Raw genomic sequence first — 115343 nt, 5'->3', positions numbered from 1 at the left:
CAATTACCAGAAAAACGTTTGTTAAGTAAATCTTTTAAAGGAGATTTATATCATTGGATTGATCAATCTACTCATGAGCTCGTGGAAGAAATGGGAGAACCAACCCGTAAAGACATAAGTCCATATGGATATACTTGGTGGGTATATACTGATCAGAAAGAAGAATATATACAGTTTGGAATTGAAGATAAAAAGGTGAAGACGATTTTTGCTGCGGGAGAAAATATTTCTACAGAACCAATGAAAATTGGAATGACGTACGAAGAGTTAAAAAAGACGATAGACGTTAAAAGTAAGGTGACATATAAAGATGGGGTAAATTCATATCAATTTCATTTACATGATGAAGATTTACTAGCGCATCCACTCACTCAAATAACGGAGAATGTTTTTGTGGAAAACTATTTCGATACATTTTCGGACAAACTTATTGCAGTTCGGATCCTAACGGGCGATGTCCTACTAAAACATCGTGCTTATGAAATACAATATCGGGGTCCATTACCAAAGGAGCCAAAACTAAATAAAAAAACATGGAAACAAGTAGAAACTGGAATGGAAAGGCAAATATTCGATTTATCAAATGTCTTTCGTCATTATTTTGGTAAACCTGCTTTGCGTTGGGATGATACTGTGCGTGAAGTTGCTTATTTGCATAGTAAGGATATGGCGGTACATGATTATTTTTCGCATTATCGTTTAGATGGACAAGGGTTAAAGGAAAGATTAGCAGAAAAGGATGTATTTTATTTAACTGCGGGTGAAAATATCGCGGCACAATATCCAGATGCTCCAGCTGCTGTCTTAGGTTGGCTAAATAGTGTTGGTCATCGTGAAGCATTACTGGAAAAGAATTATACTCATTTGGGAGTCGGAGTCTATCAGTTTCATTACACGCAAAACTTTTTAAATAAACCTTAAAAAAATCTTGATACGCACAAGACATAGGCGAGTTGCATAAACTATAAGAAATCTTCGGAACAAATAGAGGTGATGAGACATGAGTAAATCGTTACATCCTAGTGTCGTAGCGTTTAAAGATTTCTTAAATAGGCATCCTGGTCTACGTGCGGAAATTAGAAAAAGTGGTCATTCTTGGCAGGAATATTATGAGAAATGGAACTTACTTGGCGAGGATGATCCGTTCTGGGAAAAGTATAAGGAAACGAAAAACTCCGCAGATAAAGAGGATAAGGTAGATAAAAAATCAGAGCTATTCTCTCAATTAATCAATTTTACAAATAAGATCGATATTGAAAAGGTGCAAAATCAAGTAAAACAATTAAATGGTACGATGTCTACATTGCAGGAATTGTTAGCACAGTTTCAAACTGAAAAAAAACCGAATGAACCTCATCAAAATCAACCTTTTAATTGGTTTAAGGACTGATAGGGATGGATAAAAATGTGATCATCTATTTAAAAAGTAGACCAGATTTATTGCAATTTGTGCGAAAGAATCCAATGTGGTATCGATATCTATCTAGAAATCCTGAAAATATTTATAAGATGGAAAGAGAAGCTAAAGTATTTTATGGAAAGACTTTTTCACAGCGATTAGACACTTTACAAGACCAAATTCAATTAACATCGATGTTAATGCAGTTAGCTGAGGCAATGAAAGATTGATTGTTAACGCTTAATCATGATAAAATGTAAATAATAGATTGGAGGTGAATGCACGTATGATTGCAACCCTTGAATTTGCAGACGTATTAGATAGGTCTGAAATATTAGGGAATATAATTCGTAACTCTGAAGTAATGCATGATTATCATCAAGCTAAAGAAGAGTTACAACTTGATAAGGAAGCACAAGAGCTTATTCAAGCTTTTAATTATATAAAGGAAGATTATGAGGATATTCAACGCTTTGGACGCTACCATCCGGACTACAACCAAATCATGAAAAAAATTCGTGCAACAAAACGAGAAATGGATATGCATCCTACTGTTGCAGCTTTCAAAGTAGCTGAAAGAAGTTTGCAACAGTTTTTAGATGAAATTAGCGAGATTATTGCATGTAGTGTAAGCGAGGAAATTAAGGTACCTAAAGATGGAGCTGCTTTATCTGATGGTGGTTGTGGTTCTGGCGGTAGCTGTGGTTGTAAGGTTTCCTAAATAGTTGAGAAAAAGCGAGGTTAAAAATGAGAACTGAAAGGCAAGGATTAATCGTTTGGTTCCAGCATATGAAAAACTTAAAGCAGTTGAAGCGGCATGGACATTTAATTTATTCCTCGAAAAAACTTAAATATGCCGTTATATATGTGAATCAATCAGATATAGATGATATTTTCAACCGCTTGCTGAAGTATTCTTTTGTATCAAGAGTGGAGTTATCTTATAAACCATTTGTAAACACAACATATGAAAATGCAAAACCAGATAAGGCGAAACAATACGATTATAAACTTGGTATATAGTTTACATAAAAAAAAACCTGCAGACACCATTCTGCAGGTCTCTTTGTTTTCATATAGAAAACAAAGAGGCAAAGGGAGAGGAGAAACCGGAGAGTACTTATGGGGAAGTGTAAGTCTTCTCCGTGTTCTGAAACAGCAGTCAATTAGCTGCCTCACTTGTATTATGGACAGAAGAATAAATTATATACGGTTAAATTATATTTTTATTGAAAAAAGGTATTGTTTTTTAATTTATATGGGATGAAGGAAGAAAAAATGTAAAAAAATAAAAAATGTGTTAGGATTATTGTCGAAACATAGAGTGAAGGAGGATGCTATGCGAGTTATTGCTGGTAACTTTAAAGGTAGACAATTAAAAGCAGTTTCAGGAAATGCCACAAGACCGACCACAGATAAAGTAAAAGAGTCTATATTTCAAATGCTAGGCCCATTTTTTGACGGAGGCTATTGCCTCGATTTATTTGCAGGTAGTGGTGGGCTTGGAATCGAAGCATTGAGTAGGGGCATGGAACGTACTATATTTATTGATAAACAACTAAAAGCGATTCAAACAATTAAAGAGAATTTACATACACTCTCTATTCAAAATCAAGCAGAAGTTTATCGAAACGATGCTTACCGTGCCATTAATGTTCTGAGTAAAAGGAATATATGTTTTCAATTAATATTGCTAGATCCTCCATACGGAAAATTAGATTATGAAAAGATGATTCATCATATTTTAAACAAAAATCTTTTGGCACCAGATGGCCTTCTATATTGTGAACACGATATACACGAACAGTTACCTGAATTAGAACCAAAATTAGTAAAAATAAAGCAAGACCATTATGGTGGTACTATTGGTATTACAATCTATAAAAAAGGGGTATTAATAAATGAGTAAATTAGCAATTTGTCCAGGTAGCTTTGATCCCATTACATATGGCCACCTTGACATTATTCAACGGGGTGCACGAATATTTGATGAACTAATTGTCGTTGTGTTTAATAACCAAGCTAAAAATCCGCTGTTCTCAGCTGAAGAACGTACAGCATTAATTAAGGAATGCACCAAACATATTCCGAATGTATCAGTTGATTCTAGTGCGGATTTATTAATTAATTATGCACAACAAAAAGAGGCCCAAGTTGTTTTAAGAGGCTTGCGTGCAGTTAGTGATTTTGAATATGAGATGCAGATTACATCTATGAATAGAAAATTAGACGATGAGGTAGAAACGTTGTTTATGATGACAAATAATCAATATTCCTTTCTTAGTTCTAGTATTGTAAAGGAAGTTGCCAAGTATGGTGCTTGTGTTTCTGATCTCGTACCAAAACCTGTCGAAAAAGCACTAATAGCAAAGTTTTCTAAATAGAGTTTCGTATTAATATAGAAACAAGCCCATCTTATGAGAAGTGCTTGTTTCTTTTTTTGTTTATGCTTATAGAGGTCAATAAAAAGTCGGGCTTTGTGCCCAACGTCGGCATACCCCGGTGTCGGGGCAAGGCCGTGCCCGCGGAAAGCGAAGTGTTCTGCCGAAGCGGGGGAATCAGCACTATCTTCAGTAAATATGAGTACATTAACAAGCACGTTACGAGACAGTTTGGTTTTATTGTGTATCGATAGTAGTCTATAAGAAAATAGCGTTTTTAGAAAAGAATGGTTTAACTTAAAAAAAGTAGGAGGTTGCTTACCATTAGGCTCTTCTCATTCGCTTCATAAGGATAAAAATTGCTAGACCTAAGAATACAAACGAAATAGCTGGACCAATATGTTGCAGATTACTCATAATAATTCCCCAGTTTTGTTCTGCAACCGGAGTTGTTACAGGCACATCCCCTATATTTATAACTTGTCTATTCAAATAAAGAGGTCGGTACAAAAGAATGGTTAAAAAACTGGCGATAAAGCCATGTAGAATACGAGCAAAGAAATAAGGTGCAAAGCGAATATCAGTTTTTGATAAAATACTGGCGACTTGTGCTTGAATAGAAAACCCATGAAAGCCTAGAATAAAGCTAACTAAAACGATGCTTGACAGAAAATAATCATTTGTTAATTTAGAAATAAGGTTTGCACCAACTGTTATTTCAAATAGCCCTGAAATAAATGGTAATGCCAGGTTTACCGGAAATTGAATATAAATAAATACTTGTTCTATGATGAGGGAAATACTAGATGTAATATTGACGAGATATAGTAATGTCGTTAGTACTGAAAATAATATGATAAAGCCACCAACCATCACTAATGTTTGAATGGATTGAATGACGGCATCGCCTAATATTTCTCCAAGTGGACGCTTGTCCTCCATACGAGTGGCATGCATTTCATGAAGCGCTCTTTTAAGTGTGACTTTTTCCTTTTTATGAGGCATTATTTGTTGGCCTCTTTTTTCGGCTTTTCGACCATAAAATCGCATACATAAGCCGACTAAAAAGTTACTACAATAATGTGCTACAGCAATTAAAATGCCTAACTTCGCATCATAAAAGAAACCGACTGAAATTGCTCCAAATATAAAGAGTGGACTCGATGCATTGCTAAACGACACTAACCTTTCTGCTTCAATCTGTGTCAGTTGCTTGCTTTCTCGGAGGCGTACGGAAATTTTTGCTCCAGTCGGGTAACCACTAGCCATTCCCATAATCCAGGCAAAGCTTCCGGTTCCAGGTACTTTGAACAGCGGTCGCATAATTGGTTCAAATAAAACTCCGATAAATCGTACGACTCCAAAGCTTAATAACAATTCGGCTGTGATGAAAAAAGGAAGCAAAGACGGAAAGACAATTTCCCACCACATGTTTAATCCACGGATACTGGCTTCATATGCATCCTGAGGAAAAGAAATAAGAATGATTGCTATAAATATAGCTGAACCTGCTAAAAGGAATGTTTTCATTATAGACTTCAAGCTTTTTTCCTCCTAATCTGAATGTATAGCTCTGTACTTCTATTTTTTATAATAGTAAAATAGTGCTAACATCTCGTAATGACGGACAACCTACAAGTTTAAGTCTATATCAATATACGCACATACATGAGCATAATATGCCATACACTTTTTAAAACAGACGTAATACGGTATATATCACATGTATATATATGATTATTTGGAAGGGGTAAAAGGATGAGATTTACAAAAAGACAACTAGGTGGTACGATTGCAACTGTTTTGTTGGCTGCTTTTTTATTATTTTATAAGCTACCTTATTACGTATATAAGCCGGGAAGCGCAGATGCACTGGATCCAATTGTACAAGTAGAAGGTGGCTATGAAAGTGCGGGAGATATGCATCTGGTAACAGTACGTGGTGGACAAGCAAATCCTATTCAATACATATTGGCAAAAGTTTTGCCACATCAAGAAATTATGCCACTAGAAAACGTAAGACCGAAAGGAGTTTCGGAGGAAGAATACTTTCATGCACAATTACAAATGATGGAGAGTTCTCAAGAAGCGTCCATTGTAGTTGCATATCAGGCAGCTGATAAGAAGATTGAGATAGATTATCAAGGTGTCTATGTTGTATCTGTTGTTGATAACATGCCTGCGGAAGGAAAGCTTCAATCTGGTGATCGGATTGTTGGAGCTGATGGACATAAAGTAAAAGAGTCTGGAGATCTTATTGATTATGTGGAAACAAAAAAGGCAGGCGAAACTATTTCGCTTGATGTAATTCGAGATGATAAGAGAATAACAGAAAAGGTCAAGTTAGATACGTTTTCAGATAATGACAAAAAAGTCGGTATGGGTATTCAGCTTGTAACGGACCGGAATATATCGGTTGAACCAGAAGTTAATTTTAGTAGTGGTAATATTGGCGGGCCAAGTGCTGGTCTTATGTTTGCATTAGAAATTTACGACCAGCTAACTGAAGTAGATTTGACGAATGGATTGCAAATCGCAGGCACTGGAGAAGTAGACTATGATGGAAACGTCCATCGAATTGGTGGAATAGATAAAAAGGTCATTGCCGCAGATAAAGAAGGATGCGCAATTTTCTTTGCACCAAATGAAGGTGGGAGAAAGGACTCTAATTATGAGGTTGCCAGAAAAACAGCAGAGGAAATCGGCACCAAAATGAAAGTAGTTCCTGTCGATACATTCTATGATGCATTACACTATTTAGAAAAATTGGCAAATGAAAAATAAGGGAAGGAGCTGGGACAATAGGGTCAGACCCTTATGTCCCAGCTCCTTTTTTGTTGAATCGAAGCCCTTGTATATAAAAAAAGATTCTCTTTATCGTATAATGGGTTTTTCTAGTTCTTGATGAAGGAATTGCTGACGCATAGTTGGTGATAATATACTATAGTAGGCTGCTGACGCTCGTTCTTCAACTTTTAGGAGAGCATGTACTTGTCCACCTATTCCAGTTATGAGAGGAACTTGCAATTTCTTTTTGCGGCTACGTATATATTGCTGTCCCGCTTTTGTCATACCTAAAAGTCGTATATATGGGACGTGATCACGAATTAATTCTAATTCCCTTTTCTTTGTATTCGTTAAAATATGCACAAACATTCTCTGTAATCTTGTCCAAGTATACCGTTTTGTCTTCATGGCTTGCATCCAATCTTTAAAATTAGTGACATGAGGTGCGGTTCTTTTTAAGCGATATTCCAATCCCTCATCGACACCTAAAATAGACTCCAACTCCTCCGGGCTCATTGTCATCACGCGGTAATGAATGAGAGGAAAGTAATTTTCCCAATCATGGAAAATATCTGTCTCACTTTTATATTGCTCCATTTGGTCGAGGGTTGCGCTTGGAATCGTTCGTTCAACTTCCCGTACGCTACGCCTTTTTGTTATAATAGCTTCACGGATACTTGTTGCACTAGCAATCGAACTATGGATATGGGTATCATGGTAGTCGCTTTTGATTCTTTTAATTGTTAAAGGGCGAATAGGTAGTTGCTTATCCAAAATTTCACGTACATAACTAAAACCTAAAATGTTATTTGGCTTTGTTAAATCAATGGAGGTTGCACCATCTAATCCAACTTTTTTATAAGCTTCCCTACTAGCTATTGGAAAAGACTCACCTTGTTTCAATAAGTTTTTCAATGTATGGTTATACGTGTCTTGCTGCTGAAGAAGCAGTTCATAACTCGATATAAAGTCTTGTATATTACCGGATTCACTACCAAAACATAAGTCGGTTATACCAAGGTGGAATAAAGTATTTACTGCCCCTTGTGCAAATAAACGACTACTCTGTACGGCGTATAAGTATGGCAATTCAATTATGATATCAACACCAGATTGTAATGCGGCCTTTGCTCGATGAAATTTATCAATAATAGCCGGTTCGCCGCGTTGTAGGAATGAACCGCTCATGATAGCGACAATGACTTGAGCTTGTGAAACCCTTCTTGCTTCTTGGATATGATATGCATGGCCATTATGGAATGGATTATATTCAACAATTAAACCACAAACATTCATTTTTTTCGCTCCGTTCATATAAAATACAATTATTTATAGTTTACCAAATATCATGCTTGGTTGCAGTAACAAAGCAAATTGATGTATTCTAAATAGACAATATGGTACAGTTTATCAAAAACAACGAGTGTAAAGAAAAAATATTGACAAATGATGATTTTACCTATAAAATAACTCTTGTTGCCTTGAGGTGAAAACAATGAAATTTACGTTGGGACAAATTAAGAAAAGTGCACACTCTAAACCGTTTGAGTTTGCTGGAGACGTTGATGTTTCTGAATTGGAAAAAATGAATAATGATATTCGAAAAATTGGCTTTGTTCATGTGAAAGGTTCATGTATTCTAAATGGTGAACAAATTACCATGGATTTTGCTATCGCTGGTACAATGATTTTACCTTGTGCACGAACATTAGTTGATGTCGAGTATCCGTTTACCATACAAGCAAAAGAATATTTTACAACGTCACCTTATTATGGTGAGGATGAAGAAGAACAAGAAATTCATCCTGTTCATGGAGAAGTACTTGACTTAACTCCCTATATTAAGGAAAATATTTTATTGGAAGTTCCTTTTCGTGTATTCTCGGAAAATACCGATGCGAGCGAAGTGCCACATAGTGGACAAGGGTGGAGAGTCGGCCCGAAAGAAGAGAAGGAAAAACCAATTGATCCCCGTTTAAAAAAACTGGAATCGTTATTAAAACATCATAAGAAAGAGAAATAAGAATTACTTATTCCTTTCATTTGAAGGAGGTGTAAGGCATGGCAGTACCTAAAAGAAGAACTTCTAAAAAAGTGAAAAACCAACGACGTACTCATAAAAAATTACATTTACCAGGTTTAAACGAGTGTGCAAACTGTGGGGAAATGGTAAAACCGCACCACGTATGTAAAGCATGCGGACATTATGATGGTAGAGAAGTAATCGCAAAATAATAAAACCACGTTAAACAGATCCCTCTAGTATACGAGTGATCTGTTTTTGTATACATAAAAATAGGATAGTGAGGGAAAGAGAATGGATCATTTCATAACGTATGAGCATAAGCAAGACTACGGGATAATACGACTAAATCGACCGGAAAAGCGTAATGCGATTTCAACAGAAATGATGCAACTATTAAAAAAATATTTATTGAAGGCAAGAGAAGAAAAGTATAAATTTATCGTGATCACGGGAAATGGTGATAAAGTTTTTTGTGCAGGTGGTGACTTAACCGAATTGCATGGAGATTTAACTCCTGATGATGCTTTCGCCAAGCTATATCCTATGAAAGAAGTTTTATATGAGATAGTGTCCTTCCCGGTACCTGTCATATGTTTTATGAATGGAGATGCAATGGGGGGAGGCTGCGAATTAGCTACTGCATGTGATATACGTATTACGAAGCCTGGGACGAGGTTCGGTTTTATTCAATCAAACCTAGGAATTGTTCCTGGTTGGGGCGGTGGTGTGTTATTGTATGAAAAGGTACATCCAGCTTTTGCTTTTCAATGGATGATGGAAGGTACAATATATGGTGCCACTTACTTACTAGAAAAGGGCTGGATTCATGAAGTTATATCAGAAGAATCCACATTTGAAAGAATTCTAGCTACATATTCCAGTCGATCTTTACAACAAATGAAAATATTAAAAAGTCAATACAAAAGAAAACTCTCCAATCTATCTTTATCTGCAGATATGAATGAGGAAATGAAAAATGCTGCGATATTATGGGATACGCATGAACATAAACAAGCTGTAAACCGTTTTTTATCTCGTAAAAGATAAAATGCTATGATATTTTAAGTGAAATATGAAAAGAGTTATTCTATCACTACTAGTTATTGCATACATTGTTACCAAAGAAGGTAAGGAGTGATGTTATGCATGTAACACGTCAGGATGCCTGGACGGAAGATGAGGATATCATTTTAGCAGAGACTGTATTGCGTTATATTAGGCAAGGGAAGACGCAATTAGAGGCGTTCAAGCACGTTGCTCGTCAGTTGTCTCGGACCTCTGCGGCTTGTGGATTTCGCTGGAATGCAACACTAAGGAAAAAATATCAAGATGCAATCCAACTTGCAAAAGAGGATAGAAAGCAACGTGGCCAATTTCACTGGGAAGTTAGCGATACGCAACATGAAGAGGAAAATCCAATAGAGGCAGCTATATCGTTACTGGAGAAGATGAAGGGGAATTTTGCTGAACAAGCGACAGCGGTAGATGAAAATAAAGATAAACTACTGCAACATTTAAAAAGCGAAAATAATCAATTGAAAATGCGTGTTGCTCGTTATGAAAGTGCTTGGAAAGAAATGCATAAATTATGGAGCTGGGTAGAAGAAAAAAATATTACGCAGAATAAATAGGAATTATTCATCATTTAAGTTAGAACAGAAAACGCTGATGCAAGTGGAAATCGTAAATATATGATTCCGTATCACGCAGCAGCGTTTTTATAGTTTAAACAATTCATTATTTAGTTTCGTGTTCTTTTACACCTTCTGGTAGCCAAATTAGTGGATTTTCACCAAGATCTCTTTCCATTTCATAATTCGCCCTTTGAAACCCCATCTTCTCCCAAAAATCATGTGAGTTTATACGTGGATTTGTTTTGATTGGTAAGTTGAATCCCTTTGCAAAGTCAACAAGTGTCTTGCCATATCCTCTCCCGCGGTATGATGGCAAAACCTCCAGCTTCCATAGTTCAAGATAGTCTTGCGGAGGTTCAAAATAAGCATCGTATTTCTTATTGACTTTATACAAACTCATGCGGGCAACTAAAGATTCTCCGTAATAAATCCCATAAAATGGAGATTCGCTATCGTTTTCCACAATGTTATGCTCTAAATCTTCTAACATGGAAAGTTCTTGATGCCCATACTCTTTAAAATGCTTAAATTCCTCTAAAGTTTTATAATTAATTAAAAGTCTTGCAACCTTCATTTCAATCATGAAATTCCCCCCTCGTTGCCAGAATAATTTTATTATAATATATTTTATTATAATATAAATAGATAGATATGGAAACAAGAGTGATGGAGAAAAGGGGAAAAGTTAAATGAAAATAGGAGTTATCGGTGGGGGAGCAATTGGATTTTTAACGGCAAGCAAATTAAATAGTGTGCATGACATTACATTGTATGTTAGAAGAGAAGAGCAAAAAAGTTTATTAGTGCAAGAAGGACTGCACGAAAAAAATGTATGTGAACATCACGTACAAGTAAAACTTATTAGAGAGATAGGGGAAGAAGACTGCTATATCATTTGTGTAAAACAGTTTCATTTAACATCACTGTTGACTGTTTTTAAGAAAATAGATGCGTCTGTGCCGATTATTTTTTTGCAAAATGGAATGGGGCATATTCCATTTATTCAAGCGTTAAAGCAGCCTGTTTATATAGGGGTTGTTGAACATGGTGTGTTAAAAGTTAATGATAATACATTTATACAAACTGGAAAAGGGAAAGTTGAAATAGCTCTTTATAATGGTGAACAAAATAAGTATCAGACCATAACTGAACAATTAAATCAACGAGACTTTCCTGTTGTAAATTGTGATGATTGGGAATCGATGCTAGCAAAGAAGTTAGTGGTCAATGCGGTCATTAATCCATTGACGGCTATATTTAACGTGCAAAATGGCAAAATCTTATCCAACCCATTCATACAACAATTAGCGTTCGAATTATGTTCAGAAACTGCTGAAGTGCTAGGGATAGATAAAAAGAAAAGTTGGGACCATGTGCAAAGTATTGCCGAAAGTACAAGTTATAATCAATCTTCCATGGTAAAGGATTTGTTTCATCATAGACAAACTGAAATAGAGGCTATAACTGGTTATATTTTAAATAAAAGCAGTAAAAAGCTACCTTATTCCTTGTTTGTTTATCAAAGTGTGAAAGCTTTAGAATATGAAGAGGGAATACAATGAATGGAAAACATAGGATGACATAAATCTTTTATAAAACAGATTCCATGAAATTTCAAAAGGGATTATGTAAAATATATAGTGACTATATAAAATACATGTTTCGAATAGAAATGAAAAAGGAGCAGTAAATGATGCAGCTTGACCCTATAAAAATTAAATCAAAACAAAATTTAATAGAAGATTATAAAAGCAATAATGCATTTATAATGAATTATTTTGACTATCCATTAGCAAATGAAAGTTATTCTAATAGGGTCGATGATTTAAATAGCCGGAGTTTTAAACGAGAGCAATTATCAGAAGTTTTGTATCAAATAAATAAAGATTGGGATGCTCCCCATGCGACACTGGAAAACATTAATAGATTACGTGAACCAAACAGTGTAGTTGTCATTGGTGGGCAACAGGCTGGCCTATTAACCGGACCGATGTATACGGTACATAAAATAATTTCGATTCTTCAATTAGCAAAAGAGCAAGAAGAACAGCTGAATATTCCGGTTGTTCCAGTCTTTTGGATAGCAGGAGAAGATCATGATTTTGAAGAAATCAACCATGTCTATATGATGGCGGATTCAGAAATGAAGAAAGTAAAATTTCCGCAGCACGTTGTGACAAAACAACCTGTATCTGATATTCAAATTGATAAAGTGAAAGCAGAGCAGTGGTTAGGGCAAATTTTTGTACAAATGAATGAAACAACATATACAAAGCAATTGTACAAGGAAGTATCAGAATGTCTAGCTCAATCGAATACTTTTGTAGACTTTTTTGCACGCTTCATTTTTCAGTTATTTCATAAAGAAGGATTAGTCTTAGTTGATTCAAATCATCGTTTGTTACGACAATTGGAATCTGAGTTTTTTGTGGAAATGATTATGAAGCAACCTGAAATTAGTGCAGGAGTCTACGCTTCATTTAAAGAGCTTGCATTGCACCATTATCCAGTTGATTTACAAGTAGATAAACAGGATGGCAATCTATTTTATCATTTGCATCAAGAAAGAATTTTACTAATGAGAGATGATGAGGGAAACTGGGTCGGAAAACAAAATGAAGTAAAGTTATCAACAGAGGAATTAATAAATATCGCGAAAGAAAAACCTTATTTACTAAGTAATAATGTTATGACAAGGCCGCTTATGCAAGAATTAGTTTTTCCGTCTCTTGCCTTTGTCGGCGGGCTAGGGGAAATTAGTTATTGGTCTGTTTTAAAACGTGCATTTCACGCATTAAATATGAAGATGCCTGTAGTTGTTCCGCGACTTTCTTTTACGTATGTCAATCATAAAATCGATCAACTGATGGAAAAATATACTATTTCTATGCGAGAAGCACTTACTGGAAGAATAGAAGTAAGTAAAATGGAGTGGTTAAAAGTTCAATCAACACCGCCGATTGCCTTGCTTTTTGAAAATGTGAAACAGGCAATAACAAATGCGCATCATCCATTACGAGCTGTTGCACGTGATTTACGCGGTGATTTAGAAGAAATAGCAACTACAAACTTGCAAAGAATTCACCGTGAAATTGACTTTTTAGAGAAAAAGATGAATCATGCAATTATGGATAAACATGCGCATGGAATACGAGAGTTTACTTTTATAAACAGCGCACTTTATCCGTATGGAGGATACCAAGAGCGTATTTGGAATCCATTACCATTGTTAAACGAGTATGGAAAGGCTATTATTCAAGAACTGGTAGATGCGAATTGTTCCTTATATGACGAGCATTATATCGTTCGTTTGTAATCAACGTACCACTTCCCACCACTTTATTTAAAACGAGAGCAATTTATTGTGTGCAATCAAAGGAAAGTGTGTTACATCAATTGTTGTAGGTAAATAATAAGCTGAGAGAAAACTGCCATAATGGCAGTTTTTTTGTTGAGAAAATGTCGAATTTATAATCTGTGTTGCTTTTTTAGAAAAAGTGTGGTGAAAAGTGGGGGGATGTGGTAATATAGTAACATGATAGTGGGGTGAATAGTATGTTCATGGGTGAATTCCAACATAACTTTGATACAAAAGGGCGTATTATTGTTCCTTCGAAGTTTCGTGAGGACTTAGGTGCCAGTTTTGTAGTGACCCGTGGACTTGATAAATGCTTATTTGCATACCCTATGGAAGAATGGAAAATACTTGAGGAAAAATTAAAACAACTACCACTCACTAAAAAGGATGCCCGTGCATTTACGCGATTTTTCTTTTCAGGTGCGATTGAATGTGAAATTGATAAACAGGGAAGAATAAACGTTCCGCAGCCATTGCGGAAATACGCATCATTAGATCGCGAATGTGTTGTCATTGGCGTATCGAATCGAATTGAATTTTGGGCAAAAGAAGTTTGGGAAGAATACTTTGTTGAGTCTGAGGAGTCTTTTGCTGAGATAGCGGAAAATTTAATGGACTTTGATATTTGATAGAGCGTGTAAAAAGGCTCCAATTCCGGGGCATTTATCCTCCTTCGTGAACGAAGCAAAAAGAATAACGTAAAATAATAAAGTGGGTGTTACGATTGTTTGAACATTATACAGTTTTAAAAAATGAAGCCGTTAAGGGTTTAGCGATTAAACCGAATGGAGTTTATATCGATTGCACAGTTGGTGGCGGTGGACACTCCGAAAATATTGTTTCAAAACTTCATGATGATGGTTTACTTATAGCGTTTGATCAAGATGAACAAGCATTGCAGGCAGCTAGAAAAAGACTACATAACTATTTACAACGAACTTTATTCATTCATAGCAATTTTCAACATCTAGAGGAAAGCTTACAGGAACATAAAGTGGAACTAGTTGATGGCATATTATTTGATCTTGGGGTTTCTTCACCACAATTAGATATCGGAGAGCGCGGTTTTAGTTATCAACATGATGCAAAATTGGATATGCGAATGGATCAAAGCGCAAGTTTAACTGCTTATGACATTGTAAATAATTGGTCATATCAAGAATTAGTGAAAATATTTTTCTCCTATGGTGAAGAAAAGTTTTCAAAACAAATCGCTAGAAAAATAGAACAGAGTAGGCAAGTAAAGGAAATTACAACAACAGCTGAGTTAGTTGAAATTATTAAAGATGCTATTCCAGCACCAGCACGAAGAAAAGGTGGTCATCCAGCAAAACGTATTTTTCAAGCATTACGGATTGCTGTTAATGACGAATTACGTGTCTTTAATGACGCATTACATCAAGCAGCTAAATCTGTAAAAATAGGTGGAAGAATTGCGGTGATAACATTCCATTCTTTAGAAGACCGAATATGTAAACAAGCTTTTAAAACATGGAGTACACCAAAACCGACACCGAGAAATTTACCATTTCTTCCTGAAGGACATGAGGCACCATTTAAAATGATAACACGTAAGCCGATTGTACCTACGGAGGAAGAAATTAATGAAAATCGACGTTCGCGTTCAGCAAAATTAAGAATTGTTGAAAAGGTACGTACATGGAACAATGACTTTATCTATGAAGAAGGGTGGAAAAAATAATGGCTGCTCCGCATGTAAGAAGTTGGGAACAAAACTATACAACAAAAGTACCAAAAGTAGAAACAAAAAAAGTTGTCGTTCGTAAAACGGGATGGATTACACTTGGAGAGAAAGTCCTATATGCGGTTGTTGGTGTAAGTTTAATTATTGCGGCAGTATGTATTGTCCTTTATTCTTCAACAACGGATAGTTTGAATAGGAAACTACAAACACTTGAACATCAAGTTCAACAACAAGAAGTAAAAAACGCTGGACTTCAATTTGAAATAAAGGAATTAAGTCGACCGGAAAGAATTATTAAAAAAGCAAAAGAGAGTGGCTTAACAATTCAAAATGCGGAAATAAAAAAGGCAACATCATCAAAAAGCAACGAGTAATCAGGTGACAAGTAATGAAAAAAAATAAAACGACAAATATAGTTGCGGGAGTTTTAATGTTAGGCTTTATTTGTTTATTTTTAATTTTAACTGGTAGATTTTTGTACATCCAAACAACAGGCGAGATTGATCATGTATCTTTAAAAGAATGGGCGAAGGATAAACGAACAACTTCATACACTATTAGTGCGGAAAGAGGTAAAATTTTTGATAAAAACGGTGTAGCCTTAGCCTACGATCGCCCTACATTCCGCATATATGCAACAGTCGATCAGGATATCTCCAAAAACTCAAAAACACCTAAACATATAGTAGATCCGGAAGAAACTGCGGAATTACTAGCTCCTTTGCTAAAAATAAAAAAACAAGACTTATACGATCGACTAAAAAAAGGTCTTGATAATCCAAAAACAAAACAAATTGAATTTGGTTCCAAAGGAAAAGGCTTGGCGATGAAAACGAAGGAAGCAATTGAACAATTGAACTTGCCGGGACTTCACTTCATTGAAGAACCGATTCGTTATTATCCGAATGGTATTTTTGCCTCACATATTATTGGTTTTGCACAAGAAACTGAAAAAGAGGTAGAGGGAAAAACATTAAGAGAAATTGAAGGTATTGCTGGAATTGAAAACGCATCTGATAAATTATTAAAAGGAAAGGATGGGCGTATTTCTTATGAACGAGATATTTATGGTAAGAAATTACTCGATCCGAAGGAACGCGTTCAACTTCCGAAAGATGGGGACGATATTTATTTAACAATTGATCAAAAAATCCAAACGTTGTTAGAGGATGTCATGTCAGAGGCAGAGAAAAATTATACTCCTAATCGGTTAATCGCAATTGTAATGAATCCTAAAACGGGAGAAATTCTAGCGATGAGTAACAGGCCAAGTTATAACCCAAATAATCCAACTGACGTGAAAAACTGGTACAATGATGCCGTATCGATTCCTTTTGAACCAGGATCGACGATGAAAATATTTACTTGGGCCTCAGCCATCGAAGAAGGGGTTTATAATGGTTCAGAGGCGTATCAATCTGGAACATATCAAATTAATGAAAGAATTCGTAAGGTGAGAGACCACAATGGCGGAAGTGGATGGGGGAAAATTTCATTTGATGAAGGATTTCAACGTTCTTCAAATGTAGCTGCCTCGAAATTAGTTTGGGAAAAGATGGGCCCTGATACGTTCTTGGAATACTTGAAAGCTTTTCAATTTGATCAAAAGACAGGTATCGATTTACCAGGAGAGCAAGTCGGTAAAATCTTGTACAATTATCCAGATGAAAAATTAACAACTTCTTTTGGTCAAGGGAGTACTTTTACACCAATTCAACAAATGAAAGCCGCAACTGCCATTGCTAATAATGGCAAAATGATGCAGCCGTTCGTTGTAAAGAAAATAGTAGACCCTAATACAGGAGAAGTTATTAAAGAGCATACACCAAAAGTCGCAGGTGAACCTATTTCTAAGGAAACAGCTACACAGGTTTTGAAGTTGCTTGAATCAGTTGTAAGTGGAGAGCATGGAACAGGTGCGAGTTATGGTTTAGCAGATTACTCAGTCGGTGGAAAAACAGGTACTGCACAAATTCCTAATCCTAAAGGTAAAGGTTATTTAACCGGTTATGGAAATAACGTATTCTCATTTTTAGGCATGGCCCCTGCTGATGATCCAAAGTTAATGATGTATGTAGCGGTAAAACAACCAAATCTTTTAACTGAAGATGGATATGAGTCTGGTCAAGCACCAATTTCATTTATTTTCAAAAATGTAATGGAAAATGCACTACGTTACTTAGATATCGAGCCTGATAAAGAGCAAAGTAAGCAAGTTGAAACAGTTAAAACTCCAAATCTAGTAGGAAAAACAACTGTAGAGGCGAAGAAGATATTAAAGGATATAGGCATAACTCCTGTAATTATCGGGAATGGAAAAACAATCAATCAACAAAATATTTTGTCTGATACAGAGATATTACAAGGTGAACGAATGATAATTGTTTCCGATAAACCAAAAATGCCCGATATAACGGGATGGTCCTTGCGGGATGTATTACAACTAGCTAATCTTTTAAACTTGAAGGTAGATACAGCTGGAAATGGCTTTGTCGTTAAACAGAGTATTCAAGCAGGTAAGGAACTTAAAAAAGGTATGCCACTTCAAGTTAAATTTGAAAAGCCAAAAATAGATAAGAAAAAAAGTATAAACGAAGAAGATTCATAATTAAAATAGCAAAACATTCCCATGAAACAGTGTTCTAATCATTTTTTTACATTCATATAGTTGATACAAGCCTACCTATGAAAAGGGGATTGAAAATGAAACGTGTATCAACTGTGACGGTGAAAAGAAGATTAGTTACTGTTTTTCTTTTTGGATTACTTATCTTCGCGATTATCGATTTAAGACTAGGTTATGTACAATTTGTAATAGGTGATGAACTGATGGATTTAGCAGATGAATCTTGGAGTAGGGATATTACGTTTAAACCTGAGAGAGGTCTGATTTTGGACAGGGATGGAGATATTCTTGCTGAAAATGTTACTGCGCCATCGATTGTCGTAGTCCCAAGGCAAGTAAAAGATCCTGAAAATACTGCTAATCAATTAGCGGATATATTAAATATAGACGAGCAAAAAGTATTAGAGCAGATTACAAGACCGTCTATGTCAGTTGAATTAAGACCAGAGGGAATTAAAATTGATGAAGAACAAGAAATAGCCATTCGAACTTTGAATTTAGATGGAATATATTTAGCAAAGGATTCGAAACGACACTATCCATATGGAAATGATTTAGCACATGTACTTGGTTTTACAGGAATCGATAATCAAGGTTTAATGGGGTTAGAATTGTATCACGATGAATTATTAAAAGGAAAAAACGGTAGACTCTCTTTCTATTCCGATGCGAAAGGTGGAAAGTTAAAATTAGCAGATGTCTATACCGCTCCTCAAGATGGGTTAGATCTCAAAACGACGATTGATTCTCGAATTCAAACCATTATGGAAAGAGAAATGGATCTGGCAGTGGCAAAATATAATCCAGATGGAGCAATCGCAATTGCAGTTAACCCAAAAACTGGTGAAGTATTAGGAATGACAACAAGACCGACATTTAGCCCTGAAGATTATCAGCAAGCAGATCCTGAAGTTTATAGCCGAAATTTACCAATCTGGAGTACATTTGAGCCTGGTTCTACATTTAAAATCATTACACTAGCAGCAGCTTTAGAAGAAGGGCTAGTCGATCTAGAAGAAGACCATTTCACAGATAAAGGTTCGGTTAAAGTCGGTGGAGCAAATTTACGTTGCTGGAAGAGTGGTGGACATGGACATCAATCTTATTTAGAAGTTGTCCAGAATTCATGTAACCCTGGATTTGTTAATCTTGGTCAAAAATTAGGTGCTGAAAAGTTGTTTACGTACATTCGGAATTTTGGCTTTGGTACAAAAACGGGTATCGATTTAATGGGTGAGGGAAATGGAATTTTGTTTAAGCCGGAACAAGTTGGCCCTGTTGAATTAGGGACGACATCATTTGGCCAAGGTGTTTCTGTCACCCCGATTCAACAAGTGATGGCTGTCTCAGCTGTTGTAAATGGTGGCTATTTATATGAACCTTTTATAGCAAAAGAATGGGTCGATCCTGTAACAAAGGAGACTGTCAAACAACAGGAGCCAAAAGTTCAAGAGCGTGTTATATCAAAATCAACCTCTGAAGAAGTGACGAAAGCGTTGGAAAGTGTGGTTGCTTACGGGACTGGGCGTCCTGCATATGTTGATGGTTATCGTGTTGGGGGAAAGACTGGTACTGCTCAAAAGGTCGGAAAAGATGGTCGCTATATGGCAAATAATCATATTGTTTCTTTCATCGGTTTTGCTCCTGCAGATGATCCGGAAATTGTTGTATATGTTGCAGTTGATAATCCGAAAGGAACAGTTCAATTTGGTGGGGTAGTAGCTGCCCCTATTGTTGGGAAAATAATTGGCGATAGTTTACATGCGATTGGTGTAGAACCAAGAAAAGATGGACTAGAAAAGGAATATCAATGGCCGGATGAACCAAAAGTGGAAGTGCCTGATTTAGTTGGAACGAATAAAAATAAATTAGTAGAGTATATGACAAATTTACATCTTGAGTTAGAGGGTGAGGGTGAATATATCATAGATCAAGCTCCTTTACCTGGTTCGAAAGTTGAATCTGGCTCAACTGTACGAGTGTATCTATCTGATTCTAAAAATACAAAAAAAGATTAGCGTAAATCTATCGAGTTATCGCCTTGTTTTTGATATAATGAGTTAGGTGAAAAAGAGTTTCAAAAAAAGACTTGAAAGGCTGAGTCGGCTAGAGTTAGAACGACTAACCCTTTTGAATATCTTCTTAAAATGAAAATAATGGACGGAGTTTTAATATGATGAAGTTAATTGATCTTTTATCAGTATTACCGTTTTATCAATCAGTTCCAAATAATTTGGAGCAAACGGAAGTAACGGGAATTGAAATGGATTCCAGAAAGGTAATACCTGGTTCTGTATTTGTTTGTATAAAAGGTTTTACAGTTGATGGGCATGATTTCGTTAAACAAGCAATTGAAAAAGGTGCCGTTGCAATTATTGCCCAAAGACCTGTAGTTGGAGAAATACCGGTTATCACTGTTAGAAATACACAAAGGGCGTTGGCAATGCTTGCCGCTAAGTTTTATCATCATCCGACAAATAAGTTACCATTAATTGGTGTGACAGGTACAAATGGTAAAACAACGGTGACATATTTATTGGAGAAGATTTTTCAAGAACATAACAAGAAAACTGGGATTATTGGTACCATTCAATTAAAAATTGGGGATGAAGTGTTCGATATTCAAAATACAACCCCTGATGCGCTAACTTTACAAAAGGTTTTTAGCGAAATGGTAGAAAAAGATGTAGAACAGGTAATTATGGAAGTTTCTTCACATGCACTAGACCAAGGTCGTGTATATGGCTGTGATTACGATATTGCTGTATTTACAAATCTATCGCAAGACCATCTTGATTATCACAAGGATATGGCAGATTATTTGCGGGCTAAATCGCTATTGTTTGCTCAACTTGGAAACACTTATGGCGAGCATGAAAAATTTGCAGTAATCAATGCCGATGATACGTCTGCATCTCTTTTAGAAAAAAGTACAGCTCAACAAATATTGACATATGCATGTGAAGAAGATGCTGATATTAAAGCCGAGAATATCCGCCTGCATTTAACAGGTACCACTTTCGATTTGAAGACGCCAGTTGGAACAATTGAAATTAACAGTTCATTAATTGGCTTATTTAACGTATACAATATGCTTGCAGCAAGTGGTGCAGCAATTGCAGCTCACGTACCACTTTCCACGATTAAATTAGCTTTGGAACATCTAACTGGTGTGAATGGTCGTTTTGAATCCGTTGTTTGTGATGATATAGATCAACCATATGGTGTTATCGTAGATTTTGCCCATACGCCAGATTCATTAGAAAATGTTTTAAAAACAATTTCGGAATTTAAAAAAGGAAAAGTTTATGTTGTGGTAGGCTGTGGGGGAGATAGGGATAAAACAAAGAGACCACTTATGGCCCAAATTGCTTGTGAATACGGTGATTATGCAATTTTAACGTCCGATAATCCGCGTACAGAAAAACCAGAAGCAATTATCCAAGATATGGTTGATGGATTAACTGGCGAACAATATAATTACAAAGTAATTGTTAATCGGAAACAGGCTATTTACGAAGCGGTAAATCTCGCACAAGCGAACGATATCGTATTGATTGCTGGAAAGGGTCATGAAACATATCAAATTATTGGCCGTGAGAAAACGCATTTTGATGATCGAGAAATAGCACGTGAAGCAATCAAACGTAAGGGGAGTTAAGTATGTTATTTTCTGTAAATTGGCTAGCCTCCATACACCCTCATTATCGAGGGATAAGGGAAGGAAATATCGCCATTGATTGCGTAACAACAGATAGTCGCGAACAAAAAGACAACGCCCTTTTCATCCCAATTGAGGGTGATAAATTTGATGGGCATGATTATATAGAGCAAGCAATGGAAAATGGGGCTGTTGCTACACTTTGGCAAAAAGACAAGGTGATACCAGATAATTTACCTGAAACATTTCTAGTCTTTCTAGTAGATGATACGATTCACGCATTACAAACATTAGCCAAAGCATATCGTTTTGAAATCAATCCAACTGTTATCGCAGTAACGGGTTCAAATGGCAAAACAACTACAAAAGATATGATTGGACACATACTTTTATCACAATTTCGTACACATATGACAAGTGGTAATTTAAATAACCATATTGGATTGCCTTTAACTATTTTATCAATGCCTAGAGATACTGAAATGCTTGTACTTGAAATGGGTATGAATCATTTTGGTGAAATTGCACTGCTTTCTAAAATTGCAAATCCTGATTATGCCATCATTACAAATATAGGGGAATCTCATATTGAATTCTTAGGTTCCCGAGAAGGCATAGCAAAAGCAAAACTGGAAATTGTAGAAGGTTTGAAACAAGATGGTGTATTAATTATTGATGGTGATGAAACACTACTGGAACAATTCTCATTAAACAATAATATAATTAGATGTGGTTTTCAATTAAATCTCGATCTTGTTATCAACCAAGTAGAAATCACGCAACGGGGGACGGTATTTAGTTTATCGACTGGAAAGACTTATGAAATTCCGTTATTAGGAAAACATCATGCTAAAAATGCAACATATGCCGTAGCTGTTGCAACCAAACTAGGTATGGATCCAGAGCTTGTGCATCAATCTTTGCAAACTTTATCTATTACTGGCATGAGGTTTGAATTGTTAGAAGGAATAAATGGTGTGGCAATTATAAATGACGCATATAATGCATCACCAACCTCCATGATTGCTGCGATTGAAGTGGTGAAGAAACTTGAGCAGTATAAAGAAAAAGTATTGGTTTTAGGTGATATGTTTGAACTAGGTAGTCAATCTAAGTACATGCATGAATCTGTAGTGGATTATATTGAAGCTCCAATTACGACAGTATATACAATTGGAGCGTACGCTAAGAACATAACTTCAAAGCTTATGAATGAAAAACCAGATATAAATACGAAACATTTTGCTGATCGGACGAAATTAACAGATGATTTAAAACAACTTGCAAATCGAGAAACAGTTATTTTATTTAAAGCTTCACGTGGTATGCAATTAGAAACAATAATTAATACAATACGTGAACTACAATAGATATTTCTGAAATAAGAGCATACAACTGTAATTTTAACAGAAAATAAATAGAGATAATGGACGGTCATAATTTGAGGAGGATACGTAGTGAATATTTCAATCTTAATAATAACAATTGCAATTGCATTTCTATTTACCGTCCTGTTTTCCCCGATCTTCATTCCATTTTTGCGACGATTAAAGTTTGGACAAAGCATTAGAGAAGAAGGACCAAAGTCTCACATGAAAAAATCCGGAACCCCTACAATGGGGGGGATTATGATTATATTTAGTGTTGTAGTTACTTCACTTATCATGGCAATGAAGTTAACAGATACGATAAGTTATGAACTTTGGTTATTATTGTTTGTCTTATTAGGATACGGTTTATTGGGTTTTTTAGATGACTTTATCAAAGTCGCGATGAAACGAAACTTAGGACTAACATCAAAACAAAAAATGATTGGGCAAGTTATAATTGCGCTTATCTTTTTCTATATTATCCAAATTCATGATTTTTCAACGGCCATTCAAATTCCAGGGACCTCAATACAATGGGATATTGGTTGGGGTTACGCATTACTTATTATTTTCATGCTTGTAGGATCATCTAATGCCGTAAACCTTACTGATGGATTAGACGGTTTATTAGCAGGAACAGCAGCAATAGCTTTTGGTGCGTTTGGTATTTTAGCTTGGTTTAGTTCACAGCAAATAGAAATTACCATTTTTTCGTTAACGGTAGTTGGTGCATTGCTTGGATTTCTTGTATTTAATGCACATCCTGCAAAAGTGTTTATGGGTGATACGGGTTCATTAGCTTTAGGTGGCGCAATTGCAGCCATTGCTATTTTAACAAAGTTAGAAATATTACTCGTCATTATTGGTGGAGTCTTCGTAATTGAAACTCTTTCTGTCATTATTCAAGTGATTTCTTTTAAAACGACAGGTAAACGTGTATTTAGAATGAGTCCATTGCATCACCACTATGAACTACTAGGTTGGTCGGAATGGCGTGTTGTAACGACTTTTTGGCTTGTTGGTCTATTATTTGCCGCTTTAGGTATTTATATTGAGGTGTGGTTAGGATGAATGAATTAAATCAATTTCCTTATTCAAATATTTTAGTTTTAGGATTAGCCAAAAGTGGTTCTGCGACTGCTAAACTACTATGCAGAAACGGGAAGCGTGTTAGGGTAAACGACTTAAAAACTAATACTGACGATCCAATTGTACAAGAGTTACGCAAGATGGGGGCTGAAGTAATATTAGGCTCCCATCCTCTTTCTGTTTTGGATGGGGTGGAAGTAATTGTTAAGAATCCAGGTATATCATATGAAAATCCGGTTTTAATGCAAGCACAACAACAAAACATCCCTATCATAACGGAAGTAGAGTTAACAAGCTATATGACAGATCGTATCATTGGAATTACAGGTTCGAATGGGAAGACGACAACGACAATGCTGATTCACGAGATGCTAGAAAATAGCAATTGTCAAACTAAACTTGCGGGAAATATTGGAACAGCAGTAGCCTCAGAAGTTGCAGAAATGCTGCTGCCGGAAGAAACGCTTGTTTTAGAATTATCTTCTTTTCAACTAATGGGTACAGAAAAATTCAAACCACATATTTCAGTGCTGTTAAATATTTTTGAAGCACATTTAGATTTTCATCATACATTAGCTAATTACGTTGCTGCGAAACGTAACATTATTCGAAATCAGACGATAGATGATGTAGTTGTTTACAACCTAGACGATCAAACGGTTTCGGAGATGATTAAACATACTGCCGCTAAAAAAGTCCCATTCTCTTTAACAAAGAGATTACCTGAGGGTGCTTGGTTAGATAAAGAGTATATATATTTTCGTGAAGAAAAAGTAATTTCTAGGAAAGATATTGTACTCGTTGGTTCTCATAATTTACAAAACATTTTAGCTGCAATATGTACAAGTAAATTAGCAGGTGCAAATAATGAAGGTATCCGTCACGTATTAACGACGTTTACTGGCGTAAAACATCGCTTGCAATTTGTAGGAAAGATTCATGAACGTTTGTTTTATAATGATTCAAAAGCAACGAATATGTTGGCAACGGAAAAAGCATTGGCCTCCTTTACGCAACCTACGATTCTTTTGGCAGGTGGTTTAGATCGAGGCAATGAATTCGATTCCTTAATACCACACCTTCAATATGTTAAAGCGATTGTAGTATTCGGTCAAACAGGAGAAAAGTTGAAAAGAGTTGCTGAAGAGGCAGATATTCCGATTGTAATAGATGCAGAAAACGTCACAGATGCAGTTGGGAAAAGTTTTGATATATCAAAACCCGGAGATGTCATCTTGTTGTCCCCAGCATGTGCAAGTTGGGATCAATACAAAACATTTGAACAAAGAGGTGACATGTTTATACAAGCCGTGCATACATTAAAATAGGGGCTTGTTCAATCAAAAGCGAAACTCCTTTTATGCGACGTATAGACTGTGCCTTGTTACGCAGGGTGGATAGGAGGTTCCACGCAAAGTGGCTTCTTAGCTAATCAATCTTCCAAATTCGTACGGGTTAGAGGAAATACTGTGAGTATAAACGAGCAGATATTGACTTATTGTAGGAAGAGGAATGATATATACTGGTCGCTAGGAGTAGTATTGTTTTATCTATACATTTACATCATCATATGAACAACGCCCCGATTCTGATGTCTGAGAAGGGGTGTTTTCTTTTGCAAGAAAAGAAACTTATAAAAGATAAACCTGATTATGTATTAATGTATGCGATTTTATTTTTATTAGCCATTGGGATTATCATGGTATTTAGTTCCTCATACGTGTGGGCAGAGTATAAATATGGGGATATGTTCTTTTTTCTTAAAAGACAGCTATTATTTGCAGGTATTGGCATTATTGCAATGTTTTTTATGATGTCTATACCATATGGGACATGGAGGAAATATGCTAAAGTCATTTTGTTGATATGTTTTTTTCTATTAATTATTGTGCTTATTCCCGGTATTGGAATGCGTCGGGGTGGGGCTCAAAGTTGGATTGGGGTTGGCGCATTTAGTATTCAGCCATCAGAGTTTATGAAGCTTGGCCTTATCATTTTTATTTCCTCTATGTTGGCAGTAAAACAAAAATATATTACGTCATTTAAAAAAGGCTTTCTTCCTCTATTATCTCTTGTGTTTGTAGCATTCGGTTTTATTATGTTACAACCTGACTTAGGGACGGGCGTAGTTCTAGTATTAACGTGTATGGTAATGATGTTTGCTGCAGGGGCTCGCTTGTTACATTTCTTTGGACTAGCAGCAATAGGTGTAATCGGTTTTGTTTTTTTAATTATGTCTGCTCCGTATCGAATAAGTCGTATTACTGCATTTTTAAACCCTTGGGAAGACCCACTAGGCGATGGTTTCCAAATTATACAAAGCTTATATGCGATTGGTCCAGGTGGTCTAATGGGAACAGGTCTAGGAGCTAGTTTACAAAAGTATTTTTATTTACCAGAGCCACAAACTGATTTTATCTTCGCAATACTAGGTGAAGAATTAGGATTTATTGGAGGAACGTTTCTTTTATTTGTTTTTGTTTTATTATTTTGGCGTGGTATAAAAATTTCCCTTGAGGCACCAGATGAGTTCAGTCGCTACCTTGCATTAGGTATCGTTTCGATGCTTACTATTCAAGCGATGATTAATATTAGTGTTGTGATCGGTCTAATTCCAGTAACAGGAATCACATTACCATTCTTAAGCTATGGGGGTTCTTCCTTAACCTTAACGTTATGTTCGGCAGGAATTTTACTAAATATTAGTAAGGCGACCAAGATTTAGCGTGCAAATCTCTTAGTTTAATAAAATTTCTATAAAAATATCGATTAAGAGTAGGACAGCTATATTTTTGGGTTAAGATTATGTTATAATTCAAGTAATGAAAAAAGCAGCACATTTCATGCTGCTTCTCTTTATTAAATCTATTATTTAATTTTAAAGGAAGAAGCATAGATGGAGAAAAAGAATGTCGTTTCAATTGAAGATCGTATTCCGAAATTGAAACAAGCACGTAAAAAAAAGGCGAATAGGCGGCTTATTTTGTACCTTTCTATATTTTTCTTCTTAATTACAATAATTGTCTATCTCCAGTCCCCGCTAAGTCATGTAAAAACAATTGTAATAAATGGTAACATCATTCTGGATGATGCTGAGATAATGAATGAAAGTGGATTGATAAAGAATACGAGTATTTGGACAATAAATAAAGAGAAAATGAAAACGGTACTTGAGAAAGATCCGATTATACAATCAGCAAATGTCAAACGGAAATTACCGTGGACGGTTGAAATAACAGTCAAAGAGCAACGTTTAATCGGATTTATTAAACAGAAGAATGATTATTATCCATTATTAGCAAATGGGAGTGTATTAAAAGATCGCAACCAGTCAATTCCAAAAGGTGAAGCGCCAATTTTATTTTCATTTACGGAGCAAGAGCAAATACAAAAAATATCGGATGAATTACATAAGTTACCACATGATATCATAAATTTAATTTCTGAAATTCATTGGGAACCAACAAAAACGAATAAAAATAAAATAATCCTTTACATGAATGATGGGTACACCGTTTCGGGGACAATGCGGGACTTCGCGGATAAGATGCAGCTGTATCCGTCAATCGTTAGTCAATTAGATCCGAAAAAAACTGGTATTATTCATATCGGTGTGGGTACATATTTTGAAGAATATGCCGATAAAGAAAAAGAAGATAAGAAAAATGAATAAAAATAGAGGATTATTCAGGTTTTTATGGAAATATATATTATAAGTTTCTTTTTTTCATTAACTCCGATAAAATGATAGATTATAATAGTAGTGAAAGTTTCATAAAAGCAACGAAGATTCGACGAAAGTTATTGATTAGGAGGTGCCTTTCTTTGCAAAATAGTGAAATTTTAGTAAGCCTTGATATAGGTACGTCAAAAGTAAAAGTAATCATTGGTGAGATAACGAATGATTCATTAAATATTATCGGTGTTGGTAGTGCGGAGAGCAAAGGAATGAGAAAAGGTGCAATTGTTGACATCGATCAAACTGTTCACTCGATAAAAAATGCAGTTGAACAAGCTGAACGTATGGTTGGTATGCAAATTGAACGCGTTGTCGTTGGGATAAGTGGTAACCATATTCAACTTCAACCATGTCATGGTGTTGTTGCTGTTCAAAATGAGAATAGAGAAATCGATGATGTAGATGTTGCTAGAGTAATAGAGGGAGCACAAGTTATTTCAATTCCTCCTGAGCGTGAAATTATTGATGTCATTCCAAAGCAATTTATAGTAGATGGCTTAGACGAGATTACAGATCCGCGTGGAATGATTGGTGTACGCTTGGAAATGGAAGGTACAATTATTACGTGCTCAAAAACAGTTTTACATAACATTTTAAAATGTGTAGAATTGGCTAACTTACAAATTGCCGATATTTGTTTACAACCACTTGCAGCCGGAGAAGTTGCGCTATCTAAAGATGAACAAAATCTTGGTGTAGCAATGATAGATATCGGTGGTGGATGTACGACTGTATCTATTTTTGAAAACGAACATATCGTATCCACAAGTGTAGTGCCTTTAGGTGGTGACAATATTACGAAAGATATCTCGATTGGTTTAAGAACAACCACTGAAGAAGCAGAAAATATTAAACGAAATTTTGGACATGCATATTATAATGATGCACAAGAAGAGGAAGTATTTCAAGTTTCAATGATAGGAAGTAATAAGACTGCAACATACACACAGTTGCATATTGCTGATATTATAGAAGCAAGATTAGAAGAAATTTATGCTTACGTGGTAAGAGAATTACGTAAAATGGGATATCATGAACTTCCTGGAGGTTATGTTTTAACAGGAGGAACAATGAAAATGCCAGGTGTTTTAGATTTGGCACAAGATATCTTTCAACAAAATGTAAGAGTTGCGATACCAGATTATATTGGTGTTCGTGAACCACAATTTACAGCAGGTGTAGGAATCTTGCAATTTTCATATCGAAATGCGAAAATACAAGGAAAAGATTTATTTCCATCTGTTTCAATGCAAATGCAAGAAACGAATATGAAACGTGTAAAAAGTCAACCCCAAAAACAAGGGGAACCGAAGACGAAGAAGAAAAAGGATTCTAGTTTTGCGAATATATTTAAATACTTCTTCGATTAATGAACAAAGACATACAAATAGGAGACGAGCATCTGTTGCCTAACTGTATAATCAAATGTAACGTAAAGATAAAATAAAGTCGTGTAATTTATGCATATTAGGAGGAACGAATATATGTTGGACTTTGACATGGAAATGGATCAATTGGCAACAATTAAAGTCATCGGGGTAGGTGGCGGAGGAAATAACGCAGTGAATCGTATGATTGAACATGGTGTTGAAGGTGTAGAATTTATTGCGGTTAATACAGACGCGCAAGCCCTAAATCTATCAAAAGCTGAAGTGAAATTACAAATTGGTACAAAACTAACACGCGGTCTTGGTGCAGGTGCAAACCCCGAGGTCGGAAAAAAAGCAGCCGAAGAAAGTAGAGAACAAATTGAAGAAGCACTACAGGGTGCCGATATGATTTTTGTTACTGCTGGAATGGGCGGTGGTACTGGAACTGGTGCTGCGCCAATCATTGCCCAAATTTCGAAAGAATTAGGTGCACTTACTGTAGGAGTTGTGACAAGACCTTTTTCATTTGAAGGAAGAAGAAGATCGACACAAGCAATTTCCGGTATTGATTCCCTAAAAGAGGCGGTAGACACATTAATTGTCATTCCAAATGACCGATTACTAGAAATTGTAGATAAAAACACGCCGATGCTAGAAGCATTTCGTGAGGCTGATAACGTCTTACGCCAAGGTGTTCAAGGTATCTCAGATTTGATTGCTAAACCAGGTTTAATTAACGTTGACTTTGCGGACGTTAAAACAATTATGTATGATAAAGGTTCTGCTTTAATGGGAATTGGTGTTGCGACCGGTGAGAATCGGGCAACAGAGGCAGCGAAAAAAGCAATTTCTTCCCCTCTACTTGAAACTTCAATTGATGGTGCACATGGTATTTTAATGAATATTACTGGTGGAACAAACTTAAGTTTATATGAAGTTCAAGAAGCAGCTGATTTAGTGACAACAGCAGCAGATGAAGAGGTAAACGTTATATTTGGATCGGTCATTAATGATAATTTGAAGGACGAGATTATTGTAACGGTTATTGCAACAGGATTTGACGAGGCGAAACAAGCTCAACAACCTCCACGTCAACGCCCGGTTATGAATCACCAGCAAGTTGCGGCTACAAGGGCTAATGAAGAGCCTGTAAAAGAGCAGCCACAAAATGATTACAATAAACAACCAGAAGAAGATATATTGGATATACCGACATTTTTAAGAAATCGTAATCGCAACCGAAACCACTAATTAAATAGTACAATAGATTAAAAGAGGAACTGAATTTCAACATTTACATGAAATACGATGTAAGTGGGAGAATCAGTTTCTTTTTTATTGCTATTTAACTGGGCTCTACGTCAAATGACGTTGGTATTGAATTTTAGTCAATTCAAAAATGTATTTGGTTATCACACGCTAGGGAAGTGGTGCTGCCCTAGCGTGTGATTTTATAAATCATTTTCATAAACATCATCCCACAATACTAGTTGTCCGTAATGAAAATGACCGACTCCTGTCGGAAAGCACGTGTCTGAAGACCCCACAGGAAGCGGGTTTTGCTTCCGAGGAGGCTGAAGCCGTGCCCACGGAAAGCGTGTCAATTTTCATGTAGAACAACGGTATGTACGCACCATTTAATATTCTTCCTCCAACAACTACTTTTGGCCTATGAAATTAATTCGTGTAAACAAGAAAACGACGCTGCCGAGATTTGACCACCGACGTCATTTATTGTACAACCTTTAACTGACGATAAGACCCCTTCTTTAAGAATTCGAGGGAACATCAAACGACTGGTTAATGAGAAAACGTTCTCTCTTTCTGCCCTATTTCATACAATTCATATACTCCGACAAACTATCCAATAACTAGCTAAAATTAGTGCTTCATATGATACAAGATGTGACAGACTTTGCAAATAGAATAGGATATACTCATAATTAGTTTCCATGATTTTCTTAAATTGCAATTTTCAATCCTTCTATTATGAACGGAGGGAGGTTGATATGACCCTTTATTTAGATGCAGTTTGGCTGCTGAACTTTCTTTTAGACGGGATGCTTTTGCTCATAACTCAAGCTATCTTAAAAGAACAATCATCAAGATATAGGGTGTTATTTGGTGCTACGATTGCCTCTTTATTAGTACCAATCACGCTCTTTTTCCCAAACACATTTCTTACAAGTTTTATAGGGAAATGTATATACTCTATCCTTATCATACGTTCTACATTTCGTTTTTATACGATAACTAGATTTATGAAACAATTGATGACATTTTATTTTGTATCTTTTGCAGTAGGAGGTGGTTTACTAGCCTTCCATTTTTTATTACAAAATAACTTTGTTTTGTCAGAGTCTGGTTTTCTAACTTTTCATAGTGGTTTAGGTGATCCGGTTAGTTGGTCTTTTGTGGTGATAGGATTTCCGATTGTATTATATTTTACAAAAAGACATATGGACAAGCATACATTTGATAAGATTCGCTATGATCAAATGTATCCAGTTACCATTACGATTAAAGAGCAAACTTTTCATACAATAGGGTATATTGATAGTGGTAATCAACTAATAGATCCTATTTCAAAAAAACACGTCGTGATTTGCGATGAAATATTTTTGCAGCAATGGTTTACAAAAGAAGAGTGGGAAAAACTACGGCAAGCATATGAAAGCATGCAATTTGATGAATTACCTCTTCAATGGCAATCATTTGTCCAAGTTATTCCATTTCACGGTGTAGATGGAAAAAGTAATTATCTGCTCGGTATTCGACCTAGTCAAGTAGTGGTGTTTTATGATGAAAAGGAAATTGTTACAAATCAAGTGATCATTGGTGTGCAGTTTAATCGGTTAACAAGTGACCATCGTTATCATTGCTTACTCCATCCACACATAGTGACGTTGCACGGTGAATATTCGGCTTAGAGGAAAATCCATGCATGAGAACATTACGATACAGGGAGAGAGAATAATTGAAGCTCTTGAAGTTGAAAATACGGTTATTATGGCTAAAAATTCGTATGAAATTAGGTTTTAAACCAGATGAAATATATTATATTGGTGGTAGTGAAGCACTACCACCGCCATTATCAAAAGATGAAGAACGAGAATTATTAATTCGTTTACCTAAGGGAGATCAATCAGCTAGAGCAATGTTGATAGAGCGAAACTTGCGGCTTGTTGTATATATTGCAAGGAAATTTGAAAACACAGGAATAAACATTGAGGACTTGATTAGTATTGGTACAATTGGGCTGATAAAAGCGGTTAATACGTTTAATCCTGAAAGAAAAATCAAGTTAGCTACATATGCTTCTCGATGTATAGAAAATGAAATATTAATGTTTTTACGTAGAAATAATAAAATTAGGTCCGAAATTTCCTTTGACGAACCATTAAATATTGATTGGGATGGTAATGAATTATTATTGTCAGATGTTTTAGGAACAGATGAAGATATTATTACGAGAGATTTGGAGGCAAAAGTTGATAAAAACTTATTGAAGAGTGCGCTAAGTCAACTGAACCAGCGTGAAAAGCAAATTATGGAACTTCGTTTTGGATTAATAGGGGAGGAAGCGAAAACACAAAAGGATGTTGCAGATATGTTAGGTATTTCACAATCATATATTTCACGTTTAGAAAAGAAAATTATTAAGCGACTAAAAAAAGAATTTAATAAAATGGTTTAAACGTTTATTTGTACAAGTATAGACGACGTTTGCCAATTTTTATATAGGTAATTTTATAATACCCCGTGCATAAAAACCTCTGCAGCGGAGATACTGACCTTGAACAGCATCTCCAAGCAGGAGGGTAAAGAATGACTAGACATAAAGTAGTAATATGCGGAGTTGACACATCAAAATTACCTGTCTTAAAGAATGAAGAAATGAAGGTTCTTTTCAAGGAAATGCAGTCCGGGGATATATCTGCAAGAGAAAAACTAGTGAATGGTAATTTACGATTAGTTTTAAGTGTAATTCAACGTTTCAACAATCGCGGAGAATATGTAGATGATTTATTCCAAGTAGGTTGTATTGGTCTAATGAAGTCCATTGATAACTTTGATTTAAGCCACAATGTGAGATTTTCTACATATGCAGTTCCAATGATTATTGGTGAGATTCGCCGATACTTACGTGATAACAATCCAATTCGAGTTTCAAGATCATTACGTGATACGGCGTACAAGGCGTTACAAGTGCGGGAAAAGCTAATTAATAAAACATCAAAAGAACCAACACCAATGGAGATTGCAGAGGAAATGGGGATTCCCCATTCAGACATTGTCTTTGCTATGGATGCCATTCAAGATCCTGTGTCATTATTTGAACCAATTTACAATGATGGTGGAGATCCAATTTATGTGTTAGATCAAATTAGTGATGACAAAGAAAAGGATGACTCATGGGCGGACAAGCTATCTCTAAAAGAGGGGATGCACCGTTTAAACGAAAGGGAAAAGTTAATATTGAACAAACGATTTTTCCAAGGAAAAACACAAATGGAAGTAGCAGATGAAATTGGCATATCCCAAGCACAAGTTTCTCGATTGGAAAAGGCAGCAATTCAACAAATGAATAAGGAAATGTTTAAATAAAATATGAAAATGGAAAAAAGGAATGGGTCGAATAAAATGTACCTGTTCCTTTTTTCTGTCTATAAACACTATATTAAAATCTAGGAATGATGCATATAAATGTAAGTAAAGGGGTGATTTTTACATGGTATTACTATCTGAGTTACAATTAAAAGAAGTAGTTGAAATAAAAAATGGAAAAAGGCTCGGTCATATTGCCGATTTGGAAATTGATCCCGATTTAGGTAGAATTATAGCGATTATAATTTATATACGTGATAAAGGAAGCTTTTTTGGAAAAGCAGAAGAAATATTTATATACTGGAATCAAATTGTTACAATTGGTACAGATGTTATTTTAGTAAAAGATGTGTCAGAAACGCAATATTATGATCAAATAAATACGAACTATGATTCGATATAGTTAAAACAAAGGTCTCAATAGCAGAAATATGGTAAAATAAACGTGGTAAGGGAGGATGTAAATTTGAAACTTGAGCCATTTCATCATTCTCATGAAATGTATTTAAATATAGAAAAATGGGAACAATTGGATACAAATTTAAAAGTAGGCTTTACAACTAGAAACGGTGGTGTTAGTGCCGCGCCATTCCATGCGCTTAATATGGGGTTGCATGTAAAAGATAATCCAGAACATGTACGGTTAAATCGGGAATATTTGGCCACATCATTAAAATTACCACTTGAAAATTGGGTTTGTGGAGAACAAATTCATCAGACAACTGTTCATGTTGTGAAAAAGGAAGATAGCGGGAAAGGTGCTACAGATATTTCCACTACGATACGAAACGTCGATGGATTTATTACAAAAGAAACAGGCATCCTATGCACCGCTTTTTTTGCGGATTGTGTACCACTTTATTTTTTTGATCCTACGACTTCATATATTGGCATTGCACACGCGGGTTGGAAAGGTAGTGTTTCACGTATGGCGGAGGCAATGGTTAATAGCTTCATAAGTCACGGTGTACAAGTTGAAAACTTGCAGGTCGTCATAGGACCATGTATTTCAAAAGATTATTATGAAGTAGATCATCGTGTCGTTGACAATATACCGATACAGTTTAGAGAAAAGACGGTTACACCGCTTCGAGATAAACACTATTTATTAGACTTAAAACAGTTAAATGTAGAAATTCTTTTACAATGTGGTGTGCTTCGTAATAACATAGATATAACGGATTTATGTACATTTCGTAATGAAGATTTATTTTACTCACATCGACGAGATGGCGGAAAGACTGGACGTATGTTAGCCTATATTGGATATATTTCTTGAATTGGCTTTAAGAATGGGGAGGAGTAATAGAAAGTGTGTGTGAAGGAAAATGTAGAGAAAATCAATGCTAATATTGTACAAGCATGTAAAAGAAGTAATCGTAATCCGGAAGAAATTACGATTATTGGTGTTACAAAATATGTTACAATAGAACGAACAAAAGAAACACTTGCTGCAGGAGTAACGAATATTGGTGAAAATAGAACAGAAGGATTTTTGGAAAAGTACCGTCACATTGAAAAACAAGCAAATTGGCATTTTATTGGAACATTACAATCAAGAAAAACACGAGATGTTGTGAATAAAGTGACTGCAATTCATTCACTTGATCGGCTCTCTCTGGCAAAGGAGATTCAAAAACGTGCTGAAAAAACAGTGGATTGTTTTATTCAAGTGAATATAAGTGGAGAGACATCTAAACACGGTATTCAACCAGACCAGGTTCATTCTTTTTTACATAAATTAGAAACCTTTAATAAAATACGCGTCATTGGTTTGATGACGATGGCTCCTTATACAAACGATGAACAGGAAATAAGAGGGGTCTTTAGCGACTTGCGTATGTTACGTGATGAAATAATTGCAGAAAATTTATCATATGCTCCTTGTAAATATTTATCCATGGGTATGAGCAATGATTATGAAATAGCAATTGAAGAAGGAGCAACACATATTCGATTAGGATCGAAACTAGTCGGACCATAAGGGGTGACGTGATGAGCATAAAAGATAAGTTTAAAAACTTTTTCTCGGTGGAAGATGAATATGAATATATCGAAGAACAAGTTCCCGTGCCTGCATCTATCGACAATCGTCATGAACCAAAAGTAGTGAATTTAACGGCAGTACAGCAAGCAAATGCAAAGATGGTTCTCTATGAGCCAAAATCTTATGCAGAGGTACAAGAAATAGCCGATCACATTGTTAATCGAAAATCGGTTGTCGTAAATTTACAACGTGTTGAACATGCAGAGGCAAAGCGGATGATTGATTTTCTTAGTGGAACAATCTATGCATTGAATGGAAATATGCAAAAGCTAGGGACACAAACATTTTTATGCGCACCCGATAATGTAGATATTTCTGGTGTAATATCAGATTCAGATACACCTGTTAGAGAAAAGGATTATAAAAAAAGGTGGCAAGATAGATGGTAGCTTACGAAATATTTAAAGTAATAAATACTTTAATATCTATATATTCTTTTGGTATTATTATTTATATTTTTATGTCTTGGTTTCCAGGTGCACGTGAAAGCACTTTTGGTGAATTTTTAGGACGTATTTGTGAACCTTATTTGGAACAATTTCGTCGGTTTATTCCTCCATTAGGTATGATAGACTTTTCACCAATTATCGCGATTATTTGTTTGCGCTTGGCGAGTACAGGTTTATGGTCAATTTTCCAGTTCTTTTTTATGTGAGAGGTAAATAGATGAGTATATACCAACACTTTCGTAAAGAAGAGCATGCTTTTATTGATCAAGTCCTTTCTTGGATGGAAATGGTGGAAAACTCTTATATTCCAAGACTATCTGATTTCTTGGACCCGCGGCAACAACAAATTGTATCTATGCTTATTGGTACAAAACAAGCAGATTTACAAGCTGAGTTATATGGTGGAGGAACGTATACCGAGAGAAAAAGAGTATGGATTGCCCCTTTTTATGATGAAATTAACGAGGATTTGTTTCAATTAACGTTACTGCAAGCTAAGTATACTGAAAAGTTTGTAACGCTTACACATCGGGATGTTTTGGGTGCTTTTTTATCGTTAGGTCTAGCGCGTGAGAAATTAGGAGATATTTTAGTTGGTGACGGATTGATTCAGCTCATTGTCGCATCCGAAATCGCTCCTTTTATTGAAATGAATTTGACAGAGATAAAAAATGCAAAAATAACTATCCAACATAAACCGTTGGAAGATTTACTAGAGAAAAAGCTAAACTGGATAGAATCCAATCAAACGGTTGCTTCCTTGCGACTTGATAATGTATTGAAGGAAATATATCGTATTTCGAGGAAAGATGCAGTAGATTTTATTCAAAAGCAATATGTGAAAGTAAACTTCAAGCTGGTCACTGATCCGAAGTTTATAATTGAGGCAGGGGATATGATTTCGTTAAGAAGAAAAGGGAGAAGTAAGCTTGTTCAAATTAACGATAAGACGAGAAAAGGAAACATTCATATTACAACTGCTCGGTTAGAATAATTTATTTTCTTATTTAGTAAAGTTTTCTACAAAAATTGCAGGATTTTTGTTACTTTTGTCGTATAATAGGAATAATGCTATTAATCGTAGTAGCTATTTTTAGAGAATGATGAATGGAGGTGGCAATGTGCCATTAACACCGTTAGATATTCACAATAAAGTATTTTCAAAGAAAATTAGAGGATATGACGATGATGAGGTTAATGAATTTCTCGATCAAGTAATTAAAGATTACGAGACTGTCATTAGAGAGAAGAAAGATCTTGAAGAACAAGTCACACAGTTAGATGAAAGGCTTCGTCACTTTACGAATATTGAGGAAACATTAAATAAATCTATATTGGTTGCCCAAGAAACTGCTGAGGAAGTAAAAGGGAATGCAACGAAAGAGGCAAAATTAATTATTAAAGAAGCAGAAAAGAATGCTGATCGAATCATTAATGAATCATTAAGCAAGGCTAGAAAAGTAGCGATTGAAGTGGAAGAATTAAAAAAACAAGCGAAGGTTTTCCGTACTCGATTAAAAATGCTTGTTGAAGCACAGTTAGAAATGGTTCGTTCTGGTGATTGGGAAGATTTGCTTGAAACAGAATTTGAGCCAGAAGAAGATTTAGTAAAAACAAGTCTGAAATCTTGACAAATAGTAGATCGTTACATATAATGCATAAACGTATAGACTATTTTAAAAGGACATAAAACATTTATGATGATGGGGACAGTATAAAAGTAGAGAAACTGTAAAGCGAATCAGGGAATGGTGAAAGCCTGATCAGGGTAACTTTTAGAAAATCACCCCGGAGTACCCGTTCGAATATAGCATATAGTAGGCACGGGCGACTGATTCTCGTTACGAATTTTGAAGTGAATTTAAATTGTTTATCACAATTTTAAATTTATGAGGGTGGTACCGCGAGTCTTCTCGTCCCTTTTGGGATGAAGAAGATTTTTTTTTATTTCTAAATTTTTATTATAAAGGAGGAAAAAGGCATGGAATATAAAGATACTTTATTAATGCCAAAAACAGCCTTTCCTATGCGTGGTAATTTACCGAATCGCGAGCCAGAAAGGCAAAAGAAATGGGAAGAGGCAAATATTTATGAAAAGGGATTGAAAAGAACGGAAGGTAGACCATCTTTTATTTTACATGATGGACCTCCATATGCAAATGGAGACTTGCATATCGGGCATGCATTGAACAAGATTTTAAAAGACTTTATTACACGCTATAAATCCATGACGGGATATCATGCACCTTACGTTCCTGGCTGGGATACGCATGGATTACCAATCGAAACTGCATTAACTAAAAACAAAAAAGTAAATCGAAAAAAAATGAGTGTTGCAGAATTTAGAGAAAAATGTGCGGAATATGCGTTGAAACAGATTGATAATCAGCGAAATCAGTTTAAACAACTAGGTGTTCGTGGGGATTGGGATAATCCTTATATTACATTGAAAAATGATTACGAGGCAGCTCAAATAAAAGTCTTTGGGGATATGGCAAAAAAAGGTTATATTTATAAAGGCTTACGTCCAGTATATTGGTCACCATCATCTGAATCAGCATTAGCAGAAGCCGAGATTGAGTATCATGATAAACGTTCACCATCTATTTATGTTGCGTTTGAAGTAAAAGATGGGAAAGGTGTCTTAGATGCAGGTGATAAAATTGTCATCTGGACAACAACACCTTGGACAATGCCAGCAAACCTAGGTATTTCCTTACATCCCGAATTGTCTTATGTTGTTGTAAAGGTTAATGGAGAACGTTATGTTGTTGCAGAAGGATTACTTGAAGCTGTGACGGAAGAACTAGAATGGGAAAATCCGCAAGTAGTGAAAACGTTTATTGGTAAAGAGGCAGATAGAATCGTAGCAAAACATCCGTTTTATGATCGCGATTCACTTGTTATGCTAGGTGAACATGTAACAACAGAGTCAGGAACAGGTTGTGTGCATACAGCACCAGGGCACGGTGAAGACGATTTTTATGTAGCAAAACAATATGGAATTGATCCGCTAAGTCCAGTAGATGATAAAGGTGTATTTACAGAGGAAGCACCTGGGTTTACGGGCATGTTTTATGATGATGCAAATAAAGCAATAACGGAAAAATTATCTGAAGTTGGGGCATTGTTAAAACTAACATTTATTACGCACTCGTATCCACATGATTGGAGAACGAAAAAGCCAACTATTTTCCGCGCTACTGCACAATGGTTTGCTTCAATTAAAGATTTTCGAGATACGATTTTAGATGAAATTAAAAAAGTTAATTGGTATCCAGGTTGGGGTGAAACACGATTATACAATATGGTGCGTGACCGTGAAGATTGGTGTATTTCACGTCAACGAACTTGGGGTGTTCCAATTCCAGTGTTTTATGGGGAAGATGGCACGCCGATTATTACGGATGAAACAATTAATCATGTTTCAAACTTATTTGCTAAACATGGTTCTAATATTTGGTTTGAAAAAGAAGCAAAAGATTTATTACCTGAAGGCTTTACTTCTGAGCATAGTCCTAATGGTCAATTTACAAAAGAAACAGATATTATGGACGTATGGTTTGATTCTGGTTCTTCACACGAAGCGGTATTAATGGAAAGAGAGGATCATCATCGTCCGGCTGATGTTTATTTAGAAGGTAGTGACCAATATCGTGGATGGTTTAACTCTTCTTTATCAACAGCAGTAGCAGTGACAGGAAAAGCGCCATACAAAAATGTAGTCAGTCATGGTTTTGTGATGGATGGTAATGGTAAAAAAATGAGTAAATCTTTAGGAAATGTTATTTTACCATCAAAAGTAGTGAAACAATTAGGTGCGGATATTTTACGTTTATGGGTTTCATCTGTAGACTATCAGGCAGATGTTAGAATTTCAGATGACATTTTAAAACAAACATCTGAAGCATATCGAAAAGTACGTAATACGTTCCGCTTCATGCTTGGAATTTTAGCTGATTTCGATCCTGCTGTAAATCATGTCGAAGATAGCCAGTTACATGATGTAGATAAATATATGCTTTTCCGCTTACAAGAATTAATTAAAGATGTTCGTGAAAACTATGAGAAATTTGAATTTGCTCCTATTTTCCATCGGATTCACAACTTCTGTGCGGATGATTTAAGTTCATTCTATCTAGATTTTGCTAAAGATGTTTTATATATTGAGGCAGCAGATCATGAACGCCGCAGAAGTATTCAATCTGCTAGTTATGAAATGTTACTTGCCCTTGTCAAATTATTAACACCGATTATTCCACATACGATGGATGAGGTTTGGGAATATATTCCTGGTGTTGAAGAAGAGAGTGTTCAGTTAACAGACATTCCAGAGCCAAGAACAATTGCCACGTTTACGAAAGAGGACGAGAGAAAATGGAATCATTTTATGCTTGTTCGGGATGATGTACTAAAGGCATTAGAAGAAGCAAGAAATGAAAAAGTAATTGGTAAATCACTTGAGGCTAAAATCGAAATTTATCCAACAACCGAAGAAACGAGAGAAGTGTTGCAATCTATTACACACATGCATCAATTATTTATCGTTTCAAAGGCAGTAATTACTGATAAACCGGTTGGAAAAGAATATCGTTTTGCACATATTGCCGTTGAAAAAAATACAGGTGAAAAATGTGAACGCTGCTGGATCATCGCGGATACTGTAGGAGAAGATGCTGATCATCCAACATTATGTAGCCGCTGTGCACACGTAGTAAAAGAACATTACACGAAGTAACCTTTTCTAAAAGGGCCAGCATTTTACTGATCCTTTAGAACACTTATAACTATCTTTCTCAAGGGGGAGATAGTTATATTTTTATGAAATCCTTTTCTATGATAAAATGTATGAAGTTAATCAGTTAAAATCGGAGGATTATGTATGTATTATTATTATGTGCTTGCAGCTTTTATTATTGCACTCGATCAATTCACAAAATGGCTCGTTGTTCAAAATATGGATTTATACGAACAGATCCCCATTATCGATAATTTTTTCTCTATCACCTCTCACCGAAATAGTGGTGCAGCGTGGGGGATACTACAAAATCAAATGGTATTCTTCTATATCATTACCGTAATTGTAATTGTTGGTGTGCTATATTTTATGCATAAGTTTGCAAAGCAATCTAAACTGTTAACGATTGGTTTAAGTTTAGTTCTTGGTGGAGCAATCGGGAATTTTATAGATCGGCTCTTACATCAAGAGGTTGTTGACTTTTTAGATTTTAAGATTATTAACTATAACTTTCCAATTTTTAATGTTGCTGATTCTTCTTTAGTCATCGGAGTTGGATTACTTATTGTGATGACATTTATAGAAGATCGAAAAGAAAGGAAAACAATGAATGAATAAACATGTCGTGATAGAATCTGAAGTAAATACTCGGCTTGATAAACTTTTAGTTCAAGTTATACAGGAGCAATCTAGAGCACAAATTCAGTCTTGGATTGAAAAGGATCATGTAAAAGTAAATGGACAAACTGTTAAAACGAATTATAAATGTAAGCTTGGCGACAGCATTGAATGGACGATACCTGAAGTAGAATCTTTGCATATTGAAGCTGAGAATATTCCGTTATCAATTGTCTATGAAGACCAGGATGTAATTGTAGTGAATAAACCAAGAGGAATGGTCGTTCATCCTTCAGCTGGTCACCAACATGGAACGCTTGTACATGCGTTGCTTTACCATTGTGGTGACCTATCGGGAATCAACGGGGTTGAACGCCCGGGTATTGTGCATAGAATTGACAAGGATACGAGTGGGCTTTTAGTAGTAGCGAAGAATGATCAAGCACATACCTCTTTGGTAAATCAATTAGTGCATAAGACAGTTGCTAGAAAGTATGAAGCAGTCGTTCATGGAGAGATTGCACATGAAAAAGGAACGATTGATGCTCCAATTGCCCGTGATCCAAAAGACCGTCAGAAGATGGGAGTTGTAGCTGGCGGAAAAACAGCAATTACCCATTTTCAAGTCCTAGAAAGATTTCATGACTATACACATGTTGAATGTAGACTTGAAACAGGGAGAACACACCAAATCCGTGTTCATATGAAATATATTGGAAATCCGTTAGTTGGTGATCCAAAATATGGACCACGTAAAACGATGAATATAGGTGGCCAAGCTTTGCATGCTAAATTACTGGGGTTTACACATCCAAGAACAAAAGAATGGCTACAGTTTGAAGTAGAAGCGCCAACGTATTTCCATGATTTATTAAATAATTTACGAAATAACTATTGACAGTCATTAGAAACTTTGAAATAATAGCGTAAGTTTAAAGTCTTTTAAAGTAGTCCAGAGAGGCTATTAAAGTAAACGGAGTATACTTACATTCGCATTCCTTTACTTTGTTAAAGGAATTTTTTATGCAAAAATGGGGTGAGTAAGATGAAACAAAAGACACAGTTGCTTGATGAAACCGCAATTAATCGTGCGTTAACTCGAATTGCACACGAAATTTTAGAAAAGAACAAGGGTAGTGAAAACATTTTGCTTGTCGGAATAAAAACACGTGGCGTTCCACTGGCAAAACGTCTCCAAGAAAAAATAAATCAAATCGAACAAACAACAGTGCCAATTGGGGAACTAGACATTACGTTATACCGTGATGATTTAGAAAAAGCAGTTACTTCAGATGAACCTGAATTAAAAGAAACGAACATCCCAGTTGATGTTACAGGAAAAAAGGTGGTACTCGTTGACGATGTTCTCTATACTGGGAGAACAGTACGCTCAGCGATGGATGCTGTCATGGATATCGGTCGTCCGGACTTTATCCAATTAGCAATACTTATTGACCGTGGTCATCGTGAATTGCCAATTCGAGCTGACTATGTTGGGAAAAATATACCAACGTCAGACAAAGAAATTGTAGCGGTACAGTTAAAAGAAATTGATGGAGAAGATCAAGTAGCTTTATATGAAAAAATGATATAAATAAGGACCTTTAAATAAATCCAGAGAGATTTATAAGGTCGCTAATCTTTGTTGTATACGAATTTAGTTTACGTATGCCTCTTTGCGACCTTTTTGCAGAGAGGCATTTTTATATGGAAAAAGAAAGGAAGAGAATGATGCGACATTTATTATCTGTGCAAGACGTATCAGAGAATGACATTTTTGCTTTACTTCAGTTAGCAACTGAGTTTCAAAAGAATAAGATAAACTCGGTTAATCAAAAGATTGCAGTTAATTTATTTTTTGAACCTAGCACTAGAACTAAATTGAGCTTTATGGTCGCACAAAAGAAACTAGGATTTGAATCTTTAGATTTCCATCAGGAAACCTCGAGTGTACAAAAAGGCGAAAGTTTCTATGATACTGTAAAAACGATGGAGGCCATTGGTGCTGATTTGCTCGTTATCCGTCACGAAGATGATCATTGGCCAGATCGCGTAAAAGACCATGTTTCCATTCCAATTATTAATGCTGGTGCTGGGAAAATAGAGCATCCTACACAATGTTTACTAGATTTACTAACGATTTATCAGGAGTTCGGCACTTTTCAAAATGTTCGTGTTGCAATAGTAGGGGATATTATACATAGTCGGGTCGCACATTCAAATGCAGATGCGCTACATCGTTTGGGAGCAGATGTTTATTTAAGTGCAGCACCTTATTTTCAAGATAACACCTTTTCTTATCCATATATCACAATAGATGAAGCAGTAAGAACATGTGATGTCATCATGTTACTTCGTATTCAACATGAACGACACGACTGTTTTACTGGTGGAATTGAGAATTATTTAGAACAATACGGTTTATCAGAAGAACGTGGGAAAGAGATGAAAAAAAGTGCCATCATATTACATCCTGCTCCTGTAAACCGGGATGTTGAAATTGCATCTAATTTAGTAGAAAGTCGCCAGTCGAGAATCTTTAAGCAAATGTCAAATGGCGTATATATGAGAATGGCCATTATGACGTTGTTATTACAAGAATGGGGGATTAAACATGAAAATATTATTGAAAAACGCCAACAGTTTCGGACAAACAAGCAAACTGGAACGATGTGACATTCTGATTGAAGGAAATAAAGTTAAAACCATAAAGCCTTATATTTCCTGTGAAGTTGACCGAGTAATCGATTGTGAAGAACAGTTACTATTACCTGGGTTTATTGACATTCATGTTCACCTACGTGAACCAGGTGGGGAAGAAAAGGAAACAATAAAAACTGGTACAATGGCTGCTGCCCGAGGTGGCTTCACGACGGTATGTGCTATGCCTAATACGAATCCTGTACCTGATAGTATTGAGAAACTACAACATCTCCAAGAAATGTTGAAAAATGAAGCCATTGTTCGGGTTTTGCCATATGCGGCTATTTCAAAAGAATTGGCTGGAGAACAATTAACAAAGATCCCAGCATTGGCAAAAGAGGGAGCATTTGCTTTCACAGATGATGGAGTAGGCATCCAAACTGCGGGAATGATGTATGAGGCGATGAAACAGGCGGCACAAGTAAAAATGCCAATAGTAGCACATTGTGAAGATAATAGCTTATTGTACGGAGGGGTAATACATGATGGAGAGGTTAATCGACGTTTAAAACTACCAGGAATACGTGCAATAAGTGAATCGGTTCAGATAGCTAGAGATGTTCTTTTAGCAGAGGCTACAGGTTGTCATTATCATGTTTGTCATGTAAGTACAAAGGAATCTGTTCGCATCATTCGAGATGCAAAACGTGCTGGAATCCATGTTACAGCAGAAGTTACCCCACATCATTTACTTTTAAATGAAAATGACATAATGGGTGATAACGCAAATTATAAAATGAATCCTCCACTGAGAAGCGAAGCAGATCAACAAGCTTTATTAGATGGTTTACTAGATGGAACAATTGATTTTATTGCAACAGATCATGCACCACATACTGAAAGAGAAAAAGCAGAGGGTTTTTATGATGCACCTTTTGGTATTGTCGGTTTGGAAACTGCGTTTTCTTTACTATATACATATCTCGTAAAAACTGAACTTGTTACATTACATCAGTTAGTAGATTGGCTTACAAAAAAACCAGCAGAAGTCTTTCGTTTACCATATGGAAAATTAGAAGAAAATGGTGTCGCAGATTTAACTTTAATTAATTTAGCAAATGCGAGCAAAATTGATAAATATACATTCCTATCAAAAGGAAGAAATACACCTTTCCATCAATATGAAGTATTTGGTGAAGTTGAGTGGACGATGGTAGATGGCAAGATTGTTTACAAGAAGGATTGTTACACTAAAAAGTAAGCATATGGGCATCTCAACATTCTGAGGAGGAGATTGTAAATGTGTAAAAAAATACTAGTCATAGGTTCAGGACCCATTGTCATTGGGCAGGCAGCAGAGTTTGACTATGCTGGAACCCAGGCATGTCAAGCGCTAAAAGAGGAAGGATATTCCGTTGTATTAGTTAACTCGAATCCAGCTACAATTATGACTGATTCAACCATTGCAGATCAAATATATATGGAACCGTTAACCTCTGAGTTTTTGAAAAAGGTGATTCAAAAAGAAAAGCCTGATGCTTTATTACCAACACTTGGAGGTCAAACAGCATTAAATTTAGCAGTTGAATTGGCAAATAGTGGTGTTTTAGATAAGTTTCAAACGAAAATAATAGGTACTTCACTCGAAACAATCGAAAAATGTGAGAATCGAGAACAATTTCGCACGTTGATGCAACAATTGCAAATTCCTGTCCCAGAAAGTGAGATTGTCTATTCTGTTGAGCAAGGCATACAATTTGCCAATCAAGTAGGATACCCAATTATTGTAAGACCTGCTTACACTTTAGGTGGTACAGGTGGTGGAATTTGTCAAAATGAGGAAGAACTAAAATCAATTGTACGAAACGGATTAAATCAGTCCCCGGTTCAGCAATGTTTACTAGAAGAAAGTATTGCAGGATTTAAAGAAATAGAGTTTGAAGTTGTCCGAGATAAAGAGAATCAGATTGTCGTAGTCTGTACGCTTGAGAACATTGATCCGGTCGGTGTTCATACAGGTGATTCAATCGTCGTGAGTCCCCCACAAACATTACAACAAGAAGAATGTAAGATGCTTCGTCATGTTGCTATAAAAGTAGTGCAGGCCTTGGACATTGAAGGAGCTTGTAACGTGCAATTAGCACTTCACCCTAATGGGAAAGATTATTACATGATTGAGGTAAACCCACGTGTTAGTCGATCATCAGCGCTTGCATCAAAAGCAACTCATTATCCGATTGCAAAAGTTGCTGGGAAAATTGCAGTTGGTAAAAAGCTACATCAAATTTCCAATCCGATTTTAAAGGGAGGAACGATGTTGGAAGAGCCGATACTTGATTACGTTGTTACAAAATTTCCATGCTTTCCTTTTGACAAATTTCCAACTGGAAATCGGACTTTAGGCACGCAAATGAAAGCCACAGGGGAAATTCTTGCAATTGGATCAAATTTCAAAGAAGCTTTTCTAAAAGGTGTGCGCTCTTGGACTTATACCGAAGAACTTTGGCTCAAATCGTTATCCGAACATACAACAGAACAATTAATGAATCGTCTTGATTCTATTGATGACGAAAGAATGTTTGTTATTGCTGAATTGCTTAGAAGACATGTACTTGTAGATGAAATCTATGAACATACAAAAATTGAGCGTTATTTTTTACGGCAAATACGAGCATTGATTAAGACGGAAATAGCTTTACAAAAACATCCATTTTCTATGAGTACGTTAATGGAAGCTAAAGTAAGTGGATTTTCTGATCGTAGTATTGCTCGAATTTGGAAAACAACGGAAGAAGAAGTTTTTAATTTGCGGTTAACAAATAATTTGATACCTCATTACAAAGAAATGGCTGTTACTGCTACGAATCGTAATTATTTTAGTACTTATGAGAAGGTAAAGGATAAAAAGCCAAATTGTCGTAAAAAGGTAATTGTACTTGGTTCAGGTCCTATCCAAATAGGGCAAGGAATTGAATTCGATTATGCAACTGTTCATTCTGTTATTGCGTTGCAGGAGTTAGGATATGAAGCAATTATTATGAACCATAATCCAGAGACTGTATCTACTGATTACACCATATCGGATAAATTATATGTTGAACCACTTACAATAGAAAATGTCATGCACGTTGTAACACATGAAAAACCAATTGGTGTAATTGTTGCATTTGGCGGTCAAACATCACTTAATTTAGCAAAAGGACTAAAAGAACGTGGTGTAAATTTAATTGGTACAGATTTAGATGCGATTGATCAAGTGGAGGACCGTGAAAAATTTGATTGTCTACTTGAACAATTGAAACTAAACCGTCCTAGAGGAAAAACAGTAAATAAACTAACACAAGCAAAGGACATTGCTAATGAACTTGGTTATCCAGTAGTAGTACGACCATCGTATGTGATTGGCGGTAGTATGATGGAAATTATTTATGATGAGCCCCAGTTAGAAAGGTATTTAACCAAAACGAAGGGGATTCAGCATGATTCTCCAATCTTAATTGACAAGTATATGATAGGGATTGAATTAGAAGTAGATGCTATTTGCGATGGTGAGGCAACATTAATTCCAGGATTTATTGAACATATTGAAAGAACTGGTGTTCATTCGGGAGATTCAATTGCTGTTTATCCACCGCAAATAATATCCAAGCAGGTTAAAGAGACATGTCGAATAGTAACAGAAAAGATTGCCCAAGCACTCCAACTAAAGGGATTATTAAATATTCAATTCATCATTCAAGGAGAAGAAGTTTTCATTCTAGAGGTGAATCCTCGTTCAAGTAGAACGGTTCCATTTATGAGTAAAGTTACCGGAGTAAATATGGCGAACATAGCGACAAAATGTATGTTGGGAATGACTTTAGCTGAATTAGGTTATGAAGCTGGTGTTTTACATGAAAGATCGGAAGTTGCCATTAAAATGCCTGTTTTCTCTTTTGAAAAGTTACAAGAAGTGGATATTGTCTTAGGGCCTGAAATGAAATCAACTGGTGAAGTAATTGGCTTCGATAAAACGTTTGAAAAAGCTTTATATAAAGGATTTTTAGCTTCTGGTTTAGCTATTCAACAAGAAGGAGGAATTCTCCTTACCGTTGCAAATCGAGATAAACAGCATGTCATCCAAATTGCAAAACGATTTTATAATCTTGGCTTTACATTGTATGCAACTGCAGGTACGGCGGCTACGATTAGGAAAGCTCTTATCCCCGTTAATCAAGTTGAAAAAGTTGGATCAAATGACCAAAATGTATTATCCATTATAGAAACAGGTGAAATACAGATTGTCTTAAACACGATGACAGCCCAGAAACAACAGCAAACAGATGGCTACTTCATTCGCCGCAAAACGATTGAACATCAGTTACCTTGTTTTACAAGTATGGCAACAATTGAAGCATTTTTACGAGTGATAGAATCGATGCATGTAAATGTAAATCCGATGTTTAAAAAAGAGGTGGTGCAATCGTGACGGACATTTTTGATATGATTGTGAAGCGAAAAAAGCGTATTGCTTTACATACGACTGAACTAACGTTAGAAAATGCTAAAGTTGCAAATGGAGCGCAACCCGGTCAGTTTTTACACATATCCATTCCTTATCAAACGTTAAGAAGGCCTATTTCAATCGCAAATGTTGAAAAGAAAAAAGGTCTTGTAACAATTATTTTAAAAGAGGTTGGTGTAGGAACAGAATGGCTAGCTTCGGTTCAAACGGGTACTTTATTAAACGTTATCGGCCCTTGCGGAACTGGATTTTCAATTCCAGATGATTGCCAACAAGCTTTATTAATAGGTGGCGGTGTTGGAATTCCACCACTATATTTTATAGGTAAACAATTGTTAAAAAGAGGTGTGCATATTACGTCATTATTAGGATTTCAAACGAGACAACATATGTTTTATGAAAAACACTTTCAAACATTAGGTAAGACTTTTATTGTAACGGACGACGGATCATATGGTTATAAAGGATTTACAACGGATTGGTTTTCATTAGTAGGTGATTATGACTGTTATTATGCTTGTGGACCGTTACCGATGCTTCATAAAATAAAAAATATATCGCCCGTTAAACGTGGATACATTTCTTTAGAAGAACGTATGAGTTGTGGTATAGGCGCATGCTATGCATGTGCTGTTAAAACAACAGGTGGGGAAGGGGCATATAAAAGGATTTGTCAGGACGGCCCTGTATTTACAGCGGAGGAGATTATATCATGACAGAATTGACAACATCTCTAGCAGGTATTTCGTTTAAAAATCCTATTTTACCAGCATCTGGGTGTTTTGGTTTTGGATATGAGTATAGCCGTTTTTATAATTTGCAAAAGCTAGGCGGTATCGTGATGAAATCAGTTACAAAAGAAAGGAGATTTGGAAATCCAACACCTAGAGTAGCAGAAACATCCTCTGGTATGCTGAATGCGATTGGTTTACAAAATCCAGGTATCCACGCCATCATGAAGGAAGAGATACCATTTCTTGCTAGCTATAACACGAATTTAATAGCGAATATTGCAGGTAGTACAATTGAAGAATATGAATATGTGGCAGCTCAATTAAATGAAGTCAAAGAAGTATGTGCAATCGAAGTAAATATTTCTTGTCCAAATGTAAAACAGGGTGGCATACAGTTTGGTACAGATCCGGAAATGGCAGGACTTGTAACAAGAAGAATTAAGAATGTAAGTAATAAACCTGTTTTTATGAAACTCTCTCCAAATGTAAGTGATATTGTCACTATTGCTAAAGCGGTTGAGCAAGCGGGCGCCGATGGACTATCTATGATCAACACACTTACCGGGATGCGCTTAGATATAAATAACCGCAGTCCGGTGTTAGCCAATGAAGTAGGAGGATTAAGTGGCCCAGCTATAAAACCAATTGCAATTCGTATGATCTATGAAGTGTTTCAACATGTATCCATTCCAATTATTGGCATGGGAGGAATTACAAATGCCCATGATGTTCTTGAGTTTTTATTAGCTGGTGCAAGTGCTGTAGCGGTTGGAACGGCAAATTTTCAAAATCCACGTATCTGTGCTGATATCATAGATGAATTACCAGCTGTATTACAGACATATGGTTTTTCTTCCATTCAAGATACGATTGGGAAAGGAAGTGTACGTGATGAAATCAGTTTATCTCGCACTTGATTTTCCAGATTGGGAAAGTTCAAATGCATTTTTAAAGGAACATGCCTTCTCAAATATACCGGTAAAAGTCGGGATGGAACTATTCTATCGGGAAGGACCTGCTATTATTGAAAGGCTGAAGGCGAAAGGACACCCTGTTTTTCTAGATTTAAAACTGCATGATATACCACGTACAGTTGGCCGCGCTATGAAAAATATAGCTAGTCTTGATGTAGACATTGTAACAGTTCATGCGCAAGGAGGAAGTGAAATGATTGCGGAAGCGAAAGAAGCGCTATTAGCTGGACAAGGAAGTGAAACAAAACTAATTGCGATTACAATTTTAACTTCTTTTTCAGAAGCAACTTTTCATGATCAATTACGATATCAAACGAGTATAAAAGACATGTCAAGTCAACTAGCACATGTAGCCCATCAAGGTGGTGCAGATGGAATTGTTTGCGCAGTTCATGAAGTTAGCGAAATAAAGAAAAATCGTGGACAACATTTTTTAGCGGTTACCCCCGGTATTCGTATACAACCATTGCAAATTGACGATCAAAAAAGAATTGCAACCCCATCGTATGCAAAAGAAGCTGGTGCGGACATTTTAGTTGTTGGTAGAGCGGTAACAAAAGCTGCCGAACCATATAAGGCATACGAACAAATATGGAAGGAGTGGGATGAATGCAACATCATCTAGTGGAACAATTACAGAAAATAGGAGCAGTACAGTTCCAAAAAGATCAACCTTTTATTTGGACCTCTGGTATTAAGTCTCCAATATATTGTGATTTACGATTAACGATTTCATACCCAGAGATTAGAAAGCAAATAACGGATGCTTTTGTGTCATATATAACACAGATGGATGTAAAGCCCGATGTAATCGTGGGCTGTGCGACTGCTGGTATACCGCATGCTGCTTTGCTAGCAGAGAGATTACAATTACCTTTGGTGTATGTTCGTTCCTCTCCAAAAAAACATGGAACAGGAAAGCAAATTGAGGGAGTTTTAAAAAAGGGTCAAAAAGCGATAGTTGTAGAAGATTTAATTTCAACAGGTAAATCTTCTTTACAAGCCGCAAAACTGATTCAAGAAGTGGAAGTTGAGGTACTTTGTGTATGTGCAATATTCACTTATGGATTACAAAGAACATATGCAACGTTTGAAGAGGAATATATGCCATTACATAGTTTAATAAATTTAGATGAAATGTTAGATTTTCTACAATGTAATAATAAGATGGATAGTGATAAAATAACGAAAATAATAAATTGGCGAAATCAGTTTGACTGACAAAATAAAGACGTAATTTCCTAATAAAGGGGGAAATTGCGTCGTTGTTTTCGTCCGCATTGTGTCTAATTTTTGATTGTGATAAGCTGAATTTAACGAGATATCATTATTTTACTTTTAAATTTGCTATTAAATATTTTAATAGTTTATTTATTAAAATGAATGAGTGGTGAAAATGATGAAATTAGATGACTATGAATTATTATTAAAGCTACAAGAGGTAGGTACAATTAGAGGAACTGCCAAGACAATTCTTATTTCACAACCGGCTGTCACACAACGACTGAGGTATATAGAAGACTATTTTCAAACCACAATTTTTATTCGTACACCGAAAAAGCTTTTACTTACTCCGAGTGGTGAAATTATTTTGCAACATGCAAAGAAAGTAATCGAGGGAGAGAAACAGATAAAAAATAAATTAGCTGCATCAAGTGAAACAGTCCAAGGGACATTATCCATCGCCTGTTCATCGTTGATTAGTCAACGGTTTCTACCTAAAATATTAGGGGAGTATACGGCAAGATTTCCACACGTTACAATTGATTTAGTAACGGGAATAAGCGAAGATATTAAACAAGCTCACAAAGATTATCATGTATGTATTATTCGAGGAGAAAAACTAAAAGATAGCGAATGTGTGCGGTTATTTGATGACCCATTATATATATTTGATAGCGAGCCTTTCCCGACATCTCAAGTAAAGGAAAGACCCCTGATTTCTTTTAAAAGTGATGACAGTATGCATGAACTAGTAGAACATTGGTTATATCATCATAGTGATACAATAAAACCTTTAAAAACAATTACAGTTGATCAAATCGAGACATGTAAACAGTTTATGAAGCAAGGTATTGGGATGGCTGTTTTGCCAGAAAGTGTATCTGATTCTATGAAAAGTGAATACGCAAATTTACCACTTATGATTGGTGACAAGCCAGTTACTAGACCAACTTGGGTTTGTTATCAAAAAGGGGTGCTAGATTTACCACAGGCAAATGAATTTATTAAACTTTTAACTAGTGAAACTTTTTAGAACCTTATGAGTGGCGCAGCTTAAAATCATGATGGATATAAAAATCGTTGAAATTGGTAACCTCTTGTAGAAGAGGAGTCAATTTCAACGATTTTTTATTTCTTTAATTTTTGTACAATCGATTGCTCAGGGGTGACAAATACTGTTTTTTGGTTTGTATAAATGACAAAGCCAGGTTTGGCTCCTTTCGGCTTTTGCACATGACGTACTTTTGTGTAATCAACAGGGACAGATGAAGATTCTCTTGATTTACTAAAGTATGCTGCGATATGCGCTGCTTCTAATATTACTTCTTCGCTAGGATTATCGTGGCGTATCACAACGTGTGAGCCAGGAATGTCTTTTGTATGTAACCAGATGTCATTTCTACGCGCAAATTTTGTCGTTAAGTATTCATTTTGTTTATTATTTTTACCAACATAAATAACTGTACCATCCGTTGCAACATACGATTCTATCTTTGGCTTTGCATTCGTTTTTCTTCTCTTTGCATATTGCTTCTTCAAATAACCTTGTTCGCGTAGTTCTTCTCTAATTTCTTCTAAATCTTCTTCTTTTGCAACATCAATTTGTTGTAGTAGTTGATCGAGATAAGAAATCTCAATATTTGTTTTGGCTATTTCCTGTTCCATCATATGCCTAGAGTTCTTGAGCTTTTGATATGTTCTAAAAAGGTCTTGTGCATTTTCACTCGGCATTTTATTTGGATTTAAAGATATTGTTAATTGCCGTTGCTCGGGATCATAGTAGTCCGTTACGGTTACTTCATGATCACCTTTTTTCACAAGGTGCATATGGGCGGTTAGTAATTCCCCAAGTTTTTGATAATGATTGGCATTCTCTGATTTTTTTATTGTTCGTTCATGCTTTTTTAATTTACGTACATTTTTGTCGAGTTCATTTTTAATAAATCGATATAAATCTTTTGCTCGTTGCTGAACACGATCACGTTCCGCTTTACCAGTATAAAAATGTTCTAGCATTACATTTGTTGATGAAAAAGAAAATGAGCTATGTTCATCCGTTAAAGGAATAACGTGAAAATCTTCCCGCCCATTTATTTTATAAATAGCAGGTTCATATTTTTTATCCTTCAAATCTTGTTGAAAGGATTGAAATGCGTCTTGATATGCTTGTACCGAACCTAACTGAGCACGATGTACGATTTCTTTGGCGATAAAAGGTGAAACGCCAGCAAGTGCTTGCACAATTTGTACTGATAATTTACCAGCATTAAAATCTAATTTTTTTACAAACTGTTCACTATCCGCCTGTAAAGGATCTAATTTATTTTGTTTAGGTGGAGTGATATATGTTGCACCGGGCAAAATTGTACGATATCTATTCTTTGCTGCTGAAATACGTTTCATACTATCGATAATCACATTTTTACTAACGTCGATTAATATAATATTACTATGCTTGCCCATAAGTTCTATGGTGAGCTGCAAAATAGTTGTGTCCCCAAGTTCATTTCTAGCTCTTAGTCCGATTGTTACGACCCGTTCAAATCCATCTTGTTCTATAAATTCGATGAAGGCACCTAATAAATATTTGCGTAATACCATACAAAACATTGGTGGTTCTTGTGGATTTATATATTTTTCATTCGTGATGTGCATCCTTGTGTATACAGGGTGGATTGATAATAGCAAATCTGTGTTTTTCCCTTTGTTACGAATGGTAAGTATCAGCTCTGTCTGTGTAGGCTGATAAATTTTTGTGATTCTACCTTGCAGAAGTTGTTCATTTAATTCTTCTGTAACTGCTTTTGTTACGACTCCATCAAATGGCATATGCTTCACCTCTTTGTTAATTATAGCATTTTATTGGACAAGTCTGCATACATATCAATAAGCATGTACAAATGGTCATAGCAAAAGCTTATATGATGGTGGAGGAATGCGATGTGACAAAATGGTATCAGCTTGACATTGATCATGTTGAGCAAAGGTTTGATGTTACAATTCAAAAAGGATTGAAGGAAAAACAAGTAAAAGAGCGGCAAAAAAAGTTCGGTTATAACGTAATGGAAGCTGAAAAAAAAGTATCAAAATGGTTGCTGTTTTTAAAACAGTTTCAGGATTTTATGGTTATCGTTCTATTGGCTGCAACATTAATTGCTGGATTACTTGGTGAATATATCGATGCAATTGCAATTATGGTAATCGTACTTATTAACGGCTTTATTGGATTTTTCCAAGAACAAAAAGCCGAACAATCTTTAGAAAAATTGAAAGAGTTAGCGGCGCCGATTGCAAAAGTTCTTCGTAATGGAGAATGGGAAAGCATTCCATCTCAAGAATTAGTTGTCGGGGACGTTGTAAAAATAATGAGTGGGGATCGTATTCCGGCTGATATACGAATAGCAAAATCAAATAGTTTAGAAACGGAAGAGTCGACCTTAACAGGGGAATCATTACCTGTAGCAAAACATGCATCAGCAATTTCACGGAATGATATCGATGTGCAAGACCAATCAAATATGTGCTTTAAAGGTACATTAGCAACGAGAGGATCTGCTATTGGTATTGTTGTTGGTAGTGGTATGAATACGGTCATGGGTCAGATCGCCTCTTTGATGTCAACTACCAAAAAGGTGATTACACCACTTGAACGTAAATTAGCTGAGCTTGGAAAAATTCTAATTTTCGTAGCATTATTTCTAACGTTGCTTGTTGTTGTAGTTGGAATTTACCAAGGACATCCAATGTATAACATGTTTTTAGCAGGTGTTTCTTTAGCGGTTGCAGCGATACCAGAAGGATTACCGGCTATTGTGACAGTCGCGCTGTCATTAGGTGTACAAAGGATGATTCGTAAAAAGGCAATTGTTCGTAAGCTATCATCGGTAGAGACATTAGGGACAGCCTCTGTTATTTGTTCTGACAAAACTGGAACGATGACAGAAAATCAAATGACTGTCAAGGAGTTATTTGTAAATGATAATCTACTTACCGTTTCTGGTGATGGATATGATGTTGTAGGTGACTTTTATGATAATAGTAAAAAGATTGATGAACGCTATCCTCATTTATCAGAGATGCTCTTATACGGTATGCTATGTAATAATGCGAGTTTACGTGTAAAAAAAGGAAGTTACTATATTGAAGGTGATCCAACAGATGGAGCCCTCATTGTAGCAGCAAGAAAAAGAGGTCTAGAACAGAAATTACATGAGGATTTTGTGATTTTAAAAGAAATTCCTTTTGATTCTGACAGGAAGCGAATGACAGTTATTGTTGAAAATAAAGAAGGTGAACGCTTTTTGATAACAAAAGGTGCACCAGATGTGTTATTACCAAGATTCTCTCATATGTTGGTAAATAACAATAAAACATTAATGAAAGAACGTGATTTTCAAAGAGTCGAACAGGCAATCGATAACATGGCTGAAAAGGCGCTTCGTACGATTGCTATCGGAATAAAGCCAATCTCAAAAAACATAGATATAGATACAGGAATATTAGAAAAAGAATTAACATTTTTGGGGATATATGGCATGATTGACCCGCCAAGAAAAGAAGTGAAAACTGCGATTGCTGAATGTAGACAAGCAGGTATTAAAACGGTCATGATTACAGGTGACCATGTGAAAACTGCAAGAGCGATTGCTAACAATTTGAATATGCTACCTGAAGATGGGCTAGTATTGGAGGGGCATCAATTAAACAGGATGTCTGATCATGAATTACGAGATGTAATTGAAAATGTGTATGTATTTGCTAGGGTTACACCAAAGCATAAATTAAAAATTGTAGAAGCCTTTCAAGAACGTGGCCATGTTGTGGCGATGACCGGAGATGGTGTAAATGACGCACCGGCTATTAAAGCGAGTGATATTGGGATTAGTATGGGCATTTCAGGTACTGATGTTACAAAGGAAGCATCATCACTTGTGTTAATGGATGATAATTTTGCCACCATTAGATCCGCAATCCAAGAAGGAAGAAATATTTATGAAAACATTCGTAAATTTATTAGATATTTATTATCTTCAAATGTTGGAGAAATTTTAGTTATGTTGTTTGCGATGTTATTAGGAATGCCGTTACCATTGGTTCCTGTACAAATTCTATGGGTAAACCTTGTAACAGATGGCTTGCCTGCAATGGCTTTAGGCCTGGATCAACCTGAAGAAGATGTGATGAAGCGTGGACCGAGAAACCCGCGAGAAGGCGTATTTTCAAGGGGATTAGGGTATAAAATCATTAGTAGAGGAATTTTAATAGGGCTTGTGACCCTCATTGCTTTTCTTGTGACTTATCAAAATAATCCAGATAACTTAACAATAAGTAGAACAGTAGCTTTTACAACACTTGTCATGGCACAATTAATTCATGTATTTGATTGTCGAAGTGATCATTCAGTCTTTCACCGAAATCCATTTGAAAATAAATGGCTTGTTTTGGCAGTGATCTCCTCCGTTCTATTATTATTAGTTGTGATTTATTGGGTGCCATTACAGCCAATATTCCACACAACATTTTTGGGGATTCGTGAATGGTTACTCATTATCGGTCTAAGTGCGATTCCAACTGTTTTGTTTGGCTTTACGAAAAAATGAGCGATAAAAGATTGTTCAAATTTGAACAGGCCTATCATAAGAAAACTATTCTTAAGAAGAATAGTTTTCTTTTGTGCTATATCTTCATATTGATGGCGGTATCGTACATAAAAAAACTTCTTTTGGCAAAATAGATATTAACGTTACTTCACGTAATGAAAAATATGATAAACTAGAAAAGATAACGTGAGGTTATACATATACAAATGCATTTGAATTATTTTATTTGAACTTGAACTAATAGTTGTTTTTTCTTGATGATATCTCCTATAATGGACATATTCATATCTTTTAGGTGTTTTGTTCTATTCGTTTTGCGATTCATACAAGCCACAAAACAACGTTTTACTTTTAGACATAAAAAAGGGGGAAGTACCTTGGGCTTACAATTAATAAATATTGGTTTTGGAAATGTAGTTTCTGCTAATCGGATTATTTCTATCGTTTCACCAGAATCTGCGCCAATAAAACGGATTATAACCGTTGCAAGAAAAAATAATAAATTAATAGATGCTACATATGGAAGAAGAACGCGAGCAGTTATTATAACAGATAGTGATCATGTCGTTTTATCAGCTGTGCAACCTGAAACGGTAGGTCAAAGACTTATGAGCCATGATGAATTATCGGATGATAACTAATAAGAGAAGCAATCTAAAATAATTTAAATAGCCTATATTCAAATCGAATCAAGTTATCGTTCTTTCAGAAATTTATGTTTGTGTGATAAGAATTGTTGTAATTGGTAGTAAAATAATGTTTTTATCGGAGGTGGAAATGTGATAAAAGAAAAAGGAATACTTTTTGTTCTGTCTGGTCCCTCAGGTGTAGGGAAGGGAACAGTTCGTAAAGAATTATTTGAACGAAAAAATGAACTGAAATACTCTATTTCAATGACTACAAGAGATAAACGTCCGGGAGAACAAGAAGGAGTCGATTATTTTTATAGAACAAGAGATGAGTTTGAACATCTCATTAAGCAAAATAAGTTACTAGAATATGCGAAATATGTTAATAATTATTATGGGACACCAAAAGAGTATGTAGAGAAGATGATTGAAGCAGGTCACGATGTGTTTTTAGAAATTGAAGTTCAAGGCGCATTACAAGTAAAAGAAAACTTCCCTGGAGGAGTATTTATATTTTTACTTCCGCCAAGTTTGGATGAATTAAGAAGCCGCATCGTAAATCGGGGTACTGAGTCAGAAAAAGTGGTATTAAATCGTTTAAATGCAGCGCGAGAAGAAATTGAATTAATGGATGCGTATGATTATGTCGTTGTAAACGATGATATTGATCGTGCGGTAACGAAGGTCCAATCTATTATTCAAAGTGAACATTTAAAACGAGAGCGTGTCGCAAAACAATATAAAAAATTATTGGAGGTTGCAGAGAGATAATGTTAGATCCATCTATTGATAATTTATTAGGAAAAATTAGATCGAAATATATGCTCGTCACCTTATCAGCTAAGAGAGCAAGACAATTAAAAGATTTAAATAATGTGCAAATTGAACATCCAAAGTCACATAAAAATGTAGGCAAAGCGTTAGAAGAAATTGCTGCTGAGAAACTTACATTAAATGAGTGAAATTTGTAAAATCTAAACAAATATAACCTTCGCAGAGTATACTGTGAAGGTTTTTTTGAAGAAAAGGATTGCTTGTTATAAGTGTTGTAAAAAGGTTTTGTAAACTAACTTCATACAGTTTTAAAAAGAAAAACACCATCATTCGATTATATGATCTGTTATGGTATAAATAGAATAGTACTTATTAAGCGGTTAAAAAGGCGGGAAGAATCATGTTACAAGATAAAAAAATTATATTAGGAGTCAGTGGGGGGATTGCGGCTTATAAAGCTTGTGCGCTAGCAAGTAAATTAACACAAGAGGGTGCAAGTGTAAAAGTTATGATGACGAAAGAAGCTACACATTTCGTTACTCCACTGACTTTTCAAGCCTTAACACGCCAACCAGTCTATACAGATGTGTTTGATGAAAAAGATCCAGTTAAAATTGCACATATTGATGTGGCTGATTGGGCTGATATGATTATTATTGCGCCAGCAACGGCAAATATAATTGCTAAACTTGCGTCCGGTATTGCTGATGATATGCTTACAACAACGCTATTAGCTACAAAGGCTCCAATCTATATTGCACCTGCAATGAACGTAAATATGTATGATCATCCGGCGATCAAAAAGCAAATGTGTCAACTAGAGAAATGGGGATATCATTTTATCGAGCCGGGTGCAGGTTATTTAGCATGCGGATGGATTGGAAAAGGGCGACTAGAAGAACCAGAAACAATTGTTAATATTTTAAAAGCCCAGCAGGAAAAAGAAAAAAGTTTGGCAGGAAAAAAGGTATTAATCTCAGCTGGCCCAACACGTGAAATATTAGACCCTGTCCGTTTCTTTTCTAATCGTTCAACAGGTAAAATGGGTTATGCTTTGGCAGAAGCTGCAAATCAATTGGGAGCCGAGGTAACGTTAGTCTCTGGTCCAGTGAACCTGCAATTAAATAGTGATAAGATTAACCGTATTGATGTTGTATCTGCGGAGGAAATGTATCAAGTCATGCAAGAAAATTTTGCAACACAGGATATCGTAATAAGTGCTGCAGCAGTAGCGGATTACCGTCCTATGGTGACATATAAAGAAAAGATGAAAAAAGGCACTGGGAATTTGCAAATAGAAATGGAACGCACAAAAGATATCATACTCTCGTTAGGACAAAAGAAAACAACACAGTTTTTAGTCGGGTTTGCGGCGGAAACTTCTGAACCGATGAAACACGGTCTCGAAAAGTTAGAAAGAAAAAATTTAGATGCTATTGTTATTAATAATGTAGCTGAAGTAGGAGCCGGCTTTGAAGCAGATACGAATATCGTAACGTATGTCAATAAAGCACAGACGTCAGTAGAAATACCACTTGCAATGAAAAGAGAAGTTGCTTATAAAATTTTACAATTGATTATAAAAGATATAAGGGATGAAGCGCAGTGAACATTGCAAAAGTAATCGTCGATGTACCTGCAAAACAAGTAAATCAAACATATGATTATTTAATACCAGAACGATTTTCAGATATATTACAGGCAGGTATGCGTGTAATTGTGCCATTTGGCCCACGGAAAGTCATGGGATTTGTAGTCGGAAAATCTAGTGAATCAGATTTTGATAGGTTAAGAAATATAGAGGAAATTTTAGATTTTACCCCTGTTTTAACAACTGAACTACTACATTTAGGTAAGTGGCTTGCAGAAGAAACTGTCAGTTATTATGTAACGGCATATCAAGCAATGCTTCCCCAAGTGTTAAAAGCAACGTATAAGAAGGAATTGGAGCGATTGACATCTGAAAGAATGGATGAACAATTGGAGATGTTATTTGACGGAAGAGATTTTATATCTTATGAAGAAGTAGTCCAATCTACTATTTCCCTACACACGTTACAAAAAGCAATCCAAGCCGGAGAAATTGTTGTCCATTACTTAGTAGAATCTCGCGTGACAAAAAAATATGTTACAAAAGTAAAACCAGCAAAAGATATTTATTTATTGGAAGAAGCTTATTTAAATATGTCACCACGGGCAACGAAACAACGAGCTGTTATCAAACATTTTATTGAAAAACCAGCTCCGATTGAGCAGGCTACATTACTTCGATTGCAGCATACAACTTCAGCTACAATTCGGAGTTTAGTTGAGAAATCATTAATAGAAACATATCGTGAAGAAATATACCGAAATCCATATGATGATCATGCAATAGTGAGAACAAAACCACTTACTTTAACTGAACAACAACAGGCTGCGATAATGCCAATAAAAGGACGTATTAAAGCAAAACAACATGAGGTATTTTTATTGCATGGTATTACAGGCAGCGGTAAGACAGAAATTTATTTACAAGCAATTGAAGATGTTCTTCATAACGGGCAAGAGGCTATTGTCTTAGTACCAGAGATAGCGTTAACTCCACAAATGGTAAAACGTTTTAAAGGTAGATTCGGATCTAAAGTTGCCGTTTTTCATAGTGCGTTATCTAACGGTGAGAAATACGATGAATGGAGAAAAATTTATCGTAAAGAAGTACAAGTAGTCGTGGGTGCTAGATCTGCTATTTTTGCACCATTTGAAAATCTCGGTATTATTATTATTGATGAAGAACATGAAACTACTTATAAACAAGAAGATCAGCCACGTTATCATGCACGTGACGTTGCGATTAAGAGAGGACAATACCACAGTTGTCCAGTTATTTTAGGTAGTGCAACACCGACTCTAGAATCATATGCCAGAGCGGCAAAGCAAGTGTATGAACTCAGTACTTTAGATAAACGTACAAATAACAAGGCAATGCCGCAGGTAGAAATCGTAGATATGCGTGCTGAATTACATGAAGGTAATCGGACGATGTTTTCTCGGGTTTTAAAAGAAAAAATGGAGGAAACAATAAAAAAAGGTGAACAAATTGTACTCCTATTAAATCGTAGAGGATATTCTACTTTTGTCATGTGTCGTGATTGTGGCTTCGTGAAAGAATGTCCACACTGCGATATTGCATTAACTTACCATAAAAACACAAATCATTTAAAATGTCATTATTGCGCGTATGAAGAACGAATGCCGACAAACTGCCCGGAGTGTAATAGTGATTCGATTCGTTATTTCGGAACGGGGACGCAACGAGTGGAGGAGGCATTAACACAATTATTACCGGAAGCGAAAGTTATCCGTATGGATGTCGATACGACCCGTAGAAAAGGAGCACATGAAAGACTATTATCTAAATTTGCGAATAAAGAAGCAAATATTCTTTTAGGGACACAAATGATTGCGAAAGGATTGGACTTTGCAAACGTAACATTAGTAGGTGTGCTAGCTGCTGACTCCATGCTTCATTTACCAGATTTTCGATCTTCAGAAAAGACATTCCAATTATTAACACAAGTAAGCGGTAGGGCAGGTCGCCATGACTTGCCAGGCCAAGTGATTATTCAAACGTACACACCGGAGCATTATAGCATTCAGCTTGCAAGCCAGTATGACTATGTCCGTTTTTTTAATTATGAAATGAGACTTAGAAAGTCATTTCAATATCCGCCGTATGTGTTTTTAGCCTTAATCACTGTAACGCATATAAATCATGTTAAGGTTGTGCAAATTACACAACAAATTGTGAAACGTCTTAATGAATTTTGTGATGATGAAACGATCATCTTAGGTCCTACACCATCCCCTATTCTACGAGTCAAGGATAAGTATCGATATCAGTGTATGATTAAATACAAACATGCACGTAATATTAGAGTCCATATTAAAAGAGCAATTCAACCATTTATGAATCAACAGCAACACGACTTACAAATTTCAGTTGATATGCAACCATATCAACTCATGTAAGAGAAAGGTGATAAGTATGAAACGAATAGTATTTATGGGGACACCAGATTTTTCTGTACCAATCCTATCAGCATTAGTAAATGCAGAATATGAGGTCGTACTGACTGTTACACAACCAGATCGTCCTGTGGGGAGAAAGAGAATTTTAACTCCTCCACCGGTAAAGGTAGAGGCTGAAAAATATGGTATTCCTGTTTTTCAACCGGAAAAGCTAGTAAATGAGTATGAGAAAATTCTTGCATATAATCCAGACCTCATTATAACTGCGGCATATGGACAACTTTTACCTAAGGGATTATTAGAGGGACCTCAATATGGATGTATTAATGTCCATGCTTCTTTATTACCAGAGTTACGTGGAGGAGCACCGATTCACTATGCAATCATGCAAGGGAGGACAGAAACTGGTGTAACGATTATGTATATGGTAGAAAAATTAGATGCTGGGGATATGTTAGCACAACGAAAAGTACCAATTACAAACGACGATCATACCGGTAGTTTACATGATAAATTAAGTGAAGTAGGGAAACAATTATTACTTGAAACAGTACCAAGATTATTTAAAAATGAGATTACACCGATTCCGCAAAATGAGAAAGATGCAACATACGCATATAATATTGCGCGTGAAGATGAAAAAATCGACTGGAATTTGTCTAATCTAGAAATATATAATCATATACGTGGTTTACATCCTTGGCCTGTTGCTTTTACAACGTATCAACAAAAGACAATGAAAATTTGGTGGGCTGAACTAGATGATACGGAATATGATGGTGAACCAGGAGAAATTGTGAACATTGAAAATGAAGCTTCCTTTACAGTAGTTTGCGGCAATAAACGAGCACTTAGAATTATCGATATTCAACCGGCCGGTAGTAAACGGATGCTTGTGAAAGATTACTTACTAGGTTCACGAGACCGAATTACAATTGGAACGAAATTAGGTGAATAAATTGCAAAAGTATCAACTTCGAACTGCGATGTTAGAGCTGTTAATGCGAATTGAAAAAGACCAAGGGTATAGTCATTTGTTGATAGATAAGGAAATACAAAAGAACCGATTTGTCCAACAGGATGCTGCATTACTGACGGAAGTAGTCTATGGGACATTGCAGCGTAAGTTGACCCTAGAATATATTTTGAAGCAACATGTAGATAAGAATAAAAAAGTTGAGATGTGGGTTGAATTATTGTTATATATGTCTATCTATCAAATGTTTTATCTTGATAAAGTGCCAGACCATGCGATTATCCATGAAGCAGTAGAAATTGCAAAAAAACGTGGCCATCAAGGAATAGCATCATTTGTAAATGGAGTATTACGAAACATACAGCGATCAGGAATGACTGATTTTACTAATATAAATGATCCCGTGAAAAAAATAGCTATTCAAACAAGTCATCCTATTTGGCTAGTAAAGAGATGGGAAAAACAATTTGGTCTCGAAACAACACAAAAAATGTGTGAAGCTAACTTACGGAATCGGGACAGTTCCATTCGTATTCAACCTTTAAAAATATCTCGTGATGAAGCGATGAAGAAATTGCAAGCCGAGGGGTTTGAAGTAGAAAAATCTATTGTTTCTAACCAAGGGATTGTAATTAAAAAAGGTAATATTTTAAAATCTGCCTTATTCAAGGATGGTTATGTCACGATTCAAGATCAAAGTTCTATGTTAGTTGGTGAAGCAGTAGACACTAAGCCAAATATGGTTGTGCTTGATACTTGTAGTGCACCAGGTGGGAAGGTTACGCATTTAGCTGAAAAGATGAGGAACGAAGGAATAGTGAAAGCACATGATTTACATAAAAAGAAAATTCGTTTGGTTGAAAATAAAGCCAAGGAACTATCATTATCAATCATTGATGCTAGTGCTGCGGATGCGAGAACTTTAGGTGAGATATATCCACAACAGCATTTTGATCGTATACTTGTAGATGCTCCGTGTTCGGGCCTTGGAGTGATACGAAGTAAACCAGATATTAAATATCGAAAGAAAGAAGAAGATATCGAATCACTCGCAAAGATTCAGTATGATATTTTACATCGTGTATCATCGTTATTAAAAATTGGCGGATATTTAGTCTATAGTACTTGTACGGTAGACCAAAGTGAAAATGAAATGGTCATAAAGAAGTTCTTGGAACAACATTCCAATTATTCAGGAGATCAAATGTTTGTGGACAGCTTACCTGAACAAGTTATTCAACATGCAAGCAGCGGGAATTATTGGATACAATTATTTCCTCATTCTATTGAATCGGATGGTTTTTTTATCGCGCGGCTGACAAGGACGAAATAATGGATATATGATGGGATTACATTTCTTTCTAGACGTTTTTATGTCATACTAAGAATAAATATTAGCCCGTTATAAAGAGGTGAATAGGATGAGAGGGAAATTTTTAACAGATTGTGGCAGGGTCAGACCCCATAATGAAGATTCTGGTGGTGTTTATCGAAATAAGAGTGGACAGCTTCTTGCGATTATTGCAGATGGAATGGGTGGCCATTTAGCTGGTGATGTTGCTAGTCAGATGGCTACCTCCATGCTGGAAAAGGAATGGAAACAGCTCGAAGAAGTGCATACACCTGAACAAGTTGAAACATGGTTAGCGGAAAACATTGCAAATATTAATAAGAAAATATACGACTTATCCTTAGAAAAGGATGAATGTAAAGGGATGGGAACGACGATAGTTATCGTTGTTTGTTTACAGGACTTTCTAACAATCGCACATATTGGTGATAGTCGCTGTTATTTATACGATAAGCATGGATTAAAACAAGTTACAGAGGATCATTCCTTAGTGAACGAACTCGTTCGATCTGGTGAACTGACAAAGGAAGATGCCATGTATCACCCGAGAAAAAATGTAGTATTAAGGGCATTAGGTACACAAGAACGGGTAAAACCGGATATCAAAACATTAACTTGGGAAGAAAATGATCGTCTTCTATTATGTTCCGATGGATTAACAGATAAAGTAAGAGACGAAGAATTAGTACCAATCATCCAACAAACCGAGTCCATGGAGACGATTGGAAATGAACTCATTCGATTGGCAAATGAACGTGGTGGAGAAGATAACGTATCTTTAGTTATCGTAGATTACACATCGGATAAGGGAGAAGGTGACATCTCATGTTAGATGGACGTGTGCTTAGTGATCGCTATCAAGTGCGGGAGATGATTGGTGGCGGTGGTATGGCAAATGTTTATTTGGCAAGAGACCTTATATTAGATCGAGATGTTGCTTTAAAGGTACTTCGACCAGAATATGTACATGATCAAGAGTTTATTGCACGCTTTGATCGTGAAGCCCAAGCTGCTACAAGTTTGTCCCACCCAAACATTGTAAGCATTTATGATGTCGGGGAAGAAGATAATATTCTTTATATTGTCATGGAATACGTAAAAGGAATGACATTAAAAGAATACATAAAAGAAAATGGTCCTATTGAAGTGTCGAAGTCCATTCATATTATGCAGCAATTAACATCAGCTATTGGTCATGCCCATGAAAATGGCATTGTTCATCGTGATATTAAACCACAAAACATATTAATGGATCCAAATGGTCAAGTAAAGGTCACTGATTTTGGGATTGCAATGGCTTTAAGTGCGACAGCATTAACACAAACAAATTCTGTGTTAGGGTCTGTACATTACCTGTCACCGGAACAAGCCAGAGGCGGAAATGCGACAAAGAAATCTGATATTTATTCGTTAGGTATTGTCTTTTTTGAACTTCTTACTGGGAGACTTCCTTTTTCAGGTCAATCACCAGTCTCCATCGCTTTAAAACATTTACAAGATGAAACACCATCTGTTCGGAGTTCTAATCAGTCGATTCCACAAAGTGTCGAAAATATCGTTTTAAAAGCAACTGATAAAGACCCTTTTAATCGATTCGCAAGCGCCTATGAGATGGAAACAAGTTTAGATAACGCATTAGATCCAAAACGAATGCATGAACCGAAATATGTATCTCCAACTAATGAAGAAGAAAAAACAAAAGCCATTCCGATTATAAGTGATCGTATCGGAGAATTAGAACAACAGGATGAAGACGAACATACGATGATTCATCATGCAAATGAAATACAAGAAAAAGTAGTGTCAGGCAAAAAAGGTAAAAAAAATAAAGTGAAGAAGAAAACAAAAACAAAAAAGGTGAAATCAAAAAAGAAAAAATGGTTGTTTCTTCTAATTGGAGGCTTTGTTATCATGGTCTCTGTTATCCTGGCATTATTTCTTATTCCACATTTACTAAAACCGAAAGATGTGGATGTTCCTGATGTAATCGGAGAAAAATATGAAGATGCGGTCGAGGAATTAGAAAATCTGCATTTACAAGTAAAAATGGAAAGTGTTTTTTCTGATGAAATAGCGGAAGGTTTTGTCGTAAAAACGGATCCAAAACCGGGTAAAACTGTTAAAGAACAATATGTTGTGACATTGTTTGTCAGTCAAGGTAAAGAAAAGGAAGTTTTTGAAGACTTTGTTGGAAAAGATTTTGAACAAGTTCGCAGGCTTCTGGAGGAACGTGGCTATGAAGTCATTGCTTATGACAAGCATTCAGAACGTCCCAAAGGAGAGATTTTAAACCAAATACAACCAAATCCTGACCAAGAGGTTGTACCAGTAGAAACAAAGGTTATCTTTGAAGTCAGCATTGGCCCAGAGTTGATTAACTTAAACAATTTAAAAGGGATGACAGAAGATGAAGCTGCTTCATATTTAAAAGATAAAGGATTAAAAATGAAGAAAATTGAGGAAAACTCAGATGTTGTACCAAAAGGTCAAGTCATAAAACAAAGTCCGGAATCCAATACTTCTTTAGAAAAGGGAGCGACGGTAGACGTTTATATATCAACTGGTCCAACAGAAAAGCCCCCAGCTTCCCACACGATAACATTTACAGTGCCATATGATTTGGATGAAAATGAAGATGATGAGGAAAAAGTTGCACAAGAAGTAAAAATCTATATTTCTGATATAGACCATGATATTACGGATGTTTTTCAAGAGGATGAAATAACAGAGGATAAAGAGTATACGATAACGTTAACAATTGCACCAAATGATTATGGTGAATATAAAGTTGTGCGTGATGGTAAGCTCTTTATTGAAAAGACTGTACCATATAAAGAGGGTGAGTAAATGGCAGAAGGCAGGATCATAAAAGCTTTAAGTGGTTTCTATTATGTAAAAACAGACGAAGGAATTTATGCTTGCAAAGGAAGGGGGGTTTTTCGTAAGCGAAAAATCACCCCGCTTGTAGGTGATTTTGTGTCGTTTGATATAAACAACGAGGTTGAAGGCTATATTACAGAAGTAAAACAAAGGAAAAATGAATTAATCCGTCCACCTATTGCGAATATTGATCAGGCTGTCATTGTAAATGCTGCCACTATGCCGTCTTTTAGTAGTTTATTACTAGATCGATTTTTGATTTTAATTGAGGCTAAACATATTAAACCAATTATTTTTATTAATAAAATGGATAAAGCAACAAAAGAAGAAATGAATATGATGCAACGCTATAAAGAAGATTACGAACAAATTGGATACCATGTAGAACTATTATCAGCAAAAGATACGATTGATTATGATGATATTAAGCAATATTTACCAAATAAAGTTACTGTATTTGCTGGACAATCAGGTGTAGGCAAATCTTCGATACTAAATGCGTTACAACCCTCTCTCATTTTAAAGACAGCTAGTATTTCAAAAAGTCTTGGTAGAGGGAAGCATACAACACGGCATGTTGAACTTGTTGAAGTGAATAGTGGTTTAGTTGCAGATACACCGGGATTTAGTAACTTAGACTTAACTGAAATCAAGTTAGAACAATTAGGGGCTTGTTTCCCGGAAATAAGAGAAATACAACACCACTGCAAGTTTCGTGGATGTTTACATAGTAAAGAGCCACATTGTGCTGTAAAAGAAGCGGTGGAAGATGGAAGAATCCGTTCTTACCGTTATGAACATTATGTTAGTTTTTTAGAAGAAATACAAACAAGAAAGCCGAGGTATTAAATAATGATTAAAATAGCTCCCTCCATTTTATCAGCAGACTTTGCGGAACTGGGAAAAGAAATAAAAGATGTTGAAGCAGGTGGTGCAGATTACATTCATGTCGATGTCATGGACGGTCATTTTGTGCCAAATATTACGATAGGCCCATTAATCGTTGAGGCAATCAAGCCGATTACAAATTTACCTTTAGATGTACATCTTATGATAGAAAATCCAGACCGTTATATTGAGATGTTTGCCAATGCAGGTGCAGACATTATTACGGTTCATCAAGAAGCATGTACACATTTACACCGAACGATTCAACTTATTAAATCCAGTGGTGTAAAAGCTGGCGTAACAATTAATCCAGCCACACCTGTTGATATGATACGGGAGATAATTCATGAAGTTGACCTTGTATTAATTATGACTGTCAACCCAGGATTTGGTGGGCAATCATTTATAAAAGAAATGCTATCCAAAATCAAACAAGTTGCTACATGGCGTAAAGAAAGAGGGCTCGCTTTTGAAATTGAAGTTGATGGAGGGGTCAATCAAGAGACCGCTACATTATGTGTCGAAGCTGGAGCTGATGTGTTAGTTGCTGGAAGTGCGATTTATAACAAGACGAATCGTAAGGAAGCAATTCAAACAATTCGTCAAGCAGCGAATGTGGTTCATAAATAGACATGAATATCGGGATTATAGCAAATGGACCACGTGATGCAATTCCATCATTGTCCCGATTTGGCTTTATAGATGTTTGGATTGGTGTCGATCGTGGTACCTTAATACTGCTTGAAAATAAGATTAAGGTTGATATTGCGATTGGTGACTTTGATTCAGTCGCAAAAAAAGAGATGGACTTTATTAAGGATAACACGAATCAATTCGAGTTATTTCCTGTTGAAAAAGATGAAACAGATTTGGAATTAGCAGTTGCGAAAGCAATGACATTTCGTCCGAACGCGTTATATATCTTCGGTGCAACTGGTGGAAGATTTGATCATACACTTGTAAATATGCAACTACTTTTACCTATAGCAAAAGAGCACATAAAAGCGGTTATCGTGGATACACACAATTATATTGAAATGACCTTACCGGGTACATACACTATAGAAGAAGATATGAATTATGAAAACATATCTTTTATTCCGATTTCTAAACATGTGCTGGGGCTAACATTGACAGGCTTTTACTATCCACTTATAGACAAAAAAATTGAGATGGGGACGACACTTACGATTTCAAATAAGCTTATTAGAAAATATGGTACTTTTTCATATACAGAAGGCATACTATTACTAGTAAAGAGTTGTGATTAATCATGCTATGTAAGCTTGTTTCAAATAGAGGAGGTCGGAATCATGAAATTTTATACTATTAAACTTCCAAGATTCATAGGTGGCTTTGTAAGGGTTGTTATTGGTATGTTCAAAAAGGAAAAGTAGGAAATATTGCTTTTGTCAAGGTATATTGACAAAAGCCTTTTTTTTTAGAAAATCTGGCTATTTACTGTTTTGATATTTAAAAAAGAAGCACTTGGTTAAAGTGCTTCTTTTTTAAACATAAAATGTATGTCAGCTGAAAAGCATGTATACTTACACGCGTTCAACTTTACCTGATTTAAGGGCGCGAGCTGAAACATAAACACGTTTTGGTTTACCGTCAACCATAATTCTTACTTTTTGAACGTTAGATTTCCAATTACGTTTATTAGCATTCATCGCGTGTGAACGGTTGTTTCCTGTTCTCGTTTGGCGTCCTGTTATAACACATTTTCTAGCCATCTATAATCCCTCCTAGTTTACCTAATGTCACAGTGAATACTTATACAATTTACCACAAGAATAAAAAGAATGCAATCATCATTAAAGGAGAAATTCTTGACAGAATAAGAAGAATCATTCATTGTAATAAGGGGCAAAATAAAAATGGAGTAATCTTTATTCTTTTTTTATTTAAAAGAAACCATTTGTTCACTTTTATAAAGTGTAGTAAAATATGCATAAGTTTAGTATTGAAGGAGGATTCGTATGTCCATAGAACTTAATACAAACGATGGTCATATAACAATTACGGATGATGTCATCGCAACAATTGCAGGTGGAGCTGCTGTAGAATGTTATGGGATTGTCGGAATGGCGTCAAAAAGTCAAATTAAAGATGGGATTGCCGAAATTCTAAAAAAAGAAAACTACTCTCGTGGTATTGTAGTAAGACAAGATAATAACCACCTACACATTGATCTGTATATTATCGTTAGTTATGGTACGAAAATCTCAGAAGTAGCGCATAATGTTCAATCGCAAGTGAAGTATACACTAAATAAAACATTAGGATTAGAAATAGACTCTATTAATGTGTACATACAAGGTGTTCGTGTAAATAAGGAGTAGTGTTCGTAGTTAGAGGAGGAAGTATGGTGACTTTGGAAAAATTAGATGGTGCGTTGTTTTCTAAAATGGTGCTTACTGGTGCATTACATTTAACAAATAACGCGAAGAAAATTGATGCATTGAATGTATTCCCAGTGCCGGATGGAGATACCGGGACAAATATGAATTTATCATTAACTTCAGGTGCAAATGAAGTGAAGAAAAATAATTCTGAGAGCATTTCAGATGTTGCAAATGCTCTAGCAAAAGGACTTTTGATGGGAGCACGTGGTAACTCAGGTGTTATTCTATCGCAAATTTTCAGGGGCTTTGCAAAAGGTATTCAAGATCAAGCAACGATTACGACTGAAGGACTTGCACAAGCATTTGATCATGGTGTACAGACTGCTTATAAAGCTGTAATGAAACCAGTAGAAGGTACCATTCTAACAGTGGCAAAAGATTCAGCGGCTGAAGCGGTTAAGCAAGCAAAGCATGAAAAAGATATCATTATTCTTATGGAGAAAGTTTTAAATGAAGCAAAAGCATCGCTGAAAAGAACGCCAAGCTTATTACCAGTTTTAAAAGAAGTTGGCGTCGTTGACTCCGGCGGTCAAGGTCTCGTCACAATTTATGAAGGATTCCTTGCTTCACTAAAAGGTGAAGAATTACCAGAAGATATTGATACAATCGATATAGATGATATGATACATGCTGAACATCATAAAACGGCACAAGATTTTATGAATACAGCAGATATTGAATTTGGCTATTGTACGGAGTTTATGGTTAAATTTGATGAGGAAAAATTGAAGCAACACCCATTTGATGAAATAGCATTTCGTAATCAGCTAAGTGAGCATGGGGATTCTTTACTAGTTGTATCAGATGATGAAGTTGTCAAAGTGCATATTCATGTGGAGTATCCCGGTAATGTATTAACGATTGGTCAAAATTACGGTAGCTTGATCAATATGAAAATCGAAAATATGCGAGAACAACATTCAGCTATTGTTGGCTCCGAACATCAAGCACCTAAAGAAAAAGTTGATTTTGCGATTGTAACAGTTGCGATGGGATCTGGACTTAAATCTTTATTTGAAAGCCTTGGTGCTACAATTGTTATCGAAGGCGGACAAACAATGAATCCTAGTACACAAGATATTTCTGATGCAATTAAAGAGGCGAATGCAAATAAAGTAATTGTCTTACCGAATAATAAGAACATTGTAATGGCTGCTGAACAAGCTGCTGAGCTTGCGGAAGTGGATGTTGCAGTTGTACCGACTAAAACAATACCACAAGGAATTAGTGCCTTACTTGCATTCCATCCTGAAAATGGGTTGGATGACAATAAGCAACAAATGGAACTCGCAAGTCAACATGTTAAAACTGGACAAGTAACATATGCAGTCCGTGATACAAAAATTGATGGGATTAACATTGAAAAAGATCATTTTATGGGCTTAGTTGATGGCAAAATTAAAGTAACTTCACCTACAAAAGATCAAACCGTTAAAGATCTTCTTAAAGAATTAATTACGAAAGATGATGAAATCTTGACAATATTATACGGTGAAGATGTTGATGAAAAATCGGTAAAAGAATTGGAAAAATATATTGAGGAAACATATGAAGATATCGAAATTGAAACCCATAGTGGAAATCAACCGATTTATTCTTATATATTCTCAGTTGAATAAGCTTTGAGAAAATTCGCCAGTAACGATGGCGAATTTTTTTTATTGAAATGTAATTGGTAAAGGCTGTAAGGTACTTGTGTTTTATTTTATGATATAATCAAACAAGGTTATTAGAACATGATGGAATCTGTCCATTTTGAAATGACTTCCTCTCTTTTTGTATGCAAAGCATTAAACGTAAGAGGAAGATGATAGCTAAACAGTCCTAATCATGCTATAATAGGAACATACATTCTATAGATGGGCGAATTGTTATGACCAAACGCTTAAATATTGATTGACAAGAAAACAAATGTTATATGAGATGAAAGAGTGATTTCCGTGTTACAACAATCAATCTTAACAATAAAAGGAATAGGAGAAAGGGCTGCGGAAGATTTAGCAGCAATGAAAATATTGACGGTGGAAGATTTACTTTTTAACTTTCCATATCGTTATGATGACTTTGAAATAAAACCACTAACTGAACTAATACACGATGATAAAGTAACGATTGAGGGAAGGATTATCCAAGAACCTTCCCTTACTTTTTATGGAAAGAGAAAATCTAGATTGTCCTTTAATATTGAAGTGGAACAAGTTGTCGTTCGTGCAGTGATGTTTAACCGTGCATTTGCAAAAAAACAGTTGCAAATCGGGGATACGGTTACGTTAATCGGTAAATGGGATGCACATCGTTTGCAAATTACGGTGTCTATGTATAAAAAAGGAGCTGCGGATACTCATGCAAGTATTCAGCCCTTATACTCCGTAAAAGGAAAGATGACAAATGCTAAACTTAAAAAGCTAATTATTCAGCTAATGAAGGAAAATAAGGATTACGTTGAGGAAATTTTACCGCACCATTTCTTACAAGCATATAAATTACCAAAGCGCTTAGATGCGCTTAAAATGATGCATTTTCCTCAGAATCGAAACGAACTAAAGCATGCGAGACGACGTTTTACATATGAAGAATTTTTATTGTTCCAATTAAAAATGCAGATGTTAAGAAAAATAAATAGAGAATCATCTACCGGTGCTTCACAACATTATGATGCGTTAAAAGTTTCTCAGTTTATCGATACCCTCTCCTTTCAGCTAACGAACGATCAACAAAAGTCATTACAACAAATCCTATCTGACATGAAATCACCATATCGTATGAATCGGCTGTTGCAAGGTGATGTTGGGTCAGGAAAAACAATTGTAGCGGCAATTGCGTTATTTGCATCGATTACCGCAGGGAAGCAAGGGGCATTGATGGTTCCTACTGAAATTTTAGCTGAACAACATTTTCAATCGCTTGTTTCGTTGTTTGCAGGTCAACTAGAAATAGCCTTGTTAACGGGGACGCTTAAAGGTAAAAAAAGAAAAGAATTAACTACTGCAATTGAAAACGGTAAGATAGATATCGTAATTGGTACACATGCATTAATTCAAGACGATGTACTATTTCATGAACTTGGGTTAGTTATTGTAGACGAACAACACCGATTTGGAGTAGAACAGCGTCGTATTTTACGAGATAAAGGGCTTCATCCAGATGTATTATTTATGACAGCAACACCAATTCCACGTACATTAGCGATTACTGCATTTGGAGATATGGATGTTTCAATTATTAAAGAAATGCCAGCTGGAAGGAAAGAAATTGAAACATTTTGGGTAAAGGAAAATATGTTTGAGCGTATATTAGACTTCATTGCTAAACGAATTGATAACGGAGAACAGGCATATATTATTGCACCATTAATCGAGGAGTCAGACAAATTAGATATTCAAAATGCAGTTGAACTATACGACACCTTAACAGAATACTACTCATCGTCCATTAAGGTTGGCTTAATGCATGGCCGCTTACGATCGGAAGAAAAGGACGACGTGATGAATCTGTTTTCGAATAATGAACTACAAGTACTCGTTTCGACAACAGTAGTAGAAGTTGGAGTAAATGTACCTAATGCAACAGTTATTGTTATTTATGATGCAGAACGATTCGGATTGGCGCAATTACACCAACTGCGTGGGAGAGTGGGCCGTGGGGAAAAGCAAAGCTATTGTATATTAATTGCTGAGCCAAAAGGTGAAGTCGGTAAAGAACGTATGAAAATTATGACAGAGACAAATGATGGCTTTGAGTTGGCAGAAGAAGATTTGAAATTACGTGGTCCAGGTGACTTTTTTGGTAAAAAACAAAGTGGGATACCAGATTTCAAAGTTGCAGACATGGTCCATGATTATCGTGCACTCGAGACAGCAAGACAAGATGCAGCAGAATTAATTGAATCAAACAGTATTTTTACAGATGCTGAATATGAAAAACTAAGAAAATACCTGGAAGATGAAGGGATTTTTTCTATACAATTAGATTAATCAATACTTGCATAATTAGTGAACGTATTATATATTACTATTAGTACCAAGTCATAATACTGTTTCTTATATATGATATTTTAATAGCTATGGACGGTGCATGCAATGAGGAAACCTAAAGCGGAGAGACAAAGATTATTAACAGAAACGATTGAAAAAACACCTTTTATTACAGATGAAAAGTTAGCTAAGATGTTTCATGTAAGTATTCAAACGATACGACTTGATCGTATGGAATTAGCAATACCAGAATTAAGAGAGCGAATAAAGTCTGTTGCTACGTCACAGTGGAATGAGACAGTTCGTGCTTTAGTTATAGAAGACGTAATAGGGGAAATTGTTGATTTAGAATTGGATCAGCGAGCTATCTCCATTTTAGATATTGAAAAAGAACATGTTTTTACAAAAAAAAATATAGCGCGTGGTCACCATTTGTTTGCTCAAGCAAACTCTTTGGCCGTCGCGGTGATTAATGATGAATTAGCCTTAACTGCTAAATCGGAAATTAAATTTACAAGACAAGTAAAAGAGGGGGAACGTGTCATTGCAAAAGCAAGAGTAGAAAATACTGCTGATAAACATAAAACAATTGTTTCTGTTGACAGCTTTGTAGAAAATGAACAAGTTTTTACTGGTATTTTCCATATGTATCGTTCCACCATGAATGAAAACTAAATGTGATTTAAAGGAGAAATGACAATGAGACTTGCAATAGATGCCATGGGTGGAGATAATGCTCCGCAAGCAATCGTTCAAGGTGCGATGGATGCAGTTGCTCAAATAAATGATTTGCATATAACACTTATTGGTGATGAAAGTAAAATTAAACCTTTCCTAACAAATGAACATCATATCGATATTTTACATACAACAGAAGTAATTACAGGTGATGATGAACCTGTTCGTGCGGTTCGTCGTAAAAAAAACTCATCGATTGTATTAATGGCTCAAGAAGTAAAGGAAAAAAGAGCAGACGCATGTATATCGGCAGGTAATACAGGTGCATTGATGAGTGCAGGTCTTTTTGTTGTAGGGAGAATAAAAGGAATTGATCGTCCGGCTTTGAGTCCTACATTACCGACGCTTGACGGAAAGGGATTTTTAATGTTGGATGTCGGTGCAAATGTTGATGCAAAAGTACAACATCTTGTGCAATATGCAATTATGGGATCCATTTATACAGAGAAGGTTCGGGGAATTACAAATCCGCGAATTGGGTTACTCAATGTGGGTACAGAAGATGGAAAAGGGAATGACATGACAAAAAAAGTGTTTGCAAAATTACAGGAAGCACCTATTCACTTTATTGGAAATGTAGAGGCTAGAGACCTGTTAACCGGAGCTGCTGATGTGGTCGTTACGGATGGATTTACAGGGAACGTCGCTTTGAAAACAATTGAAGGTACTGCTATGATGATGTTTTCGTTATTGAAAGAAACACTCATGGGTTCTTTTAAAACAAAACTTGCGGCAGGACTTATTAAGGGAGATCTAAAAGGTCTAAAAGACAAACTTGATTATTCGGAGTATGGAGGAGCAGGTTTGTTTGGGTTAGCGGCGCCTGTGATTAAAGCACATGGATCGTCGAATGGACGGGCCGTGTTGAGTGCAATTAAGCAAGCGTGTCACATGGTTGAACATAATGTGACGGATACGATACAAACAACTATTTCTACAATGGATCAAATCAAAGGGGAAGATTAGATGAAACAAGTAGCATTTATGTTTCCTGGTCAAGGTTCACAAACAGTTGGAATGGGGAAGGAAATTTACGATCAATATCCCGAGATAAAAGAAATATATCAACGGGCAAATGAAGTTTTGGATAAAGATATTACAAAAATTATGTTTGAAGGTCCGAAAGAATTATTGACAGAAACCGAACATGCACAGCCTGCACTTCTTTTATCAAGTGCAGCAATTGTGCGTTTACTAGAAAACGAAAATATATTACCAACAATAACAGTTGGACATAGTTTAGGAGAATATAGCGCGTTAGTTAGTGCACAAGTTCTAACACTAGATGAAGCACTGCCATTAGTAGCTGAAAGAGGACGCCTGATGGAAGCAGCTTATCCAAAAGGACAAGGAACAATGGCCGCAGTTTTAGGGCTTGACGAAGAAACAGTGTACCATTCACTCGCTCAAATAAAAGATGAAGTAGTAGACATTGCCAATCTAAATTGCCCCGGACAAATTGTGATTTCTGGATCTAGGGTGGGAGTGGAACTCGCTACACCTTTACTTAAAGCAGCTGGTGCAAAACGCATCCTACCATTAAATGTCAGTGGTCCGTTTCATTCGCGGTTAATGAAACAAGCAAATGAAAAATTTTCGCTCTCCTTGGATCGAATCAAATTTCAGAATGCTAACGTTCCTTTATATGCAAACGTGACAGCTGAACCGGTTACGAATAAAGAAGATATTCGGGAACTGTTAATTAAACAGTTGTACTCACCTGTTCAATTTGAAAAATCAATTGAAAGAATGATTGAAACTGGTATTGATGCTTTCGTTGAGGTTGGAACAGGAAAAGTATTGTGTGGCTTAGTGCGTAAGATTAATCGAAAAATAAAAACCTTTGCTGTACAAGATGTCGATTCTTTACATGCATTTATGAATTGGTACAAAGGGAGTGAATGAATCATGTTAACGAATAAAACGGCTTTAGTTACCGGTGCATCCCGTGGTATTGGGCGAGCTATAGCACTTGAACTAGCAAAGCAAGGCGCAAATGTTGTTGTTAATTTCTCTGGAAATAAGGAAAAAGCTTCTGCTGTTGTAGAAGAAATAAAAAAACTTGGTTGTAAAGCTTTAGCTATTCAAGCAAATGTAGCGGATGAAGATTCTGTTAAAGAGATGATCAAAACAACTATTTCCGAATTTGGTTCACTTGATATCTTAGTTAATAATGCTGGCATTACAAAAGATAATTTACTCATGAGAATGAAAGTAGAGGATTTTGAAGACGTAATTGATATCAATTTAAAAGGGGTATTTATTTGTACAAAAGCTGTGACTAGGCAGATGATGAAGCAACGTGCAGGTAAAATTATTAATGTAGCTTCTATTGTCGGAGTAAGCGGAAATCCAGGTCAAGCAAACTATGTTGCCGCAAAGGCTGGGGTTATTGGCCTTACGAAAACAACTGCAAAGGAACTAGCATCTCGCAATATTTTGGTAAATGCAATTGCGCCAGGTTTTATTGCTACTGATATGACAGATGCGCTTACTGATGAACAAAAAGAAAGTATGCTTCAAATGATTCCACTTTCTAGACTCGGTGAACCTGGGGACATTGCAAAAGTTGTTCGTTTTTTGGCCTCAGATGACGCAAATTATATAACAGGACAAACGATCCATATTGACGGTGGTATGGTAATGTGAATTTAAAATAGAAATTTATATTGGAATTGTTTATACTACTTGAAGGGAGGTGAACAAGAATGGCAGACGTATTTGAAAGAGTAAAAAACATTATTGTAGACAAACTAGAAGTGGAAGAAGATAAAGTAACATTAGAAGCTTCATTTCGTGACGATTTAGAAGCGGATTCACTTGATGTTGTTGAATTAGTAATGGAACTTGAAGATGAATTTGATATGGAAATCGCTGATGAGGAAGCTGAACAAATTAATACTGTCGGCGATGCTGTTAATTACATAAACAGTAAACAAGCTTAGTTTCTATGTCCCACATACGTCAGCAGATTTAAAGACAGAATGTCCTGTTGAAACGTTTATTTATGGTGAAACGAGCTATAATGTGTGAAAGTCTCGTCAAGTGCGAGACTTTCCAATGATGATAACCATTGGGGTGATAAAAATATGGATATAAAACAGCTTGAAAAGGAACTTGGATTAACATTCACGAATGAGTCTTTACTTATCCAGGCATTTACACATTCATCCTATGTGAATGAGCATCGGAAAGAAGCATTTTCGGATAACGAGCGCTTGGAATTTTTAGGCGATGCAGTATTGGAGTTAGGAGTGTCACAATACTTATATCGTAAAAAGCCAAACATGCCAGAAGGTGAGTTAACAAAGCTGCGTGCAGCGGTAGTTTGTGAATCCTCCTTGGAAGTGTTTGCGCGACGTTTAAACCTAGGCCATTATTTGTTGCTAGGTAAAGGGGAAGAACAGACAGGTGGTCGGGAAAGGCCTGCCATTTTGGCCGATGTATTTGAATCACTTTTAGGAGCGTTGTATTTGGATAAAGGATATGAAGCTGTTCTCTCTTTCTTAGAAAAATATGTGTTTCCGAAAATCTCAACAGGTGCTTTTTCGCATGCGATGGATTATAAAAGTCAATTACAGGAAATTGTACAAAGACATAAACATTATTCGATTGAATATCAAATTGTTGATGAAAAGGGACCTTCGCACAATCGTGAATTTGTTGCGGAAGTGGTTCTAAACGGTGAAGTATTTGGTTCAGGATCTGGGAAGACGAAAAAAGAAGCAGAGCAATTGGCTGCCAAATCTGCTATAACATTATTCCAAAACTAAGTAATTGCTCAAACAGGCAATCTCATGACAAGAATGTATGAAACATTCTGCTACAGTCGAGATTGCCTGTTTGTTCTAGAACAGTAATTTTAGTACGCGTTAATTCTTTCTTATTAATCTTAATTCGTCAAGAAAGGCCTGTGTATCAGCTGCGCTTAAACGACCTTGTCTTATTACCATATCATATAGAAATTTTAATTGATCATATTTATTTATATCATAGTCTTCAGGATCAAATAAAGCCCTATTTGCAACACGAAAATGGTCTGCTAATTGATCTAATATCTTTGTCATATTGTCAATTGTTGGATTATCTAAATTCATAAGGCACCTCAATTTATTTTAATATATGTAATGCAAAAACGGTTGTTTTACTTCCTCCCTTCTTTTGATACTGTCTTTATGATAAAATATATGCATTAAATTGCAACTGTTTTTATGAATAAAATTATAGTAATTTGTAAATATGAATAGAACATACTCTGTTTACATGATATCGAGGAGAATGTAAATATGTTTTTAAAACGTTTAGAAAGTGTCGGCTTTAAATCATTTGCCGAGCGAATAAGTGTAGAGTTTGTACCAGGAGTTACAGCTGTTGTTGGCCCTAATGGTAGTGGAAAAAGTAATATTACGGATGCCATTCGCTGGGTTTTAGGTGAACAGTCTGCTCGTTCTTTACGTGGATCAAAAATGGAAGATATAATTTTTCAAGGTAGTGATACAAGGAAGCGTTTGAATGTCGCAGAAGTAACTTTAACTTTAGATAATAGTAAACAGATTTTGCCATTAGATTATGCTGAGATAAGTGTTACAAGACGTGTATACCGCTCTGGGGAAAGTGAGTTTTACATAAATAAGCAGCCTTGTAGATTAAAAGATATTGTTGATTTATTTATGGATTCTGGTCTTGGTCGCGAAGCATTTTCTATTATTAGCCAAGGAAAAGTAGAAGAAATTTTAAGCTCAAAGGCTGAAGATAGAAGGACTATATTTGAAGAGGCGGCTGGAGTTCTAAAATATAAACAAAGAAAAAAGAAAGCAGAATTTAAGTTAATGGAAACGGGTGAGAACTTAAACCGGGTGGAAGATATTATCCACGAAATTGAGCAACAAATTATGCCACTGGAAAAACAAGCTGAAACAGCTAAAAAGTATCTCCATTTAAAAGATGAACTAAAAGGAAATGAAATATCATTATTAATAACGGAAATTGAACAGCTACATGTGGAGTGGAAAGCACTGCACGATGAAATTGAATCTCAACGGATGAAAGATATTCAGTTAAAAACAATGATTCAAAGCAAGCAAGCAGATATTGAACAAAAAAAGCAGGGACTTACTACGCTAGATGAAGAGGTTGAACGTTTTCAAAGCCAATTATTAGATGTTACGCAACGTTTGGAACAATACGAAGGTAAAAAGCGTGTATTTAATGAAAGACTGAAGCATTTTACTGAAAACAAACAAAAACTTGCATCTCAAAAAGCTAATTTGGATAGTCGTATCAAAGAATTGAAAATGGACTTATCAAAGGAAACGGCGGAACTAAATCAGTTAGTACAACAGCGAAAGACAACGAATGAGCAAGTAAAGAGCCTCGAAATGAAATTAAAGATGGATCAAGCTGATTTAGAGGAAAAGATAGAAGATTTAAAAGCGGAGTATATCGAGTATTTAAATGAGCAAGCAGCCAAGCGAAATGAGAAGCAATCTATCCTTCAACAATTAAATCAGACGATGGCAAGAACAGATCGGCAACATGATCGATATCAAGATTTATTATCTGAGGTAGATACATTAAATAAACGGAAACTAATAGAGGAAAAGGAATTACATGAAGCAGAAAAACGTTATGCAGTAAAAGAAGAAACTATCCAACGATTAAAAGCAGAACATATAGTAGAAAAACAAAAGTACGAAGAACATAGGGAAAAACTTTATCAAGGATATCAAATTATTGAAAAGTTAAAATCAAAAAAAGAAATGCTAGAGGATATGAAAGAGGATTATCAAGGTTTTTTCCAAGGAGTAAAGGCTGTCTTAAAAGCAAGGGAAGATGGAGGATTAGACGACATCTATGGTGCAGTTGTTGAATTGATTGATGTTCCAACTTCATATATTACTGCTTTTGAAACAATTTTAGGTGGACAAGCACAACATATTGTGGTGCAACATAGTGAAGCTGCGAGAAAAGCAATTCAGTGGCTAAAAAGAACGAATCAAGGAAGAGCAACTTTTCTACCGTTACAGTCGATTCAGCCACGCTTCATTACCCAGGATTTATTAAGTAAAATAAAGCAACATGCTGGTTTTGTTGGCGTAGCTTCCGACTTAATTACAACGGATGTTAAGTATAAAAAAGCTGTGCAACATTTGATGGGGCATGTACTTATTGCAAAAAACCTTAAAGATGCAAATGAGATAGCAGAACTGGCGATGCATCGTTATCGTATTGTGACGTTGGATGGAGATGTTGTAAATCCTGGTGGTTCCATGACTGGGGGAGCGCAAAGAAAAACAAGTCAATCTTTATTTACACGTGATAAAGAATTAAAAAATACAACGAAGAAATATGATGAATATGTATTAAAAGTAGAACACTTTGAAAAAACAGTAGCCAATCTAAAAAATCATGTGGCAGAAATAAATACTGAATTAGACAAACTAGAAGGTGAAGTCTATAGAGATTATCAACTACTACAACAAAAAACAACTGTTGTAAATGAAATAGAGACGAAAGAGGCAACATTAAAAGATAATTTAACAATATATACGCAAGAAAAAGCGCAATATACGGATGAAAAAGTACGTCTCACTACTCGCGATAAAGATTTGACGAATCAGTTAGAAAACCTCGAGCAACAAATTAAGCAAATTCAGGTACAAATAGAGGATTTCACAAAACAACAAGTAGCATTTAAAGAAAGTAAAGAAAAGTTACAAAATGAATGTAATAAAATGAAAATCTTATTAGCGGAACAAGATGAACGTATTAAATATCAACGTGAAAAGTCGAATGCGACTCTCAATCAACGAGAAGATTTGGAGAAGCAGTATGCGTTATGTACAAAAGAATTAAGAGAACTTATGGAAATGAAAGATGCAGAGCTAACTGAAGATGAAATTGTCAGTAAGATAGCACAAATGAAACAGAAGAAAGAGGAACTTATCGATATCATTCAGCAAAAACGTTCAGAAAGAGTGGAACAGACAAAACGCATGCAAGATGAAGAAAGGGAATTAAACGAAGAAACAAAACAACATCGTAAGCATATTGAAATGATCCAACAAAAAGAGTTGAAACAAACACGATTAGATGTTGATTTAGAAAACAGATTACAACATCTACAAGATGAATACACAATCACATATGAAAGAGCAGCAGACACGTATGAAAAAGTCGCTGACGTTTCAAATGCCAAAGATATTGTCAAACAATTAAAGGGAAAAATTGATGCGTTAGGTACTGTAAACATTGGTGCGATTGATGAATTTGAGCGTATATCTGAGCGCTATGAATTTTTGACAAGTCAACGAACTGATTTACTTCAGGCAAAACAGACATTATTTGATGTTATCGCAGAAATGGATACAGAAATGGAAAAACTTTTTGAAGAGACATTTACACATATAAAAGACGAGTTTTCAGTTGTTTTCAAAGAATTATTTGGTGGTGGAAGAGCTGAGTTAAAACTTACTAATCCGACGCATTTACTTGATACGGGGGTAGAGATTATTGCACAGCCTCCTGGGAAAAAACTACAACATCTAGGGCTTTTATCTGGCGGTGAAAGAGCATTAACTGCTATTGCATTACTATTTGCTATTTTACGCGTTAGACCCGTTCCATTTTGTGTGCTAGATGAAGTTGAAGCTGCTTTAGACGAGGCGAATGTTGTACGTTTTGCGAAATATTTAAAAATGCACCGTGATAGCACGCAATTTATTGTAATTACACACCGTAAAGGTACAATGGAAGAGGCAGATGTATTATACGGTGTTACAATGCAAGAATCTGGTGTTTCAAGGCTTGTATCCGTTCGGCTTGAAGAAACGAAAGAATTAGTTAACGCATAGGGAGGTATGGAACTCATGAGTTTTTTTAATAAGTTAAAAGAAAAGTTTACCCAAAAAGATCAAGAAGAAGTATCAACAAAATATAAAGAAGGTATGGAAAAAACACGTCAAACATTCTCAAGTAGAATTAATGATTTAATTGCACGTTATAGAAAAGTGGATGAAGATTTTTTTGAAGAATTAGAAGAAGTATTAATTACTGCCGATGTCGGTGTTATGACGGTAATGGATTTAATTGATGAACTTAAAATGGAAGTAAAGCGACAAAATATTAAAGACTCACAGGAAATGAAAGATGTAATTTCAGAAAAACTTGTGCAAATTTATTATGGCGACAGCGAAGAGCAATTAGAGGGCTTAAATATTGTAGATGATGGATTAACTGTCGTCCTCGTAGTTGGTGTAAATGGTGTAGGTAAAACGACATCTATAGGTAAACTTGCTCATCAATTAAAGAATGAAGGAAAAAAAGTAGTCTTAGCTGCTGGGGATACTTTTCGGGCAGGTGCGATTGAGCAATTAGAAGTATGGGGTGAACGTACTGGAGTAGATGTCATCAAACAAAGCGAAGGAAGCGACCCAGCTGCGGTTATATTTGATGGCATTAAAGCAGCGAAAACTAGAAATGCGGATATTTTAATTTGTGATACCGCCGGAAGGTTACAAAATAAAGTGAATTTAATGAATGAGTTAACGAAAGTAAAACGTGTCATAGAACGTGAAATACCAGGAGCGCCACATGAGGTTTTACTTGTGTTAGATGCGACTACAGGTCAAAATGCATTGAGCCAGGCAAAAACCTTTTCAGATGCAACCGATGTAACCGGAATTGTTTTAACAAAATTAGATGGAACAGCAAAAGGCGGAATTGTCTTAGCAATTCGCCATGAATTAAATATTCCTGTAAAATATGTTGGTTTAGGAGAAAAAGTAGAAGATTTGCAACAATTTGATGCGCAAGCATTTGTATATGGTTTGTTTGCCGATATGGTGGATCAAAAGGACGCAGAATAGAATTGTTGTATTTATGATCAATATGTAGTAACTTTTATCCAATTTTTATAGGAGGAGCCAATATATAGATCTGGATGTAAGACTTCCACTTCAGAATTCGACGGGATTTTTGAATGGCAGTAGAAGCAATAGTTAGTAAAATCTTGTTTTGTATAACAAAAATCTAGAGGAGAATTGCGAAATTCCACACAGAGTGAAGTTTCTTTATTGGTGAGAAAGTGGAGTAATTAATCTTGACAGCATTTCCATACTTTCGTTATGATGATGTAAAGGGATTTCACTTAACAAGGATGAGTATAATGTTAGATAAAACGACTAGGGTCAATTATTTATTTGATTTTTATTATGTACTTTTAACGAAAAAGCAGCGAGAGTATATGGAAATGTATTACCTAGAAGATTACTCACTAGGTGAAATATCAGAAATTCATCATGTGTCACGACAAGCTGTTTATGACAATATAAAACGAACAGAAAATATGCTTGAAACATATGAGAAAAAACTAAATCTATATAAAAAGTTTCAAGAACGGACAGAAATTATCGATGCATTACAAGAAGCAACTGCTCATAAGAAACACACTGAAATAGAACGTTTGATTGATCGATTAAAAGAATTAGATTAGGGGGTACGTTCCATGGCATTTGAAGGTTTAGCTGAACGTTTACAAAGTACCATAAAAAAAATAACGGGAAAAGGTAAAGTTTCAGAGCAAGATGTAAAGGAAATGACACGAGAAGTTCGCCTTGCCCTACTCGAAGCTGACGTAAACTTTCGAGTAGTAAAAGATCTTATTAACCGGATTAAAGAACGTGCAATTGGACAGGAAGTAATGGAGAGCCTAACGCCTGGGCAACAGGTAATCAAAGTTGTACAGGATGAATTAACAAATTTGATGGGGAAAGAGCAGAGTCGAATTGCTGTAGCAGATCGCCCTCCAACTGTCATTATGATGGTTGGTCTACAAGGGGCCGGTAAAACGACCACAAGTGGAAAATTAGCGAACTTGTTGCGGAAAAGTTACAATCGAACTCCGATGCTTGTCGCTTGTGATATTTATCGTCCAGCTGCAATCAACCAGTTACAAACACTAGGTAAACAACTTGATATGCCTGTATTTTCAATGGGAACAGATGAAAGTCCTGTGACTATCGCTAAAAATGCGATTGAACAGGCAAAAGAAAATCATCAAGATTATGTCATTATTGATACGGCAGGTCGGCTTCATGTTGATCAAGATTTAATGCAAGAACTTCATGATATTAAAACGGAAGTGAAACCAGACGAAGTATTTTTAGTCGTTGATGCGATGACAGGACAAGATGCTGTTAATGTTGCAGAAAGCTTTAATGAACAACTTGATATTACGGGAGTTGTTTTAACGAAACTTGACGGGGATACTCGTGGTGGTGCAGCGTTGTCAATTAAAGCTGTAACTGGCAAACCAATTAAATTTGCCGGTATGGGAGAGAAATTGGATGAATTGGAAGCTTTCCATCCGGACCGTATGGCATCCCGTATACTTGGTATGGGTGATGTTTTAACGCTAATTGAAAAGGCACAAACTGCAGTCGATGAGAAACAAGCAAAAGCGATGGAAGAGAAAATGCGTACGATGTCGTTTACATTCGATGATTTTCTTGAGCAAATGGGTCAAGTAAGAAAAATGGGTCCGTTAGAAGACTTATTATCGATGATTCCAGGCGCTGGTAAAATGAAAGGTTTAAAAAATGTGCAAATTGACGAGAAGCAGATTTCGCATATTGAAGCGATTGTTCAGTCAATGACAAAGGAAGAAAGACAACAACCGGAAATGATGAATGCAAGTAGGAAAAAACGTATTGCAAATGGATCTGGTACGTCAGTTTCGCAAGTTAACCGCTTGTTAAAACAGTTTGATGAAATGAAAAAGATGATGAAGCAAATGACCAATATGCAAAAAGGAAAAAAGGGTAAAGGAATGAAATTTCCATTCATGTAATGTAAAAACACTTTACAGGCTTATCTATTTCTGATAGAATTTAAAACTGTGATAACTAATCAGATGGAGGTGCAAGAAAATGGCAGTTAAAATCCGCTTAAAACGTATGGGGTCTAAAAGAAATCCTTTTTATCGTATTGTTGTAGCTGACTCACGTTCACCACGTGATGGACGTTCTATTGAACAAATTGGAACTTATAACCCAGTTGTAGATCCAGTTGAAATTAAAATAGATGAGGAAAAAGCTTTAAAATGGATGACTAACGGCGCGCAGCCTAGTGATACAGTACGTAACTTATTCTCAAAACAAGGCATCATGAAAAAATTCCACGACCAAAAAAACGAAAAGTAGTGTGATATCATGAAAGCCCTCATTGAATCAATTGTAACACCTTTAGTTGACTATCCGGAAGACATTGTTGTGAAGGAAACAGAAGAAGAGACAAAAATTGTTTATCATCTTACTGTGAATGAACAAGATGTTGGAAAAGTCATCGGAAAGAATGGACGAATTGCAAAAGCAGTCCGAACAATTGTTTACGCGGCTAAGTCAGATGTGAGAAAAAGAATCTATTTAGACATCATGTAGGGAGAGGGGAATTACCCTTTCCCTTTTCCATATATGTATGTTTATTAGGAGTGTAAAAGCCTTGAAAATTATTAAAAAAGTTCAAGTGAGGCAAATCCTTACAAATGATAGTAAAGAAAAGTTAAAGACAACATTTCAACATAATAAAATGCAGCTTGAACAAGAGTGTCAACAATTGTTATTTGAGCAAAGGAAATTGCAGAATAGAACAGGTTTGTCGAAGCAAGACATTCAAACACGTTTTCAACAAGAAATCCAATCACGTAAAGATAAAATTAAACTTGTAGACTTTAAATTAGAACAACTGGATATGCTGGAGATAGGTAGTGAAATTGTTGAAGGAGAAGTTGAAGCTCTTGTTGAAGTTCAAAAAGGTATGCATTGGGAAGAAATGATGAAAGAGCAGGCAATTATCATTAAAAATGGGATTGTTCAACGGATAGATGAATAGTAGGTGATGAGATGAATAAGATGTTTAATGTTGGAAAAATAATCAATACACACGGAATACGTGGCGAAGTAAAAGTAAAGCGAATTACAGACTTTGCTGAACGATTTTCAGTTGGGAATACGTTACATGTTGATATGAATGGACAGATCAAACAAGTAGAAATTGATGGCTATCGTGTACATAAGGGATTTGATCTACTTCATTTTGCCGGATATGACAATATTAACGATGTGGAAAAATGGAAAGGTGCAATACTAAAAATTTCGGATGACCAACTAACCGATCTTGAAGAGGACGAATATTATTTCCATGAAATAATTGGTTGTGAAGTATATACGAATGATGATGTGTATTTAGGGGTAATCACAGAGATTTTAACACCAGGAGCTAATGATGTTTGGGTTGTGCGACGTGTAAATGAAGGAAAAGATGTATTAATACCTTATATTGAACAAGTTGTAAAAACCGTAGATATTTCTAACAAAAAAGTGACCATTGAATTAATGGAAGGATTGTTAGATTAATGCATATTGATATATTAACATTATTCCCCGAAATGTTTGCAGGTGTTTTGAATCAATCTATTTTGCATAAAGCTGCAGAAAAAGATGTGTTTACCTATAATCTTGTAAACTTCCGAGAGTTTACGGAAAACAAGCATCATAAAGTAGATGATTATCCGTATGGTGGTGGAGCAGGAATGGTGTTGACACCACAACCGGTTTTTGATGCAGTAGATTCGTTAACACATGATATAACTACAAAACCGAGAGTTATTTTACTATGTCCACAAGGGGAAACATATACACAAAAGAAAGCAGAAGAGCTTGCAAAAGAAGAACACCTCATTTTTATATGTGGACATTATGAAGGATACGATGAACGAATAAGACAACATCTTGTAACAGATGAAATTTCAATTGGAGATTTTATTTTAACGGGTGGGGAACTTGGTGCGATGGTAGTAATGGACAGTATCATCAGGCTTCTTCCAGGGGCACTAGGTAATCAAGAATCAGCACCACAGGACTCTTTTTCTACTGGATTACTTGAACATCCACATTATACAAGACCAGCTGATTTTCGTGGGTGGAAAGTGCCGGATGTCTTATTGTCAGGGAATCATGCAAAAATCGCAACTTGGCGAAAGCGTGAATCTCTAAAACGGACATTTGAACGACGTCAGGAATTACTCGACCAGTACGAACTAACAGACGAAGAAAAGAAATGGTTACACGAATGGAAAGATTAAGAATTACTTTTTTATCATGATGAAGAAAAAACGAAGATACAGTTGAACTTATCTTAACAGTATGGTATATTTATTTTTGTGCTTAAGTGATTACTTAAGCCCTATATCACGATGTTCCGCTGTCACGCTAGATGAGATAAGAACATTGGTTGGAAGGAGTGAAGCATGGTGCAAAATTTAATTGCAGAAATTACAAAAGACCAGCTTCGTACAGATCATCCTGATTTCCGTCCTGGAGATACAGTGAAAGTTCACGTTAAAGTTGTTGAAGGTACTCGTGAACGTATCCAAGTATTTGAAGGTGTTGTAATTAAACGACAAAATGGCGGAATCAGTGAAACATTTACAGTAAGAAAAATTTCTTATGGTGTAGGTGTTGAACGTACATTCCCAGTACATTCACCTCGAGTGGATAAAGTTGAGGTTGTTCGTCGTGGGTCAGTACGTCGTGCTAAACTTTACTATCTACGTAATTTACGTGGTAAAGCTGCGCGTATTAAAGAACGTCGCTCTTAATGACATTTGTATCAAACAAAGAGCAGCCTAACAAATGAACATAATTGAGAAGGAGCTTGGCAGCATGATGCAGGCTCCTTTTCTGTTGATTCCAACATAATAGATGGTCTGCAAAGTGAGTGAAATGGAATTCCAACGCAGTGCAAACCAGTCCTTTATATGGCGATATAGTAGTAGCTTGTTTTAAAATATAGTATGATGGAATGAATAGAGATAGGCAGCACGTAGGTTTGGATAATTAGATAATATTGTACCATCGTTAATTGTAAAAAAGCAGTGGAGGTTTCCTATGAATAAACAGAAAAATGGTTGGTTAGATTGGATTAAAGCGTTACTTATCGCCTTAGGTCTAGCCTTTATTGTACGAACATTCTTTTTTACTCCTATTATTGTAGACGGACCATCCATGTTACCGACGTTGCATGACCGTGACCAAATGATTGTAAATAAATTTTCATATCGAATTTCCGAACCTAAACGGTTTGATATCGTTGTGTTTCATGCTTCTGAACAGAAGGATTTTATTAAACGTGTAATTGGCCTTCCGGGTGAACACATTGCTTTTAAAGATGATGTGTTATATGTGAATGGAAAAGAAATTGATGAGGATTTCCTGCATAGTAATAGTGTGTTACAACCCTTTACAGAAGACTTTACGCTCGAGGAATTGCCAGGTAATTTTGAAACAGTCCCCGATGACTATTATTTAGTATTAGGGGATAATCGCGAAAATTCCGTTGATAGTCGTTCGTTGGGCCTGATACCAAAGGAACAAATTGTTGGTAAAACTAGTATCATTTACTGGCCGATGAATCGGATGAAAGTGTTAGGAGAGTAGGTAAGATGACAATACAGTGGTTTCCTGGCCATATGGCAAAAGCAAGGAGAGAAATAGAAGAAAAACTAAAACTAGTTGATTTCGTTGTAGAATTGGTTGATGCACGAGTACCCTTATCATCACAAAACCCAATGTTACAACAAGTTATCAAGCAAAAGGCCAAAATGATTGTACTTATGAAAAAAGACTTGGCAGATCAAAATGAAACAGATAAATGGATTGAATACTTTCAAATGCAAGGAAATAAAGCAATTGCAGTTGATGTAAACAATAAAGCAGATATTCAGAAGGTAATCCAACTAGCTAAAGAGCTTGGACAGAAGAAAATGGCGCAATTAAAAGCAAAGGGAATTCAACCACGTCCATCTCGTGCGATGATTGTAGGTATACCAAATGTAGGAAAATCCACTTTAATTAATCGACTAGTAAATAAGAAAATTGCCAAAACCGGTGATCGGCCAGGGATTACGAAGCATCAAGCGTGGATTAAAGTAAGGGGAGATTTTGAATTATTAGATACACCAGGGATTTTATGGCCCAAATTTGATGATGAAATAGTAGGTTATCGATTAGCGACAATCGGAACAATAAAAGATACGATTCTTTCGCTACAAGATATTGCTGCTTTTGCCCTCAAATTTCTCCAAAACAAATATCCACAAAGTGCATTAGAACGGTATGGTATTCAACCGGATATGGATGATATGTGGGATGTATTCGTACGAATAGGCAAAAAGTTTGGCGCTTTGGAAAGTGGTGGACATGTAAATTTTGACAAAGTAGCTGAAATAATTTTACAAGATTTGCGAGTTGGTCGTCTTGGAAGTGTGACTTTGGAAAGTGCACCATCGCACTTGTAATATTTCATGTAATGAGGTTGAGACAAAACGAAAGGGTCAGGCCCCTCGACTACTATAATTAGTATGTAATGATAGTTTTTTTGCTGATTATTGTAGCTAAACGAGTTGGCCATACCTTTATGTCCCGGCCTCATTTTCATTTTAAAAACTTAAATTTTATACGTATCAACCGATATAGTAATCAAAGAGCAGGTGGATAAAATGCAAGATAAAACAATAGCGGAAATTAAACAATTGATTAAAGAAGAGATGATAACGGATTCCACACTAAAATTGTTGAAAAATGATAAAAGAAAAGGGGTACAACAACTTCTTAAAGTATACGAGAAGAAGCAACTACAACATCAACAATTAATAACACAATTTCAACAAATGAGCGTGTATGAGAAAAGGTATCAGCAATTAGGGTATCAACATATTGCGGGTATAGATGAGGCTGGTAGGGGGCCGTTAGCAGGTCCTGTAGTAGCTGCTGCTGTTATTTTACCACCGTCATTTGAGTTACTTGGATTGAATGATTCCAAACAACTCAATGAACAGACGAGATTGCGTTTCTTTCATATTATAAAAGAGCATGCCATTAGTTACGGTGTAGGAATTGTTGATAATGAGCAAATTGACAGGATAAATATTTATGAGGCGACAAAAAATGCGATGCTTCTTGCGATGGAACAACTTTCCCCAACACCAGATTTCGTTTTAATTGATGCTGTGCCATTACATAATAGTAAATATCCATTTATGGCTATGGATAAAGGTGACCAAAAAAGTGTATCAATTGCAGCAGCAAGTATACTAGCAAAAGTGACAAGGGATCAATTGATGAAACAACTACATGAACAATACCCTGTTTATCAATTTGATCGTAATATGGGCTATGGAACGAAAGGACACATGGATGCATTAAGCGAATACGGTCCAACCGATTTTCATCGCAAATCATTCGCACCAGTAAAAAATTGTATTTCAAATAAAAATAGTCATGTATAGTAAAGACCTTCGTATTGAAACATACTAATAAGTTTTTAGGATTATTGATGTTCTTTATAGGGATAATTTGAGATTTTCCTAGTTATCCCCGAGTATCAACAATCAGTATAAGCCCGATTCTTTCACCCCTCTCAGTTGATTGAAGTATTACTTTATGATTCAGTCTCATGTAATGGGCGGGAAAATAGGGCCTTAACATTATATACGAGGAGGGAGAATGTTGGGGTTAAATAAAATTTTTAATCAACCGATGCAAAAGGCTGGTATGCATGTAGAGCGCTCTTTACTACCAGGACAGATTATACGCGGGAATATATTGAAGATTTATCCGAAAAATCAAGCCCTAATTCAACTTGGGACAACTCAATTACATGCTCAATTAGAAGTTGCTTTATCTGTAGGTAAAAACTATATTTTTCAAGTGAAAGAAAATGACCCTCACGTACATTTACAAGTGGTGACGGAGCAGTCCAATCAATCAAATCCCCGTAATATGACGAATCTATTCAATCAATTAGGAATGAAAGATACGGAGCATGCAACTAGATTTGTTAATTTATTGTTTGCTCACCATATTCCATTTAAGAAAGAGGAAGTTACAAAAGCACTCTCTATATTGGAAGGATCAAAAGGTAAACAAGTTGCGCAACAGGTTCTAATAGAAATGTTTCAAAAGAGATTGCCATTTACTCCCTCCGTTTTTCAAGCAATGCTTAGCCAGCATGGAGAAGTATCTTTAACGCAACAAATTGAAGACTTGCTATCATTTTTGTCGCATGCAAAGATCGAGTCTGCAATTTCGGAAAAGTTGGTTGGGCAGTTACAAGACTTACGCACCAATAGTCAATATGGGCAGTATGCCACTCATAATAAAGCGTATTTCTTAGATGCTATACGGCAAACTATCCAATTATTAGGCCTATCTTATGAACAGAACTTATCGGAAAAAATGGTACCTCAACAAAATATTAAAACATTGCTGTTGCAGTTAATCCAACAAAACGAAGGAAAAGCAATTCAGCAACATGCACAAAATTTTTTGCATATTATTCATGGATTACAACTTCAATCAGTTCAAGATTCAAATGGATTTTTTCAGTCCTATCTTACAATTCCAGGTGAAAAATTAGGCTTACATCAAGATGTGAATTTGAAATTCGAAAGTCCAGAAACATCCGAGGGAAAAATGAATGAGGATTATTGTCGAATATTTTTTGATTTGGAATTACAAGCTTTAAAAAAAACGCTAATAGATATGAAAGTACAAAAAAGGACAGTTACGATAACCGTATATAATCAAACAGAAAATATGAAGCAAGTTTTCCAACCATTGGAATTATCTTTAAAGAAAAGGTTAGAAAAGTTAGATTATCAATTATCTAATATAACCTACAAACGACTTTCGGATAAAGGTGAAAAGGCCATAAAAGAAATAAAAAGTACTACATATCGAGGGGTTGATTTTAAAATATGAAAAAGCTACAAAAAGCTGTTGCCTTAACATACAACAAGGAAAAAGATCATGCTCCTAAAGTAACAGCGAGTGGGAAGGGGCTAATTGCGGATAACATGATTAAATTAGCAAACAACGAAAATATTCCCATTATGCAGGATACATCTCTCGTTAATCTATTAGTCGAATTAAATATAAATAAAACGATTCCACCAGATTTATATGAGGCGGTGGCGGAGGTGTTTGCTTTCATTTATGAGGCAGATAAAATAAAAAAATAGAATAATTCTATGAATTGTTTCTCATTTTCTTGTGAAATTCATAGATTTTTAATACAATAGAACGTGCAGTGAAATTGATGGGAGGATATAAGATGAACATACATGAGTATCAAGGCAAAGATGTTTTACGTCAATTTGGCGTAAAAGTGCCAAATGGACATGTAGCGTATACGGTGGATGAAGCTGTAGAAGCTGCAAAAAAACTTGGCACTTCTGTTACTGTGGTCAAAGCGCAAATCCATGCGGGTGGACGTGGAAAAGCGGGGGGAGTAAAGGTTGCAAAAAACCTTGATGAGGTACGTACATATGCAGAAGAAATCTTAGGGAAAGTACTTGTCACACACCAAACAGGCCCAGAAGGCAAAGAAGTAAAGCGTTTACTTATAGAAGAGGGTTGTGACATTAAAAAAGAATACTATATTGGGGTTGTGCTAGATCGTGCTACATCACGTGTAGTGATGATGGGATCTGAAGAAGGTGGCACTGAAATTGAAGAAGTAGCTGCCGCAACGCCCGAGAAGATTTTTAAAGAAGTAATTGATCCAGTTGTAGGCTTATTACCATATCAAGCTAGAAGACTAGCATTCAATATAAATATTCCAGATGAATTATTATCACAGGCTGTTAAGTTTATGATGGGGCTATACGAAGCATTTGTACAAAAAGATTGTTCAATTGCTGAAATTAACCCATTAGTAGTAACAGGTGATGGAGATGTCATGGCTTTGGATGCAAAGTTGAACTTTGATGATAACGCTTTATATCGTCAAAAAGACATTGTTTCTTTGCGTGATTTCGATGAAGAAGATGAAAAAGAAGTAGAAGCTTCTAAATATGATCTAAGTTATGTTGCACTTGATGGTAATATCGGTTGTATGGTAAACGGTGCAGGACTCGCCATGTCAACGATGGATATAATTAAACATTATGGCGGAGACCCGGCAAACTTCCTTGATGTTGGGGGCGGTGCAACAGCTGAAAAGGTAACGGAAGCATTTAAAATTATCTTATCGGATACAAATGTAAAAGGAATTTTCGTAAATATTTTTGGTGGAATTATGAAATGTGATGTTATCGCTGAAGGTGTTGTCGAGGCTACAAAACAAGTTGGTTTAGAACTTCCTTTAGTAGTTCGCTTAGAAGGTACGAATGTAGAACGTGGTAAGCAAATTCTTGAAGAATCAGGACTTAATATTACGTCAGCAAACTCGATGGCGGATGGTGCTAAAAAGATCGTATCTCTTGTAAAGTAATGAGGAAAAAAACCAAATGAGAAAGGACGGGCAAATATGGCTATATTTATAAATAAAGATACGAAAGTTATAGTCCAAGGTATTACTGGTGGAACAGCAAGATTTCATACGAAAGAAATGCTAGCATATGGTACGAAAATAGTAGGCGGAGTAACACCAAAAAGAGGTGGATCAGAAGTAGAAGGTGTGCCTGTTTTTAATACAGTGGAAGAAGCTGTAAAAGCAACTGGCGCAACTGCGTCCGTTATCTATGTTCCAGCACCATTTGCTGCTGATGCAATTATGGAGGCCGTGGATGCGGAACTAGATCTCGCGATTTGTATAACGGAACATATTCCTGTATTAGATATGGTTAAAGTAAAACGCTATATGGAAGGAAAGAAAACACGTCTTGTAGGACCAAACTGCCCAGGAGTTATTACTGCTGATGAGTGCAAGATTGGTATTATGCCTGGTTATATTCATACAAAAGGTCATATTGGTGTCGTATCGCGCTCTGGTACGTTAACGTATGAAGCAGTTCACCAACTTTCCCAAGCCGGATATGGGCAAACTACGGCTGTTGGAATTGGAGGAGACCCTGTTAACGGGACAGACTTTATTGATGTGTTAGCAGCGTTTAATGAAGACCCAGAGACAGAGGCTGTTGTCATGATTGGTGAGATAGGTGGAACGGCTGAAGAAGAAGCAGCTCGCTGGGTTAAAGCGAATATGACGAAACCAGTTGTTGGCTTTATCGGTGGTGCAACTGCACCTCCAGGAAAACGTATGGGCCATGCTGGCGCAATTATTTCTGGTGGAGAAGGGACTGCAGCAGAGAAAAACCGTGTCATGAACGAGTGTGGCATTGCTGTAGCTGATACACCAGCAGTTATTGGTGAGACAATGATTCAATTATTAAAAGAACGCGGTTTAGACGAAAAATGTAAAACACATTAATTTCAAATATAGTAGGGATTTAAGAATATGCTTAATCCCTACTTTTTTTAAAAGGATGTGGAAAATTGTTAACGAATAGCAGAAATAGATTGATACATTTGCATAGTTTACATGTATTGACGAGGCGTTTTCTTCGGAAAGTTATAAAATATGATCCGTCATTAATCAATATCTACTCGATTACCCCAAAAAAGATGACAGAAATTTATGGTATCCCGCCTCAAACTGCAATCTCCTTATATAAAAAACTACATCATCCAATAGCATTATCCCGGTTAGAACTGCATAAAAACAACTATTCTATCATTACGTTAGTTGACGAGGCATATCCACCTATGTTAAAAACGATACAAGATGCTCCACTTGTCTTATATGCCAAGGGAAATCTTGAATTGTTACAAGAGGTAAAAGTGATTAGTGTTATTGGAACAAGAAACCCAACTACTGAAGCATATGAAAAAACACAGTTCATTGTAAAGCCACTCGTTATGGAAAATTGGACCATAGTCAGTGGAATGGCACTTGGAATAGACAGTTTTGCCCATCAACATACTTTAATAGAAAACGGTAAAACCATTGCTGTGCTAGGCAGTGGCTTTAAACATATTTATCCACGTAGAAACATATCATTATTTAAAAAAATCGTAAAAAGCGGTTTGGTTATTACAGAGTATCCACCTGACGTTGCACCTAAACCATACCATTTTCCAGAAAGAAACCGGATTATTAGTGGATTAAGCCTTGGAACAGTTGTCATTGAGGCAACTGAAAAAAGTGGTACATTAATCACGGTTGATCAAGCACTTGACCAAGGAAGAGAAGTGTATGCATTACCAGGATCTCCACTTGTAGCGCAAACGAAAGGTTGTCATAAAATTATTCAAGAGGGCGCAAAACTTGTCATGGATATCGATGATATTTTAGAAGACTGGCAACTAGTTTAGTACATATTTTGAAGTAGATATAATATGTGCTATAAGTGACGAGTGATGATGAGTTGTTTGACAAAAACGAAGGTTATATATACTATTAGTGAAGATTTGTTCATTAAAAGAGTAATGAATAGTAGATTAGATAAGCACCTCACGATATAGGAGGAAAATAATTCATGTCAGATTATCTTGTAATTGTAGAATCACCTGCAAAAGCTAAAACAATTGAGCGATATTTAGGTAAGAAGTATACAGTTAAAGCCTCGATGGGCCACGTTCGTGACTTACCTAAAAGTCAAACAGGGATTGATACTGAAAATAACTATAAGCCTAAATATATTACAATACGTGGTAAAGGGACTATTTTAAAGGAATTAAAGCAATCAGCAAAAAAGGCGAAAAAAGTTTATCTAGCAGCTGACCCCGATAGAGAAGGGGAAGCGATTGCATGGCACTTAGCCTATGCTTTAAATATTGATGAAAATTCTGATTGCCGTGTTGTATTTAATGAAATAACAAAAGACGCAATTAAAGAATCATTTAAACACCCTCGTTCCATTAATATGAATTTAGTAGATGCACAACAGGCTCGTAGAATATTGGACCGCCTTGTAGGTTACAATATAAGTCCATTATTATGGAAAAAGGTAAAAAAAGGCCTGAGTGCGGGGCGTGTTCAATCAGTAGCCTTAAAATTAATTATTGACCGTGAAAATGAAATTAATAATTTTAAACCCGAAGAATACTGGTCTATTACTGCAAACTTTCAAAAGGGAAAACAAGAATTTGAAGGTGCTTTTTATGGTCAGCAAGGAAAGAAAGAAGAAATAAAAAATGAACAAGAAGTAAAAGCTGTTTTAAATAAACTAACAGATCCAAAGTTTACAATTGACAAAGTAAATAAGCGAGAACGACGTAAAAATCCTGCTAAGCCATTCATTACATCATCTTTACAACAAGAAGCGGCTCGTAAACTGAACTTCCGCGCGAAGAAAACAATGATGTTAGCCCAACAGCTTTATGAAGGGATTGACTTAGGTAGATCTGCAGGAGGAATTACCGGATTAATCACTTATATGCGTACAGATTCAACTAGAATTTCAGATGTTGCTAAAAGTGAAGCATCTAGTTATATCGAAAACAAATTTGGAAAAGACTATCTAGGCTCTAATACAAAACAAAAGCAAAAACAAGGTGCACAAGATGCGCATGAAGCAATTCGACCAACTTCTGTTTTAAGGGAACCTAGCTCGTTGAAGGGTGTCCTATCGCGTGATCAATTACGTTTGTATAAGTTAATTTGGGAACGCTTTGTAGCAAGTCAAATGGCTCCAGCTATTATGGATACAATGACGGTACACCTGTTAAATAATGGAGTGGAATTTAGAGCAACTGGTTCAAAAATAAAATTTCCTGGTTTTATGAAAGTGTATATTGAAGGTAGTGATGATCAGAAAAAAGATACAGATAAAATGTTGCCTGATTTGGAAGAAGGCATGGTAATTGAGGCAAAAGATATTGCGCCAAACCAACATTTCACACAACCACCGCCAAGATATACGGAGGCACGTCTTGTACGAACGATGGAGGAAAAAGGAATCGGTCGACCTTCAACATATGCACCGACATTGGACACAATTCAACGTCGTGGTTACGTAACGATTGAGAATAAAACATTTATCCCTACTGAATTAGGGACGATTGTAATTGACATGTTGCGAGAGTTTTTCCCGGAAATAATCGACGTCGATTTTACCGTTAAAATGGAAAACGATCTAGACTCTATTGAAGAAGGTAAAAACGAATGGGTAACAATCATAGATGAATTTTTTGGGGACTTTGAGAAAAAATTAGAAGTTGCCGAAAAGGAAATGGCTAAAATCGAAATCAAAGATGAGCCAGCTGGTATTGATTGTGAAAAATGTGGTCATGAAATGGTTTATAAAATGGGGAGATATGGTAAATTTTTAGCGTGTTCTAACTTCCCTGAATGTCGCAATACGAAACCAATCCTTAAGGAAATAGGTGTTACTTGCCCAAAATGTAAAGAAGGTAATATAGTAGAAAGACGTTCTAAAAAAAGAAGAATATTTTACGGGTGTGATCGTTTTCCGGAATGTGATTTTGTATCATGGGATAAACCAATTGCAAGACCTTGTCCGAAATGTGCAGCAACCCTTGTTGAAAAGAAAAGTAAAAAGGCTGTACAAGTACAATGTATGGAATGTGATTATAAAGAAGATGAACAAAAGTCTTAGAGTTTATAAAAGAATCGCCCTTTTTAAGGGTGGTTCTTTCTTATTTTTCGATTATGTCTCATGATATAAATATATTTTGAATAGTTTATGTCAATTCCGGCTATGATGATAGTAATTTATGAATTGATAACTTTTAAAGGTATAAGATGTTTTTGAATTGTGGAATTGTTTTAGTTGACTATCCGTATATAAGAAGTTATAATTTCCTATTGGTAAGGTAATGTACTTGACACCAATGTTGCAACCCATAGTTGTGTGAATGATTACACATCTCGTTTCTGAATTTTGTTACAATTTTGTTAAATCCGTTGCTTTACAAATAGTTGTGTGGTATGATTTAAACGTAATTGAGGTGGAGTATGAACAATGATGCGGAATCTTTGAAGCAACTATTTTTCGAGTATTTACAAATAGAAAAAAACGCTTCTCCATATACGTTAAAATATTATGCACATGATATTTCTATTTTTTTTGAATTTCTTAAACAAGAAGGAATTTCATCATTAGGCGAAGTTGATCATCATGTTGTTCGTTTATTTTTAACAGTATTACATGATAAAAAGCTAAGTAGAAGATCTGTGTCACGGACGCTCTCTTGCTTAAGAAGCTTTTTTAAGTTTTTAGAAAGAGAAATAGTCGTACAACATAATCCGTTTATTCAAATCGTCTTGCCTAAGTTAAATAAACCAATTCCTAGTTTTTTATATATGGAGGAATTGGAAAAGTTATTTGAGGCAAATAACTTGGAAGAACCACTGGGTCAGCGAGACCAAGCTTTGCTCGAATTACTTTATGCTACTGGAATTAGAGTTAGTGAATGCCAGCAGCTAAGGTTACAAGATATTGACTATTTTATAGGCACAGTATTTGTAACCGGAAAAGGAAAAAAAGAACGATATGTACCATTTGGAAGGTTTGCTGAAATAGCATTAGAGGAATATATCAATAATGGCAGAAATATATTATTGGCAAAAGCGGCAGTTAAAACTGATTATGTATTTCTAAATGCTAGAGGTAATCCTTTGACCACTAGGGGGATTCGAACCATTCTGGATAAAATCGTTGAAAGAGCTTCGTTGACTATTCATGTACATCCTCACAAACTAAGGCATACCTTTGCGACACATTTATTAAATGAAGGTGCGGATATCCGAACGGTTCAGGAATTGCTCGGACACGAAAACTTATCGACAACCCAAATATACACACATGTCACAAAAGAACATTTAAAAAAGGTGTATATGAGTAGCCACCCTAGAGCAAACAAATAGGGAAAGTGAAGGTGATTGTTTGTCAAATCAAATGCATGCCACTACAATTTTTGCTGTACAACATAAAGGTGAATCTGCAATGTGCGGAGATGGGCAAGTTACGATGGGAAATGCAGTCGTGATGAAACATACAGCTAAAAAAGTTCGCAGACTATATAATGGAAAAGTATTGGCAGGATTTGCAGGATCTGTTGCGGATGCGTTCACGCTCTTTGAAAAGTTCGAAACAAAACTCGAATCATACGATGGGAATTTAACGAGAGCAGCAGTGGAACTTGCGAAGGAATGGCGAAGTGACAAAGTTCTCCGAAAATTAGAGGCGATGCTTATTGTCATGAATAAACATGAAATGCTTTTAGTTTCGGGAACAGGTGAAGTCATAGAACCTGATGATGGTATTTTGGCAATTGGCTCAGGTGGTAATTTTGCTTTAAGTGCAGGTAGGTCTTTGGCACGATATGCAGAACACCTAAGTGCGGAGGAAATTGCGAAGGCAGCGATGAAAATTGCAGGCGAAATATGTGTCTATACGAATGACCAAATTACATTGGAAGTTTTAAAATAAGGGGGTCATTGTAAAGAATGGGAATGAATTATACGCCTAGACAAATCGTTGATCAACTTGATCAATATATTATTGGGCAGCAAAGGGCAAAAAAGTCAGTAGCGATTGCACTACGGAATCGATATCGACGGATGCAGCTTGATGAAAAATTGAAGGAAGAAATTGTACCGAAGAACATTTTAATGATAGGACCTACAGGAGTCGGTAAAACCGAAATCGCCCGTAGGTTAGCAAAGTTTGTAGGTGCACCTTTTATAAAAGTTGAAGCAACAAAATTTACCGAAGTTGGCTACGTTGGAAGAGATGTTGAAGCAATGGTTCGTGACCTTGTAGAAGTGTCCATCCGCATGGTGAAAGATGAGAAGATGAATGCTGTGATGGATAAAGCAAAGGTAGAGGCGAATAAAAAACTTGTTTCGTTGTTAGTCCCTCTTGCCAAAAAGCAATCACAAATAAAAAACCCATTTGAACTATTGTTTCCTGGCCAGTCTGATGATAAGGAAGATACGGACGAAGAAAAGGATGCTGAAGTTTATACGAAACGACAGCAAGTGGAACGTTTATTACAATTGGGTGAAATGGAAGATCACGTTGTTACAATTGAAATAGAAGAAGTTTCACCGTCATTCTTTGATATGCTACAGGGCTCTGGAATGGAGCAAATGGGAATGAATATGCAAGATGCGCTCGGTCAGTTTATGCCGAAAAATAAGAAGAAGCGTAAACTACCTGTATCAGAGGCTAGAAAAGTGCTGACACAACAAGAAGCACAAAAAATGATTGATATGGAAGAAGTTGCGCAAGAAGCAATTGATCGTGCTGAACAATCGGGTATTATCTTTATTGATGAAATCGATAAAGTTGCTGGTAAAGATCAACAGTCACCAAATGTTTCAAGGGAAGGTGTACAACGAGATATTTTACCAATTGTTGAAGGGTCGACAGTCGTCACGAAACATGGCCCAGTTAAGACGGATCATATGTTATTCATTGCTGCTGGTGCATTCCATATGGCAAAACCTTCTGATTTAATACCCGAGTTACAAGGAAGATTTCCAATTAGGGTTGAATTGGAAAAATTATCTGTACATGATTTTAAACGGATTTTAAAAGAACCTTCCAACGCATTATTGAAGCAGTATGAAGCATTATTAAAAACAGAAGGTATAAATATCCAATTTTCAGACGATGCTATTAATAGAATCGCCGAAATTGCTTTCCATGTAAATCAAAATACAGATAATATTGGTGCGCGTAGGCTACATACCATACTGGAAAAACTACTAGAAGATTTATCCTTTGAGGCTCCTGATATTACAATGGAAACAATAAAAATTACACCAGAATATGTAGATGAAAAGCTAAGCTCAATTGCAAAGGATAAAGATTTAAGTCAATTTATTTTGTAAAATATTTCTTTAAAATAAGGATGGAGGATCATTATGGATTTATTAACACGTGCAAGAAAAATTAACTCAATGTTACAAAAGGCTACAGGTAAATCTGTTAACTTTAACGAAATGGCAGCTTTATTAAGAGATGTTATCAAAGGGAATATCTTTATCGTTTCTCGTCGCGGAAAATTACTAGGATACGCTATTAACGAAGATGTTGAAAATGATCGTATGAATCAAATGTTAGCTGAGAGACAATTTCCAGAGGATTACACTGACCGTCTTTTCAATATTCATGAAACGACACCTAATATGGATGTAGATAGCCCTTATACGATTTTCCCTGAAGAAAACCGTGAACTATTTCAAAAAGGATTAACTACAATTGTACCAATTATTGGTGGTGGTGACCGTCTTGGTACACTAATTTTAGGAAGATTATCAGATAGCTTTAATAATGATGATTTATTACTTGCTGAATATGGTGCAACAGTTGTTGGAATGGAAATTCTTCATGAAAAAACAGAAGAAATTGAAATGGAAGCTAGAAGTAAAGCAGTTGTACAAATGGCGATTAGCTCATTATCATACAGTGAATTAGAGGCAATTGACCATATCTTTGAAGAATTAAATGGAAAAGAAGGTCTGCTTGTAGCAAGCAAAATTGCGGATAGAGTAGGTATTACAAGATCTGTAATCGTAAACGCACTTCGTAAACTTGAAAGTGCAGGCGTTATTGAATCACGTTCCTTAGGAATGAAGGGAACATATATTAAAGTATTAAACGATAAGTTTTTAACTGAATTAGAAAAATTACGTTCTAGATAAAGACTTTCATATCTATAGCTTAAGGAAAAGATACTTAAAAAGACGTTAGTTTATAACGTCTTTTTTTGTTTTTTTCTCCAATATACTGCAATTTTTATTACAAAATAAAAGTCGAAAATACCAATAACACCCTATTTCAATTTAACATATATTTTATTAGAATAAATATGAGATAAACAGTATAAAAGTCATGGGACTTTATTACTACCAAATGTGACAAATTGGAAAAATGTAGATTTTATATGGACTTTATACTTAGTTTCAACTACAATATCTATATGTGATTTTTGAAATAGTCGAATCCTGTCGAGCACTAGTCCATAAGACTCTTATGTAAATGGCTAGGAAGGAGAGAATAATATTGAATTTATTTAGTAACACGATAACATCTTTAGAACGATCACTAGATTATGCAGCTAAAAAAAACCAAGTTATCTCGAATAACATTGCAAACATCGATACACCAAACTATAAGGCGAAAGATGTGCTGTTTAAAGATATGCTTCATGCTGCAATGGATGACAAAATGCAAGCAAAGAAAACGAGTGAAAAACATCTTGATTTTGATAATAATGGTCAAGCTTATGAAGTCGTAACAAATAATCATACAATGTTTAATCATAATGGGAACAATGTAGATGTTGATAAAGAAATGGCCGAATTAGCAAAAAACCAAATCTACTATCAAAGTTTAATAGAACGCTTAAACGGTAACTTCAAAAATATCGAAACCGTGATTAGAGGAGGTAGATAATCATGTCGATTTTTAATTCGTTCAATGCGAGTGCTAGTGGGTTAACCGCACAAAGATTAAGAATGGATGTTATCAGTTCAAACGTAGCCAACGCACAGACTACGAGGGCTACTGTGAATGAAAATGGCGAATTTGAACCATACCGTCGCAAGACTGTTTCAATTGCCCCGCAATCATCCAGCTTTAAGTCGTTTTTACATAAGGCTTCACATTCATCAAATGTGGCAAGCGGTGTAAAAGTGACTGGTATCCACGAAGATAATGAGCCTTTTAAATTAGTTTTTGATCCCACTAATCCTGATGCGAATGAACAAGGGTATGTACAATTACCTAATGTAGATCCTCTTAAGGAAATGGTTGACTTAATGAGCGCAACACGATCATACGAAGCAAATATTACGGCTTTAAATGCATCTAAGAGTATGTTGATGAAAGCTTTGGAAATTGGTAAATAGATAGGAGATACTTCGAATGAATACGAGTCTATTAAAAATTCAACAACCAAATATGGTTGGTATGGAACAAGTCAACACAAAAAGTCAGCTTAACGAAAAACCAGAGGTAAGCTTTGGAGATGTTTTAAAACAGGCCATTCATTCTGTTAACGATGCACAAGTTGCTTCAGATAAAAAAACAGAGGCGTTAATACTTGGTAAAACAGATAACTTACATGATGTGATGATTACGGCTCAGAAGGCAAGTATCACATTGGAAACATCTGTTCAAATTCAACGCAAAGTAATCGATGCGTACAACGAGATTATGAGAATGCAAGTATAAAAGAACAATTAAGAAATTAATAGAGAAAGAAAACAGCTAATTAGCGTGTTTTGAATGTGGCGGGGGTTTGTATGGAATGAATGAAAAGGTCAATACAGTGATAAATAAAACAAAATCCTTTTGGGTACAACGTACGAAAATGCAAAAGAGTATTTTTTTGGTTGTTTTAATCGCAATTATAATGCTAATATCTGTGGTTTCTTTCTTCTCATCTAATCCAAAGTTAGTTCCGCTTTATAACCACCTTTCAATGCAAGAGGCTAGTCAGGTAAAAGCTGCATTGGATGAAAAAGGTATACCATATGAATTGCAACAAGGGGGTTCTACCATAACAGTTCCTAAAGATCAAGTAGACTCGTTACTTGTTGATTTTGCGGGGCAGGGTATACCTGATAGCGGAAATATTGATTATTCATTTTTCTCGAAAAATTCATCGTGGGGCGTAACAGACAATGAATTTAATATTATGAAGTTAGATGCCACGCAAACAGAATTAGCAAATTTAATTAAAAGTATAGATGGAATAGAAAATGCGAAAGTCATGATTAATATGCCGAAGGATCCTGTTTTTGTTAATGAATCGTCTGAACCTGCGACAGCTTCTATCGTACTTCATACAAAACCAGGCTATCAATTCCAGGATAATCAAATTAATGCACTATATACACTTGTATCAAAGGCGGTGCCCAATTTACCGGCTGAAAATATCGCAATCATGAACCAATACTTCGAATATTTCGATCAAACAACGAATGATAATACGAACGTTGCTGGTGCTAATTACTCGAACCAACAGGCTATTAAAAGAGATGTAGAGAAAGACATTCAAAAGAGAGTGCAACAAATGCTCGGTACAATTGTTGGTATGGATCATGTCATCGTTTCAGTTACAGCCGATGTTGATTTTACACAAGAAAATAGAGTAGAGGAAATTGTGGAGCCATATGATAAGGAGAATATGGAAGGCTTACCGGCTAGTATTGAAAAAATCCAAGAAACTTATGCTGGAAAACCGCAAGAAACAGGTGGAACTGCCGGCGTAGGTGAAGGAGATATCCCTAATTATCCTGCCACGGGTGAAGATGGAGACGGAGATTATGATTATGTAAAAGAAACAATTAACAATGAATATAATCGCATCCGTAAAGAAATCGTGGAAAGTCCATATAAAATACGAGATTTAGGAATTCAAGTGGCAGTTGATCAGGTAAAAGATAGAAATGAAAAAGACGTACAATTATTATCTCAACAAGAACAAACTGTTGTGCAAGAAGGAATCTCATCCATCTTAAATTCTATTGTTACGACTTCTATCGATAAAGAATATGGTGAAATCACACCGGAAGATAAGATATCCATCGTATTCCAAAAGTTTAATGAAAAACCGATGTCTACAGATACGACTCGTTCGACAATACCTGTATGGATTTATATTGCAGGTGGAATTTTATTGTTGATATTGATTGCTCTTGTTATCTTATTGTTCCGTAAACATAAAACAGTAACAGATGAAACGTTTTATGATGAAGAAGTTCAACCAGTTGAAACGCAGCCTACAATTGAAGAATTGCAAACTGAGCAAGCAACGGATACCGTTGTACGCAAGAAGCAACTGGAAAAAATGGCCCAAGAAAAACCCGAGGAATTTGCAAAACTTTTAAGAAGTTGGATTGGGGAAGAGTAGGAGGTATGCAGATTGGCAAGAACAAAGGGGTTATTATCCGGGAAGCAGAAAGCAGCAGTATTATTAATCTCTCTTGGTCCTGATGTGTCTGCACAAGTGTATAAATATTTATCAGAAGAAGAAATAGAAAAGTTGAGTTTAGAAATTTCATCGGTTAATAAAGTGGATTCCGGTATGAAAGAGGAAGTAATTGAACAATTCCACCAAATTGCTTTAGCGCAAGATTATATATCGCAAGGTGGTATTGGTTATGCAAAGACTGTTCTTGAAAAAGCGTTTGGTAAACAAGAAGCGTCAAACATTATTAATCGACTTACTTCATCTTTACAAGTAAGGCCATTTGATTTTGCTAGAAAGGCAGATCCGCAACAAGTATTAAACTTTATTCAAAATGAACATCCACAAACAATCGCACTTGTTCTCTCTTATTTAGAACCGGAACAGGCGGGACAAATTTTATCGGAGTTATCCCAAGAAGTGCAAGCGGATATTGCTAGTAGAATAGCAACGATGGATTCAACATCACCTGAAATAATAAGTCAAATTGAACAAGTATTAGAAAGAAATATCTCTACGTCATATACAGAAGATTATACACAGACCGGTGGAATTCAGGCTGTAGTAGAAGTATTAAATGGTGTAGATAGAAGTACAGAGCGTACAATTTTGGATGCATTAGAAATTAGGGAACCAGAATTAGCCGAAGAAATTAAAAAGCGAATGTTTGTATTCGAGGATATTGTTATTTTGGATAACCGTGCGATACAGCGTGTCATTCGTGAAGTTGAAAATGATGACCTACAATTAGCATTAAAAGTAGCGAGTGAGGAAGTTAAAGATCTCATATTTAAAAATATGTCACAGCGAATGGCTGAAACATTTAAAGAAGAAATGGAATTTATGGGTCCCGTTCGTTTACGCGATGTAGAAGAAGCGCAAACTCGTATTGTTGCTGTCATTCGTAGATTAGAAGATATTGGTGAAATTGTGATTGCACGTGGTGGAGGGGATGACATCATTGTCTAATTTACATGGAAATTCAATTAGGAAAATAAATGTAAAACCCATTGAAATATTACAAAAGGCGTACGGTACGAGTGAAAGCTCGGAAGATACGATTGTGAAGGACGTCCACCAAGAAGTAGAAAAAGCTGAGGAAAAGTTACTTCTGATAAGGCAAGAACAGACGCGACTACTTGAGGAAACAGAAAAACGTATTTTGGAAGAAAAACAGCTTTGGGAAACGGAAAAAGAATCATTGAAGCGAACAGCTGAAGAGCTTGGTTATAAAGATGGGTATGAACATGGAAAGGAGCAAAGTCTAGCTGACTTTCAATCCTTAATTGCTCAAGCAAATGATGTAGTAAAATCTGCTCAAAAAGACTATGTACAAACAATTGAAAAAAGCGATGAGGAGATTATTGCAATTGCAATTCGGGTTGCTGAAAAGATAATCAATCAACAGATTTTGTCCCAACCTGAATCGTTCCAACCCATTATTACAGCAGCTATCCAAGTGATTAAAGATAAATCAATGATTACCATTCATGTTCATCCGGAACAATATGAAATTGTCTTACAACAAAAAGATGAATTGCTACAAATAATGGAAGAGGATTGTAAATTACTTGTCCTAGTAGATGAAAGTCTACCTATAAATGGCTGTGTGATTGAACATCCTTATGGGGAAATGGACGTCAGTGTGGATACGCAGTTAAATGAAATTCGAAAAGCTTTATATCATATGTTACCGGAGAGCTAAAAATGAATATAACTGATATATTGACTGAAATTGAACAGATGGACGCATATAAATATTATGGCAGAGTAGTTCAAGTTGTAGGGCTAATGATTGAATCACTCGGACCAGTCGCGAATATTGGAGAAGTTTGTCTCATACATCCGACGAAGCGAACGAATGAACCTGTGATGGCTGAAGTAGTTGGTTTTAAAAATGAGAAGATTATTCTTATGCCATACACGGAAGTAAATGAAATTGGTCCGGGATGTCTTGTGGAATCGACCGGTGAGCCATTAACGATAAAAGTTGGTCAAGGGCTGTTAGGTAAAGTAGTTGATTCTCTTGGTAAGCCTTTAGATAAAACTCCTTTACCTAGGGGATTAACGACATATCAAACTGACCAAGCTCCACCAAATCCTATGACAAGAGCACCAATCAGAGAGCCAATACAAGTAGGAGTAAAAGCGATTGATTCTTTACTTACAGTAGGAAACGGACAAAGGATTGGTATTTTTGCAGGAAGTGGCGTCGGAAAGAGCACATTGTTAGGGATGATTGCTCGAAATAGTCATGCTGATATTAATGTCATCGCATTGCTAGGGGAGCGGGGTAGAGAAGTTCGAGAGTTTATTGAAAAAGACCTTGGCCCTGAAGGACTCAAAAAATCCATTGTTGTTGTGGCGACATCTGACCAACCAGCATTAATGCGAATAAAGGGAGCGTATACCGCGACTGCGATAAGTGAATATTTCCGCGACCTAGGCTATCGCGTAAACTTGATGATGGATTCTGTTACTAGGATTGCGATGGCTCAAAGAGAAGTGGGGCTTGCAACTGGCGAACCTCCAACAACAAAAGGATATACGCCATCAGTATTTGCGATGTTACCAAAACTTCTAGAGAGAACTGGTTCAAATGAAACAGGAACGATTACAGCATTTTATACCGTATTAGTTGATGGTGATGATATGAATGAACCAATTGCAGATACTGTTCGCGGGATATTGGATGGCCATTTTGTGATGGAACGTAAATTAGCAGAAAAAGGTCAGTTCCCTGCCATTAACGTCTTAAAATCAATTAGCCGTGTTATGAATCAAATTGCGGATCCAGAACATTTAGCTGCAGCGCAACTTGTAAGAGAGATGATGGCAAGATATGAGGAAAATCAGGAACTCATTCAAATTGGTGCGTACAAACGGGGGACAAATAAAGAAGTAGACCAAGCAATTGCCTATTACCCCAAAATTATTAGCTTTTTGAAACAAGGCACAACAGAACAATCAACGATTTACGAATCGATAGATGAGATGAAAGAGCTTCTAAATGGAGTGAGTAAATAGTGGCTGAAATAGCTGTGTTTTCTAAAATTAAGAGTATAAAAGACAGAGAAAAAATGGATGCACAAAAAGCGTACCATCAATCCATGGAGATATTCGAGACAATAGGGACAAAACTTTATAACCTTTTACGTAAAAAGGAAGATGCTGAACAATCATATGAAAACTATTTACAACAACAAGTCCCAATTGAAAAAGTAAAAGAACAAATCCTTTATATTGAAATGTTAAATAAAAAAATTGTTGATTTACAACGCGAAATTCAACTTGCAAGAAACGATATGGAAATGAAACAAGAAGTATTAACCGAAGCCTATGTAGAAGTGAAAAAATTTGAAAAAATTATCGAAAATCGTAATAAGGAAAAACGGGAAACAGAATTAAGGTTGGAGAATAATATGATGGACGAAATTTCAATTCGTCAGTTTATGAATAATAGGTGATGTAAATGGCAAAGGGGCTAAAAACTGAATCAAAAAAGACGAATCCATTTTTATGGTTTATATTTGCTATTATCATCCCGGTAATTGTGGCGTTAATTATTGCTTCAGTTATATTTTCGATTGCCGGGTTTCATGTGACAGATTGGTTGAAAGATAATGCAAAAAATATACCAGTCATATCGTCACTTATTCCAGATAAAGAGGAAGAAAATGTACCTGAGGCAACAGAGCAGCTTCAAACAAAGATAGATAATAAAGATAAAGAGTTGGAGAAATTACAAAAGCAACTCAATGAATCAGAAGATACGATTCAAAGCTTAAAACATAAAATCGCGGGCATTGAAAAAAATACCCAACAAAGTACAGCTATTGATACAAATGAAGAAATTGAAATGGATACTACTGAAAAGTTTGTAGGTACATTTAAAAATATGGATAAAGCACAAGCTGCACAAATTATACAAAGTATGGATAGAGATGCCGCTATTTCTGTAATAGCGAAAATGCCTAATAAAACTCGTGGGGAGATTTTAGGTGCAATGGATCCAAAAATAGCAGCTGAAATAACCGAAAAGTTAATTGGCTATAAAAACTAGTATGACAGATTTGAAAGGGGGTGAATAAACAAGTGAACATGATAGATACGTTGTTGCAACCGAAAATGCAGCCTCAAGTTATGCAATCATCTACAAGAGATAAGCGCATGCTAAAAAGCGATAATATTACATTCTTACAAGTATTCAATGAAAAGTCATTAGCTGACAACTGTGAATCAGTAAAGATAGATGATTGTAATAAAAAAAATGTTAGTGATCAATGGAAGCAAAATATGCAAACATTACTAGATCTCATAGATGAAATCCAAGAGTCAGTTGCTACACCTCAGCTAGAGAATCAATTAGCACAGTTAGATTCACTGCGGGATAAATTAGCTGAACTCATGAAAAATGCTTTTTCCACTCAAGAGGAAAATATCGAAGTTCATAAAAAGAATCCAAAACAAAATGAACGAGAATTATTGGAAAGTATTATACAGGAAATGAACAGCATAATGCAAAATAATCCAAGCATTGAATGGAATAAGACAGAAATAGCAAATGGATTACATCAAATACAGGAAGCAGTCTCATTGGAAAAAGGGAACGCTCTCGTTCCAATCACTGATGCACATAAGTCTTTGTTAAATGGGAAATCACAGGTGATTAATCTATTCGATTCACTATCAGTAAGGACTGTGGATACTATACCAAACTTAGAAGACATAACGGGAAATGAAGATAAATCTGCAAAATATGATGCACTTATAAAACAGATTCAATCAGTGTTGGCTAAAGTAGATAGTCAACCGACAGAGGCAGAAATAAGACAAGTTGCACCGAAAGTATTGGCTTTATTAGAACAATGGATAAAGCTAACGAAAGCGGATGAACAAGGATCTATTAATCAAGGCAATGAGATGGATTCAGACATGGAAATGAATTGGAAGTCTCTTGTAAACCTATATCAAAATCGTATGCAAATCGCAGAGAATTCACCTTATAAATATGAAACGAAAGTAACCGTAACGGATGTTGCCAAGTGGTTAAAGCAAATTGGTGTGACAGAGGATCAGGAGATATCGGTTAAAAATGACAGGCTAATACAGCAAATTCAATCGATTTTTGCTGAAATGAATTCCACGTCGACTAAGTCAAATCTTCAGCTACCACAGAGGGTTTTAACATTGTTAGAACAATGGACACAGTTGGTGAATGTGGAAAATCCTAATCAACTGGTAAAGCCAAATGGATTAGATTCAAAGTCATGGACAACTTGGAAAACACTTGTTAGCTTGTATGAAAATCAGATGAACAGTCCTGTGGAATCTCCAAATCACAGTGAAATAGGGGTAAAGGCAACAGATATTGCAGAATGGTTAAAACAAGTCGGTGGGGAAGATCATCGTGTGATTGTACCTCATGTGCCAAATCAAATCGTTTCTTCTCCAATGTCTAAAGTAGAGCAATTTTATATTTACATGGACCAAAATCAAAATCAATCATCATCGGGAGAACAACTAATTGATCGTATACAAATGGTACTGAACCGAAGTCATTTCTTGAAATTCGCGCAAGGAAATAGCCCTTTATTGATTTCGATTAGACCTGAAAATCTTGGGGATATGATGTTAAGGTTTACGCAAATTAATGGCGAAACTGCAATAAAAATTCTTGTTTCTACTCAGGCAACAAAGGAGTTATTGGAAGCGAATATGAAACAGTTAAAACATGCGTTTGCGCCACATCAAATTGTTATTGAGCGACAAGATGTGACAGCATCTACTCAGGATACAGATGCAAATGAGGCAAATCAAGAGTCACATGATCAGCAAGAACAGCGGCAATCACATGATCATAAACAAGAAGATGCAAAAGACAATGCATTCAATGATCATTTAAGTGAGTTTTTAATGAATGAGGAAGTGTAGGTGTCCGATATGAATAAAATTGATGCATCTTATTTTTTATCCAATCAAGAAACGAAACGTGCACCTAGTTCAGAATTAGGAAAAGATGAGTTTCTAAAGATATTGATGACACAATTACAAAATCAAGACCCATTAAATCCAATGCAAGATACAGATTTTATTGCACAAATGGCTCAGTTTTCTTCTCTGGAACAAATGATGAATATGGCTACTTCTATTGATACGCTAGTACATAACCAACTCGTATCTCCAGTCGTACAATATAGCCATATGATTGGAAAACATGTTTCTTATCAGTCTTATGATGAAGAAACAGGTAAAGAAACAGGGATGAAATCTGGCAAAGTTGTCGCAGTATCACAAAAAGATGGTTGGGCAATATTGGAAATGGAAAATGGTGATAAAGTGTATGCCGATAGTATTATCGAGGTAAGTGATACTGCTATGACAGATGATGAAAAGGTAGAAACTGAAGGACCTAAAGAACCTGAACCAGATGTAGAGGGAAGTGAATAAGATGGAGTCGCGCATGCATGCTATTCAGCAGCACCATCTCTTGCAAGTACCACCAGTACAAAAAAATAAAAATACTGGACATTCTTCTCAATTTAAAGACTTATTAACAACTGAAACTTTAAAAGTAAGTAAACATGCTGCATCTCGTTTACAAGAAAGAAATATATCGATTGATAATAAGCAATGGGAAACAATTTCCGAAAAAATGGAAGAGGCTAAACAAAGAGGTATTACAGATTCGTTAGTCGTAACGAATAATGCGGCTTTACTTGTCAGTACTAAAAACCATACTGTTGTTACAGCCATGGATCGAGAAGAAGCAACATCACGAATTTTTACAAATATAAATGGTACGATTTTGATTAACGATTAGGCTGGACCCTTTAGGGAGGCCAAAGCTGTGGAATGATGGAAGCAGCTAAATAAATTGATGAAAAAAGGGGAAATAACAATGTTACGTTCTATGTATGCAGGAATATCAGGTATGAAAAACTTTCAAACAAAGCTAGATTCTATCGGAAACAATATCGCTAACGTGAATACAGTTGGCTATAAAAAAGGTAGAGTAACTTTCCAAGATATGATGAGTCAAACAATCTCATCAGCACAAGGTCCTAACGATGGGGTTCGTGGTGGTATTAATGCAAAACAAGTTGGTGTTGGTTCACAACTAGGTTCAATTGATACCATTCATACACAAGGTTTCCGTCAAACTACCGATAATCCATTAGATTTAATGTTACAAGGTGATGGGATGTTTATTGTTTCTAAAACTGGTGGTACAGACTCAGAAGATTTAGCTTATACAAGAGCAGGAAACTTTTACTTGGATAATGATGGTCGTGTTGTGACTGCGGATGGGAATTATTTGATGGGATTTGATGTAGATGCGGATGGAAAAGTAACGGATGCTACTAAATTAGATTATATAACGATTCCATTAGAAGAAAACGCTGGAGATGAAAAATCTAGAGCTATTAGCCTCAATATCCAACAGGATGGAACAGTAACCTATATTGATGAAGATAATAAGCAACAGGTTGCTGGTAAAATTGCACTTGCAATGTTCTCTAATCCAGGTGGTCTTGAAAAAGCAGGCGGTAACTTATACCTTAATACGGATAACGCAGGGCTTTCAGATAATTACTTCGAACCTGAATCAGAAGCAGCAACTATCGTAAGTGGGGCTCTTGAAATGTCTAACGTAGATTTAGCTGAAGAATTTACAGATATGATTACAGCACAACGTGGATTCCAAGCAAATACGCGTATGATTACAACTTCCGATGAAATTCTACAAGAATTAGTAAACTTAAAACGATAATAAGGAGGGAGGGAGTGTCATAAAGGACACTCCCACCTAAAATGATTTCTTTAACGCGACTAAATGGAGAACATTTCACTTTAAATGCGATGATGATTGAGCAAATCCAGTCCTTTCCGGACACGACAATAACACTTAGCAATGGAAAAAAGCTAGTTGTAAAAGAGTCTGAAGAAGACGTCAAAAACTTGACGCTAAAAATTTATCAAAAAATTGGCTTGCAGCCGTTATCTATACATGAAGTGGGTGAGCGATAATGAGTAAATTAATGAAGGTGATGTTAACTTCTATCATTATTATTATATTTATCGGTGGTATTGCTGCTGTGATATATTTTAATTTTATGAGTGATAAAAATAAAAGTGATAAACAATCCATTGATGATATCGTAGAATATTCATTTGAAACACCCGAAATTACGACTGATCTGGAAGATGGTAGTTTTGTACGTATTCAATTTCAAGTTGTAACAGATAGTAAACAAGCTAAAAAAGAAATAGAAAAAAGAGAGTTTCAAGTTAAAAACATTTTAATCAAAGAGATAGCTACAATGAAAGAAGAAGATTTTAAGTCTGGTCTTGGAAATTTAGAGAAGGCCCTACAAACAAAACTAAATGATGTCATGGCAGAAGGAAAAGTTGTTGGTGTTTACACGATAAATAAAATCTTACAGTAATACTAACATTTATTATTTCATGAGAATATTCTCCTGCATGGAGGTGATTTTTTGGTTGATGATGTTCTTTCACAAAATGAAATTGATGCGCTACTTTCAGCATTATCATCTGGTGAAATGGATGCGGAAGAATTAAAGCAAGAGGAAGTTGAAAAAAAAGTACGTGTGTATGACTTTAAACGAGCA

Annotated in this window: 117 protein-coding genes and 1 other annotated feature (2 of these 118 cut by a window edge); of the genes, 111 read left to right on the top strand and 6 right to left on the bottom strand. The window is 35.9% G+C overall.

Annotated features, from left to right (window positions below; all coding sequences use genetic code 11):
* The 7 genes from ACFFIS_RS11960 to coaD all read left to right on the top strand — a co-directional run.
* Positions 1-921: the 3' portion of a CAP domain-containing protein gene (locus tag ACFFIS_RS11960; protein ID WP_390187735.1), read on the top strand. It extends 147 nt beyond the left edge of the window; the window shows 921 of its 1068 coding nt (coding positions 148-1068); its start codon lies beyond the left edge, outside the window; its stop codon occupies positions 919-921.
* Between the two features lie 79 nt (positions 922-1000).
* The gene (locus tag ACFFIS_RS11955; protein ID WP_390187732.1) at positions 1001-1390 is read left to right on the top strand and encodes a YlbD family protein; all 390 of its coding nucleotides are present in this window, start codon (positions 1001-1003) and stop codon (positions 1388-1390) included.
* A 5-nt stretch (positions 1391-1395) separates the two neighbouring features.
* On the top strand, positions 1396-1629 hold the full coding sequence (locus tag ACFFIS_RS11950; RefSeq protein ID WP_390187729.1) for a YlbE-like family protein: 234 nt from the start codon (positions 1396-1398) through the stop codon (positions 1627-1629).
* A gap of 56 nt (positions 1630-1685) precedes the next feature.
* Positions 1686-2120 (top strand): YlbF/YmcA family competence regulator, encoded by a 435-nt coding sequence (locus tag ACFFIS_RS11945; RefSeq protein ID WP_320378844.1) that lies wholly within the window; start codon positions 1686-1688, stop codon positions 2118-2120.
* 26 nt (positions 2121-2146) lie between these two features.
* Positions 2147-2422 carry a YlbG family protein gene (locus ACFFIS_RS11940; RefSeq protein WP_320378845.1) on the top strand — a complete coding sequence of 92 codons (276 nt, stop codon included), beginning with the start codon at positions 2147-2149 and terminating at the stop codon, positions 2420-2422.
* Positions 2423-2738: 316 nt separating this feature from the next.
* A complete protein-coding gene (gene rsmD / locus ACFFIS_RS11935) occupies positions 2739-3308 on the top strand; it encodes a 16S rRNA (guanine(966)-N(2))-methyltransferase RsmD (RefSeq protein WP_320379779.1) in 570 nt (189 codons plus the stop codon).
* On the top strand, positions 3301-3783 hold the full coding sequence (coaD, locus tag ACFFIS_RS11930; RefSeq protein WP_320378846.1) for a pantetheine-phosphate adenylyltransferase: 483 nt from the start codon (positions 3301-3303) through the stop codon (positions 3781-3783). The genes rsmD and coaD overlap by 8 nt, the downstream gene beginning before the upstream one ends.
* A gap of 321 nt (positions 3784-4104) precedes the next feature.
* On the opposite strand, the gene spoVV is transcribed toward coaD, so the two are convergent.
* The gene (spoVV, locus tag ACFFIS_RS11925; RefSeq protein ID WP_390187724.1) at positions 4105-5322 is read right to left on the bottom strand and encodes a dipicolinic acid transporter SpoVV; all 1218 of its coding nucleotides are present in this window, start codon (positions 5320-5322) and stop codon (positions 4105-4107) included.
* A 216-nt stretch (positions 5323-5538) separates the two neighbouring features.
* Here spoVV and ACFFIS_RS11920 point away from each other — a divergent pair, with 216 nt between their 5' ends.
* Positions 5539-6564: a SepM family pheromone-processing serine protease gene (locus tag ACFFIS_RS11920; protein WP_390187722.1), complete on the top strand. Its 1026-nt coding sequence runs from the start codon at positions 5539-5541 to the stop codon at positions 6562-6564.
* Between the two features lie 90 nt (positions 6565-6654).
* Here the strand turns inward: ACFFIS_RS11920 and ACFFIS_RS11915 are convergent, their stop codons facing one another.
* Positions 6655-7863, bottom strand: coding sequence for a nucleotidyltransferase (locus ACFFIS_RS11915; RefSeq protein WP_390187720.1), 1209 nt, complete (start codon positions 7861-7863; stop codon positions 6655-6657).
* 199 nt (positions 7864-8062) lie between these two features.
* On the opposite strand from ACFFIS_RS11915, the gene ACFFIS_RS11910 reads away from it, so the two are divergent.
* The 4 genes from ACFFIS_RS11910 (at position 8063) to ACFFIS_RS11895 (ending at position 10224) form a co-directional block, all read left to right on the top strand.
* Positions 8063-8590, top strand: coding sequence for a YceD family protein (locus tag ACFFIS_RS11910; RefSeq protein ID WP_390187718.1), 528 nt, complete (start codon positions 8063-8065; stop codon positions 8588-8590).
* A 38-nt stretch (positions 8591-8628) separates the two neighbouring features.
* Positions 8629-8802, top strand: coding sequence for a 50S ribosomal protein L32 (gene rpmF / locus ACFFIS_RS11905; protein WP_320378853.1), 174 nt, complete (start codon positions 8629-8631; stop codon positions 8800-8802).
* Between the two features lie 82 nt (positions 8803-8884).
* The gene (locus ACFFIS_RS11900) at positions 8885-9640 is read left to right on the top strand and encodes an enoyl-CoA hydratase/isomerase family protein (RefSeq protein WP_390187716.1); all 756 of its coding nucleotides are present in this window, start codon (positions 8885-8887) and stop codon (positions 9638-9640) included.
* Positions 9641-9735: 95 nt separating this feature from the next.
* Entirely contained in the window at positions 9736-10224 is a 489-nt protein-coding gene (locus ACFFIS_RS11895) for an RsfA family transcriptional regulator (protein ID WP_320378855.1), read from the top strand.
* 106 nt (positions 10225-10330) lie between these two features.
* On the opposite strand, the gene ACFFIS_RS11890 is transcribed toward ACFFIS_RS11895, so the two are convergent.
* A complete protein-coding gene (locus ACFFIS_RS11890; protein ID WP_320378856.1) occupies positions 10331-10810 on the bottom strand; it encodes an N-acetyltransferase in 480 nt (159 codons plus the stop codon).
* Positions 10811-10916: 106 nt separating this feature from the next.
* Here ACFFIS_RS11890 and ACFFIS_RS11885 point away from each other — a divergent pair, with 106 nt between their 5' ends.
* From ACFFIS_RS11885 to ACFFIS_RS11705, 37 genes are all read left to right on the top strand, one after another.
* Positions 10917-11789 (top strand): 2-dehydropantoate 2-reductase, encoded by an 873-nt coding sequence (locus tag ACFFIS_RS11885; protein ID WP_390187712.1) that lies wholly within the window; start codon positions 10917-10919, stop codon positions 11787-11789.
* Positions 11790-11920: 131 nt separating this feature from the next.
* Entirely contained in the window at positions 11921-13543 is a 1623-nt protein-coding gene (gene bshC / locus ACFFIS_RS11880; protein ID WP_320378859.1) for a bacillithiol biosynthesis cysteine-adding enzyme BshC, read from the top strand.
* A 239-nt stretch (positions 13544-13782) separates the two neighbouring features.
* Positions 13783-14214: a division/cell wall cluster transcriptional repressor MraZ gene (mraZ, locus tag ACFFIS_RS11875; protein WP_320378860.1), complete on the top strand. Its 432-nt coding sequence runs from the start codon at positions 13783-13785 to the stop codon at positions 14212-14214.
* A 95-nt stretch (positions 14215-14309) separates the two neighbouring features.
* Positions 14310-15287, top strand: a complete 978-nt coding sequence (gene rsmH / locus ACFFIS_RS11870; protein ID WP_320378861.1) for a 16S rRNA (cytosine(1402)-N(4))-methyltransferase RsmH — start codon at positions 14310-14312, stop codon at positions 15285-15287.
* On the top strand, positions 15287-15664 hold the full coding sequence (gene ftsL, locus ACFFIS_RS11865; RefSeq protein ID WP_390187707.1) for a cell division protein FtsL: 378 nt from the start codon (positions 15287-15289) through the stop codon (positions 15662-15664). The genes rsmH and ftsL overlap by 1 nt, the downstream gene beginning before the upstream one ends.
* Before the next feature lie 14 nt (positions 15665-15678).
* Positions 15679-17898, top strand: a complete 2220-nt coding sequence (locus tag ACFFIS_RS11860; RefSeq protein ID WP_390187705.1) for a penicillin-binding transpeptidase domain-containing protein — start codon at positions 15679-15681, stop codon at positions 17896-17898.
* A 95-nt stretch (positions 17899-17993) separates the two neighbouring features.
* The gene (locus ACFFIS_RS11855; RefSeq protein WP_390187704.1) at positions 17994-19934 is read left to right on the top strand and encodes a stage V sporulation protein D; all 1941 of its coding nucleotides are present in this window, start codon (positions 17994-17996) and stop codon (positions 19932-19934) included.
* Positions 19935-20092: 158 nt separating this feature from the next.
* Positions 20093-21577: a UDP-N-acetylmuramoyl-L-alanyl-D-glutamate--2,6-diaminopimelate ligase gene (locus tag ACFFIS_RS11850; RefSeq protein ID WP_390187897.1), complete on the top strand. Its 1485-nt coding sequence runs from the start codon at positions 20093-20095 to the stop codon at positions 21575-21577.
* A gap of 2 nt (positions 21578-21579) precedes the next feature.
* A complete protein-coding gene (locus ACFFIS_RS11845; protein WP_390187701.1) occupies positions 21580-22947 on the top strand; it encodes a UDP-N-acetylmuramoyl-tripeptide--D-alanyl-D-alanine ligase in 1368 nt (455 codons plus the stop codon).
* Positions 22948-23034: 87 nt separating this feature from the next.
* The gene (mraY, locus tag ACFFIS_RS11840; protein WP_320378866.1) at positions 23035-24018 is read left to right on the top strand and encodes a phospho-N-acetylmuramoyl-pentapeptide-transferase; all 984 of its coding nucleotides are present in this window, start codon (positions 23035-23037) and stop codon (positions 24016-24018) included.
* Entirely contained in the window at positions 24015-25364 is a 1350-nt protein-coding gene (murD, locus tag ACFFIS_RS11835) for a UDP-N-acetylmuramoyl-L-alanine--D-glutamate ligase (RefSeq protein ID WP_390187699.1), read from the top strand. Before mraY ends, murD begins: the two co-directional genes overlap by 4 nt.
* A gap of 332 nt (positions 25365-25696) precedes the next feature.
* Complete coding sequence (spoVE, locus tag ACFFIS_RS11830; protein WP_390187895.1) at positions 25697-26761, top strand: stage V sporulation protein E; 1065 nt, start codon at positions 25697-25699, stop codon at positions 26759-26761.
* A 171-nt stretch (positions 26762-26932) separates the two neighbouring features.
* A complete protein-coding gene (locus ACFFIS_RS11825; RefSeq protein WP_390187696.1) occupies positions 26933-27709 on the top strand; it encodes a cell division protein FtsQ/DivIB in 777 nt (258 codons plus the stop codon).
* 152 nt (positions 27710-27861) lie between these two features.
* Entirely contained in the window at positions 27862-29145 is a 1284-nt protein-coding gene (gene ftsA / locus ACFFIS_RS11820) for a cell division protein FtsA (RefSeq protein ID WP_320378868.1), read from the top strand.
* A 114-nt stretch (positions 29146-29259) separates the two neighbouring features.
* A complete protein-coding gene (gene ftsZ, locus ACFFIS_RS11815; protein ID WP_390187694.1) occupies positions 29260-30396 on the top strand; it encodes a cell division protein FtsZ in 1137 nt (378 codons plus the stop codon).
* Between the two features lie 758 nt (positions 30397-31154).
* Positions 31155-32075: a sigma-E processing peptidase SpoIIGA gene (gene spoIIGA, locus ACFFIS_RS11810; protein ID WP_390187693.1), complete on the top strand. Its 921-nt coding sequence runs from the start codon at positions 31155-31157 to the stop codon at positions 32073-32075.
* Between the two features lie 47 nt (positions 32076-32122).
* Positions 32123-32842, top strand: a complete 720-nt coding sequence (gene sigE / locus ACFFIS_RS11805; protein WP_390187690.1) for an RNA polymerase sporulation sigma factor SigE — start codon at positions 32123-32125, stop codon at positions 32840-32842.
* Positions 32843-32973: 131 nt separating this feature from the next.
* Positions 32974-33753 carry an RNA polymerase sporulation sigma factor SigG gene (gene sigG, locus ACFFIS_RS11800; protein ID WP_390187688.1) on the top strand — a complete coding sequence of 260 codons (780 nt, stop codon included), beginning with the start codon at positions 32974-32976 and terminating at the stop codon, positions 33751-33753.
* A 124-nt stretch (positions 33754-33877) separates the two neighbouring features.
* Complete coding sequence (locus ACFFIS_RS11795) at positions 33878-34156, top strand: YlmC/YmxH family sporulation protein (protein ID WP_320378869.1); 279 nt, start codon at positions 33878-33880, stop codon at positions 34154-34156.
* A gap of 63 nt (positions 34157-34219) precedes the next feature.
* Entirely contained in the window at positions 34220-35032 is an 813-nt protein-coding gene (gene pgeF, locus ACFFIS_RS11790) for a peptidoglycan editing factor PgeF (RefSeq protein ID WP_320378870.1), read from the top strand.
* A 33-nt stretch (positions 35033-35065) separates the two neighbouring features.
* Positions 35066-35737, top strand: coding sequence for a YggS family pyridoxal phosphate-dependent enzyme (locus ACFFIS_RS11785; RefSeq protein ID WP_390187685.1), 672 nt, complete (start codon positions 35066-35068; stop codon positions 35735-35737).
* 11 nt (positions 35738-35748) lie between these two features.
* Complete coding sequence (locus tag ACFFIS_RS11780; protein ID WP_390187684.1) at positions 35749-36189, top strand: cell division protein SepF; 441 nt, start codon at positions 35749-35751, stop codon at positions 36187-36189.
* On the top strand, positions 36183-36455 hold the full coding sequence (locus ACFFIS_RS11775) for a YggT family protein (protein ID WP_320378872.1): 273 nt from the start codon (positions 36183-36185) through the stop codon (positions 36453-36455). Before ACFFIS_RS11780 ends, ACFFIS_RS11775 begins: the two co-directional genes overlap by 7 nt.
* Before the next feature lie 11 nt (positions 36456-36466).
* Positions 36467-37243 carry a YlmH family RNA-binding protein gene (locus ACFFIS_RS11770; RefSeq protein ID WP_320378873.1) on the top strand — a complete coding sequence of 259 codons (777 nt, stop codon included), beginning with the start codon at positions 36467-36469 and terminating at the stop codon, positions 37241-37243.
* Between the two features lie 127 nt (positions 37244-37370).
* The gene (locus ACFFIS_RS11765; protein ID WP_390187681.1) at positions 37371-37880 is read left to right on the top strand and encodes a DivIVA domain-containing protein; all 510 of its coding nucleotides are present in this window, start codon (positions 37371-37373) and stop codon (positions 37878-37880) included.
* Between the two features lie 60 nt (positions 37881-37940).
* Positions 37941-38173, top strand: a binding site (T-box leader).
* 57 nt (positions 38174-38230) lie between these two features.
* Complete coding sequence (gene ileS / locus ACFFIS_RS11760; RefSeq protein WP_390187680.1) at positions 38231-40987, top strand: isoleucine--tRNA ligase; 2757 nt, start codon at positions 38231-38233, stop codon at positions 40985-40987.
* Between the two features lie 144 nt (positions 40988-41131).
* Entirely contained in the window at positions 41132-41605 is a 474-nt protein-coding gene (gene lspA, locus ACFFIS_RS11755) for a signal peptidase II (protein WP_390187679.1), read from the top strand.
* Complete coding sequence (locus ACFFIS_RS11750) at positions 41598-42503, top strand: RluA family pseudouridine synthase (RefSeq protein ID WP_320378874.1); 906 nt, start codon at positions 41598-41600, stop codon at positions 42501-42503. The genes lspA and ACFFIS_RS11750 overlap by 8 nt, the downstream gene beginning before the upstream one ends.
* Before the next feature lie 147 nt (positions 42504-42650).
* Positions 42651-43199 (top strand): bifunctional pyr operon transcriptional regulator/uracil phosphoribosyltransferase PyrR, encoded by a 549-nt coding sequence (pyrR, locus tag ACFFIS_RS11745; RefSeq protein WP_320378875.1) that lies wholly within the window; start codon positions 42651-42653, stop codon positions 43197-43199.
* 137 nt (positions 43200-43336) lie between these two features.
* Positions 43337-44281 carry an aspartate carbamoyltransferase catalytic subunit gene (locus tag ACFFIS_RS11740; protein ID WP_390187894.1) on the top strand — a complete coding sequence of 315 codons (945 nt, stop codon included), beginning with the start codon at positions 43337-43339 and terminating at the stop codon, positions 44279-44281.
* On the top strand, positions 44220-45509 hold the full coding sequence (pyrC, locus tag ACFFIS_RS11735) for a dihydroorotase (protein WP_390187678.1): 1290 nt from the start codon (positions 44220-44222) through the stop codon (positions 45507-45509). The genes ACFFIS_RS11740 and pyrC overlap by 62 nt, the downstream gene beginning before the upstream one ends.
* A 39-nt stretch (positions 45510-45548) precedes the next feature.
* Positions 45549-48716, top strand: a complete 3168-nt coding sequence (gene carB, locus ACFFIS_RS11730) for a carbamoyl-phosphate synthase large subunit (RefSeq protein WP_390187677.1) — start codon at positions 45549-45551, stop codon at positions 48714-48716.
* The gene (locus ACFFIS_RS11725) at positions 48713-49468 is read left to right on the top strand and encodes a dihydroorotate dehydrogenase electron transfer subunit (RefSeq protein ID WP_390187674.1); all 756 of its coding nucleotides are present in this window, start codon (positions 48713-48715) and stop codon (positions 49466-49468) included. The genes carB and ACFFIS_RS11725 overlap by 4 nt, the downstream gene beginning before the upstream one ends.
* The gene (locus ACFFIS_RS11720) at positions 49465-50403 is read left to right on the top strand and encodes a dihydroorotate dehydrogenase (RefSeq protein WP_390187672.1); all 939 of its coding nucleotides are present in this window, start codon (positions 49465-49467) and stop codon (positions 50401-50403) included. The genes ACFFIS_RS11725 and ACFFIS_RS11720 overlap by 4 nt, the downstream gene beginning before the upstream one ends.
* Entirely contained in the window at positions 50378-51085 is a 708-nt protein-coding gene (pyrF, locus tag ACFFIS_RS11715; protein ID WP_320378879.1) for an orotidine-5'-phosphate decarboxylase, read from the top strand. The genes ACFFIS_RS11720 and pyrF overlap by 26 nt, the downstream gene beginning before the upstream one ends.
* Positions 51070-51681: an orotate phosphoribosyltransferase gene (gene pyrE, locus ACFFIS_RS11710; RefSeq protein WP_320378880.1), complete on the top strand. Its 612-nt coding sequence runs from the start codon at positions 51070-51072 to the stop codon at positions 51679-51681. Before pyrF ends, pyrE begins: the two co-directional genes overlap by 16 nt.
* 178 nt (positions 51682-51859) lie before the next feature.
* Positions 51860-52717: a LysR family transcriptional regulator gene (locus tag ACFFIS_RS11705; RefSeq protein ID WP_390187892.1), complete on the top strand. Its 858-nt coding sequence runs from the start codon at positions 51860-51862 to the stop codon at positions 52715-52717.
* Between the two features lie 95 nt (positions 52718-52812).
* Here the strand turns inward: ACFFIS_RS11705 and ACFFIS_RS11700 are convergent, their stop codons facing one another.
* Positions 52813-54513, bottom strand: coding sequence for an Rqc2 family fibronectin-binding protein (locus ACFFIS_RS11700; protein ID WP_320378882.1), 1701 nt, complete (start codon positions 54511-54513; stop codon positions 52813-52815).
* Between the two features lie 113 nt (positions 54514-54626).
* Here ACFFIS_RS11700 and ACFFIS_RS11695 point away from each other — a divergent pair, with 113 nt between their 5' ends.
* From ACFFIS_RS11695 to spoVM, 14 genes are all read left to right on the top strand, one after another.
* The gene (locus tag ACFFIS_RS11695) at positions 54627-57284 is read left to right on the top strand and encodes a calcium-translocating P-type ATPase, SERCA-type (protein ID WP_390187669.1); all 2658 of its coding nucleotides are present in this window, start codon (positions 54627-54629) and stop codon (positions 57282-57284) included.
* Positions 57285-57661: 377 nt separating this feature from the next.
* A complete protein-coding gene (gene remA / locus ACFFIS_RS11690; RefSeq protein WP_320378883.1) occupies positions 57662-57925 on the top strand; it encodes an extracellular matrix/biofilm regulator RemA in 264 nt (87 codons plus the stop codon).
* A gap of 138 nt (positions 57926-58063) precedes the next feature.
* Positions 58064-58684 carry a guanylate kinase gene (gene gmk, locus ACFFIS_RS11685; protein ID WP_320378884.1) on the top strand — a complete coding sequence of 207 codons (621 nt, stop codon included), beginning with the start codon at positions 58064-58066 and terminating at the stop codon, positions 58682-58684.
* Positions 58684-58875 carry a DNA-directed RNA polymerase subunit omega gene (gene rpoZ / locus ACFFIS_RS11680; RefSeq protein ID WP_320378885.1) on the top strand — a complete coding sequence of 64 codons (192 nt, stop codon included), beginning with the start codon at positions 58684-58686 and terminating at the stop codon, positions 58873-58875. Before gmk ends, rpoZ begins: the two co-directional genes overlap by 1 nt.
* Before the next feature lie 212 nt (positions 58876-59087).
* Complete coding sequence (coaBC, locus tag ACFFIS_RS11675; RefSeq protein ID WP_390187668.1) at positions 59088-60296, top strand: bifunctional phosphopantothenoylcysteine decarboxylase/phosphopantothenate--cysteine ligase CoaBC; 1209 nt, start codon at positions 59088-59090, stop codon at positions 60294-60296.
* Positions 60293-62698: a primosomal protein N' gene (priA, locus tag ACFFIS_RS11670; RefSeq protein WP_390187667.1), complete on the top strand. Its 2406-nt coding sequence runs from the start codon at positions 60293-60295 to the stop codon at positions 62696-62698. The genes coaBC and priA overlap by 4 nt, the downstream gene beginning before the upstream one ends.
* A 16-nt stretch (positions 62699-62714) precedes the next feature.
* The gene (gene fmt / locus ACFFIS_RS11665; protein ID WP_390187666.1) at positions 62715-63656 is read left to right on the top strand and encodes a methionyl-tRNA formyltransferase; all 942 of its coding nucleotides are present in this window, start codon (positions 62715-62717) and stop codon (positions 63654-63656) included.
* A 1-nt stretch (position 63657) separates the two neighbouring features.
* The gene (gene rsmB / locus ACFFIS_RS11660) at positions 63658-65007 is read left to right on the top strand and encodes a 16S rRNA (cytosine(967)-C(5))-methyltransferase RsmB (RefSeq protein ID WP_390187665.1); all 1350 of its coding nucleotides are present in this window, start codon (positions 63658-63660) and stop codon (positions 65005-65007) included.
* An 88-nt stretch (positions 65008-65095) separates the two neighbouring features.
* The gene (locus tag ACFFIS_RS11655) at positions 65096-65857 is read left to right on the top strand and encodes a Stp1/IreP family PP2C-type Ser/Thr phosphatase (protein ID WP_390187663.1); all 762 of its coding nucleotides are present in this window, start codon (positions 65096-65098) and stop codon (positions 65855-65857) included.
* Positions 65851-67872 (top strand): Stk1 family PASTA domain-containing Ser/Thr kinase, encoded by a 2022-nt coding sequence (pknB, locus tag ACFFIS_RS11650; RefSeq protein WP_390187661.1) that lies wholly within the window; start codon positions 65851-65853, stop codon positions 67870-67872. Before ACFFIS_RS11655 ends, pknB begins: the two co-directional genes overlap by 7 nt.
* Positions 67873-68754, top strand: a complete 882-nt coding sequence (gene rsgA / locus ACFFIS_RS11645; protein WP_390187659.1) for a ribosome small subunit-dependent GTPase A — start codon at positions 67873-67875, stop codon at positions 68752-68754.
* Positions 68755-68757: 3 nt separating this feature from the next.
* Positions 68758-69423: a ribulose-phosphate 3-epimerase gene (gene rpe, locus ACFFIS_RS11640; RefSeq protein WP_390187658.1), complete on the top strand. Its 666-nt coding sequence runs from the start codon at positions 68758-68760 to the stop codon at positions 69421-69423.
* Between the two features lie 2 nt (positions 69424-69425).
* Positions 69426-70064, top strand: a complete 639-nt coding sequence (locus ACFFIS_RS11635; RefSeq protein WP_320378892.1) for a thiamine diphosphokinase — start codon at positions 69426-69428, stop codon at positions 70062-70064.
* A gap of 42 nt (positions 70065-70106) precedes the next feature.
* Positions 70107-70190: a stage V sporulation protein SpoVM gene (spoVM, locus tag ACFFIS_RS11630; RefSeq protein WP_306065499.1), complete on the top strand. Its 84-nt coding sequence runs from the start codon at positions 70107-70109 to the stop codon at positions 70188-70190.
* 150 nt (positions 70191-70340) lie between these two features.
* Here spoVM and rpmB read toward each other — a convergent pair whose 3' ends face one another.
* Positions 70341-70529 (bottom strand): 50S ribosomal protein L28, encoded by a 189-nt coding sequence (gene rpmB, locus ACFFIS_RS11625; protein ID WP_320378893.1) that lies wholly within the window; start codon positions 70527-70529, stop codon positions 70341-70343.
* 246 nt (positions 70530-70775) lie between these two features.
* On the opposite strand from rpmB, the gene ACFFIS_RS11620 reads away from it, so the two are divergent.
* The 9 genes from ACFFIS_RS11620 to rnc all read left to right on the top strand — a co-directional run bounded on the left by ACFFIS_RS11620 (position 70776) and on the right by rnc (position 79686).
* Positions 70776-71138 carry an Asp23/Gls24 family envelope stress response protein gene (locus ACFFIS_RS11620; protein ID WP_390187656.1) on the top strand — a complete coding sequence of 121 codons (363 nt, stop codon included), beginning with the start codon at positions 70776-70778 and terminating at the stop codon, positions 71136-71138.
* Positions 71139-71164: 26 nt separating this feature from the next.
* Entirely contained in the window at positions 71165-72820 is a 1656-nt protein-coding gene (locus ACFFIS_RS11615; RefSeq protein ID WP_390187653.1) for a fatty acid kinase ATP-binding subunit FakA, read from the top strand.
* 321 nt (positions 72821-73141) lie between these two features.
* Positions 73142-75175, top strand: a complete 2034-nt coding sequence (gene recG, locus ACFFIS_RS11610) for an ATP-dependent DNA helicase RecG (RefSeq protein ID WP_390187650.1) — start codon at positions 73142-73144, stop codon at positions 75173-75175.
* 105 nt (positions 75176-75280) lie between these two features.
* On the top strand, positions 75281-75850 hold the full coding sequence (fapR, locus tag ACFFIS_RS11605; RefSeq protein ID WP_390187648.1) for a transcription factor FapR: 570 nt from the start codon (positions 75281-75283) through the stop codon (positions 75848-75850).
* A 24-nt stretch (positions 75851-75874) separates the two neighbouring features.
* The gene (gene plsX / locus ACFFIS_RS11600; protein ID WP_390187645.1) at positions 75875-76879 is read left to right on the top strand and encodes a phosphate acyltransferase PlsX; all 1005 of its coding nucleotides are present in this window, start codon (positions 75875-75877) and stop codon (positions 76877-76879) included.
* Positions 76880-77818 carry an ACP S-malonyltransferase gene (fabD, locus tag ACFFIS_RS11595; RefSeq protein WP_390187644.1) on the top strand — a complete coding sequence of 313 codons (939 nt, stop codon included), beginning with the start codon at positions 76880-76882 and terminating at the stop codon, positions 77816-77818.
* Positions 77819-77821: 3 nt separating this feature from the next.
* Entirely contained in the window at positions 77822-78562 is a 741-nt protein-coding gene (gene fabG, locus ACFFIS_RS11590; protein ID WP_390187642.1) for a 3-oxoacyl-[acyl-carrier-protein] reductase, read from the top strand.
* Positions 78563-78621: 59 nt separating this feature from the next.
* Complete coding sequence (locus tag ACFFIS_RS11585; RefSeq protein ID WP_320378895.1) at positions 78622-78858, top strand: acyl carrier protein; 237 nt, start codon at positions 78622-78624, stop codon at positions 78856-78858.
* A 144-nt stretch (positions 78859-79002) separates the two neighbouring features.
* The gene (gene rnc, locus ACFFIS_RS11580) at positions 79003-79686 is read left to right on the top strand and encodes a ribonuclease III (RefSeq protein WP_390187641.1); all 684 of its coding nucleotides are present in this window, start codon (positions 79003-79005) and stop codon (positions 79684-79686) included.
* A gap of 99 nt (positions 79687-79785) precedes the next feature.
* Here rnc and ACFFIS_RS11575 read toward each other — a convergent pair whose 3' ends face one another.
* The gene (locus tag ACFFIS_RS11575) at positions 79786-80010 is read right to left on the bottom strand and encodes a DUF1128 domain-containing protein (RefSeq protein WP_390187639.1); all 225 of its coding nucleotides are present in this window, start codon (positions 80008-80010) and stop codon (positions 79786-79788) included.
* A 189-nt stretch (positions 80011-80199) separates the two neighbouring features.
* Here ACFFIS_RS11575 and smc point away from each other — a divergent pair, with 189 nt between their 5' ends.
* The 39 genes from smc to fliM form a co-directional block, all read left to right on the top strand.
* Positions 80200-83766: a chromosome segregation protein SMC gene (gene smc, locus ACFFIS_RS11570; RefSeq protein ID WP_390187638.1), complete on the top strand. Its 3567-nt coding sequence runs from the start codon at positions 80200-80202 to the stop codon at positions 83764-83766.
* Positions 83767-83781: 15 nt separating this feature from the next.
* Positions 83782-84780 (top strand): signal recognition particle-docking protein FtsY, encoded by a 999-nt coding sequence (gene ftsY, locus ACFFIS_RS11565; RefSeq protein WP_390187637.1) that lies wholly within the window; start codon positions 83782-83784, stop codon positions 84778-84780.
* 299 nt (positions 84781-85079) lie between these two features.
* Positions 85080-85406: a putative DNA-binding protein gene (locus ACFFIS_RS11560; RefSeq protein ID WP_390187636.1), complete on the top strand. Its 327-nt coding sequence runs from the start codon at positions 85080-85082 to the stop codon at positions 85404-85406.
* Between the two features lie 12 nt (positions 85407-85418).
* Entirely contained in the window at positions 85419-86762 is a 1344-nt protein-coding gene (gene ffh / locus ACFFIS_RS11555) for a signal recognition particle protein (protein ID WP_390187635.1), read from the top strand.
* 79 nt (positions 86763-86841) lie between these two features.
* Positions 86842-87114: a 30S ribosomal protein S16 gene (rpsP, locus tag ACFFIS_RS11550; RefSeq protein WP_390187634.1), complete on the top strand. Its 273-nt coding sequence runs from the start codon at positions 86842-86844 to the stop codon at positions 87112-87114.
* A 9-nt stretch (positions 87115-87123) separates the two neighbouring features.
* Positions 87124-87351, top strand: a complete 228-nt coding sequence (locus tag ACFFIS_RS11545) for a KH domain-containing protein (protein WP_320378900.1) — start codon at positions 87124-87126, stop codon at positions 87349-87351.
* Positions 87352-87412: 61 nt separating this feature from the next.
* Positions 87413-87802 carry a YlqD family protein gene (locus ACFFIS_RS11540; protein WP_390187633.1) on the top strand — a complete coding sequence of 130 codons (390 nt, stop codon included), beginning with the start codon at positions 87413-87415 and terminating at the stop codon, positions 87800-87802.
* 11 nt (positions 87803-87813) lie between these two features.
* A complete protein-coding gene (gene rimM / locus ACFFIS_RS11535) occupies positions 87814-88326 on the top strand; it encodes a ribosome maturation factor RimM (RefSeq protein WP_390187632.1) in 513 nt (170 codons plus the stop codon).
* The gene (gene trmD, locus ACFFIS_RS11530) at positions 88326-89054 is read left to right on the top strand and encodes a tRNA (guanosine(37)-N1)-methyltransferase TrmD (protein ID WP_390187631.1); all 729 of its coding nucleotides are present in this window, start codon (positions 88326-88328) and stop codon (positions 89052-89054) included. Before rimM ends, trmD begins: the two co-directional genes overlap by 1 nt.
* 168 nt (positions 89055-89222) lie before the next feature.
* Entirely contained in the window at positions 89223-89570 is a 348-nt protein-coding gene (rplS, locus tag ACFFIS_RS11525; RefSeq protein WP_320378901.1) for a 50S ribosomal protein L19, read from the top strand.
* Between the two features lie 289 nt (positions 89571-89859).
* Complete coding sequence (gene lepB / locus ACFFIS_RS11520) at positions 89860-90408, top strand: signal peptidase I (protein WP_320378902.1); 549 nt, start codon at positions 89860-89862, stop codon at positions 90406-90408.
* A 5-nt stretch (positions 90409-90413) separates the two neighbouring features.
* Complete coding sequence (gene ylqF, locus ACFFIS_RS11515) at positions 90414-91268, top strand: ribosome biogenesis GTPase YlqF (RefSeq protein WP_320378903.1); 855 nt, start codon at positions 90414-90416, stop codon at positions 91266-91268.
* A gap of 201 nt (positions 91269-91469) precedes the next feature.
* Positions 91470-92258, top strand: coding sequence for a ribonuclease HII (gene rnhB / locus ACFFIS_RS11510; RefSeq protein WP_320378904.1), 789 nt, complete (start codon positions 91470-91472; stop codon positions 92256-92258).
* A 220-nt stretch (positions 92259-92478) separates the two neighbouring features.
* Positions 92479-93732, top strand: coding sequence for a hypothetical protein (locus ACFFIS_RS11505; RefSeq protein ID WP_320378905.1), 1254 nt, complete (start codon positions 92479-92481; stop codon positions 93730-93732).
* Positions 93729-93992, top strand: coding sequence for an EscU/YscU/HrcU family type III secretion system export apparatus switch protein (locus tag ACFFIS_RS11500; protein ID WP_320378906.1), 264 nt, complete (start codon positions 93729-93731; stop codon positions 93990-93992). The genes ACFFIS_RS11505 and ACFFIS_RS11500 overlap by 4 nt, the downstream gene beginning before the upstream one ends.
* A 92-nt stretch (positions 93993-94084) precedes the next feature.
* A complete protein-coding gene (gene sucC, locus ACFFIS_RS11495; RefSeq protein WP_320378907.1) occupies positions 94085-95245 on the top strand; it encodes an ADP-forming succinate--CoA ligase subunit beta in 1161 nt (386 codons plus the stop codon).
* Positions 95246-95281: 36 nt separating this feature from the next.
* Positions 95282-96184 (top strand): succinate--CoA ligase subunit alpha, encoded by a 903-nt coding sequence (gene sucD, locus ACFFIS_RS11490; protein WP_320378908.1) that lies wholly within the window; start codon positions 95282-95284, stop codon positions 96182-96184.
* Positions 96185-96249: 65 nt separating this feature from the next.
* Positions 96250-97128, top strand: a complete 879-nt coding sequence (gene dprA, locus ACFFIS_RS11485; RefSeq protein ID WP_390187629.1) for a DNA-processing protein DprA — start codon at positions 96250-96252, stop codon at positions 97126-97128.
* 164 nt (positions 97129-97292) lie between these two features.
* Complete coding sequence (gene topA / locus ACFFIS_RS11480) at positions 97293-99374, top strand: type I DNA topoisomerase (protein ID WP_390187627.1); 2082 nt, start codon at positions 97293-97295, stop codon at positions 99372-99374.
* 359 nt (positions 99375-99733) lie between these two features.
* Entirely contained in the window at positions 99734-100645 is a 912-nt protein-coding gene (xerC, locus tag ACFFIS_RS11475; protein ID WP_390187625.1) for a tyrosine recombinase XerC, read from the top strand.
* 31 nt (positions 100646-100676) lie between these two features.
* Positions 100677-101210 carry an ATP-dependent protease subunit HslV gene (gene hslV, locus ACFFIS_RS11470; protein ID WP_320379784.1) on the top strand — a complete coding sequence of 178 codons (534 nt, stop codon included), beginning with the start codon at positions 100677-100679 and terminating at the stop codon, positions 101208-101210.
* A 17-nt stretch (positions 101211-101227) separates the two neighbouring features.
* The gene (gene hslU / locus ACFFIS_RS11465; RefSeq protein WP_390187623.1) at positions 101228-102619 is read left to right on the top strand and encodes an ATP-dependent protease ATPase subunit HslU; all 1392 of its coding nucleotides are present in this window, start codon (positions 101228-101230) and stop codon (positions 102617-102619) included.
* A 33-nt stretch (positions 102620-102652) separates the two neighbouring features.
* Positions 102653-103432 (top strand): GTP-sensing pleiotropic transcriptional regulator CodY, encoded by a 780-nt coding sequence (gene codY / locus ACFFIS_RS11460; protein ID WP_390187620.1) that lies wholly within the window; start codon positions 102653-102655, stop codon positions 103430-103432.
* A gap of 361 nt (positions 103433-103793) precedes the next feature.
* On the top strand, positions 103794-104186 hold the full coding sequence (flgB, locus tag ACFFIS_RS11455; RefSeq protein ID WP_320378911.1) for a flagellar basal body rod protein FlgB: 393 nt from the start codon (positions 103794-103796) through the stop codon (positions 104184-104186).
* A 2-nt stretch (positions 104187-104188) separates the two neighbouring features.
* Positions 104189-104641, top strand: coding sequence for a flagellar basal body rod protein FlgC (gene flgC / locus ACFFIS_RS11450; RefSeq protein WP_320378912.1), 453 nt, complete (start codon positions 104189-104191; stop codon positions 104639-104641).
* A gap of 52 nt (positions 104642-104693) precedes the next feature.
* Positions 104694-104966: a flagellar hook-basal body complex protein FliE gene (gene fliE / locus ACFFIS_RS11445; RefSeq protein WP_512700595.1), complete on the top strand. Its 273-nt coding sequence runs from the start codon at positions 104694-104696 to the stop codon at positions 104964-104966.
* A 76-nt stretch (positions 104967-105042) separates the two neighbouring features.
* Entirely contained in the window at positions 105043-106650 is a 1608-nt protein-coding gene (fliF, locus tag ACFFIS_RS11440; protein ID WP_390187614.1) for a flagellar basal-body MS-ring/collar protein FliF, read from the top strand.
* A 12-nt stretch (positions 106651-106662) separates the two neighbouring features.
* A complete protein-coding gene (fliG, locus tag ACFFIS_RS11435) occupies positions 106663-107676 on the top strand; it encodes a flagellar motor switch protein FliG (protein WP_390187611.1) in 1014 nt (337 codons plus the stop codon).
* On the top strand, positions 107669-108412 hold the full coding sequence (fliH, locus tag ACFFIS_RS11430; RefSeq protein WP_390187609.1) for a flagellar assembly protein FliH: 744 nt from the start codon (positions 107669-107671) through the stop codon (positions 108410-108412). Before fliG ends, fliH begins: the two co-directional genes overlap by 8 nt.
* Positions 108413-108414: 2 nt before the next feature.
* Entirely contained in the window at positions 108415-109734 is a 1320-nt protein-coding gene (fliI, locus tag ACFFIS_RS11425; protein ID WP_390187607.1) for a flagellar protein export ATPase FliI, read from the top strand.
* Entirely contained in the window at positions 109734-110174 is a 441-nt protein-coding gene (fliJ, locus tag ACFFIS_RS11420) for a flagellar export protein FliJ (protein ID WP_320378915.1), read from the top strand. The genes fliI and fliJ overlap by 1 nt, the downstream gene beginning before the upstream one ends.
* A gap of 5 nt (positions 110175-110179) precedes the next feature.
* Complete coding sequence (locus ACFFIS_RS11415; protein WP_390187604.1) at positions 110180-110770, top strand: MotE family protein; 591 nt, start codon at positions 110180-110182, stop codon at positions 110768-110770.
* A gap of 38 nt (positions 110771-110808) precedes the next feature.
* Positions 110809-112641 (top strand): flagellar hook-length control protein FliK, encoded by a 1833-nt coding sequence (locus ACFFIS_RS11410; protein WP_390187891.1) that lies wholly within the window; start codon positions 110809-110811, stop codon positions 112639-112641.
* 9 nt (positions 112642-112650) lie between these two features.
* Positions 112651-113157, top strand: coding sequence for a flagellar hook assembly protein FlgD (flgD, locus tag ACFFIS_RS11405; protein ID WP_390187890.1), 507 nt, complete (start codon positions 112651-112653; stop codon positions 113155-113157).
* 1 nt (position 113158) lies between these two features.
* Positions 113159-113530 carry a TIGR02530 family flagellar biosynthesis protein gene (locus tag ACFFIS_RS11400; RefSeq protein ID WP_320378921.1) on the top strand — a complete coding sequence of 124 codons (372 nt, stop codon included), beginning with the start codon at positions 113159-113161 and terminating at the stop codon, positions 113528-113530.
* Between the two features lie 78 nt (positions 113531-113608).
* Entirely contained in the window at positions 113609-114481 is an 873-nt protein-coding gene (gene flgG / locus ACFFIS_RS11395) for a flagellar basal body rod protein FlgG (RefSeq protein WP_390187603.1), read from the top strand.
* A gap of 41 nt (positions 114482-114522) precedes the next feature.
* Positions 114523-114738 (top strand): flagellar FlbD family protein, encoded by a 216-nt coding sequence (locus ACFFIS_RS11390; protein ID WP_320378922.1) that lies wholly within the window; start codon positions 114523-114525, stop codon positions 114736-114738.
* Complete coding sequence (gene fliL / locus ACFFIS_RS11385; protein WP_390187601.1) at positions 114738-115157, top strand: flagellar basal body-associated protein FliL; 420 nt, start codon at positions 114738-114740, stop codon at positions 115155-115157. The genes ACFFIS_RS11390 and fliL overlap by 1 nt, the downstream gene beginning before the upstream one ends.
* Before the next feature lie 51 nt (positions 115158-115208).
* Positions 115209-115343, top strand: the start of a protein-coding gene (gene fliM / locus ACFFIS_RS11380; RefSeq protein WP_390187599.1) for a flagellar motor switch protein FliM. It continues 864 nt past the right edge of the window; the window shows 135 of its 999 coding nt (coding positions 1-135); its start codon is at positions 115209-115211; its stop codon lies off the right edge, out of view.

The organism is Paracerasibacillus soli (genome assembly GCF_042432965.1).
In the GTDB taxonomy this organism is placed as follows: domain Bacteria; phylum Bacillota; class Bacilli; order Bacillales; family Amphibacillaceae; genus Paracerasibacillus; species Paracerasibacillus soli.
This window is presented reverse-complemented; position numbering and strand designations above follow the sequence as displayed.

Bases quoted from the DNA above. Each gene is read 5' to 3' on its own strand.
- ACFFIS_RS11955 (WP_390187732.1), top strand. From the start codon at position 1,001: ATGAGTAAATCGTTACATCCTAGTGTCGTAGCGTTTAAAGATTTCTTA.
- ACFFIS_RS11950 (WP_390187729.1), top strand. From the start codon at position 1,396: ATGGATAAAAATGTGATCATCTATTTAAAAAGTAGACCAGATTTATTG.
- ACFFIS_RS11945 (WP_320378844.1), top strand. From the start codon at position 1,686: ATGATTGCAACCCTTGAATTTGCAGACGTATTAGATAGGTCTGAAATA.
- ACFFIS_RS11940 (WP_320378845.1), top strand. From the start codon at position 2,147: ATGAGAACTGAAAGGCAAGGATTAATCGTTTGGTTCCAGCATATGAAA.
- rsmD (WP_320379779.1), top strand. From the start codon at position 2,739: ATGCGAGTTATTGCTGGTAACTTTAAAGGTAGACAATTAAAAGCAGTT.
- coaD (WP_320378846.1), top strand. From the start codon at position 3,301: ATGAGTAAATTAGCAATTTGTCCAGGTAGCTTTGATCCCATTACATAT.
- ACFFIS_RS11920 (WP_390187722.1), top strand. From the start codon at position 5,539: ATGAGATTTACAAAAAGACAACTAGGTGGTACGATTGCAACTGTTTTG.
- ACFFIS_RS11915 (WP_390187720.1), bottom strand. From the start codon at position 7,863: ATGAATGTTTGTGGTTTAATTGTTGAATATAATCCATTCCATAATGGC.
- ACFFIS_RS11910 (WP_390187718.1), top strand. From the start codon at position 8,063: ATGAAATTTACGTTGGGACAAATTAAGAAAAGTGCACACTCTAAACCG.
- rpmF (WP_320378853.1), top strand. From the start codon at position 8,629: ATGGCAGTACCTAAAAGAAGAACTTCTAAAAAAGTGAAAAACCAACGA.
- ACFFIS_RS11900 (WP_390187716.1), top strand. From the start codon at position 8,885: ATGGATCATTTCATAACGTATGAGCATAAGCAAGACTACGGGATAATA.
- ACFFIS_RS11895 (WP_320378855.1), top strand. From the start codon at position 9,736: ATGCATGTAACACGTCAGGATGCCTGGACGGAAGATGAGGATATCATT.
- ACFFIS_RS11890 (WP_320378856.1), bottom strand. From the start codon at position 10,810: ATGATTGAAATGAAGGTTGCAAGACTTTTAATTAATTATAAAACTTTA.
- ACFFIS_RS11885 (WP_390187712.1), top strand. From the start codon at position 10,917: ATGAAAATAGGAGTTATCGGTGGGGGAGCAATTGGATTTTTAACGGCA.
- bshC (WP_320378859.1), top strand. From the start codon at position 11,921: ATGCAGCTTGACCCTATAAAAATTAAATCAAAACAAAATTTAATAGAA.
- mraZ (WP_320378860.1), top strand. From the start codon at position 13,783: ATGTTCATGGGTGAATTCCAACATAACTTTGATACAAAAGGGCGTATT.
- ftsL (WP_390187707.1), top strand. From the start codon at position 15,287: ATGGCTGCTCCGCATGTAAGAAGTTGGGAACAAAACTATACAACAAAA.
- ACFFIS_RS11860 (WP_390187705.1), top strand. From the start codon at position 15,679: ATGAAAAAAAATAAAACGACAAATATAGTTGCGGGAGTTTTAATGTTA.
- ACFFIS_RS11855 (WP_390187704.1), top strand. From the start codon at position 17,994: ATGAAACGTGTATCAACTGTGACGGTGAAAAGAAGATTAGTTACTGTT.
- ACFFIS_RS11850 (WP_390187897.1), top strand. From the start codon at position 20,093: ATGAAGTTAATTGATCTTTTATCAGTATTACCGTTTTATCAATCAGTT.
- ACFFIS_RS11845 (WP_390187701.1), top strand. From the start codon at position 21,580: ATGTTATTTTCTGTAAATTGGCTAGCCTCCATACACCCTCATTATCGA.
- murD (WP_390187699.1), top strand. From the start codon at position 24,015: ATGAATGAATTAAATCAATTTCCTTATTCAAATATTTTAGTTTTAGGA.
- spoVE (WP_390187895.1), top strand. From the start codon at position 25,697: ATGTATGCGATTTTATTTTTATTAGCCATTGGGATTATCATGGTATTT.
- ACFFIS_RS11825 (WP_390187696.1), top strand. From the start codon at position 26,933: ATGGAGAAAAAGAATGTCGTTTCAATTGAAGATCGTATTCCGAAATTG.
- ftsZ (WP_390187694.1), top strand. From the start codon at position 29,260: ATGTTGGACTTTGACATGGAAATGGATCAATTGGCAACAATTAAAGTC.
- spoIIGA (WP_390187693.1), top strand. From the start codon at position 31,155: ATGACCCTTTATTTAGATGCAGTTTGGCTGCTGAACTTTCTTTTAGAC.
- sigG (WP_390187688.1), top strand. From the start codon at position 32,974: ATGACTAGACATAAAGTAGTAATATGCGGAGTTGACACATCAAAATTA.
- ACFFIS_RS11795 (WP_320378869.1), top strand. From the start codon at position 33,878: ATGGTATTACTATCTGAGTTACAATTAAAAGAAGTAGTTGAAATAAAA.
- ACFFIS_RS11780 (WP_390187684.1), top strand. From the start codon at position 35,749: ATGAGCATAAAAGATAAGTTTAAAAACTTTTTCTCGGTGGAAGATGAA.
- ACFFIS_RS11775 (WP_320378872.1), top strand. From the start codon at position 36,183: ATGGTAGCTTACGAAATATTTAAAGTAATAAATACTTTAATATCTATA.
- ACFFIS_RS11770 (WP_320378873.1), top strand. From the start codon at position 36,467: ATGAGTATATACCAACACTTTCGTAAAGAAGAGCATGCTTTTATTGAT.
- ileS (WP_390187680.1), top strand. From the start codon at position 38,231: ATGGAATATAAAGATACTTTATTAATGCCAAAAACAGCCTTTCCTATG.
- lspA (WP_390187679.1), top strand. From the start codon at position 41,132: ATGTATTATTATTATGTGCTTGCAGCTTTTATTATTGCACTCGATCAA.
- ACFFIS_RS11750 (WP_320378874.1), top strand. From the start codon at position 41,598: ATGAATAAACATGTCGTGATAGAATCTGAAGTAAATACTCGGCTTGAT.
- pyrR (WP_320378875.1), top strand. From the start codon at position 42,651: ATGAAACAAAAGACACAGTTGCTTGATGAAACCGCAATTAATCGTGCG.
- ACFFIS_RS11740 (WP_390187894.1), top strand. From the start codon at position 43,337: ATGCGACATTTATTATCTGTGCAAGACGTATCAGAGAATGACATTTTT.
- pyrC (WP_390187678.1), top strand. From the start codon at position 44,220: ATGAAAATATTATTGAAAAACGCCAACAGTTTCGGACAAACAAGCAAA.
- carB (WP_390187677.1), top strand. From the start codon at position 45,549: ATGTGTAAAAAAATACTAGTCATAGGTTCAGGACCCATTGTCATTGGG.
- ACFFIS_RS11720 (WP_390187672.1), top strand. From the start codon at position 49,465: ATGACAGAATTGACAACATCTCTAGCAGGTATTTCGTTTAAAAATCCT.
- pyrF (WP_320378879.1), top strand. From the start codon at position 50,378: ATGAAATCAGTTTATCTCGCACTTGATTTTCCAGATTGGGAAAGTTCA.
- pyrE (WP_320378880.1), top strand. From the start codon at position 51,070: ATGCAACATCATCTAGTGGAACAATTACAGAAAATAGGAGCAGTACAG.
- ACFFIS_RS11705 (WP_390187892.1), top strand. From the start codon at position 51,860: ATGAAATTAGATGACTATGAATTATTATTAAAGCTACAAGAGGTAGGT.
- ACFFIS_RS11700 (WP_320378882.1), bottom strand. From the start codon at position 54,513: ATGCCATTTGATGGAGTCGTAACAAAAGCAGTTACAGAAGAATTAAAT.
- rpoZ (WP_320378885.1), top strand. From the start codon at position 58,684: ATGTTAGATCCATCTATTGATAATTTATTAGGAAAAATTAGATCGAAA.
- coaBC (WP_390187668.1), top strand. From the start codon at position 59,088: ATGTTACAAGATAAAAAAATTATATTAGGAGTCAGTGGGGGGATTGCG.
- fmt (WP_390187666.1), top strand. From the start codon at position 62,715: ATGAAACGAATAGTATTTATGGGGACACCAGATTTTTCTGTACCAATC.
- ACFFIS_RS11655 (WP_390187663.1), top strand. From the start codon at position 65,096: ATGAGAGGGAAATTTTTAACAGATTGTGGCAGGGTCAGACCCCATAAT.
- pknB (WP_390187661.1), top strand. From the start codon at position 65,851: ATGTTAGATGGACGTGTGCTTAGTGATCGCTATCAAGTGCGGGAGATG.
- rsgA (WP_390187659.1), top strand. From the start codon at position 67,873: ATGGCAGAAGGCAGGATCATAAAAGCTTTAAGTGGTTTCTATTATGTA.
- rpe (WP_390187658.1), top strand. From the start codon at position 68,758: ATGATTAAAATAGCTCCCTCCATTTTATCAGCAGACTTTGCGGAACTG.
- ACFFIS_RS11635 (WP_320378892.1), top strand. From the start codon at position 69,426: ATGAATATCGGGATTATAGCAAATGGACCACGTGATGCAATTCCATCA.
- spoVM (WP_306065499.1), top strand. From the start codon at position 70,107: ATGAAATTTTATACTATTAAACTTCCAAGATTCATAGGTGGCTTTGTA.
- rpmB (WP_320378893.1), bottom strand. From the start codon at position 70,529: ATGGCTAGAAAATGTGTTATAACAGGACGCCAAACGAGAACAGGAAAC.
- ACFFIS_RS11620 (WP_390187656.1), top strand. From the start codon at position 70,776: ATGTCCATAGAACTTAATACAAACGATGGTCATATAACAATTACGGAT.
- fapR (WP_390187648.1), top strand. From the start codon at position 75,281: ATGAGGAAACCTAAAGCGGAGAGACAAAGATTATTAACAGAAACGATT.
- plsX (WP_390187645.1), top strand. From the start codon at position 75,875: ATGAGACTTGCAATAGATGCCATGGGTGGAGATAATGCTCCGCAAGCA.
- fabD (WP_390187644.1), top strand. From the start codon at position 76,880: ATGAAACAAGTAGCATTTATGTTTCCTGGTCAAGGTTCACAAACAGTT.
- fabG (WP_390187642.1), top strand. From the start codon at position 77,822: ATGTTAACGAATAAAACGGCTTTAGTTACCGGTGCATCCCGTGGTATT.
- ACFFIS_RS11585 (WP_320378895.1), top strand. From the start codon at position 78,622: ATGGCAGACGTATTTGAAAGAGTAAAAAACATTATTGTAGACAAACTA.
- rnc (WP_390187641.1), top strand. From the start codon at position 79,003: ATGGATATAAAACAGCTTGAAAAGGAACTTGGATTAACATTCACGAAT.
- ACFFIS_RS11575 (WP_390187639.1), bottom strand. From the start codon at position 80,010: ATGAATTTAGATAATCCAACAATTGACAATATGACAAAGATATTAGAT.
- smc (WP_390187638.1), top strand. From the start codon at position 80,200: ATGTTTTTAAAACGTTTAGAAAGTGTCGGCTTTAAATCATTTGCCGAG.
- ftsY (WP_390187637.1), top strand. From the start codon at position 83,782: ATGAGTTTTTTTAATAAGTTAAAAGAAAAGTTTACCCAAAAAGATCAA.
- ACFFIS_RS11560 (WP_390187636.1), top strand. From the start codon at position 85,080: ATGTTAGATAAAACGACTAGGGTCAATTATTTATTTGATTTTTATTAT.
- ffh (WP_390187635.1), top strand. From the start codon at position 85,419: ATGGCATTTGAAGGTTTAGCTGAACGTTTACAAAGTACCATAAAAAAA.
- rpsP (WP_390187634.1), top strand. From the start codon at position 86,842: ATGGCAGTTAAAATCCGCTTAAAACGTATGGGGTCTAAAAGAAATCCT.
- ACFFIS_RS11545 (WP_320378900.1), top strand. From the start codon at position 87,124: ATGAAAGCCCTCATTGAATCAATTGTAACACCTTTAGTTGACTATCCG.
- rimM (WP_390187632.1), top strand. From the start codon at position 87,814: ATGAATAAGATGTTTAATGTTGGAAAAATAATCAATACACACGGAATA.
- trmD (WP_390187631.1), top strand. From the start codon at position 88,326: ATGCATATTGATATATTAACATTATTCCCCGAAATGTTTGCAGGTGTT.
- lepB (WP_320378902.1), top strand. From the start codon at position 89,860: ATGAATAAACAGAAAAATGGTTGGTTAGATTGGATTAAAGCGTTACTT.
- ylqF (WP_320378903.1), top strand. From the start codon at position 90,414: ATGACAATACAGTGGTTTCCTGGCCATATGGCAAAAGCAAGGAGAGAA.
- rnhB (WP_320378904.1), top strand. From the start codon at position 91,470: ATGCAAGATAAAACAATAGCGGAAATTAAACAATTGATTAAAGAAGAG.
- ACFFIS_RS11500 (WP_320378906.1), top strand. From the start codon at position 93,729: ATGAAAAAGCTACAAAAAGCTGTTGCCTTAACATACAACAAGGAAAAA.
- sucC (WP_320378907.1), top strand. From the start codon at position 94,085: ATGAACATACATGAGTATCAAGGCAAAGATGTTTTACGTCAATTTGGC.
- sucD (WP_320378908.1), top strand. From the start codon at position 95,282: ATGGCTATATTTATAAATAAAGATACGAAAGTTATAGTCCAAGGTATT.
- topA (WP_390187627.1), top strand. From the start codon at position 97,293: ATGTCAGATTATCTTGTAATTGTAGAATCACCTGCAAAAGCTAAAACA.
- xerC (WP_390187625.1), top strand. From the start codon at position 99,734: ATGAACAATGATGCGGAATCTTTGAAGCAACTATTTTTCGAGTATTTA.
- hslV (WP_320379784.1), top strand. From the start codon at position 100,677: ATGCATGCCACTACAATTTTTGCTGTACAACATAAAGGTGAATCTGCA.
- hslU (WP_390187623.1), top strand. From the start codon at position 101,228: ATGGGAATGAATTATACGCCTAGACAAATCGTTGATCAACTTGATCAA.
- codY (WP_390187620.1), top strand. From the start codon at position 102,653: ATGGATTTATTAACACGTGCAAGAAAAATTAACTCAATGTTACAAAAG.
- flgC (WP_320378912.1), top strand. From the start codon at position 104,189: ATGTCGATTTTTAATTCGTTCAATGCGAGTGCTAGTGGGTTAACCGCA.
- fliE (WP_512700595.1), top strand. From the start codon at position 104,694: ATGGTTGGTATGGAACAAGTCAACACAAAAAGTCAGCTTAACGAAAAA.
- fliF (WP_390187614.1), top strand. From the start codon at position 105,043: ATGAATGAAAAGGTCAATACAGTGATAAATAAAACAAAATCCTTTTGG.
- fliI (WP_390187607.1), top strand. From the start codon at position 108,415: ATGAATATAACTGATATATTGACTGAAATTGAACAGATGGACGCATAT.
- ACFFIS_RS11415 (WP_390187604.1), top strand. From the start codon at position 110,180: ATGGCAAAGGGGCTAAAAACTGAATCAAAAAAGACGAATCCATTTTTA.
- ACFFIS_RS11410 (WP_390187891.1), top strand. From the start codon at position 110,809: ATGATAGATACGTTGTTGCAACCGAAAATGCAGCCTCAAGTTATGCAA.
- flgD (WP_390187890.1), top strand. From the start codon at position 112,651: ATGAATAAAATTGATGCATCTTATTTTTTATCCAATCAAGAAACGAAA.
- ACFFIS_RS11400 (WP_320378921.1), top strand. From the start codon at position 113,159: ATGGAGTCGCGCATGCATGCTATTCAGCAGCACCATCTCTTGCAAGTA.
- flgG (WP_390187603.1), top strand. From the start codon at position 113,609: ATGTTACGTTCTATGTATGCAGGAATATCAGGTATGAAAAACTTTCAA.
- ACFFIS_RS11390 (WP_320378922.1), top strand. From the start codon at position 114,523: ATGATTTCTTTAACGCGACTAAATGGAGAACATTTCACTTTAAATGCG.
- fliL (WP_390187601.1), top strand. From the start codon at position 114,738: ATGAGTAAATTAATGAAGGTGATGTTAACTTCTATCATTATTATTATA.